General features: G+C 71.0%; 75 protein-coding genes, 2 tRNA genes and 6 pseudogenes (2 of these 83 running past the window's edge). 27 read left to right on the forward strand and 56 right to left on the reverse strand.

Features of this window, described 5'->3' with window-relative positions:
• Together IPG72_12630 and tilS are read left to right on the forward strand one after the other, a co-directional pair.
• Positions 1-2,168: the 3' portion of an immune inhibitor A gene (locus IPG72_12630; protein ID MBK6769834.1), read on the forward strand. 1,486 nt of this gene lie to the left of the window's left edge; the window shows 2,168 of its 3,654 coding nt (coding positions 1,487-3,654); its start codon lies beyond the left edge, outside the window; it ends in the stop codon at positions 2,166-2,168.
• 304 nt (positions 2,169-2,472) lie between these two features.
• Entirely contained in the window at positions 2,473-4,056 is a 1,584-nt protein-coding gene (gene tilS, locus IPG72_12635) for a tRNA lysidine(34) synthetase TilS (protein ID MBK6769835.1), read from the forward strand.
• A 752-nt stretch (positions 4,057-4,808) separates the two neighbouring features.
• Here tilS and IPG72_12640 read toward each other — a convergent pair.
• From IPG72_12640 to IPG72_12680, 9 genes and pseudogenes are all read right to left on the reverse strand, one after another.
• Complete coding sequence (locus IPG72_12640) at positions 4,809-5,633, reverse strand: hypothetical protein (protein MBK6769836.1); 825 nt, start codon at positions 5,631-5,633, stop codon at positions 4,809-4,811.
• Positions 5,634-5,842: 209 nt separating this feature from the next.
• Entirely contained in the window at positions 5,843-6,712 is an 870-nt protein-coding gene (locus IPG72_12645) for a hypothetical protein (GenBank protein MBK6769837.1), read from the reverse strand.
• 115 nt (positions 6,713-6,827) lie between these two features.
• Positions 6,828-7,175: a hypothetical protein gene (locus tag IPG72_12650; GenBank protein ID MBK6769838.1), complete on the reverse strand. Its 348-nt coding sequence runs from the start codon at positions 7,173-7,175 to the stop codon at positions 6,828-6,830.
• Positions 7,172-7,474: a hypothetical protein gene (locus IPG72_12655; protein ID MBK6769839.1), complete on the reverse strand. Its 303-nt coding sequence runs from the start codon at positions 7,472-7,474 to the stop codon at positions 7,172-7,174. The genes IPG72_12650 and IPG72_12655 overlap by 4 nt, the downstream gene beginning before the upstream one ends.
• A gap of 650 nt (positions 7,475-8,124) precedes the next feature.
• A complete protein-coding gene (locus tag IPG72_12660; protein ID MBK6769840.1) occupies positions 8,125-9,693 on the reverse strand; it encodes a glycosyltransferase in 1,569 nt (522 codons plus the stop codon).
• An 84-nt stretch (positions 9,694-9,777) separates the two neighbouring features.
• Positions 9,778-10,179 carry a hypothetical protein gene (locus tag IPG72_12665; protein ID MBK6769841.1) on the reverse strand — a complete coding sequence of 134 codons (402 nt, stop codon included), beginning with the start codon at positions 10,177-10,179 and terminating at the stop codon, positions 9,778-9,780.
• Positions 10,176-11,015 (reverse strand): hypothetical protein, encoded by an 840-nt coding sequence (locus IPG72_12670; protein ID MBK6769842.1) that lies wholly within the window; start codon positions 11,013-11,015, stop codon positions 10,176-10,178. Before IPG72_12670 ends, IPG72_12665 begins: the two co-directional genes overlap by 4 nt.
• Entirely contained in the window at positions 11,012-11,233 is a 222-nt protein-coding gene (locus IPG72_12675) for a DUF542 domain-containing protein (protein MBK6769843.1), read from the reverse strand. Before IPG72_12675 ends, IPG72_12670 begins: the two co-directional genes overlap by 4 nt.
• Positions 11,234-11,423: 190 nt before the next feature.
• A pseudogene (locus tag IPG72_12680) lies at positions 11,424-11,680 on the reverse strand (DUF951 domain-containing protein).
• Here IPG72_12680 and IPG72_12685 point away from each other — a divergent pair.
• Both IPG72_12685 and IPG72_12690 read left to right on the forward strand, forming a co-directional pair.
• Positions 11,579-12,640: pseudogene (locus IPG72_12685) on the forward strand (VWA domain-containing protein). The pseudogenes IPG72_12680 and IPG72_12685 overlap by 102 nt on opposite strands.
• Positions 12,641-13,043: 403 nt before the next feature.
• Entirely contained in the window at positions 13,044-13,541 is a 498-nt protein-coding gene (locus IPG72_12690; protein ID MBK6769844.1) for a VWA domain-containing protein, read from the forward strand.
• A gap of 268 nt (positions 13,542-13,809) precedes the next feature.
• Here IPG72_12690 and IPG72_12695 read toward each other — a convergent pair whose 3' ends face one another.
• The 9 genes and pseudogenes from IPG72_12695 to IPG72_12735 form a co-directional block, all read right to left on the reverse strand.
• On the reverse strand, positions 13,810-13,965 hold the full coding sequence (locus IPG72_12695) for a hypothetical protein (protein ID MBK6769845.1): 156 nt from the start codon (positions 13,963-13,965) through the stop codon (positions 13,810-13,812).
• 78 nt (positions 13,966-14,043) lie between these two features.
• Positions 14,044-14,890 (reverse strand): annotated as a pseudogene (locus IPG72_12700) (cyanophycinase).
• Between the two features lie 164 nt (positions 14,891-15,054).
• Positions 15,055-16,467, reverse strand: coding sequence for a Fe-S cluster assembly protein SufD (gene sufD, locus IPG72_12705; GenBank protein ID MBK6769846.1), 1,413 nt, complete (start codon positions 16,465-16,467; stop codon positions 15,055-15,057).
• A gap of 3 nt (positions 16,468-16,470) precedes the next feature.
• Positions 16,471-17,250: pseudogene (gene sufC, locus IPG72_12710) on the reverse strand (Fe-S cluster assembly ATPase SufC).
• A gap of 175 nt (positions 17,251-17,425) precedes the next feature.
• A pseudogene (gene sufB / locus IPG72_12715) lies at positions 17,426-18,862 on the reverse strand (Fe-S cluster assembly protein SufB).
• A gap of 189 nt (positions 18,863-19,051) precedes the next feature.
• Positions 19,052-20,407 (reverse strand): hypothetical protein, encoded by a 1,356-nt coding sequence (locus tag IPG72_12720; protein MBK6769847.1) that lies wholly within the window; start codon positions 20,405-20,407, stop codon positions 19,052-19,054.
• Positions 20,408-20,572: 165 nt separating this feature from the next.
• Positions 20,573-21,478, reverse strand: a complete 906-nt coding sequence (locus tag IPG72_12725) for a hypothetical protein (protein MBK6769848.1) — start codon at positions 21,476-21,478, stop codon at positions 20,573-20,575.
• A 27-nt stretch (positions 21,479-21,505) separates the two neighbouring features.
• Positions 21,506-23,044: a DUF11 domain-containing protein gene (locus IPG72_12730; protein MBK6769849.1), complete on the reverse strand. Its 1,539-nt coding sequence runs from the start codon at positions 23,042-23,044 to the stop codon at positions 21,506-21,508.
• Positions 23,045-23,566: 522 nt separating this feature from the next.
• Positions 23,567-25,114, reverse strand: coding sequence for a hypothetical protein (locus IPG72_12735; GenBank protein MBK6769850.1), 1,548 nt, complete (start codon positions 25,112-25,114; stop codon positions 23,567-23,569).
• 88 nt (positions 25,115-25,202) lie between these two features.
• On the opposite strand from IPG72_12735, the gene IPG72_12740 reads away from it, so the two are divergent.
• Complete coding sequence (locus IPG72_12740) at positions 25,203-25,796, forward strand: hypothetical protein (GenBank protein MBK6769851.1); 594 nt, start codon at positions 25,203-25,205, stop codon at positions 25,794-25,796.
• Positions 25,797-26,099: 303 nt separating this feature from the next.
• On the opposite strand, the gene IPG72_12745 is transcribed toward IPG72_12740, so the two are convergent.
• The 5 genes from IPG72_12745 to IPG72_12765 all read right to left on the reverse strand — a co-directional run bounded on the left by IPG72_12745 (position 26,100) and on the right by IPG72_12765 (position 43,089).
• The gene (locus tag IPG72_12745; GenBank protein ID MBK6769852.1) at positions 26,100-27,653 is read right to left on the reverse strand and encodes a right-handed parallel beta-helix repeat-containing protein; all 1,554 of its coding nucleotides are present in this window, start codon (positions 27,651-27,653) and stop codon (positions 26,100-26,102) included.
• Positions 27,654-27,914: 261 nt separating this feature from the next.
• The gene (locus IPG72_12750; GenBank protein MBK6769853.1) at positions 27,915-28,397 is read right to left on the reverse strand and encodes a proprotein convertase P-domain-containing protein; all 483 of its coding nucleotides are present in this window, start codon (positions 28,395-28,397) and stop codon (positions 27,915-27,917) included.
• Positions 28,367-32,287: a DUF11 domain-containing protein gene (locus IPG72_12755; protein MBK6769854.1), complete on the reverse strand. Its 3,921-nt coding sequence runs from the start codon at positions 32,285-32,287 to the stop codon at positions 28,367-28,369. The genes IPG72_12750 and IPG72_12755 overlap by 31 nt, the downstream gene beginning before the upstream one ends.
• Before the next feature lie 197 nt (positions 32,288-32,484).
• Positions 32,485-38,604 carry a DUF11 domain-containing protein gene (locus IPG72_12760; GenBank protein MBK6769855.1) on the reverse strand — a complete coding sequence of 2,040 codons (6,120 nt, stop codon included), beginning with the start codon at positions 38,602-38,604 and terminating at the stop codon, positions 32,485-32,487.
• Between the two features lie 348 nt (positions 38,605-38,952).
• A complete protein-coding gene (locus IPG72_12765) occupies positions 38,953-43,089 on the reverse strand; it encodes a DUF11 domain-containing protein (protein ID MBK6769856.1) in 4,137 nt (1,378 codons plus the stop codon).
• 383 nt (positions 43,090-43,472) lie between these two features.
• On the opposite strand from IPG72_12765, the gene IPG72_12770 reads away from it, so the two are divergent.
• From IPG72_12770 to IPG72_12785, 4 genes are all read left to right on the forward strand, one after another.
• Positions 43,473-43,934, forward strand: a complete 462-nt coding sequence (locus IPG72_12770; protein ID MBK6769857.1) for a redoxin domain-containing protein — start codon at positions 43,473-43,475, stop codon at positions 43,932-43,934.
• 91 nt (positions 43,935-44,025) lie between these two features.
• Positions 44,026-44,640, forward strand: coding sequence for a superoxide dismutase (locus IPG72_12775; GenBank protein MBK6769858.1), 615 nt, complete (start codon positions 44,026-44,028; stop codon positions 44,638-44,640).
• 112 nt (positions 44,641-44,752) lie between these two features.
• Positions 44,753-46,396, forward strand: a complete 1,644-nt coding sequence (locus IPG72_12780) for a 2-oxo acid dehydrogenase subunit E2 (protein MBK6769859.1) — start codon at positions 44,753-44,755, stop codon at positions 46,394-46,396.
• A gap of 23 nt (positions 46,397-46,419) precedes the next feature.
• On the forward strand, positions 46,420-49,065 hold the full coding sequence (locus tag IPG72_12785; protein MBK6769860.1) for a DUF2723 domain-containing protein: 2,646 nt from the start codon (positions 46,420-46,422) through the stop codon (positions 49,063-49,065).
• A gap of 54 nt (positions 49,066-49,119) precedes the next feature.
• Here the strand turns inward: IPG72_12785 and IPG72_12790 are convergent, their stop codons facing one another.
• Entirely contained in the window at positions 49,120-52,770 is a 3,651-nt protein-coding gene (locus IPG72_12790; GenBank protein MBK6769861.1) for a VWA domain-containing protein, read from the reverse strand.
• A gap of 178 nt (positions 52,771-52,948) precedes the next feature.
• Here IPG72_12790 and IPG72_12795 point away from each other — a divergent pair, with 178 nt between their 5' ends.
• Positions 52,949-53,539 (forward strand): DinB family protein, encoded by a 591-nt coding sequence (locus IPG72_12795; protein ID MBK6769862.1) that lies wholly within the window; start codon positions 52,949-52,951, stop codon positions 53,537-53,539.
• Here IPG72_12795 and IPG72_12800 read toward each other — a convergent pair.
• Genes IPG72_12800 through IPG72_12810 form a run of 3 tightly spaced genes read right to left on the reverse strand, consistent with a single transcriptional unit; the run spans position 53,484 to position 57,975 of the window.
• A complete protein-coding gene (locus IPG72_12800; protein MBK6769863.1) occupies positions 53,484-53,810 on the reverse strand; it encodes a YbjQ family protein in 327 nt (108 codons plus the stop codon). The genes IPG72_12795 and IPG72_12800 overlap by 56 nt on opposite strands.
• 23 nt (positions 53,811-53,833) lie before the next feature.
• Entirely contained in the window at positions 53,834-56,851 is a 3,018-nt protein-coding gene (locus IPG72_12805) for a hypothetical protein (GenBank protein ID MBK6769864.1), read from the reverse strand.
• Positions 56,848-57,975 carry a hypothetical protein gene (locus tag IPG72_12810; protein MBK6769865.1) on the reverse strand — a complete coding sequence of 376 codons (1,128 nt, stop codon included), beginning with the start codon at positions 57,973-57,975 and terminating at the stop codon, positions 56,848-56,850. The genes IPG72_12805 and IPG72_12810 overlap by 4 nt, the downstream gene beginning before the upstream one ends.
• 101 nt (positions 57,976-58,076) lie before the next feature.
• Here IPG72_12810 and IPG72_12815 point away from each other — a divergent pair, with 101 nt between their 5' ends.
• Complete coding sequence (locus IPG72_12815; GenBank protein MBK6769866.1) at positions 58,077-60,356, forward strand: hypothetical protein; 2,280 nt, start codon at positions 58,077-58,079, stop codon at positions 60,354-60,356.
• Positions 60,353-61,363: a dienelactone hydrolase family protein gene (locus IPG72_12820; GenBank protein ID MBK6769867.1), complete on the forward strand. Its 1,011-nt coding sequence runs from the start codon at positions 60,353-60,355 to the stop codon at positions 61,361-61,363. Before IPG72_12815 ends, IPG72_12820 begins: the two co-directional genes overlap by 4 nt.
• 50 nt (positions 61,364-61,413) lie before the next feature.
• On the opposite strand, the gene IPG72_12825 is transcribed toward IPG72_12820, so the two are convergent.
• Complete coding sequence (locus IPG72_12825) at positions 61,414-63,636, reverse strand: glycosyltransferase family 39 protein (protein MBK6769868.1); 2,223 nt, start codon at positions 63,634-63,636, stop codon at positions 61,414-61,416.
• 25 nt (positions 63,637-63,661) lie between these two features.
• Between IPG72_12825 and IPG72_12830 the strand changes: the two genes are divergently transcribed.
• The 5 genes and pseudogenes from IPG72_12830 (at position 63,662) to IPG72_12850 (ending at position 72,417) form a co-directional block, all read left to right on the forward strand.
• Entirely contained in the window at positions 63,662-65,365 is a 1,704-nt protein-coding gene (locus IPG72_12830) for an NAD(P)H-hydrate dehydratase (GenBank protein MBK6769869.1), read from the forward strand.
• A 4-nt stretch (positions 65,366-65,369) separates the two neighbouring features.
• Positions 65,370-67,172, forward strand: coding sequence for a CHAD domain-containing protein (locus IPG72_12835; protein MBK6769870.1), 1,803 nt, complete (start codon positions 65,370-65,372; stop codon positions 67,170-67,172).
• On the forward strand, positions 67,169-67,930 hold the full coding sequence (locus IPG72_12840; GenBank protein MBK6769871.1) for a ParA family protein: 762 nt from the start codon (positions 67,169-67,171) through the stop codon (positions 67,928-67,930). The genes IPG72_12835 and IPG72_12840 overlap by 4 nt, the downstream gene beginning before the upstream one ends.
• A gap of 156 nt (positions 67,931-68,086) precedes the next feature.
• A pseudogene (locus tag IPG72_12845) lies at positions 68,087-68,434 on the forward strand (hypothetical protein).
• A 2,060-nt stretch (positions 68,435-70,494) separates the two neighbouring features.
• The gene (locus tag IPG72_12850; GenBank protein ID MBK6769872.1) at positions 70,495-72,417 is read left to right on the forward strand and encodes a hypothetical protein; all 1,923 of its coding nucleotides are present in this window, start codon (positions 70,495-70,497) and stop codon (positions 72,415-72,417) included.
• Between the two features lie 96 nt (positions 72,418-72,513).
• On the opposite strand, the gene IPG72_12855 is transcribed toward IPG72_12850, so the two are convergent.
• Positions 72,514-72,888, reverse strand: a complete 375-nt coding sequence (locus IPG72_12855; protein MBK6769873.1) for a DUF423 domain-containing protein — start codon at positions 72,886-72,888, stop codon at positions 72,514-72,516.
• A 391-nt stretch (positions 72,889-73,279) separates the two neighbouring features.
• On the opposite strand from IPG72_12855, the gene IPG72_12860 reads away from it, so the two are divergent.
• Together IPG72_12860 and IPG72_12865 are read left to right on the forward strand one after the other, a co-directional pair.
• Complete coding sequence (locus IPG72_12860; GenBank protein ID MBK6769874.1) at positions 73,280-76,735, forward strand: AAA family ATPase; 3,456 nt, start codon at positions 73,280-73,282, stop codon at positions 76,733-76,735.
• A 138-nt stretch (positions 76,736-76,873) separates the two neighbouring features.
• On the forward strand, positions 76,874-77,242 hold the full coding sequence (locus IPG72_12865; protein ID MBK6769875.1) for a PH domain-containing protein: 369 nt from the start codon (positions 76,874-76,876) through the stop codon (positions 77,240-77,242).
• 85 nt (positions 77,243-77,327) lie between these two features.
• Here IPG72_12865 and tnpA read toward each other — a convergent pair whose 3' ends face one another.
• From tnpA to IPG72_12900, 7 genes are all read right to left on the reverse strand, one after another.
• On the reverse strand, positions 77,328-77,738 hold the full coding sequence (gene tnpA, locus IPG72_12870) for an IS200/IS605 family transposase (protein ID MBK6769876.1): 411 nt from the start codon (positions 77,736-77,738) through the stop codon (positions 77,328-77,330).
• Positions 77,739-77,936: 198 nt separating this feature from the next.
• On the reverse strand, positions 77,937-78,377 hold the full coding sequence (locus IPG72_12875) for a hypothetical protein (protein MBK6769877.1): 441 nt from the start codon (positions 78,375-78,377) through the stop codon (positions 77,937-77,939).
• A 93-nt stretch (positions 78,378-78,470) separates the two neighbouring features.
• Complete coding sequence (locus IPG72_12880; protein ID MBK6769878.1) at positions 78,471-79,760, reverse strand: PQQ-dependent sugar dehydrogenase; 1,290 nt, start codon at positions 79,758-79,760, stop codon at positions 78,471-78,473.
• A 394-nt stretch (positions 79,761-80,154) separates the two neighbouring features.
• A complete protein-coding gene (locus tag IPG72_12885) occupies positions 80,155-80,538 on the reverse strand; it encodes a hypothetical protein (GenBank protein MBK6769879.1) in 384 nt (127 codons plus the stop codon).
• Positions 80,539-80,638: 100 nt separating this feature from the next.
• On the reverse strand, positions 80,639-80,776 hold the full coding sequence (locus tag IPG72_12890; protein ID MBK6769880.1) for a hypothetical protein: 138 nt from the start codon (positions 80,774-80,776) through the stop codon (positions 80,639-80,641).
• 43 nt (positions 80,777-80,819) lie between these two features.
• Entirely contained in the window at positions 80,820-81,155 is a 336-nt protein-coding gene (locus IPG72_12895; GenBank protein MBK6769881.1) for a hypothetical protein, read from the reverse strand.
• A 15-nt stretch (positions 81,156-81,170) separates the two neighbouring features.
• On the reverse strand, positions 81,171-81,347 hold the full coding sequence (locus tag IPG72_12900) for a hypothetical protein (protein ID MBK6769882.1): 177 nt from the start codon (positions 81,345-81,347) through the stop codon (positions 81,171-81,173).
• Between the two features lie 155 nt (positions 81,348-81,502).
• On the opposite strand from IPG72_12900, the gene IPG72_12905 reads away from it, so the two are divergent.
• Entirely contained in the window at positions 81,503-81,829 is a 327-nt protein-coding gene (locus IPG72_12905) for a cupin domain-containing protein (GenBank protein ID MBK6769883.1), read from the forward strand.
• 54 nt (positions 81,830-81,883) lie between these two features.
• On the opposite strand, the gene IPG72_12910 is transcribed toward IPG72_12905, so the two are convergent.
• Positions 81,884-82,822 (reverse strand): NAD(P)-dependent alcohol dehydrogenase, encoded by a 939-nt coding sequence (locus IPG72_12910; protein MBK6769884.1) that lies wholly within the window; start codon positions 82,820-82,822, stop codon positions 81,884-81,886.
• Between the two features lie 434 nt (positions 82,823-83,256).
• On the opposite strand from IPG72_12910, the gene IPG72_12915 reads away from it, so the two are divergent.
• From IPG72_12915 to IPG72_12925, 3 genes are all read left to right on the forward strand, one after another.
• The gene (locus tag IPG72_12915; GenBank protein MBK6769885.1) at positions 83,257-84,222 is read left to right on the forward strand and encodes a hypothetical protein; all 966 of its coding nucleotides are present in this window, start codon (positions 83,257-83,259) and stop codon (positions 84,220-84,222) included.
• A 76-nt stretch (positions 84,223-84,298) separates the two neighbouring features.
• The gene (locus IPG72_12920) at positions 84,299-84,703 is read left to right on the forward strand and encodes a VOC family protein (protein MBK6769886.1); all 405 of its coding nucleotides are present in this window, start codon (positions 84,299-84,301) and stop codon (positions 84,701-84,703) included.
• Positions 84,704-84,809: 106 nt separating this feature from the next.
• Positions 84,810-85,451, forward strand: a complete 642-nt coding sequence (locus IPG72_12925) for a dihydrofolate reductase family protein (protein MBK6769887.1) — start codon at positions 84,810-84,812, stop codon at positions 85,449-85,451.
• A gap of 247 nt (positions 85,452-85,698) precedes the next feature.
• Here the strand turns inward: IPG72_12925 and IPG72_12930 are convergent, their stop codons facing one another.
• From IPG72_12930 to IPG72_13005, 16 genes are all read right to left on the reverse strand, one after another.
• Positions 85,699-86,058 (reverse strand): hypothetical protein, encoded by a 360-nt coding sequence (locus IPG72_12930; GenBank protein ID MBK6769888.1) that lies wholly within the window; start codon positions 86,056-86,058, stop codon positions 85,699-85,701.
• A gap of 26 nt (positions 86,059-86,084) precedes the next feature.
• The gene (locus tag IPG72_12935) at positions 86,085-86,432 is read right to left on the reverse strand and encodes a hypothetical protein (protein ID MBK6769889.1); all 348 of its coding nucleotides are present in this window, start codon (positions 86,430-86,432) and stop codon (positions 86,085-86,087) included.
• A 76-nt stretch (positions 86,433-86,508) separates the two neighbouring features.
• Positions 86,509-86,805, reverse strand: coding sequence for a hypothetical protein (locus IPG72_12940; protein MBK6769890.1), 297 nt, complete (start codon positions 86,803-86,805; stop codon positions 86,509-86,511).
• Positions 86,802-87,929, reverse strand: coding sequence for a tRNA 2-thiouridine(34) synthase MnmA (gene mnmA / locus IPG72_12945; GenBank protein MBK6769891.1), 1,128 nt, complete (start codon positions 87,927-87,929; stop codon positions 86,802-86,804). The genes IPG72_12940 and mnmA overlap by 4 nt, the downstream gene beginning before the upstream one ends.
• Positions 87,884-88,804 carry a helix-turn-helix domain-containing protein gene (locus tag IPG72_12950; GenBank protein ID MBK6769892.1) on the reverse strand — a complete coding sequence of 307 codons (921 nt, stop codon included), beginning with the start codon at positions 88,802-88,804 and terminating at the stop codon, positions 87,884-87,886. The genes mnmA and IPG72_12950 overlap by 46 nt, the downstream gene beginning before the upstream one ends.
• A 310-nt stretch (positions 88,805-89,114) precedes the next feature.
• Positions 89,115-89,504, reverse strand: coding sequence for a 50S ribosomal protein L7/L12 (gene rplL / locus IPG72_12955; GenBank protein MBK6769893.1), 390 nt, complete (start codon positions 89,502-89,504; stop codon positions 89,115-89,117).
• Between the two features lie 132 nt (positions 89,505-89,636).
• Positions 89,637-90,173: a 50S ribosomal protein L10 gene (locus IPG72_12960; protein ID MBK6769894.1), complete on the reverse strand. Its 537-nt coding sequence runs from the start codon at positions 90,171-90,173 to the stop codon at positions 89,637-89,639.
• A 384-nt stretch (positions 90,174-90,557) separates the two neighbouring features.
• Positions 90,558-91,262, reverse strand: coding sequence for a 50S ribosomal protein L1 (locus IPG72_12965; protein ID MBK6769895.1), 705 nt, complete (start codon positions 91,260-91,262; stop codon positions 90,558-90,560).
• Between the two features lie 13 nt (positions 91,263-91,275).
• Positions 91,276-91,704: a 50S ribosomal protein L11 gene (rplK, locus tag IPG72_12970; GenBank protein ID MBK6769896.1), complete on the reverse strand. Its 429-nt coding sequence runs from the start codon at positions 91,702-91,704 to the stop codon at positions 91,276-91,278.
• A gap of 141 nt (positions 91,705-91,845) precedes the next feature.
• Positions 91,846-92,475 (reverse strand): transcription termination/antitermination protein NusG, encoded by a 630-nt coding sequence (nusG, locus tag IPG72_12975; GenBank protein ID MBK6769897.1) that lies wholly within the window; start codon positions 92,473-92,475, stop codon positions 91,846-91,848.
• An 85-nt stretch (positions 92,476-92,560) separates the two neighbouring features.
• Positions 92,561-92,719, reverse strand: coding sequence for a preprotein translocase subunit SecE (gene secE, locus IPG72_12980; protein ID MBK6769898.1), 159 nt, complete (start codon positions 92,717-92,719; stop codon positions 92,561-92,563).
• A 155-nt stretch (positions 92,720-92,874) separates the two neighbouring features.
• Positions 92,875-94,074: an elongation factor Tu gene (gene tuf, locus IPG72_12985; GenBank protein MBK6769899.1), complete on the reverse strand. Its 1,200-nt coding sequence runs from the start codon at positions 94,072-94,074 to the stop codon at positions 92,875-92,877.
• A 40-nt stretch (positions 94,075-94,114) separates the two neighbouring features.
• A tRNA-Tyr gene (locus tag IPG72_12990) sits at positions 94,115-94,196 on the reverse strand.
• Positions 94,197-94,270: 74 nt separating this feature from the next.
• Positions 94,271-94,343, reverse strand: a tRNA-Thr gene (locus tag IPG72_12995).
• Between the two features lie 187 nt (positions 94,344-94,530).
• On the reverse strand, positions 94,531-95,427 hold the full coding sequence (gene rlmB / locus IPG72_13000; GenBank protein MBK6769900.1) for a 23S rRNA (guanosine(2251)-2'-O)-methyltransferase RlmB: 897 nt from the start codon (positions 95,425-95,427) through the stop codon (positions 94,531-94,533).
• Positions 95,424-96,833 carry a cysteine--tRNA ligase gene (locus IPG72_13005; protein MBK6769901.1) on the reverse strand — a complete coding sequence of 470 codons (1,410 nt, stop codon included), beginning with the start codon at positions 96,831-96,833 and terminating at the stop codon, positions 95,424-95,426. Before IPG72_13005 ends, rlmB begins: the two co-directional genes overlap by 4 nt.
• 206 nt (positions 96,834-97,039) lie before the next feature.
• Here IPG72_13005 and IPG72_13010 point away from each other — a divergent pair, with 206 nt between their 5' ends.
• Positions 97,040-99,478 carry a hypothetical protein gene (locus IPG72_13010; protein ID MBK6769902.1) on the forward strand — a complete coding sequence of 813 codons (2,439 nt, stop codon included), beginning with the start codon at positions 97,040-97,042 and terminating at the stop codon, positions 99,476-99,478.
• Between the two features lie 50 nt (positions 99,479-99,528).
• On the opposite strand, the gene IPG72_13015 is transcribed toward IPG72_13010, so the two are convergent.
• A complete protein-coding gene (locus IPG72_13015) occupies positions 99,529-101,235 on the reverse strand; it encodes a hypothetical protein (protein MBK6769903.1) in 1,707 nt (568 codons plus the stop codon).
• A 511-nt stretch (positions 101,236-101,746) separates the two neighbouring features.
• Here IPG72_13015 and IPG72_13020 point away from each other — a divergent pair.
• Both IPG72_13020 and IPG72_13025 read left to right on the forward strand, forming a co-directional pair.
• Positions 101,747-104,623: a hypothetical protein gene (locus IPG72_13020; protein MBK6769904.1), complete on the forward strand. Its 2,877-nt coding sequence runs from the start codon at positions 101,747-101,749 to the stop codon at positions 104,621-104,623.
• A 183-nt stretch (positions 104,624-104,806) separates the two neighbouring features.
• Positions 104,807-106,858, forward strand: a complete 2,052-nt coding sequence (locus IPG72_13025) for a PD40 domain-containing protein (protein ID MBK6769905.1) — start codon at positions 104,807-104,809, stop codon at positions 106,856-106,858.
• Between the two features lie 199 nt (positions 106,859-107,057).
• On the opposite strand, the gene IPG72_13030 is transcribed toward IPG72_13025, so the two are convergent.
• A complete protein-coding gene (locus tag IPG72_13030; GenBank protein MBK6769906.1) occupies positions 107,058-113,426 on the reverse strand; it encodes a hypothetical protein in 6,369 nt (2,122 codons plus the stop codon).
• Positions 113,427-113,491: 65 nt separating this feature from the next.
• Positions 113,492-113,878 carry a hypothetical protein gene (locus IPG72_13035; GenBank protein ID MBK6769907.1) on the reverse strand — a complete coding sequence of 129 codons (387 nt, stop codon included), beginning with the start codon at positions 113,876-113,878 and terminating at the stop codon, positions 113,492-113,494.
• 105 nt (positions 113,879-113,983) lie between these two features.
• On the opposite strand from IPG72_13035, the gene IPG72_13040 reads away from it, so the two are divergent.
• Positions 113,984-115,343, forward strand: the 5' portion of a protein-coding gene (locus IPG72_13040; protein MBK6769908.1) for a trypsin-like peptidase domain-containing protein. It continues 101 nt past the right edge of the window; the window shows 1,360 of its 1,461 coding nt (coding positions 1-1,360); it begins with the start codon at positions 113,984-113,986; its stop codon lies off the right edge, out of view.

Genomic DNA, 115,343 nt, shown 5'->3' on the forward strand with positions numbered 1-115,343 from the left:
TGAGCGTCGGCGCGCGGACGGGGCGGCTGAACGGCAGCGACCCGACGCACATCGGCGCGTGGGGCAAGACCGTCCTCGGTTGGCTCGACCCGGTCGTCGTGACGCCCGGCGCCGACGCCGCGACCGTGCTCCTCGGCCAGCTCGCCCAGCCGCCCGAAGGCAGCACGACGGCCGTACGGGTGGACGTGCCGCCGTCGTACGAGCGCCAGGTACCTCTCGTGCCGGACTCCACCCGACTGTGGTGGAGCGGCAACGACCAGGCGTCGGCCGATCATCGCCTGACGCGCGAACTCGACCTGACGGGGGTAACCGGCGCCGTCAGCATGTCGTTCCAGTTGAACCACGGCCTCGAGCGCGACCGGGACTTCTTCTTCGTCGAGGTCTCGACGGACGGCGGCGCAACGTTCGTCCAGACGAAGGGCTTCCGGGTTGGGACAGGCCAGGAGCGCACGACCGCCGACGACTACGCCGACCCGAACCGCAGCCTAGCCGGCTACGGCGGCTTGAAGTACGGCTACACCGGCGACAACCAGGGCTGGATGGACGTGTACCACGACCTCACGCCCTTCGCCGGCATGTCCATCCAATTGCGGCTGCGCTACGCGACGAGCCCGAGCAACCAGAGCCGTGGGGTGTTCGTCGACAACTTCGCGGTCCGCTCCGGCGGCGCCGAACTCCTCGTCGACGCCGTCGAGCCCGGCGCGCCGAGCGCCTGGACGTCGACGCCCGGCACATTCCTGAACGCCACGGCCGTCGACGCCGGCTGGACGATGACGGACGGCACGAAGCCGATCGCGCGCTACTACCTCCTCGAGTGGCGCAACCCGGTCGGCTTCGACATCGGCCTGAAGTATGCCTACAACACGATCTTCGCCCGGCTGACGGCCGACGGGGCGCGCGAGCTCTTCATCGACCGCGTCCCGAGCAACGTGCCGGGCCTGCTGGTGTGGCTGCGCGACATGCGCTTCGGCGCGAACAACCCGAGCAACAGCATCCTCAGCGACCGCAACCAGCTCGCCTTGCCCAGCGAGGGCGCCAAGGGCGGGCTGCTCATCGTGGACGCCCACCCGGAACCGCTCCGCGGGCCGCTCGGCGGTGTGATCAGCAACACGCACGGCATCTTCCCGTTCCCGCCGAGCGACAGCTGGCGCGGCCGCGTCCAGACGACGAACGCCGCGTTCGGGCTGCACGGCACCGCCGCGATCACGCTGACCGCCTCCGTCGGCGTCGAGCCACCGGCCACGCTCGTGATGACCCCGACGCGCTACGCCCCGCTGCCCGCCGTGCACGGCTTCCACGATGCGCTCGGCTTCATGCCGGGCGTCGAGGAGCTCGAGGTGCCGGTCATCCTCGACGGCGACGGTGACCAGGTGCGCACGAAGCGCTACGCCTTCGCCGATCCGGACGGCGGCGTCGTCGTGCCGGCCGCCGGCTACTACCCGCCGCGCACGCCGATCGGCTTCACCGGCCTCGGCGGCGACCGCGTGCCGCCCAGCGACAACATCAGCGTCTTCGAGACGATGTTCCTGCGCGGCACCGCGCCCGTATTCGTCGACATCGGCGCCTCGACCGGCCGCGGCGTCACGGGCCGCCAGTCCGGCAACCCGGGCGACCACGGCGTCCAGTTCGGTTTCCACTTCGAGGTGATCGACGAGGCGGCGGACGGCTCGACCGGGACGATCCGGCTGTGGCGTCAGGCGGACGACGCCGAGGCGACGCTCGCCACGGCGATGATCCCGACCGCCGACGACATCCTGGTCCAACCCGGCCTCGTGAACATCGGCGGCGCGACGACGATGACGCTCTACAGCGACTTTGACGAAACCGCGGCCACGTATGTCCTCGCCGCCGCCGGGTCCACCGCCGTGCCCGTCGCGGTCTCGGCCGACGCCGTCGCCCGCGCCGTGCTCCAGGGCGGGCCGGGCGCGCTGGCGGCGCTGGCCGTCGCACCGGGCGAGGCCGTCGCGGTGGCATGGGCCGGCTACGTGAAGAGCGGTGAGGATGTCAGCCTCACGTATGTCCTCGAGCCGCGACCGTCGGCGCCTGTCGTGCGGGTGCAGTGCGCGGTCTACCGGCCGGGCGAGCCGAGCCGGCTGCTCGACGAGGTGAGCACCGAGGTGGCGTTGCGGTCGGTGGTGTATCTGCCGGTGGGGCGGCGGGGGGAGTAGGGGGCGGGGGGCGTTTTGGGTGGGGGACGAAGGAAGGATCAACGGCTGAAGCCGTCGCTGAGGGTTGCCCTGACGGGCAACCACGCGCCTGCCTTCGCAGGCGCAGAACCGAAACCGCACACGTGACGTCGGTTTGACGCACGACCTCGTGTATTGGCGCCTGCGAAGGCAGGCGCGCGGTGGCCGAAGGCCACCCTCAGCGACGGCTTCAGCCGTTGACCGATTGTCACCATCGACCAACCCGACGCCATCGACCCCATCGCCCACCCCACGATCCACCCTCCCCCCCCGGCCACACATCGCCATGCCCCCCCTCCCCCTCGACCCCACCCACCTCCCCGCGAACGCCCCGCTCGCTGTCGCCGTCAGCGGCGGTCCGGACTCGGTGGCGCTCCTGTCTGCGCTGCGCTACATCGCGGCCGAGCGACGCGTTGCGCTCCACGTCGCCCATCTGGACCACGGGCTGCGGCCGGAGGCCGTCGACGACGCGGCGTGGGTGGCGCGGCTGGCGGCGGGCTGGGGGCTGCCGGCGACGATCGGCGCGGCGGACGTGCGGGCGTTCGCGGCGCACAGCGGCCGGGGGATCGAGGATGCGGCGCGGCAGGTGCGGTACGCGTTCCTGGCGGGCGTCGCATGGCAGGTCGGTGCGGCCGTCGACGGTACGTGCGCAGCGGTGGTCACGGCGCACACTGCGGACGATCAGGCCGAGACCGTGCTGATGAACGTGATCCGCGGGGCCGGGCTGGACGGCCTGGCGGCCATGGAGCCCGCGGCGCGGTGGCCGATCGCGGCGGCGGAGATCGCGGCGGCCGCGGCGCAGGCGCACCTGGACGCGGCGCGTTCGGCCCACGACTGGCCCGCCGACCGGCCGCTGCCCCGGCTGCTCCGGCCGCTGTTGGCGACCGATCGCGCCGCCGTGCTGGCCTACCTGACCGCCGCCGGCATCGAGGCGCGCACGGATGCGTCGAACGACGACCGCGCCTTCCTGCGCAACCGGATCCGGCTGGACGTCGTGCCGCTCCTGCAGGCGATCAACCCGCAGCTGCACGCCGCGCTGAACCGCCTGGCCGCCACGGCCGCCGACGAGCGCGCGTTCGTCGAGGCGGCGGTCGAGGCGGTGTGGGCGGAGGTCGCGGGGTCGAACGCCCGTGGATCGGTCGTCAATGGGTCGGATGTCGACGGATCGGACATCGTCCTCCGCACGCCGGCGCTGATCGCCCTACACCCCGCCCTCCGACGCCGCGTGCTGCGGCGCGCGTTCACGCAACTGGGCGGTGATGTCCGCGAGCTCGGCCTTGGGCACGTGCAAGCGATCCTGCGGGCCGTCGAGGCTGTGGCCGACGACGGCCCGACGGCGCTCGCGCTCCCCGGCCGAATCCGCCTGCGCGTCGACGCCGCGTCCGTGACGTTCCGCCGCGACCGCGCCGCGCTCCCGCCGCCGCGCCTCGGCCCCGACCCGATCGCGCTGGCCGTGCCCGGCGAGACGCGGCTGCCCGGCGGCTGGACGGTGGCGGCAACCCTCGTCGACGCTCACGCCGGCGACGGCGCGCGCTTCGGGTTCGGCGCCGACGGTCCCGACCGCGACCCGTGGCGCTGGTCGATCGACCTCGACATCGTCCGCACGCCGCTGGGGGTGCGCGGACGGGTGGCAGGCGATCGGCTGCCGCTGGACGGCATGGGAACCGGCCACAAGCGGCTGCAGGATCTGTTCGTCGATGCCAAGGTACCCGCCGCCGAGCGCGACGGCTGGCCGGTCGTCGTCACCGGCGCGACGATCCTGTGGGTGCCGGGGCTGCGCGGGGACGCGCGGTTCAGGGCGGCGGCGGGGGGGGCTGGGCGGCGGGTGGTGCTGGCGGTGACGCCGCCGGGGCGGGTGGTGGGGGCGTAGGCGGGTGAGGAGAGCGGACACGGTGTGCGTCGCCGACGGGCGGCAGGGGGGAAGGGGGCTGGGAGCGGTGAGTTTGGATCGGCTGCTACGGCGCCCCCCTCGCCGGCAGGCTCGAGCGGCGGCGATCGTCGCGGCCGCGATCCCGGCGCCGTTGATGTAGTCGCCCTCGCCCCCCGAAAGTCGACGGCAGGGTCCTCGCCGGAGCAGAGATGCCCCGACTGTGCCGAGCTTCCACCTAAAAGTAATCGACATGGCTTGAACTATGTTCGCAAAGACTGTAGGCGCGCTTTGACGATCTGTGCTATGCAGATCATGGTCGTCCCTGCTTGCGACCAGAACACGCTGACGCCATCGAACATCCCGGCTTTGATTTCTAGTCTGGAAATGGAATAGGTGTTGCCCCGACCGACATCGTTGATAATGGGGTTGCTGATCGCAAAGTAGGGCGGGGGGTCATGAGGCCACTAAACAATAACGTGGCCTGCGCAGCTGAAGTCGCATTTATAGTTGGGGTAACGATGAAAAGAGATGTAGGAGTAGGGTCTGTGGCGGAATCTGTTGCGGTTGGCCAAGGAGTACTGGTAGGAGTAGGGGATTGAGCCGTAATTAGCCCCCATGGTCTACCCCTCAGCAAGACAATCGAGATCAATATTATCGCTATTCCCGCCAACGCAACCTGTCGCCGTCCACGCTCCGTCTTCATTTGTGCCTCCTACTGTCAAGGGCGGACATAAGTCCTGATCTGCTCGTCTTCACGGTGTATCGCCACATGCATCTGTTTCGCCGGTAATATGGTGATCACTAAGAACCGAAACGCTAGGTTTGGGAAATCCAAATCCCAGCTGAGTGCCAGAAGGTGAGGTGCGAAATCGCGTAACCCATCGCCCCCCATAGTTCTCTTCTTCAAAGGCGGTATTGAAGGGTGTAAATTCATGCCACTGATTGGTATCGTACCAATGGATAAAGCGGTGCACCAAGATACCCATATCATTCTGCCAATAATCAGCTTCGCCGCCGAAGCTAAGGGCTATACCCTTTGAGGCGATTTGAACCTCATCCAAGAATGCTCCGTCAACGAAGAATCGCCACTTCTGGGTGGCGGCTGAATAGTCCAATTGTGCTTTTGCGCTCCCGTCCCCATGAAGAGCTCCGTACCCGTTGCAATATGATGTGGAGTTGCATCTGATACAACAGATATAAATCTCGTTCTTAACTGAATTTCCCGAAGCTCCTACTTTTATCACGCCTATTTCCAGAACGGGCGCAGTTGAAGCCACGCTACCCAAATACAGCCAACCTGGACGATAAACCGCGCCATCTACTGAGCATGGATCAGGATATGTCATATCCCATACGACCGATGTGATAAGGGGATCTCCTATCAATATTTCCGTGCGAGCCGCTCGACATTTCTCCGATCCCTGGGTAGAACCGCAAAGAGCAGAACCACCATGGCCTGGCAAGGGTGCGCCGAGTACAAGATCCTTCTTGGCAGAACCAGAGAGGATGGAAGCGATCACTGCGAGCAACAGCAAATGCATCATGAGTTTTGTCGGGAGAACTTTGTCCGTCCCCATTTCTCACTTCCTTCCTTATCGATTCGCTTAGGATAAAGTTGCACGCTTCTTCTGTCGAAACAGAGAAGCGCCTTGTTTCGCACCGTTTCAGTGCCCTTCAATTCTGACAAGGGCGGACCCTATCAAGAAGGCCTTCGTAAGGTATGATACGTGGGACGGTCCTAGTCAAGTCGGGTCTGTGATCTGTCTGCGGCCAGGGTTGTGGCGAGCTAATTGAGTTCAATCTTCTGAGTGGACCCGGCCACGCGCCGCCGCCAATCCTCCAACCATGCCAGGACGTCGGGCAGGCGATCGGCCCTGATGTTCCGATACGACGACACCCCGAATCGCCGACAGAGCTCTCCAAACACGGCCTGATAAGGGTTTCGCCCGCCTGCCGCGGCGTCGGTCAGCAGCGCCGCCAACGCTTTGACGGCTTGCGACACTTCGGCCGCTTGGTCCTCTGTGACGACAGCACCGCCGGATAGCTTGCGCTCGACTGCGGTCAGCCGCCGGCCGACGTCCCCCACCACAAGCGCGGCGCGGTCTAGTCGGTCCTCAGTCGAGCCGACGCGGCCCTCGAGCGCTATTTGTTGCTCCGCCAGTGCGGCGACGGCCAGCGCCATACTCCGCACTTGGGCGAGCGGCGACGCGCCCGCCGGCGGCGCTTCCGGCGCAGTGCCTAGGGCGCCCGCGTTGAACGCTCGCCAGAGCACGCCGAACGCTTCCCGGCGGTAGAGGGTCAGCCGTTCGCGTAGCTCCGGCTTGACGCGCGACACGTCGACCCCGAACAACCAACCGTGCAGGAATTCGACAGGTAGGGCGAGCATATCCTGAGTTCGCCGCGCCCGGCTCGACGGCATGTGAGTTCGTGTGACACGAACGAACATCACCACGGCCGACAAGACAGCATCCCGCCGGATGCGCTCTGTCTGCGCTGGCCACGTCAAGCCAAGGTAATCCGCCAAGGTCCGAACCGGAACATAGATCGTCGGCTGTCCGTCTGGACCGGGCGCGAGAACGGCCGTCAGGCGATCCCCGTGGAATTCGATTGTGCGCTCGTCAAGGGGTGCCAGGGGGGCGGGTTTGTCTGTGGTCATCGGTGGGAGCCTCCCGGCCCGGTGCGATTCTCCGGCCGCGACGTCGGGCGGTTTAGCGTCAATCTACCGACGTCGGTAGATTGTGCGAGCGGCGGCCGGTTCGGTTTCCATCGTCCTACGCTACGCGGGGCGCGGCGTCAGAGGCGGCGACGTCGTCGGCGGCCGGTTGCATTGTCGCGGCCCGAGCGGCGGCATGCTCGAGGGGGGCGATGGCAGCCGGGCGCGTGCGCCATGCCTCGAGTTCGGCCACGTCGCCGGCGGTCGCAACGCCTGTAGCCGCGGCGGCCCGGTTCCGCCAACCCCACGCGGGCGACAGGATCGCACGGGCGAACGCCTGCGCCTGCTGGCCGATCTTGCGCGCCGCCTTGCCCCGTAGGTTCTGACGCTCGGGCGCCAGCCGGGCGAGCGCGGCCAGTGCGAAGTCATCGCCGCGTTCAATCGCCGCGGCCGCCTCTGCGGTCATCGTACCACCTGGCCGGGCGCCCACCGCTGCGCCCGGCCGCCCGCCTCAGTCGGCGGCGCGTCGACCTCGACGGCCAGCCCAATGTCAACGAATAGGCGCACGTGGCGCTTTGCTGTCACGTGCGACAGCCGCGCCAGCGTCGCCAATTCCTTGTGCGTCGTCGCGGCCCGGCCGAACATCGGCCAAGCGTCGAGCGTGCGCCACGTCTCGCCCCCGATGCCGCGCGCAGCGTTGCTGCCGGGCGCCACGTTGGGAAGCGACGACGGCCCGACATTCTCGCCGGCGGGCGGCAGGTTCAACCTATAGGCGCCTTTCTGTTGAACGCGGCGCCCGGCTCGCCTGACACCCCCCCCCCGTCCGTAGTCGTGTGACCGGCTGCGATCGCAGCGCCAATACCCAAGCGATGATGCCGCCGCGCCCGCGCAAGCGGTGCGGATCGCGCCCGGCGTCCAGCGCCAACGATGAGGCGGCCGGTTCAATCTCTGGCGAACCGGCCCGGCTCGAGGCGGCGCCGAACGCATACAGCACCCGGCGCACAGAGCCGCGGCGCCGCGGCTGTGCGTCGTCGGCGTCCCGGTGTTTGATCCACCAACGCCACAGCCCTGCCGCATGCTCTGAGCCGTCGTCATCCCAACCGGACGGCAGCGGGCAGGCGTTCAGGATCGACAGCTGGACGGGCGCCGCCTGCTGAATCTCGTCAGTCGAGCAACCCTTTAAGCACTTGCGTTGAAGGGGTCTCCGTAGCATCTTTACCGAACTCACCAGCGAGCGTCCACGGCCTTGCCCTCACGCCGCGGCAGGTCGAACAGTCGACGAGCGCCCGCACGCGGTACCCCCGCCAACCTACGCCAGTGTTCCTCAAGTTACACGGCGTGTGACGCGAATTGCACTGGCGTGCTTCGCCCGCTGTACGTACGTGTCGCTCGAACCGCACGCAGTGCCGCCCCGCCTACGACAACGCCCGCCCGAACCGCCGCCGCCGTTGGCGGCGGACAATCGGGAAGCCCTCGACGAGCGACCACCACGCGATGTAGCTGAAGCCGAGGGCGAAGGGCAGGACGAAGGCGACGACGCCCCAGGCGTGGCGGTCGACGGCCAGGGCGATGCCGAACCAGGCGTAGGCGGCCAGGCCGGCCTCGCACACGGATTGGGCGTTGAGCGGCAGCCGGTAGGCGCCCGTGGAAGCGGCGTCGCCGTCGCCGTCACCGTCCTCGCCCGCTTTCGGGGTGCGCTCGAACTCGCCTGCGGCGCAGGTCAGCGCCTCGACGACGGCCAGCGCCCCGTTCAGCGACATCCCGGCGGCGACGATCGAGAGGCACGGGTACCACAGCAGGCGGCGCCACCAGCCGTCCTCGGGGCCGGACACGCTGTCGCCGGGCACGCGGTTGCCGGACAGACTGTACTGGCCGAGGCCGACGAGGACCGGCATCGTCAGGGCCAGCAGCGAGAAGGCGAACAGGAGCGGATGGAAGCGCGGCCGCCAGACGGCCAGGAGCGGCGCCCCGAGGAAGAGCAGGACGAGCATCGGCTGGACGAAGTACGTCGACAGGCTGGCGACAGCGTGCAGGCGCTTGGGCAGCGGCCAGTCGGAACGGGCGATTCGGCGGACGAGGCGGCGCCAGCACTGCACCGTGCCCTTGGCCCAGCGGTGCTGCTGGCGCTTGAAGGCCAGCACCGTCGCCGGCAGCTCCGCCGGCGCCTCGTGCTCGGGCAGCATGACGATCCGCAGCCCCGCCAGCTGCGCGCGGTAGCTAAGGTCGACGTCCTCGCACAGCGTGTCGCCCGACCAGCCGCCGGCGGCGTCAATCGCGGCGCGGCGCCAGACGCCGGCGCTGCCGTTGAAGTGCAATGCCAAGCCGGCGCGGCTGCGCGCGGTCTGCTCGACGCCGAAGTAGCCGTCCAAGCTGAGCGCCTGGACGCGCGTCAACACGTTCTGCTCGCGGTTCAGGTGGCCCCAGCGGGTCTGCACCGCAGCGACGCCGTCCGTCAGGTGCGGCATGACGTGCAGCAGCCAGTCCGCCGGCGGACGGAAGTCGGCGTCGAACACGGCCAGCGCGTCGCCCTTGGCTGCGGCAATCGCCTCGCCGAGCGCGCCGCCCTTGAAGCCCCGCCGGTCCGCCCGCCGCACGACGGCCACGTCCACGCCGCGCGCCCGCCACCGCCGCGCCGCCTCGTCGACGACGGCGCGCGTGTCGTCCGTGGAGTCGTCGACGACCTGGACCTCGAACCGCTCGGGCGGCCACCGGAGGGCGCACGCGGCGTCGATGGCACGCGCGGCCACGTGGCGCTCGTTGTAGATCGGCAGCTGGACGGTGACGTACGGGGCAGCCCCTGCAACCGTCCCTTGGGTCCCTTTGGTCCCTTCCCTCGTCCCTCGCCCGCCGGTCCGGAACCACAACACAACGTGCACCGCCGCCCGCAGCGAGAACAGCGCAACGACGCCGAAGCCGACGGTGTAGAGGACGGTCAGGAACGTCGCCATCGCCGGGTGGGCGAGGGCGGGTGCGAGATCGGTCATGGCGGGCGGCCCGTTTGGCGCGGCTGGAGGCGGGGCAAGGAGACGATGATACCCCAGCCCGCACCGCGCGCGGCCGCTCGAACGTCAGCGCCGGGCGAGCAGCAGCTCCCCGATCAGGACGATGAACCCTCCCGCCGCCACCGCCTGCGCGATGCCGCCCGCGAGCAGCATGCCGCGCGCGATGTCCATGCGCTGCCACGCGGCCAGCCAGCCGGCGGCCGACAGGAAGACACCGACCGGCGCGGCGATCGCGACCGCGCGCACGAGTCGCAGCCGGCGGAGCGGCCGGCCGGCGAAGCGCGGCACGATGAACAGCCCGACGCCGTAGATCATCAGCGTCACGAAGCCCCAGACGTTCAGCTCGACGTGCATCGGCCGGAGCGCGGCGCCGAGCGGGCGGTCCAGCGTGAACAGGACGCCGAGCGTCAGCCCGCACGCCAGCGACGCGAACGCGGATCGCAGCAGGAGGCGCGACGGACCGGTCATCGCCGCACCTCGATCGAGCCCGGCGCGATCGGCGCATCGGGGCGGCGCGGTACGGCCAGCGACGGCCGGACGGCCGCGGCGAACAGGACCATCGCCAGCGCCATGAGCAGCCCGCCGGCGACGAAGACGTCAGGCCAGCCCCAGCCGAGCGCCGGGACGATCAGCGCCACCGCCAGCGCATGGACCGCCAGCTGCAGCCTCACGAGGCCGACGGACCGGATCGGCCGGCCGCTCGTGCGCGGCAGGACGTGGTAGCCGACGCCGACGACCATGCCGAGCACCCAGCCGAGCGTCGACAGATGCACGGCCGCGAGCCGCCACTCCGGCGCAAGCCGTCCGGCATCGGCGGCCGCCAGCAGCGCCAAGCCGGCGGGCAGCGCCGCGCCGGCCGCGCTCGTCGCGCGCGACGCGAGCCGGTCGACCTGTCGCTGGGCGGGCAAGGTCACGCTCGGCCCCGTCGGGCGGCGGCGACCGCGGAAGACGAGCGCCATGACGTTCACGAGGAACAGCGCGCCGACGGCGGCCTGCAGCCCCGTGGTCCACGGCACGAGCGTCGGGCGGGCGAGGTCGGCGGCGGTCGCGGCGGCGGTGGACAGGGCGAAGAGCACGGCGTGCGACGTGGACAGCACGGGCCACGGGAAATCGCGCGCCAGGAAGGCGGGCATCGCATGATAGGAGACGGCCAGGATGAAGCCGGTGATCCAACCGAACAGCAGCAGCCGGACCATCGGCGCCCACAACACCTGTTCGCCCGCCAGCACGCCGACGTGGAGCGCCGTGGCGCCCGCCAACGCGGCCAGCGCGGTCAGGCCGAACACGCGCGTGGCGGTGCTCACGGGATCGCAGCCCCCGCGCCCACCGCGAGCGCGGCGGTCAGCTCGGCGACGAGCGCGTCCAAGTCGAGCCCGTGCTGCTCGGCCGCCTGGCGAAGGGTCAGCGGGCCGCCGCAGCAAAGGTCGAGGCCGTGGCCGGCCAGGACGGGCATGAGCCCGGGGTGACGTTCGACGACGTCATTGATGGTGAGGGTCGGCTCGATGGATGGGAGATCATTCATGGCGTTGCCTCTGCCTTCGTCGGGATCGGCGCACATCGCACGCTGCGGACTTGGGTTGAGCATACGCCGACCTGCCACGCCCGACATTGCGCCAGCGCACGTTGGGCATTGCGCCTGTAGGGACACCCCTTGTGGGTGCCCGTGTCGGTTGTGCGGCGCACGCAGGGCACCCGCAAGGGGTGCCCCTACATCAACATCCGTGCGTTCCTTCCAGCCGCGACAGGCGGGCCGCGAACCGCTGGCGGTAGACCCGCCGCAGCAAGAGGACCTTCCGATCGCACCCGTGCAGCGCAGTCCGATCTCGGCGCCGACCCGGACGACGCGCCACGTGTCCGCCCCGCACGGATGCGGTTTGCGGAGGCGGACGACGTCGCCGAGGCGGATGTCGTCGGCGGGGTGGCTGTCTTGGGCCGATGGATGCGGAAGGGCGGGGGTGTCGGTTGGCATCGGGGCCAGTATATTGTGTTGCGGACGGAGATTGCATGGTGGAGATTGCATGGTGTTGGGATGGGGCGTAGCGTTCTGCACTCATCGCCCGTCGATATACGGTGTGCTCGTCCGAGCGCGCCCACCCGGGTCGATCCCGTACCCCACGAGGCCAGCCCGATGGCGAACATGGCGAACAATGACCAACGAGCCGCACAGGCCGTGAGCCGCGTCAGCTGGGCACCGGCGATCGCCGTCGCCGTCGCAGCCATCGCTCTCGCCGCAGTGCGCGATGCGGACGGCCGCGCGGCCGCCCAGGGCCTGCGCACCCAGACGCCCACCGCGACGGCGGTCGCGGGCCAGGGCATGTGCACGTTCACGGGCGAGCAGGCGCCCGCCGCGAGCGCCGTCGAACGCAACGCGCGGCTGGACGTCGTGATCCGCGTGCGCGGCGACTGCCCGGTCGAGGCGCGCGGGCGGGCGGACATCATGCTGCTCGTCGACCGCTCGGGCTCGATGAACGACGGCGGCAAGTTCGACGCGGCCAAGTTGGCCGTCGAGCAGTTCGTGGACAACGTCGACTTCGGCCGCCACCGCGTCGGCCTCATCCCGTTCAACAGCGACCCGTACGTGGCCCAGCCGCTGACCGATCGCCCCGACCGCGTGATCCGCGCGCTCGGGCAGATGAGCGCGCCGCAGGGCAGCACGTCGATCGGCGCGGCGATCCGCATGGCCGACGGCGAGTTCGAGGACACGGGCCGGCCGATCGCGGTGAAGGTGATCGTGCTCCTGTCCGACGGCATCGAGCCCGCCGCCGAGGGCATCCTGGCCGCGGCCGCCGCGTCGAAGGCGCTCGGCACGGTGTTCTTCACGATCGGCCTCGGCGCCGACGCGGCGGACGACACGATGATGCAGGTGGCGACGACCCCGGCGCACTACTACCCGGCGCCCGACGCGTCGCAGCTGGCCGAGATCTACCAGAAGATCGCGGCGATCATCCTGTCTTTCAGCGTCACGGACGTGCGCGTCCACGAGCGCCTCCAGCCGGCCGCCACACCCGCATCGCCGGCCCCCCATCGAGCCGGCCGTGGCGCCGGACGGTCTGCGCACGTGGTGGCGCCCGTTCCTGACCGCGGACGACGCCGTCCTGCCGTACGCCGTCCACCTGTCCGCCGACGGCCCACAGCCCGTCAGCGGCGCGCTGTGGGCGGAGTAGCACGGACGGCGACGGCACGCGGCGGCGCTATGGAGATCCCGCCCGCCGTGGTCGAGGTGATCCCGCCGAACATCCGGACGATCTACCTGCCGTTTCAGCGCCCGCAACTGGTGCTTCCCGGCGGACCGCTACGCCGACGTCGCGCTCGTCATCGACGCGTCGTCCAGCATGACGGGCGACAAGCTGGCCCAGGCCGTCGCCGGCGCGAAGGCGTTCGTCGAGCTGCTGGCGCCCCGGCCCGGCGGCAGCCAGGTGGCCGTCGTGACGTACGACTCGAACAGCCGCGTCGTCCAGCCGCTCACGAGCAACCGGTCCGCCATCGAAGCGGCCCTCGAAACGATCCGCCCCGGCAGCGGCACCCGGATCGACCGCGGCATCGTCGCCGGCGCGAACGAGGCGACCGGCCCGGCCCACGACCCCGACCACCGCCCGGTCCTCGTCCTCCTGACGGACGGCATCCAGGTGGACGCCCGCGAGAGCGTCACAGGCGCCGCCACATTCGCGCGCAGCAAGGGCGCCGCCCTCTACGTCGTCGGCCTCGGCGACGACGTGGACCTGCCGACGCTGCTGGCGGTGGCGGGCGGGGCGGACGCTGTGGCTGGCGCGGGATCCGGAGGCGTTGGTGGCGATTTATCGGCGGGTGGGGGGGTGGTGGTTTGTCGGTAGGGGGCGGGCGGCCCTGGCTCTCCCTCGGCGGGCTCCCTCTATCCGTCAGCGCCTGCGGCTGCCACCTTTTTCCCGCGGGGGCGGGAGAAAGGGTCCTGCCTTGGCGAGGGGGGCTGGCATCGGCGTGACGCTTGTAGGCCCTGGGCAGCGCCGGCATCCGGCGTCCGCCTTCGGATAGATCGTCCTCCCCATCCCCCCGATGGGGAGGACAGGCGCGCTTCAGCGCGCCAGGAGGGGTTTGTTGGCCCAAGGCAGCCACACCCGGTGTTCACCCGTCTGCCGCGTCGCTGACGCCGTCGCAGTCCGTGACGCCGCCGACGGCCCAGCCTTCGGCGCCGGAGAGCATGTCGACGGCGAAGATGGCGTTCGACGCGGTCACTGGAGCGGCCGCGATGATGTCGCCTCGCGCGGGCGCTGGTGTCATCGACTGGTACGCTGTCACTGCAGAGTCTATGGATCTCCACCTCTGTCGGACATCCGAAGCGTGTCCAGCTACAGGGTACTAGGGCATCACCTCGACCGCGTGCGCCCCATCGATCGGATCGACCGCGCCGATGCCGACGCCGTCGGCCGCCCCGACGTCAGCATCACCGGTTGGCGGCAGGTCGATCGCTGCCGGCGGCGGTGAGGCCAGCCGGGCCGCCAGGTCGTAGCGCGCGCCGTTCGTCAGGACGTGCAGCCGGATGCCGAGGATGCTCACGGGATCGGACTGATTCGCCGAGTCGAGCGAGGTGTAGCTAACTCCGACGGGTCGACGATCGTGATCGCGCCGCTGCCCGCCACGACCAGCGTGTCGTCGGGTCCGATGAAGGCGGCCGTGTCCTCGTCCAGGCCGATGCCGACGAAGCTCGGGTTGGCAGGACAGCGCCGTGAGGAGCCGCCCCAGCCGGTCGCGCTGCCGGAAGTGCTGGTCGATGATTGCCAGGCCGGTGAAGCCCAGTCCCGGCGCCAGCGTGACCATGTCCGCCCGCGGCGTCCCGCCGTCGTCGCCGAAGGCGATCATGTGCTCGCTCATCACTGCCGCCCCGGCCGACGTGCCGGCGACGTGCAGCCCGTGTGCGTGGCGCTCGGTCAGCCGGTGCGCGAACGGCGTGCCGCCCAGCGTCGTCGACAGGCGCAGCTGATTGCCGCCGGTCAGGAACACGCCGTCGACATCGTCGAGCGCGTCGACGAACGCATCGCGCGCCGCGTCCGAGAGCGCGTCTCGATCGGCAGCACGGTGACGGATGCGACGTGCAGCCGCCGAAACACGATCTCGTACTTGCGCCCCGTCGTCTTCAGCATGGAGGCCGTCGGGACGACGGCGATGCGGCCCGCTCGCCGCCGCACAGCGCGACAAAGCGCGCCAGGATGGCGGGGGTGCGCATTTTTCTTCGGCGCCGCCGATGGGGATCGTAGCCGCGGGTCACGTGGGGGCTTCTCCCGTGCGGGCGGGTTCGGACGGGACCGCAGGGTCCGCACGGGAGTGTAATACCAGTCCGCCGCGTTCGCACGATGCGACGGGCGGATAGCCTCAGTCGCCCAGCTGCTGGCTCTCCCGCACCCGCCCCCGGATCAGCCCCTCGAGCTCGTCGCGCACCAACTCGATCGGGATGCGCTCGATGATCTCGTTGGCGTAGGCGTACGTCAGGATGCCGTGGGCGGCGGCCGGCGGAATGCCGCGGGCCTTGAGGTACGTCAACTGCGTCTCGTCCAGCTCGCCGACCGAGGCGCCGTGCGTGCACTTCACATCGTCGGCGAAGATCTCGAGCTGCGGCTGCGTATTCACCGTCGCCGTGTCGGCGAGCAGCAGGCAGCGGTTCTCCTGGACGGCGTCCGTCTGCTGGGCGTCCTGGTGGACCTTGATCCGCCCGGTGAACACGGCCGTCGCGCGTCCGTCCAGCACGCCCTTGTAGAGCTCGAAGCTGTGGCAGCCGCTCTTCAGGTGGTCCAACATCGTGTGGTTGTCGATGTGCTGCTGCCCGTGGCCCATGTACAGCCCGTGTAGCAGCGTGTCGCAGCCGGAGGCGTCGATGCGGATGGCGATCTCGTTGCGGACGATCCGGCCGCCGAGGGCGACGTTGTGGTTCACGTAGCGGCTCGCGCCCGTCTGAACGACGTGCATGCCGCCCATGTGGAAGGCCGCCTCGCTCTCGAGCTGCCGCTTCGTGTGGTCCACCTCGGCCCCTTCGGCCACGACGACCTCGCTCACGGCGTTCGTCAGATAGACATCGCCCGCCACGAGCCCGCCGTAGCTCTCGATCACGGTCACCCGGCTGCCGACGCCGGCCACGACGAGCACGCGCGGATGGTGCGCCACCGCCGTCTCCCCGCCCGCGCACGCGAACACGACGTGGATCGGCGCCTCGACCGCCACGCCGTCCGGCACGACGATCACGGCCCCATCATGCGCCAGCGCGGTGTTGATCGCCGCGAACGGCGCGTCTTCCCCATCGGCCAAGCGGCCATAGTGCGTTGCGACCACCGCATCGCCCTCGCGCAATGCCTGTTCCAGCGTCCCGACGCGCACGCCCGCCGGCAGCGCGCCGACGTGCGACCGCGCCGCGTCGAAGACGCCGTTCACGAACACGAGGCGGTGGCCTTCGAGCGGCAACAGCGCCAGCCGATCGAGCGCATCCGCGGCGGAGGTCGCGACGACCGAATGCGCGGCCATCGCCGGCGCGTTCGCGAACGCGACCTGGGCGATCGGCTGCACGTTCGTCTTGCGCCACGCCTCCTGGCGCGTCGTCGGCAGGCCGATGGCCTCGAAGCGGGCGGCGGCGGCGATACGGCGCTCGGTGAGCCACGCCGGGGCATGGCCGTTGGCGCGCGACAAGGCGGCGAAATCCGCCAGGAACCGGTCGCCGGCCGGTGTCGTCGTGGTCCGCGGCGTCGATCCCCTCACAACGGACGTTGTCCCCGCGCCGTCGCGCGTCGCGTTCGTCATCGCCTAGCGCCCCGCCGCGACGAGGGGCTCTGCGCTGCCCTCTTCCAACCAGCCGTAGCCCTTGTCCTCGAGCTCGAGCGCCAGCTCCTTGCCGCCCGACCGAACGATGCGCCCGTCGACGAGCACGTGGACGACGTCGGGGACGATGTACTCCAGCAGGCGCTGGTAGTGCGTGATGACGACGAAAGCGCGGTCGGGCGACCGCATCGCGTTCACGCCGTCCGACACGACCCGCAGCGCATCGATATCGAGGCCCGAGTCCGTCTCGTCCAACACGGCCAACACGGGCTCGAGGACCGTCAGTTGGAAGATCTCGTTGCGCTTCTTCTCACCGCCCGAGAACCCGGCGTTCACCGAGCGCTTGAGCATCGCCTGGTCCATCCCGACGATGTGCATCTTGGACTTCAGGTAGTTGATGAACGCCACCGGGTCGAGCGGCGGCTCGCGTTGCGATACTCGCGCACCGCGTTGTAGGCGGCTCGCAGGAAGTACGTGTTCGACACGCCCGGGATCTCGACCGGGTACTGGAAGGCCAGGAACAGCCCTTCCCCCGCCCGCTCGCTCGCGCTGAGGTCGAGCAGATCCTTGCCGCGGAACGCCACGCTGCCGTCCGTGATCGTGTAGGCGTCGTGCCCGGCCAGCACCTGCGCCAGCGTGCTCTTGCCGCTGCCGTTCGGCCCCATGATCGCGCACCTCGCCCGGGTTCACGGTCAGGTCGACCCCGCGCAGGATGGGCTTGTCATCGACGCTGACGCACAAGTTCTTGATCTCGAGTAGGGGCATGGGTGATGTCCTTATCCGTGGAAGCTCCGCATGGAGCCATTCGATTCACCAGGGTCGGGGCGGGACGGCCTGGAGCAAAAGGCCTCTGAGCCGCGCGCACCTCGGACACATCAAGCCGACGCTGCCTTTGGAAGGCGCCTCCCGACCCGCCACGTCCCACGCAACCGACGCTCCTCAAGCTCACCGCCAATAGCTTCTGCGCCTCCACAGCGAACTCCATCGGGAGCTCCTTGAAGACCTCTTTGCAGAACCCGTTGACGATCATTGAGATCGCGTCCTCTTCCTTGATCCCCCGCGCGGCGCAGTAGAACAGCTGGTCCTCGCCGATCTTGCTCGTCGACGCCTCGTGCTCCACCTTGGCCGTCGGGTTGCCGACCTCGATGTACGGGAACGTATGCGCCCCGCAGCGGTCGCCGATCAGCATCGAATCGCACTGCGAGTAGTTCCGCGCCCCCTCGGCACCCTTGGCCATCCGGACCAGGCCGCGGTACGTGTTCTGCCCGCGGCCCGCCGAGATCCCCTTGGAGATGATCGTGCTCCGCGTTCGCTTCCCGAGGTGGATCATCTTCGTGCCGGTGTCGGCTTGCTGGTGGTTGTTCGTCAGGGCCACCGAGTAGAACTCGCCGACCGAGTCGTCGCCCACCAGGATGCAGCTCGGGTACTTCCACGTGATCGCCGAGCCCGTCTCGACCTGCGTCCAGCTGATCTTGCTCCGATCGCCCTGGCACTTGCCGCGCTTGGTGACGAAGTTGTAGATCCCGCCGACGCCATCGGCATCGCCCGGATACCAGTTCTGGACCGTCGAGTACTTGATCTCGGCATCCGTCATCGCCACGAGCTCGACCACCGCCGCGTGCAGCTGATGCTCGTCGCGCATCGGCGCCGTGCAGCCCTCCAGGTAGCTGACGTACGACCCTTCTTCCGCCACGATCAGCGTCCGCTCGAACTGGCCCGTGGCCGCCGCGTTGATCCGGAAGTAGGTACTCAGCTCAAGCGGACACCGCACGCCCTTGGGGATGTACACGAACGACCCGTCGGTGAACACCGCGCTGTTCAGCGCCGCAAAGAAGTTGTCCGTGGGCGGCACCACCGTGCCGAGGTAGCGCCTGACCAGTTCGGGATGCTCGCGCACCGCCTCCGACATCGAGCCGAACAGGATTCCCTGCTTCGCCAGCTTGTCCTTAAACGTCGTCGCGACCGACACGCTGTCGAACACGGCGTCGACCGCCACGCCCGCCAGGATCAACTGCTCCTCGAGCGGGATCCCGAGCTTGGTGTAGGTCTCGCGCAGCTTCGGATCGACATCGTCCAGGCTCTTCGGACGATCGTCGAAGTTCTTCGGGGCCGCGTAATAGCTGATCGCCTGGTAGTCCGGCCGCTCCCACTCCACGTTCGGCCAGTCCGGCTCGGCCATCGTCAGCCAGTGGCGATAGGCCTTGAGGCGCCACTCCAGCAGCCACTCCGGCTCGCCCTTCCTGGCCGAGATCCCGCGGATGACGTCCTCGTTCAGACCCGGCGGGATCGTGTCGCTTTCGATATCCGTGACGAAGCCCCACTTGTAGGGCTGGGCGGACAGCTCGGCGACGACGTCGGACGTGGTGGGTGCGGGCACGGGTACGCTCCTCGGCCGGGCGGGTGGCGGGGCCGTTCGTTGGGCTGGGGGGTGGCGTAAGGGGCAGGGGAACGGCGGTTGCGGGATGGGGTTGCGACGTTTGGACAACCGCGTTGCGAGTGCGAGTATAGGGAATATTGCTGATTGGGGCAACCGAAAAGGGGGGATGGTGTGGGAGGGCAGGGCAGGTCAACGGCTGAAGCCGTTGATCTGTCCGTGCGTTGATCTGCCCGTGGTTCGAAACCAAAGGGCGGGCGATCCGATGGATCGCCCGCCCCGTAGCATCAACCTCGAGGTTCGAACGGGCGCGTTACCGCCCCTCGAACCCCCAGGCACACCCGGGCAGCTCGGCGTGATCGGCGCCTTGAAGTGGTCGAAGATCGGGAACGCTTCCCAGCCCTTCGACTCGTCGCCCGGCACGTCCGCCCCGCCGAGCACGCCGCCGATCCGCTCCACGCCCACGGCACCGAGGCCCACCAGGTTCCGCTCGAACACACCGCGGCCGTCGAACACGTCGTGCTCCCAGAACACCGCGCTCACCACCGCCGAGCCGTAGAACCCGTTGTCGATCCAACCCCACGTCGCCAGGTTGATGTACTCCACCTGCTTCTCGTTCAGCTTCTGGCACACGTAGTCGATCAGGTGGTTCTGGTCGTACACGAAGATCGCGAAGTCCGTGAAGCCCGGCTTCGGCACCAGGTTCGTGATCGCGATCTCCGTCGTCACGCCCCGGTTCCCCTTCGCCACCATCGGCAGCGCGAACACCGCCGACCCGCTCTGCGTCCCGCCCGCCCCGTGGCCCAGCTGCCAGTCGTACAGCAGGCAGTCGCCCTGGCCGTTGTACGCGATCGCCTCCCGCCGCGTCGTCCGCGCCGGGTCCGACCACTTCTCCAGCGTCACCACCGAGCTGATCGGCGCCGCAAGCACGTTCGACGACCCCGGGCTGATCCACTCCTGGCTCTCCGCACGCGCGCTGCCCACCCAGTTCCCCGGCAGGCTCCCGATCACCGGCAGGAAGTACGTCTGGCTGCCACGGGCGCAGATCCAGTCCACCAGCGTCGTGATGATGTCCCCGCCGCGGTCCAGGAAGTACACCTTCACCTTGGCCGCGTGCACCGCGCTCATGTTCTGCACCTGCAGCGCCGTGTCCCAGCCCTGGTACTCCGAGTACACCAGCGGCGCGAAGCTCACCTCGTCCCCGTAGCTGTAGTCCAGGCTGTACACGTCCGCCGGGATCCCGTTGTAGCTCGTGAAGTGGTTCGCACCCTTGGTGTCCACCACGATCCCCAGAGGCTGCGACGCGCCGATCCACGCGTTCCCCAGCCAGTCCGGACCCACCGCCGTGCTCGGGTCGAACGACACCGTCTCGCCCGGCGCCAGGTTCAGCACGTCCGCGATCTGGTTCCGCAGGCACACGTCCTGCGTCCGCAGCCAGATCTCGATCGAGCTGCACTCATCGCCCGAGTTGTGGATGTGGATGATGCTGTTCAGTCCGCCCTTGTTCGCGAACAGCAGCGGCGTGTAGTACGTGTAACCCCCGAACACCGGGTCCCGTGCACCTCCTGGTCCGACGACACGCTGGTGTACGCCGCCCAGCTCGTCACGTTCGGGTCGCCCGCATCCGGGCAGCCACGGTTCACAACCGCCGCCAGCGGCTCGCCCTGGTGCAGCTTGAAGTCCAGCGTGAACTGCGCACCGGACTGCTCGATCTCACCGAAGAACTTGTCCTGCGTCCGGTACGCCGTGTCGAAACCGCAGCCACCACTCGTGGTTGCCGATGATCTTCTGCGAGATCCGCAGGCATGCCAGGTCCGCGAACCGCAGCTTCTGGCCCAGGTAGTCCGTCACGATGTCCGTCGACAGCGAGTACACCACCGCGCTGTTCGCGCCCACCGGCATCTGGTCCGCCCGGAAGTGCCACGTGCTCCCCGGTGCGATCAGACCCGTGCACTCCACCTTCAGCGGACCCGCCGACTGCGGCGGGCACGCACCCGGCGTGCCCCACACCACCATCAGCGCCTTCGTCTCGGCGTCGCCCACGTTCTGCACTTCCACCGACGCCACGCAGTGTCGTTCGCCAGGATCGGCAGCTGCAGACGCCAGTCCACGCCCGCGCACGGCACGTTGATCCGCGCCGCGTCCGTGTCCGTCACGTCCTCCAGGCACGGCAGGTCCGTCCGACCCGAGTTCACCGGGTTGCCTGTCACGGAGACGACGTCGTCCGCGATCCCGCAGCTCCAGTCCTTCAACAGGTGCGGCACCGTCACCTTTGTGCAGCACCGTCTCACCCGGCTTCACCGGCATGTTCGGGTCCGCACCGCTCGTGATCGTCGTCGAGTAGATCTCCGTCGCGCCCGCCGCGCGCGTCGTCAGCGTGTCCGTCAGGAAGATGTCGTCCAGGAACGTCGTCCCGGTGTTCGTCACCTCGAAGCAGAACGTCACCGCCTGCCCGGTCTGGTTGAACACGCCGGGGTTGATGTTCACCCCCGGGCACTTCCCGTCGAACGACACTGTCTTGACCACCTGGATGCGCGGGCACTCGATCGTCGTCCGCTCCACCACGGCGTTGTTGATCAACACCGGGTCGACCGTCGGCGTCCGAGGTCCGCCGTCCACGCCCGGGAACGGCTGCGGCGCCGGCGGCTACGCCGTGTTGTTCTGCCGCGTCTCGACCCGCGCCGCGTTCGCCGCCTGCTGGCCGCATGCCGCGTCCTGGCGCACCGTCACCGTGATCCGGATCGTCACCGGCGCGCTGCCGGCGTTCACCCGCCCGAGCTCGTTCACGCCCAGGTTGTTCGGGTCGTTCCCGACGCGGATCGTGATCTGTCCGTCGTCGCGAACCTCGACCACCGCGCCACGCGACACCGTCACGTCCACCAGCGCCGGATCCACGACCACGAAGTTCACCGGCAGCTGGTCCACGACGTACACGTCGGCCGCGTCGGATGGGCCGCTGTTCGTCACCGTCAGGTCGTACGTGATCGTCCCGCCCGGCGCCACGGGGTCGCACGTCAGGAACCCGGCCGCGTCGTCCGCCTTCGTGATCGCCAGGTCCGCCTCGGCGATGATCAGCGTGTCGTGCCGGTCCGTGTTGTTCTGCGTCCGCAGATCCGTCGTCGTCGTCGTGATGTTCGCCGTGTCCGTCGCCAGCAGGTCCGTCCCGTCCAGGACGTAGCCGGATCCACCTGCGTGATCAGGTAGAAGCTGTATGCCTTGCCCGGCACGAGCGTCCCGGTCCCCGCCGTCGGCACGACGTTCTCGTTGCCGACCTGCAGGTGCGTCAGCGTCACCGTGTTCAACGCCGCGAAGGCGCACGTGACCTGGTCGTCCAGGTCGAACGGCTCGCAGCGCAGGAAGCGCTCGCCCAGGATCCCGGCCTGCTTCAGGTCCAGCGTGTCCGTCGCCCCGACGCCGGAGCGCCACGCTCGGCCGTCGTTGCCGATCGTGATCAGGTAGCGGTGCTCCTTGCCGGCGATCGCCAGGTCCGGCTCCTGCTGCCGGTCCAGCCGCGGTTCGGCCGGCACGTCCACCTTGTTGATGAAGACGTCCGCCACCGTGTTCACCGTCGCGCTGGCGAAGAACGCGTTGATGCTCCCCCACCGGACCGCAATTCAAGCACGGATCCCACGTGATCGGCCGCGTCGGCTCCACGCCCGGGATCGCCGGCGGCGGGCCTGGCGGAACCGTGTTCGATCCGCTCTGCAGCGCCGTGAACGTGGTCGCCAGATTCGTTCCGGTCGGCACCGACGGGTCGACCAGCACGTAGACGTCGAACGTCTCGCGCGCCCCGGCCGCCATGTCGTCGAGGTCGCAGAACAGAAGCTGCTGGTTCACGTCGTCCGGCCGGCAGTCAGCCCCGACGGCGCGCAGGAACGTCACCGGCCCAGGCACCGGCGCTGTGGGCAGGTTCTCCTGGATCGTCACGTTCCGGCCGTCCGACGGCCCGTTGTTCTGGACCTGGGCCTGGTAGCGCAGGATCTTGCCCGCCGTCACCTGGTTGGCCGTATCTGTCACGATGAACTGGTGCAGCGCGGTGTTGTAGGAAGTCACGACCTCGCCGACGGCCGTCGGGTTTACGCCCATGTCCGCCGCCGCCAGCACCGTGTTCTGCGTGAAGGCGAAGTTGTTGCTGTTGTTCACGTCCAGTGTGTCGGACAGCGTCCATGCGTCGTTCTCGAGCACGAGACCGGGCTCGAGCGCGCTGTCCGTCGTGACCTGGAAGACGAGCGTACGACTGGCCGACGTTCAGCGACCCGATGCCGCACCGGATCTCGTCCGTCACTTCTCCCGGCGTGCCGGTGTCGCAGTTCGCGCCCGCGGGCGGCACCGGGGCCCCTTGCACCGGCGTGCCGGCGTACGTCGCCACCAAGCTGCCCTGGTAGATCTGCACCCCGACCGGCAGCCGGTCGTGCAGCACGACGTTCTCCGCCGGCGAGACCCCGTTGTTCCGCACCGTCACGGTGTACTGGATCCGCCGTCCAGCCGTGACGCGCGTCGAAGCGAAGTAGTTCGGCGCCGTCGGGAAGACCTGGCCGAAGATCGCATTGTTGAACATCAACCCCGGCTGGTTGACCTGCTGCTCCTCGGCCGTGGCCGCCTTCGTGATGGACAGGTCCGCCACCGAGATCGCCCGCCGGTCCACGGTGACGAAGTTGTCCGACGTGTCAGGGTCCGGCGTCAGGGCCGTCACGCGCGCCGTGTTCGTTACCTGCCCGCCCTGCCGCAGCACCAAACGGAACGATGCCCGCAGCGACCCTGATGCCCGCCCACCGGCGGCGGCGAGCCGACGACGCCGACCGGGTCGAGGCGGTTCGTGCTGAACGTCCCGATGTCGCTGCCGAACTGCGTCGAGACGACGTTGCCGGTCGTGCACGTGAACTGCGTGATCGCCCCGCCGCCTTGCGACACCGAGAAGGCGCACGACTGGATCGACACGCTGTTGCTGGAAAGGAACGTGTCCGTGATCGTCACGTTCCGTGCCACCGACGGGCCGAGGTTGTCGACGAAGATCGTGTACGTGAAGACCTCGCCCGCCCGGATCGGGTCGTGCGTGCTCTCGATGAACTTCGTGATCCGCAGGTCCGCCAGGTCCTTCACGAGGTCCGTCTCGACGTCGCAGTTGTTGCGGTCGTCGACGTCGAAGACCGGCAGCACGCCCACCAGGCAGGCGGTGTTGCTGATCGGCAACTCGCCGATCGGGCTCGTGGCCACGAAGTCGGGCCGCGTCGTGAACGCCAGCTGGAACGTGGCCTCGCCGCCGTAGGGCACGTCGATGCCGCTGCAGTCGATCGTGCCGGGGCCGTTCAGCGGCGGCGCGGTGCAGACGGCGGGCGCGCCCAGGCCGCGGTCGACCTCGTTCACGGTGTTCGCCACATAGCGGGCGCCGGCCGGGAACGTGTCGCGCACGTTGAGGTCGATGAGGTAGGTGCCGGGCAGCGTCTGCTGCGTCGAGTCGGTGCCGTCGGCGTCGGTGCCGTCGGCACCGAGCGCGGCGTTGAGGATCCCTTCCTGGAACCAGTCGTGCGAGATCGTAATGTCACAGATCCACTGCTGGCCGGCGATGACCACGTCGGCGTCCTGCGTCGGCGAGCCCTCGCTGGGGCGGGCGTAGCAGGCCTTCTCGATGCGGATGTCGCTGCGGCAGCTGTAGAGCATCGCCATGGCGTCCTGGGTCACGACGCCGGTCGCGCCAGCGGCGCCGCCGGGGTTCCCCGAGGTCGGACCGCCGCCCGCAACCGAGATCGTCCCGGCCGTGATCGTGAACGCCGAGATGTGCACCCGGCCACCGGCGCCGCTGCCGCCGCCGCCGCAGCAACCGCCCGGACCGCCCGAACCGCCGTTGGCGCTCACCGCGCCGCCGTTCGTCACCTGCTGGGCAATGAACGTGATGCCGCCGCCGCTGCCGCCGCCGCTGCCGCCGGTGTCGCTGAACGCGCCGTTGCCGCCGTTGGCCTGGACGGCGCCGCCCGCGTTGATCGTGATCGTCGTCGAGCTCGAAAGCAGCAGCCCGCCGCCACCGCCGCCGCCGGAAGCCGCCGCGCAGCCCGAATTCCGCGTCCCGCCACCGCCGCCGCTGCCGCCCTGCAGGTTGGTCGACAGGTCGCCGTACGCCCCGCCGCCGGCCGCCGCCGCCGCCGGTGCCGCCCGCGCCGCCGAAGCCACCGCCGCCGCCGCCGCCCGTCGTCGGGATGCCGCCGCTACCGCCGCCCGGCCCGCCGCCCGGTCCACCCTGGCCGGGGCTGGCCGCGCCAAGACCACCGGCGCCGCCGCCTGCGCCGCCCGGCGAGGGCGTGAAGGCCTGACAGCCCGGCGCCGTCGGCGTCGCGTTGGCGCCGTTGACGTGGATCGTGCCGCCGATGACGATCGGGCCTTGCGACAGGAGCGCCAGCGGCAGGCTGCCGACAGCGCGCAGCGTCACGCCGGCCGGGACCGTGATCGTGGCGAACGGGAAGAGCGCCATGCCGCCGGACTGGAACGCCGTGGTGACCCGCTTGCCGTCGATCGTCAGCGCGTCGGTGTCGATGACGTGGTCGCCGGGCGCCAGGGCCGGGAAGTCGCTGCCCTCGAGGTTGAGCGGGCACGTGGGGTAGAACGCCTGGGCAAGGCGCTGCTCGCCCATCGGCACCGCCAGCGTCACGTCACCGTCGGGGCTGACGTCCGGCATCGAGCCGCCGGCGCTCGACCTGAAGGTGTTCTGGTTCGTGAGGATCGCGGCGCCCTGGACGTCGGGTGCTGGCAGGTTCTCCGCCCCTTCCGCCGCGACCGGCCGGCCGCTCGACGCGGCGAGCACGAGGACGACGGCGGCCGATACGAGGCCGGGGATGGGCCGCAGCAGGCGGCGCAGGCCGAGTGCGTTGCGGGCATCCACAGGGTGCGTTTGAAGAGGCAGGTGGTTCACGGTCACTGGCTCCTTGACATCGAAGCGGGCAACTAACGGATGGGTCGCCCGCCCATAGACGATGAGCGCGGAATGAGGGCGCCATGAAGGGCACCCTTTTCCGTCCCGAGAAATAACGCGGCAGGTCGGGCGAGGATACGGGTTCGAGCGGCGAGTTGTCCCGCCGTCGAGGTCCCGGTGCGTTGCGGCCCGAATCACGGCTGTTCGCCCTCCGATCACGGTGATCTACGGCCAGATCACCGTGACTTGCGCCCAGATCACTGTGATCTACGGCCAGATCATCGTGATTCGACGTGCATTCGCCGGCCGAAGCCCGCCACTCTGCTGGCGATGCCCGTGCTACCGATCCCGCCGCCGCCGCACGCCCACCACGAACGCGGCCGCAACCAGCAGCCCGAGCCCGCCGAGGACGGTCGGCGCAAGCGAACCGCTCGCACCGCTGGTGACAGCCGCCACAACCGCCGGCGCGAACGTCCCGACCGTTACCCCGCCGACGAGCACTTGCGTCGGCGTCGGGCGCTGCGTGGCCGGGGGGTTCGTGGGCGTGTTCGTCGGCGTGGCGGTGGGGGTGGCGGTGGCCGTGGGCGTCGGTGTGAACGGGTTGCACAGCGAGCCGGCGAACGACTGCGGGATCGTGCTGAACGGGGCGAAGGTGATGACGCCGGTGCCGGGCGTCGGCGGGCCGCTGACGATGTCGCCCGAGCCGGGGCCGACGCCGGAGGGTCCATCGGCCGCGCCCCAGTAGTTGTTCGTGCCGTCGATCGGGTCCGTGTCGGTGTTGATGGCGCCGGGCAGGTTGCCGATGAAGTCGTTGTTGTTGAAGATGTTGCTGGACTGATTCTGGGGCTGGGCCGAGAAGCGGAGACCGGCGCCGGCCGGCGGCGTCGGCGCGGGCGGCGGCGGGGGCGTGAGGCCGTTGCTGACGAAGCAGTTCTGAAGGATCGTGACGTCGGCGGAGCCGCGGCCGGCGGTCTGGTTGCCGAAGGACGTCATGACCAAGCCGTTGCGTCCGTTGCGGTCGAACGTGTTGGCGGTGAACGTCGTGCGGATCGGACCGCCCTGCAGGCCGTCGAAACCGTTCAAGCGGAACGTGTTGTTGCTGAAGACGGCGTCTTCGACCGCGCGGCTGCCGATGTTCACCCCGACGTTCGTCGTGTGGGTCTCGAACAGGTTGCCGTCAAACAGCGGGCCGCGGCCAGCGCTCAGGCCGACGTTGCGGTTGCCGTCCGTGAAGAAGCCCGGGCCGAGCGGGGCGTTGCGCACGCAGTTGTTCGTGAAGTGGAAGCCGTCGAAGCCGTCCGTGTCCAGGTGGAAGGAGGCGCCGCCCGAGGTCTTGCTGCCGCCGTCGAGCTCGTTGTTGTCGACGGTGATGTCGATGCCCGGGTCGTTCAGGAAGACGCCGGCGCCGGTGTAGCCGGTGAATCGGTTGTTGCGAATCTCGACGTTGTCGATCGGGCCGCTGCCGGACGTGATCCCGCGCGCGGCGCCGGAGAAGTGGAAGCCGTTGATCCGCGCGCCGGCGGAACCGACGACGAGGGTCAGCAGGTCGCCGCTGGCTGCCGTGATGACCGACTCGCTGGCCACGCGCCCGCAGGCCGCCACGCCGTTCTGGGCGCCGAGCAGCGGGATGTTCTTGCCGAGGGTCAGGTTCTCGTTGTACGTGCCCGGTCCGACCCGCACGGTGTCGACCCCCGTCACGGCGGCGTTGATGGCCGCCTGGATCGTGGCCTCGGACTGACCGGCGGTGCAGCTGCCGTCGACGGCGTCGTTCGGGACGCAGATCACGTCGGCATGGGCGGTCACGGCCATGTACATCATCAGCAGCGCGGCGAGCGGCAGGGCCAGCGCCACGATGCGCGCGGCGCGTACGAGTGAGAGCGGTGGGTGCGACATGCCGAACTCCTGGCAGATGGATGAGCGGCGGTGGAAGCGCGGGAATTGGGCAAATGGACTCGGTGCCGGTCGCCGTTGACCACTTACTCTGTTGTCGGTCGATCTACCGACGGAAGATTGACGAATCTTTGCATGGCATCGTATTGAACGCACGATCTTCTGCACACGATACGGGCACCGAGCGCACCCGACCACGAAGAACGGCGCCCGGCACGGCCGAAGCCGCACCGGGCGCCGAGTGCGCGTCGAAGATCGAGCGACCTACCGGTACGTGATGTCCACGGACCAGCCGCGCACCGACCCGGCGTCGCCGCCGACCTGGTCGTTCACGCTCAGGATCCACGTCCCGTCCGGGTTCTTGCGGTCGAACGCGTCAAGCCCGTCCGGCGTCGCGCCCGTACCGCCCGGCGTGTAGTGCTCGAACCCCGTCGGCGGGCACGCCGATCCCATCGGCGCCGCCGCGTCCGAGTCCACCACCGCCTGCATGTTGTCGTCCGCGCCGCAGATCCGGCCCGCCAGCACCACGTCCGCCACCGTCGGGCTCGACACGTCGATCGTGATGTCGCTGTTCCACGTGTGCAGGATGTCCAGCGTGATGTTCACGTCCGCCACCTCGCACTGCGCCGCTCCCGACACCGTCACCAGCGCGTCCGGCGCCACGCCGAACGCCGGGATCGCCACCGGGCAGTTGTCGCACGCGAAGCTCTGCTGCTTCACCTCGCACGCCACCGGCCGGTTGTCCACGAACCCGGGCACAGCGGCAGCGGGCCCATGAAGCAGTACTCGAACAGCGGGTTCCCGTCTTCGTCGTACGTGCTCTCGAACGGAATCCCGCGCTCCCCCGCCGCCTCGTCGCCCGGCACGTCCTCGCCGAGCCGCGCCCCGCGCCGCTCGATCGCCATCGCACCCAGGCCCACCAGGTTCCGCAGGAAGAAGCCCGTCCCGTCGAACACGTCGTGCTCCCAGAACCACGCGCTGATCACCGCGCTGCCCTTGAACCCGTTGTTGATCCAGCCCCACGTCTGCAGGTCGATGTACTCCACCTGCTTCTCGTTCAGCTTCTGGCAGATGTAGTCGATCAACCCGTTCTGGTCGTACACGTAGATCACCAAGTCCGTGAAGCCCGGCTTCGGCACCACGTTCGCGATCGCGATCTCGCTGGTCATCTGCGAGCTGCCAAGGTCCTTCAGCAGGCTCGGGATCGCGATCAGGCCCACGCCCGCCTCGAAGTTCCCGCCCGACCGCTCGCCGATCTGCCAGTCGAAGATCTTGTGCTCCGGCAGCAGGTTGTACGCGATGCCCTGCGTCGCCGCCGTCCGCGCCGCGTCCGAGTACTCGATCAGCGTCGCCACTGCCACCACGTTCGGCGCCAGCACGTTCGGGTTCCCCGGCGAGATCCACTCCTGGCTCTCCACCCGCGCCGATCCCACCCAGTTCCCCGGCAGCGCCGCCACCAGCGGCAGGAAGAACGTCTGGCTCCCGCGCGGGCAGACCCAGTCCACGAGCGTCGTGATGATGTCCCCGCCGCGGTCGAGGAAGTACACCTTCACCTTGGCCGCCACCACCGGGCTCAGGTTCTGCACCTGGATCGCGCTGTCCCAGCCCTGGTACTCGCTGTACACCAGCGGCGCGAACCCGACCTGGTTGCCGCCCGTGTAGACGGCCTTGCGCGGGTCGAACGTGTAGTTGATCTCCGCCGGCTCGCCCACGTACGTCATCAGCAGGTCGTGCCCGATCAGGTCCACCACGATCCCCATCCGTTGCGTCGACCGGATCCACGCCGAGCCCTGGAAGTCCGGGCCCACGCAGTCGTTCGCGTCCAGCTGGTACGTCTCGCCCGGCGCCAGCGTCGCGATGTCGCAGATCACCGCCCGCAGGCAGTCCTCCTGCTGCTGGAACCAGATCTCGATCGACGAGCACATCAGCCCGCCGTTCTGGATGTAGATCATCGAGTTGTAGCCGGCCTTGCTGGCGTACACCAGCGGCACGTAGAACCCGTACCCGCCGTACACGGCGTCGTACACGCCAAGGTGCGTGCCCGCGATCCCGTTGTACTTGCTCGTCACGTCCACACCCGGCGTCACGTCGCCCGGGCACGTCCGGTGCACGTCCACCGCCAGCGCCCCGTCCTGCGGTGCCGCGCGCGACATGTCGATCCCGTCGAAGATCAGCCCCTCGTCGTACGCCTTCTTGAAGCGGCGGTAATCGTCCGCGTCGCCGACGACGTTGAAGAACAGGACCTCGCAGACGTAGTCGCCCGTGATGTCGTCCTCCGGGATCACGTCGATCCCGTCCTCGGACAGCTGCCGCGCCGAGAGCTTGAACAGGATGCCGGACTTCGAGCCCGTCGGCACCTGGGCGCCGTACAGGTTCCAGCTGCTGCCGGGCTTCAGGAGGCCTGTGCACTCCACCTTCAACGGCCCCGCCGCCTGCGGCGGGCAGAAGCCCGGCTCGCCCCACGTCACCAGCGCCGCCTTGGCGTTGATGCAGCCCAGGTTCTGGACCTCAATCCAGCTCTCGCACACGTCGTCCTGGCCGAGGAAGTTCAGGATCGGCAGGTGGACCTGGTTGCTCAGCTGCGTGTTCGGGTCGATGACGGACGGGCAGTCCAGCGCGATCTCCACGGCCGCGCTCGAGCGGCTGAACGTGTTCACGCCGATGTTGAAGCCGTCGTAGTGCACCGTGCCGACGATCGGGATGACGGTCCCGGTCGGGATCGCGCCCTTGATGCGCAACGAGTACTGGACCGTCACGCTCGCGCCGACCGCGATCGTGCCGTCCCACGTCATCTGCGTGCTCGTGGACGTGCACGTCCCGCCGCCGTCGAGCACGCGGCAGTCCAGGCCGACGACGCTGCCCGGCAGGATCGACTCCCACTCCGGTCCGCCGTTGTCCCGCTGCGGCGTGAACGCCCGCGGGCCGGTGTTGCTGAAGCTCTGCGTCACGATGAGGAAGTCACCGACGCCGACGCACTCCGCGTTGTCCTGCTGCGGCGCCAGCGCGCCGTCCACCGCGTTCCACGCCGGTGCGGCTTCCGTCCCGGCGTCCGCGGCGCCGTCGACCGGCGCGGCCGACATCGCCGCCAAAGACGAGGCGATGAGGTGCGTCACCGTCGGATCCGTGATCTCGACATCCGCGCCCGCGCGGACGTTCGTCGCCTGGACGGCCGTGTTGTTGCCCGGGACCGGGTCGGCGAGGCAGTTGCCGTTCGTGACCGAGGCGGAGGAGGAAAGCGGCACGCCGGGGCTGCCCGGGCAGATGGCCGGCGAGCACGCCGTGTTGCTGGACACGGTGGCGACGATCGTGATGGTGTAGGCCGTGTTGAACGCCGTGGCGCACTGGTTGGCGGCGCCCATCGTCCCGAGGTTGCACGTCACCGTCGAGCCGGACGGGGTGCAGATCGGACCCGCGGGCGAGACCGTCGCCGAGACGAACGCGAGGCGGCTGTCCAGCGTGTACGTTGCGATGGTGTTCAGCGCGTTGGACGGCCCGGCGTTGGAGACGCTGGACGTGTAGGTCACATTCTGGCCGGCGATCACCGGATCCGGCACGTCGGTCAGCGTGATGCCGGTGTTCGACTGGGCCTGGACGGTCGTCGTCGAGACGGCCGAGTTGTTGCCGGAGTTGGAGTCATTGGCGGCCGATGTGGTGGCCGTGTTCGAGATGATGGAGTTGCACGTCGTCTCGGGGCACGTCCGGACGGTCAGCGTGAAGGTGGCCGTCTGGCCGGCGCCGACGGTGCCGCCGGTGCAGCTCACCGCACCGGTGCCGTTCACGGCCGGCGTGCTGCAGCTGAAGCCGAAGCCGGGATTCGCCAGCGAGACGAAGCGCGTGTTGGCCGGCAGCGTGTCGCCCAGCGTCACGGATGTGGCCGTCGAGCCGCCGATGTTCGTCAGCTGCAAGGTGTAGGCGATGTTGCTGCCGGCGACGACCGGGTCGGGGGAATCCGTCTTGAGGATCCGCATGTCGGAGGGCGTGGTGGACATGGTCGCCGTCGCCGTCGGCGTGACGCCGGGGACGGCCGTGTTCGTCGGCGGCGTGGTCGGCTGGGCGCCCGAGGCGTTGCCGATCGTCAGGTTGTCGATGAAGAACGAGCCGCTCTGCGTCGAGTTGCCGCCGGCCAGGCCCATGTGGATGCTGGTGATCATCTGCGGCGACGTGATCCCGAAGAAGCTGGCGTTGATCGGCAGCGGGAAGTCCTCGGTCGTGTTGTCCCCGTACGTGACGAACGCGACGTAGGGCAGCGAAGACGAGTTGCCCAGGATGTCGAGCCCGACGCCGAACACGCCGACGCCGCCCTGGGTGACCGAGGTCGAGGTGAAGATGAGGCGGTACGAGCCGTTGCAGCCGGCGCAGTAGTTGTTGGGCTGGATGATGTTGTGGTTGGCGAAGCCCGTCGTGAAGTAGTCCGTCTGGTTGAAGACGGCGCTCATGTTCACGTTGTTGAAGATCGTGAACACGGCCGGATAGCCGGAGGCCACGCCGTAGTCGTCCGTGATGATCGTCGAGAGCGTTCCCTGGAACGTCGCCCGGTTGTTGAACGTCGTCCGGGTCGCGGCGCTCGTCGGCTCTTGCCGGGCGCACACGATCAGGACCAGCGCCACCAGCGCGAACAGCAGCAATCGACGGCTCATGCGTTCCATCCCCCACGGCAGTGAAAAGGAGTTCGTGCCGGACGGCGCCACGTCCCCCCATACGGGATCGGCGCCAACAGGCCAGCAGACCAGCGCGACTCGATGCCGCGCGGCTCACCGGACATTAACGCGACGTGAGGGGGGGAGATACGGACAGGGGCGGAAGTTGGGGCGGGGTCGCGCGGACCACGAGCCTGCTACCGATACGTGATATCCACCGACCACCCCCGCACCACGCCGCCGTCCGGCGCGACCAGATCGCTCACGCGCAGCGTCCACTGCCCGGTGGCGTCCCGACCGTCGAACGCGTTCAGCGCGCCCGGCGCCGTGCCCGCGCCGCCCGGCGTGACCGCCTGGAAGCCGGCGGGCGGGCAGACGGAACCGATGGCCGTCGCCGCGTCGGAGTCGAGGATGGCCTGGATGTTGTCGTCCGCGCCGCAGATCTGGTTCACGAGCCGCACGTTCGGCACGCCGGGGCCGGCGACGTCGACGACGAGGTCGTGGTTCCAGGTGTGCTGGATGTCGAGCGTGACGTTCACGTCCGCCACGACGCAGTTCTCGCGGCCGACCGCGTTCACGATCGCCGGCGGCGCCTGGCCGACCGGCGGGATCGCGACCGGGCAGTTGGCGCACGCGAAGCTCTCCGCGGGCACCTCGCACGCCACCGGCCGGGCATCGACGAAGCCGGGGCACAGCGGCAGCGGGCCCATGAAGCAGTACTCGAACAGCGGGTTCCCGTCCTCGTCATACGTGTTCTCGAACGGGATCCCGCGATCACCCGCCGCCTCGTCGCCCGGCACGTCCTCCCCCATGCGCGCGCCCTTGCGCTCGATCGACATCGCCCCGAGGCCGACGAGGTTGCGCAGGAAGAAGCCCGTGCCGTCGAACACGTCGTGCTCCCAGAACCAGGCGCTGATCACCGCGCTGCCCTTGAAGCCGTTGTTCAACCAGCCCCACGTCTGCAGGTCGATGTACTCCACCTGCTTCTCGTTCAGCTTCTGGCAGATGTAGTCGATCAGCCCGTTCTGGTCGTACACGTAGACCACCAGATCCGTGAAGCCCGGCTTGGGCACGACGTTGGCGATCACGACCTCGCTGCTGATGCCGGTCGTCCCGAGGTCCTTGATCAGGCTCGGGATCGCGACGAGACCGACGCCGGTCTCGAAGTTCCCGCCGGAGCGCTCGCCGATCTGCCAGTCGAAGATCTTGTGCTCCGGCAACAGGTTGTAGGCCATGGCCTGCGTGGCCGTCGTCCGCGCCGCGTCCGAGTACTCGATCAGCGTCGCCACCGCCACGACGTTGGGCGCCAGGACGTTCGAGCTGCCCGGTGCGATCCACTCCTGGCTCTCGACGCGCGCCGAGCCCACCCAGTTCCCCGGCAGCGCCGCCACGAGCGGCAGGAAAAACGTCTGGCTCCCGCGCGGGCAGACCCAGTCGACCAGCGTCGTGACGATGTCGCCGCCGCGGTCGAGGAAGTAGACCTTCACCTTGGATGCCGCCACCGGGCTCAGGTTCTGCACCTGGATCGCGCTATCCCAGCCCTGGTACTCGCTGTAGACCAGCGGCGCGAAGCCCACCTGGTTGCCGGCCGTGAACGCGGGCTTGCGCGGGTCGAACGTGTAGTTGATCTCCGCCGGCTCGCCGACGTACGTCATGAGCAGGTCATGGCCGATGAGATCGACCGCGATGGCCATCCGCTGCGTCGACCGAATCCAGGCGCTGCCCTGGAAGTCCGGCCCCACGCAGTCGCTGGCGTCCAGCTGGTACGTCTCGCCCGGCGCGAGGGTCGCGATGTCGCAGATCGTCGCCCGCAGGCAGTCCTCCTGCAGCTGGAACCAGATCTCGAGCGACGCGCACATCAGCCCGCTGTTCTGGATGTAGACGACCGAGTTGTAGCCGGCCTTCTGGGCGTAGACGAGGGGCACGTAGAACGCGTAGCCGCCATATATGTCGTCGTACACGCCCAGGTGCGTGCCCGCGATGCCGTTGTACTTGCTGGTCACGTCGACGCCCGGTGTCTGATCGCCCGGGCACGTCCGGTGGACGTCCACCGCCAGCCCGCCGTCGCCCGGCACCGCCAGGGACAGGTCGATGCCGTCGAAGATCAACCCCTCGTCGTACGCCTTCTTGAAGCGCCGGTAATCGTCGGCGTCGCCGACGACGCTGAAGAACAGGAGCTCGCACATGTAGTCGGCCGTGATGTCGTCCTCGCCGGCGTCGATGCCGTCCTCTGACAGCTGCCGGCCCGAGAACTTGAACACGATCCCGCCCTTCGAGCCCGTCGGCACCTGCGCGCCGATCATGATCCAGCTGCTGCCCGGCTTGAGGGTGCCGGTGCACTCCACCTTCAGCGGCCCGGCCGCCTGCGGCGGGCAGAAGCCGGGCTCGCCCCACGAGACCAGGGCGGCCTTGGCCACCTGGCAGCCGATGTTCTGGATCTGGACCATCGTGGAACAGACGTCGTCCTGGCCCATGTAGTTCAGGATCGGGATGTGGACCTGGTTGGAGAGCTGCGTGTTCGGGTCGATGATGGACGGGCAGTCCAGCGCGATCTCCGCCACGGCGCTGGTGCGGCTGAAGGTGTTCAGGCCGATGTTGAAACCGTCGTAGTGCACGGTGCCGTCGAACGGGATGACCGTGCCCGTCGGGACGGCCCCCACGATCCGCACGGCGTACTCCACCGTGACGCTGCCGCCGACCGGGATCTCGCCGTTCCAGGTCATCTGCGTCGGCGTCGAAGTGCACACGCCGCCGCCCGCCGTCACGCGGCACGCCTGGCCCGTGACCGTCCCCGGCAGCACCGCCACCCACTCCGGCCCGGCATTGTCCCGCTGCCGGGTGAACGCCAGCGGCCCGGTGTTGCCGAACATCTGCTCGACGACGATGTAGTCGCCGACGGCGACGCACGCGTCGTCGTCCTGCTGCGGCGCGAGGGCAGCGTCGAAGAGGGCGTCGGAGTCGGTGGCGAATCCGTCGACGATCACGCGATCGGCGCCGTCGCCCACATCGTCTGAGGCGGCGACCGCCTGCGCCATCAACGATCCGACGAGGTGCGTGAGGAGCGGCACGTCGACGACGACGTCGGCGCCGGCGCGGACGTCCGTGGTCTGGGCGGCGCTGTTGTTGCCCGGCACCGGATCGGCCAGGCAGTTGCCGTTCGTGACCGCGGCGGACGACGAGAGCGGCACGCCCGGGCTGCCGGGGCAGACCGCGGGCGAGCACGCCGTGGTGTCCGGCACGGTCGCGACGATCGTGACGGTGTAGCTCGTCGGGAAGGCGGTGGCGCACTGGTTGGCGGCGCCGACGACGCCGAGCGTGCACGTGACGGTCGAGCCGGCCGCGCTGCACGTCGGGCCGGCGGGTGCGACCGTGGCCGAGACGAAGACGAGGCGGCTGTCGAGCATGAATGTCGCGATGGTGTTCGCGGCGTTCGACGGACCGTTGTTCGAGATGACCGCGGTGTACGTCGCGTTCTGGCCGGCGATCACCGGATCGGGCGCGTCGCCGAGCGTGATGGCGGTGTCCGCTTGCGCCTGCGCCGTCGTGCCGGCGACGGCGCTGTTGTTGCCGACGCTCGGGTCGGTCGTGCCGGACGATGTCGAGGCGGTGTTGCTGACGACGGCGTTGCACAGGACGTCGGCGCAGATGCGGACGACGATCATGACGGAGCGGACGGCGGTCGGGATGGTCGCGCCGGCCCAGCTGCAGCTCACGGTGCCACTGCCGTTCACGGCCGGCACGGTGCAGCTGCCGCCGGCGCTCGGCGTGGCGGACAGGAAGCGCGTCGTCGCCGGGATCGTGTCGGCGATGACGACGGTCTGGGCGTCGGACGGGCCGTTGTTCGTGCTGTTGACCACGTACGTGACGTTGTTGCCGGCGATCGCCGGGTCGGGCGCGTCGGTCTTCGTCGCCGCCAGATCCGCCTGCGTGATGACGCTCGTCGTCGCCGTGGCGCTGTTGTTCAGCGTGTTCGGGTCGGTCGTCGTCGTCGTCGCGGTGGCCGTATTCGACAGCACCGTGCCGCTGGCGACGCTCGGCAGGACGCGGACGACGAGGGCAACCGTGCGCTGTCCGGCCGGCGCCGTCCCACCGGCCCAGCTGCAGCTGACCGTGCCCGTGCCGCCGACGGCCGGCGTCGTGCAGAGGCCGCCGGCGCTCGGCGTGGCGGAGATGAACGTCGTGCCCGCAGGGAGGAGGTCGCTGACCGCGACGTTCTGGGCGTCGGACGGGCCGTTGTTCGTGATCGTGATGTTGTAGGTGAGGTTGTTGCCGGCGACGACGGGGTCGGGCGTGTCGATCTTGACGGTGAGGAGGTCGGCCTGGGTGCTGACCGTCGTCGTGGCGGTGGCGCTGTTGTTCGCGGGCGTGGGATCGCTCGTCGTCGTCGACGCGGCGGCCGTGTTCGTGAGGATCGTGCCGAGCGGCGTTCCGGGCGTGACGAAGACAAGGAGCGTAAGCGTTCGCTGGGCCAGCGGAATCGTCGCGCCGGCCCACGTGCAGCTCACGAGCCCGGTCCCGCCGACGGACGGCGTCGTGCAGAGGCCGCCGGCGCTCGGCGTGGCCGAGAAGAACGTCGTGTTGGCGGGCACGGTGTCGGCGATGGTGAGCGCCTGCGCGTCGGACGGGCCGTTGTTCGTCGCCACGATCGTGTAGGTGAGGTTGTTGCCGGCCAGGACGGGGTCGGGGACGTCGTTCTTGGTGACGGCGACGTCGGCCTGCGTGTTCACCGTCGTCGTGGCCGTGGCGGCGTTGTTCGTCGGCGTCGGATCGCTCGTCGTCGACGACGCGGTGGCGACGTTGGAGAGGACGGCGCCGTTGGCGACGCTGGGCAGGACGCGAACGGTGATGGACAGCGTGCGCTGGACGGTGGGCGCGGTCGCGCCGCTCCAGACGGAGGTCACGATGCCGTTCGATCCGACGGACGGCGTCGTCAGCACGCCGCCCACGCTGGCGCTGGCGGACACGAACGTCGTGCCGGCCGGCAGCGGGTCGCCGATCGTGACGGTCTGCGCGTCCGACGGCCCGTTGTTCGTCGCGACGATGCTGTACGTCAGGTTGTTGCCGGCGATCACCGGGTCCGGGCTGTCTGTCTTCGTCGTGCTGAGGTCGGCCGAGGTCGCGACCGTCGTCGTCGCCGTCGCCGCGTTGTTGGACGGGTTCGCGTCCGTCGTCGACGACGTGACCGTGGCCGTGTTCGAGAGGACCGAGCCGCTGGCCGCACCGGCCGCCACCGTGACGACGATCGTCACGCTGAACGTCCCGCCGTTGCCGATGCTACCGATGACGCACGTGACCGTCGCCGTGCCGCTGCACGACCCTGCCGACGGCACGGCCGAGACGAGCGTCGTGCCCGGGGGCAGCGTGTCGGCCACCGTCACGCCGTTGGCGGTGCCCGGGCCGTTGTTGATGCCGTTGATCACCCAGGTGAGGTTGTTGCCAGCGATCACCGGGTCGGGCGAGTCCACCTTGGACGTCAGGGCGGGGTCCGCGGCCAGGGGGGCGTTGGTGGGGGTGTTTGTCGGCGTGTTGGATGGTGTGTTCGTCGGCGTGTTGGTCGGGGTGTTGGACGGGGTGGGCGTCAGGGTGTTCGTTGGGGTGTTGGTGGGCGTGTCGGTGGGTGTGTTCGTGGGCGTGTTTGTTGGGGTGTTGGTGGGAATGTCGGTGGGTGTGTTGGTGGGGATGTTCGTTGGGGTAGCGGTCGGGTCGCAGTTGGCGGTGTGTGCGCCAAGGAAGGTGAACGTATCCACCGCGAATCCGTCCCACTCGGTGGCCGGGGTGAAGACATCGCTCGGGTTCGTGTCGCCCTGGCAAATCGCCGCCTTCCGAGTCAGGGTGTTGTCCGCCGTGCTCGCCAAGCCGGTGCCCCACTCCGTCCCGGGGTCAAAGCCCACCTGGCCGAGAACGTCGACGATCGGCCCACCGGTACCGCTCTTGCGGAGCACCACCGCATCGTCACCGTTCCAGTTGATGACGGCATTGTTCGTCAGGTCTGCCTGCGCCAGGATCGTCGCGTTCGCGCTCCCATGGGCGGCAACGAACACGTCGAGGTTGGCGATGACGCCGGTCAGAGCCACCGATTGCGAGACGGTGGGTGATCCGTTGGAGTAGAGCTCGAGGACGTAGTTGCCCGTGCCGAGGTTCACGCTCGCGCCGGTGCCGTTGTAGATCTCGATCGCCTTGTTGAACGACGAGCCCTCGATGTACTCCGAGAAGAACAGGTCGCCCGTGACGGCCTGCACGCCGGTGGAGGCGCGGCTCGCCAAGGCAACGACCAGCATGGCGAGGCCTGCGATGAGGGCGTGGCGCTTCGAGATCATGGGGCGACAACCTTGCGAGGCCGGCGGACGAGGCCCGGATGGAACACACAAGCGGCGCAGGCCGGAATGGCCTGCGCGGGATCGCTGGTTCAAACGTGTCCGAACGGCGCGAGATACCGGATAGCGCGGCAAGATCCCTTAACGTTTGGGCGCCCGGTGAGTGTGGCGGGCGACATCGTGCGGCGATCCGGGGCCGATCCTTCGCGCCGGTCCTGCTGTGCCTGCCGTGCGAACAAGGAACGGCGCCCGGCGCAGCCGAAGCCGCACCGGGCGCCGCGAGCGCCGTATTCGTTTCGCGTCACATCGAACGAGGACCGTCCGATGCGAGCTTCGATCCGACGTGGACGACTAGCGGTACGTGATGTCCACGGACCAGCCGCGCACCGACCCGGCGTCGCCGCCGACCTGGTCGTTCACGCTCAGGATCCACGTCCCGTCCGGGTTCTTGCGGTCGAACGCGTCAAGCCCGTCCGGCGTCGCGCCCGTACCGCCCGGCGTGTAGTGCTCGAACCCCGTCGGCGGGCACGCCGATCCCATCGGCGCCGCCGCGTCCGAGTCCACCACCGCCTGCATGTTGTCGTCCGCGCCGCAGATCCGGCCCGCCAGCACCACGTCCGCCACCGTCGGGCTCGACACGTCGATCGTGATGTCGCTGTTCCACGTGTGCAGGATGTCCAGCGTGATGTTCACGTCCGCCACCTCGCACTGCGCCGCTCCCGACACCGTCACCAGCGCGTCCGGCGCCACGCCGAACGCCGGGATCGCCACCGGGCAGTTGTCGCACGCGAAGCTCTGCTGCTTCACCTCGCACGCCACCGGCCGATTGTCCACGAACCCCGGGCACAGCGGCAGCGGGCCCATGAAGCAGTACTCGAACAGCGGGTTCCCGTCTTCGTCGTACGTGCTCTCGAACGGAATCCCGCGCTCCCCCGCCGCCTCGTCGCCCGGCACGTCCTCGCCGAGCCGCGCGCCCTTGCGCTCGATCGCCACGGCCCCGAGGCCCACGAGGTTGCGCAGGAAGAAGCCCGTCCCGTCGAACACGTCGTGCTCCCAGAACCACGCGCTGATCACCGCGCTGCCCTTGAACCCGTTGTTGATCCAGCCCCACGTCTGCAGGTCGATGTACTCCACCTGCTTCTCGTTCAGCTTCTGGCAGATGTAGTCGATCAAGCCGTTCTGGTCGTACACGTAGATCACCAAGTCCGTGAAGCCCGGCTTCGGCACCACGTTCGCGATCGCGATCTCACTGGTCATCTGCGAGCTGCCAAGGTCCTTCAGCAGGCTCGGGATCGCGATCAGGCCCACGCCCGCCTCGAAGTTCCCGCCCGAACGCTCGCCGATCTGCCAGTCGAAGATCTTGTGCTCCGGCAGCAGGTTGTACGCGATGCCCTGGGTCGCCGCCGTCCGCGCCGCGTCCGAGTACTCGATCAGCGTCGCCACTGCCACCACGTTCGGCGCCAGCACGTTCGGGTTCCCCGGCGAGATCCACTCCTGGCTCTCCACCCGCGCCGATCCCACCCAGTTCCCCGGCAGCGCCGCCACCAGCGGCAGGAAGAACGTCTGGCTCCCGCGCGGGCAGACCCAGTCGATGAGCGTCGTGATGATGTCCCCGCCGCGGTCCAGGAAGTACACCTTCACCTTGGCCGCCACCACCGGGCTCAGGTTCTGCACCTGGATCGCGCTGTCCCAGCCCTGGTACTCGCTGTACACCAGCGGCGCGAAGCCCACCTGGTTGCCGCCCGTGTACACGGCCTTGCGCGGGTCGAACGTGTAGTTGATCTCCGCCGGCTCGCCAACGTACGTCATCAGCAGGTCGTGCCCGATGATGTCCACCACGATCCCCATCCGCTGCGTCGACCGGATCCACGCGCTGCCCTGGAAGTCCGGCCCGACGCAGTCGTTCGCGTCCAGCTGGTACGTCTCGCCCGGGGCGAGCGTCGCGATGTCGCAGATCACCGCCCGCAGGCAGTCCTCCTGCTGCTGGAACCAGATCTCGATCGACGAGCACATCAGCCCGCCGTTCTGGATGTAGATCATCGAGTTGTAGCCGGCCTTGCTGGCGTACACCAGCGGCACGTAGAACCCGTACCCGCCGTACACGGCGTCGTACACGCCAAGGTGCGTGCCCGCGATCCCGTTGTACTTGCTCGTCACGTCCACACCCGGCGTCACATCGCCCGGGCACGTCCGGTGCACGTCCACCGCCAGCGCACCGTCCTGCGGCGCCGCGCGCGACATGTCGATCCCGTCGAAGATCAGCCCCTCGTCGTACGCCTTCTTGAAGCGGCGGTAATCGTCCGCGTCGCCCACGACGTTGAAGAACAGGACCTCGCAGACGTAGTCGCCCGTGATGTCGTCCTCCGGGATCACGTCGATCCCGTCCTCGGACAGCTGCCGCGCCGAGAGCTTGAACAGGATGCCGGACTTCGAGCCCGTCGGCACCTGGGCGCCGTACAGGTTCCAGCTGCTGCCCGGCTTCAAGAGGCCCGTGCACTCCACCTTCAACGGCCCCGCCGCCTGCGGCGGGCAGAAGCCCGGCTCGCCCCACGTCACGAGCGCCGCCTTGGCGTTAATGCAGCCCAGGTTCTGGACCTCGATCCAGCTCTCGCAGACGTCGTCCTGGCCGAGGAAGTTCAGGATCGGCAGGTGGACCTGGTTGCTCAGCTGCGTGTTCGGGTCGATGACGGACGGGCAGTCCATCAGCACCTCGACCACACCGCTCGAGCGGCTGAACGTGTTCTGGCCGATGTTGAAGCCGTCGTAGTGCACCGTGCCAACGATCGGGATGATCGTCCCGGTCGGGATCGCGCCCTTGATGCGCAGAGAGAACTGGACCGTCACGCTCGCGCCGACGGCGATCGTGCCGTCCCACGTCATCTGCGTGGCCGTGGATGTGCACGTCCCGCCGCCGTCGAGCACGCGGCAATCGAGGCCGATGACGCTGCCCGGCAGGATCGACTCCCACTCCGGTCCGGGGTTGTCCCGCTGCGGCGTGAACGCCAGCGGGCCGGTGTTGCTGAAGCTCTGCGTCACGATGAGGAAGTCACCGACGCCGACGCACTCCGCGTTGTCCTGCTGCGGCGCCAGCGCGCCGTCCACCGCGTTCCACGCCGGTGCGTCCTGCGTCCCGGCGTCCGCTGCGCCGTCGACCGGCGCGGCCGACATCGCCGCCAGCGCCGATGCGATGAGGTGCGTCACCGTCGGATCCGTGATCTCGACATCCGCGCCCGCGCGGACGTTCGTCAGCTGCGTGGCGCTGTTGTTGCCGAGCGACGGGTCGGTCGTCGCCGATGTCGTCGTGCCCGTGTTGGAGATGTTCGTGCCCGGGCTGCCGGGGCAGATCGCGGGCGAGCACGCCGTCGTGATCGGAACGGTGACGACGATGCTCACGCTGCGCGCGCTCGCGGCCCCGGTGCCCGTCGCGCCGAGCCACGTGCACGTGACCGTGCCGCCGCTGCTGCCCACCGCCGGCACGACGCAGCTGCCGCCGGCGCTCGGGGTGGCCGACACGAACTGCACGCCGGCCGGCAGCGTGTCGGCGATGCGAACGTCGGTGGCCGTCCCCGGGCCGTTGTTCGTCGAAGTCAGGTTGTAGGTGAAGTTGTTGCCGGCGATCACCGGGTCGACGGAGTCGGTCTTCGTGAGGAACAGATCCGCGCCGGACTGCACGGCGCAGGCGCTGACGCCCGGCGGGAAGAAGAAGATGCCCCGGCCGTTGGCGAGCGAGCCGCCGACGGGGTTGCAGGAGTAGGAGAGGAAGTTCGTCGCGCCGGGACCATCGATGCCGATCGTCGCCGAGTCGCCCATCGTGCGCGTGCTGGCCTGCACGTCCAGGTACATGAAGGCGATGATGTTGCTCGTCTCCATGAGCTGGACCTGGTAGGTCATGCCCGGCGGCGGCGCCGAGCAGCAGAACGAGGTGTTGTTCCACTGGATGACGAAGATCCGGTTCGGTGCGACGCCGGTGGTCTGGTAGAGCAGCGACGACGGTGCGAAGACGTAGCCGTCGTCCCAGAACGGGCTGAGCTGCAGGTCGTTCAGGGAAATCGGCTGCGGGCATGAGTTGCTGAAGCTGCCACTGCCTGTGCCGAAGGCGACGAACCCGTTCGTCGAGATCGTCGCCGTGCTGAACACCGAACCGTAGTACGTGAAGTTGAAGCCGATCGGGACGGAGAACTGCGAGTCGTCACCCGTGCCGGCCGAGATGCCGCTGGACGCGATGTTGATGAAGTTGAAGCTGCAGCCGCCGGTCACGGGGTTCGTGTCCTGGTAGCGGTAGCCGAAGGCGTCGGGGCCGCCCGATTGCTGGACCCGCTGCGTCGAGTTGGGCTCGGCCGCATCCGCCGCCGGCTGCACCTCGGCCGACTTGTCGGTCGTCGGCGCCATCTGTGCCTGCACGGGGGCCGTATCGCCCAACCAGGCACCCAACGCCAACGCGATCACAGCGGCGAGTGCGAACTGGATCGCGACCCGATTCTTCGTCATGGCGAACCGACCTCCATCTGCGCGTCCCGGGCAACCCCGCGACTCAAGCTCAATGCATACAAGATGCGCAACGTCCAACCAACGTAAACGACTGCCACGCAGGCGTGACGGCCTGCGGGCTGCTCTGATTAACGCCCCGTGAACGGCTGCGATACGGCCTGCGGTGACGAATCGCTCGCCCGTTTGGCCGCGCCCCGCCGGGGCCGGCGTCGCCGCCGCCGTTACCTCTGCAAACGGCCTTGACTCCCCCAGAGGCGATTTCTACAATGGCCGCCCCGCCGGGGGTGCGCTGTACTAGAATGCCCCGGCGCTCGGCGTGGCCCGTTGGCGCCGGCACGTTTGCCGCGGCCGATGGCTGCACCCAGTGCCCCCAAGGAACGCTGATGACGAACCTTTCCGTCACGGACCGCGCCCCTGACTTCGAACTCGTCGACGGCGCCGGAGAGACGCACCGCCTGAGCGACTACCGCGGTCAGGTCGTCGTGCTCGCCTTCTACCCGCTCGACTTCAGCGGTGTATGCACGGAAGAGCACGCGTGCTTCGTGGACAACCTGGCCAAGTTCGAAAAGCTCGACGCCCAGATCCTCGGGATCAGCGTCGACAGCAAGCGCTGCCACGCCGCGTTCGCCAAGAAGGTGGGCATCACCTACCCGCTCCTGGCAGACTTCCATCCCAAGGGTGAGGTCGGCATCCGCTACGGCGTGTACCTCGACGACTACGGCTACCACGGCCGCGCGAACTTCGTGATCGATCCGGAAGGCCGCATCAGCTTCATCCAGGAGATGGTCCCGGATGACCTGCCCGACTTCGACGAGCTCATCGAGGCCGTCAGCGAATCGGCCTGACGGCCCCGCCGAAGCCCCTCATTCCCCGTGATCCCCCGATCGATCCCCCAATCCAAGCCCATATCCCACCACCCCAATAGGAGCACCCTCGATGAGCCACACCCTCCCGCCCCTGCCCTACGACCACGATGCCCTCGAGCCGCACATCGACGCGCGGACGATGGAGATCCACCACGGCAAGCATCACCAGGCCTACGTGACAAACCTGAATGCCGCGCTGGAAAAGCACCCCGACCTGGCGTCCTGGACGCTCGAGGAGCTGCTCCGGCGGATCGACGACGTGCCGGAGGACATCCGGACGGCGGTCCGCAACAACGGCGGCGGCCACCACAACCACTCGCTCTTCTGGTCGATCATGGGCCCGAACGGCGGCGGCGCTCCATCGGGCGCTTTGGCGGCGGCGATCGACGGGGCGTTCGGCTCGTTCGACGCGCTCAAGGAGAAGGTCAACGCCGGCGGCATCGGCCGCTTCGGCAGCGGCTGGACGTGGCTGGTGGCCGACGAGTCCGGCATGCTCCACCTCTACTCGACGGCCAACCAGGACAGCCCGCTCATGCAGGGCCACACGCCGCTCCTCGGCATCGATGTCTGGGAGCACGCCTACTACCTCCACTACCAGAACCGCCGCGCGGACTACCTGACCGCGTGGTGGAACGTCATCGACTGGGCGGCGGTTGCGGCGCGGTTCGCGGGCGTAGAGGGCTAGCGGAGGGCGTGTCGATTGGGTTCGCATCGAGGGCACGGCGTGCCGTGCCCTTGTTGGCCCCACATCCCGGTCCGTCACAACCTGTGCCACCGTGCTCGAGGAGACGATTCACATGGCCACCGAAGTCCGAATGCCGCAGCTCGGCGAAAGCGTCCACGAAGGCACCGTCGGCCGTTGGCTCAAGCAGGTCGGCGACGCGGTGGCCAAGTACGAGCCGCTGCTGGAGGTGATCACGGACAAGGTGGACACCGAGGTCACGGCATCGGAAGCGGGCACGGTGCTCCGGATCGTGGCGGCGGAGGGCGATGTCGTGAAGGTCGGCGCGGTGCTGGCGATCATCGGCGTGGCGGGCGAGGCGGCGGCGGAAGCGGCATCGGAAGCGGCGGCGGCCGGTGGGCCGGGCGCGACGATGGCGGACGCGGCGGCGTCTCCCGCGCCCGCGGCCACCCCGGCCACGGCGACGGATCCGTCGGCCCCGGCCCGCGTCTCGCCCGTCGCGGCGCGCATGGCAGCCGATCACGGCATCGACCCGGCCACGCTGAGCGGCACCGGGCCGGGCGGACAGGTGCGGCGCGAGGACGTCGAGCGGGCGGTCGCCGCGGCGGCCGATGTCTCGGACGATGCGGGCGCCGCAGCATTGGACGATGCGTCGGCCGCATCGACATCGGCCCTCGCGGCGACGACGCCATCCGCGCCCGTCGCCCCGCTCGACCTCAGCCGCAACATCGGCTTCATCAGCCCCCGCGTGGCCCGCGCCGCCGCCGAGCAGGGCGTTGACCTGCGCTACGTCGCCGGCACGGGCCAGGACGGTCGGATCACGGCGCGCGACGTCGAGCGGTTCGTGGCCGCCGGCGGCATGGCGGCGGCGATGGCTGCGGCCGCTGCGGCGATGCCGGCGCCGGCGCCCATCGTGTCCGCCGCGCCGATCGTGCCGACGGAACCGACGGAACCGACGGAACCGACCGTGCCGACCGTGCCGACCGCACCGGCCCCGGCCCCGGCCGGCGCGCCGGCGACGTCGCCCGCGCCCGCCACGGCGCCCGCCAGCACGAACCCGGCGGACTTCATCGGCGAGGTCATGCCGCTCACGCGGATGCGTCGGATCATCGCCGACCACATGGTGAAGAGCATCCAGACCTCGCCGCACGTCGCGACGATCCACGAAGTGGACATGAGTGCGGCGATGGCGGCGTACAAGGCGCAGAAGGACGCCGTCGCCGCCCGCGGCGGCCGGCTGACGATCACGGCGATCATCGTCGATTGCGTGGCCAAGGCGCTCGTGAAGCACCCGCTGGTGAACAGCGCCTGGACGGACGAGGGCGTGCGGATCCACCGGGACGTGAACATCGGCATGGCGGTGGCGATCCCGAACGGGCTGATCGTGCCGGTCATCAAGCAGGCCAGCACGAAGAGCCTCGTCGGCCTAGCCGCCGACATCGACGACCTGGCCAAGCGCGCCCGCGACGGCGCCCTCAAGCCGGACGACATCCAGGGCGGGACGTTCACGATCACGAACTACGGCACGCTCGGCAGCCTGTTCGGGACGCCGGTGATCAACCAGCCGCAGTGCGCGATCCTCGGCACGGGCGCGATCAAGAAGCGCGTCGTCGTCATCGAAACGAAGCACGGCGATCAGATCGCGATCCGCCCGATGATGTACCTGGCGCTGACGTTCGACCACCGGATCCTGGACGGCGGCACGGCCGATCCCTTCATGCGGACGATCACCGAGCTGCTCGAGGGGTACAGCGCGTAGCGCGCATCCCCAGCGTTCCAGTCGTGAAGAGCGTCGCGACCCAGACGGCTCGGTCAGCGTTCTGGTTGACGCTCCTGGCCATCGGCCTTGCTGCCGTCCCCACAGGCGCCCAACCCGCCGACAGCGGCGAGTTCCAGCTCGTCGCGCGCGACCTCGGCGTTGCCCACCCGCCCGGCTACCCGCTCTACACGATGGCCGCGCATCTGTTCGGGCGCCTCGTCCTGGCGGCTTCGGCCGACTTTGGCTGGCCGTGGGCCGTCAACGCGTTCTCGATGGTCCTCGCTGTCGCGACGCTGGCCGTCGTGGCGCGGACGGCGGCACGGGTGGGGGGGACGTGGGTGGCGGGGGCGGTAGCGGCGGTGCTGCTCGCGTTCTCGCCGACGTTCGCGGCGCAGGCGTTGGTGGCGAATATACGGATGGGGACGGGGTTGTTTACGGCGGTGGTGTTGGGGTTGGCGCTGTCGTGGCTGGGCGAACGAGGATCGAACCCACCGACGGCCTACGGCCCTCTCCCCGCGACCGAAGACAGCCCTCACCCCCCGACCCCCTCCCCCAAGTCTGGGGGAGGGGGAGTATCACGGGTTGGGGGGAACAGGACGCTCGTCGCGTTGTGCTTCGTTGGCGCGCTGGCCGCCGGCCACCATCCGACGCTCGCCGCCCTCGCGCTTCCCCTCGGCATCGCGATCATCGCCCGCCGCCGAGCCGTGCTGCGAGATGCGCGCCTCATCGCGCAGTGCCTCGCCGCCGCCCTCGTCGGCCTCCTCCCGCTGGCCTACCTGCCGATCCGCGCCGCCCAAGGCGCCCCGCTCGCCCCGAGAGACCTCGCAACGATCGGCGGCGTCTGGCGCCACGTCACCGCCGCCGGGTTCCGCGGCGACATGCTGGCGATCACCGGGGCGCGGGACTTGGGCGACCGCCTGCTCGTGCTGGCGAACATCCTCCAACTCCAGTTCACGCCGCTCGCCCTCGCGCTGATCGCCATCGGCACGATCTGGCTCCTCGCCCGCCGCCGCGCCGAGGCGGTTGCCCTCCTCGGCACGGCGCTCATCGTCAGCTGGCTGGCCATCACGTATCGCGCGCCGCAGACGATGGAGTACCTCCTCCCGGCTTACATCGCCCTGGCGATCATCGCCGGAACCGCTGCGGGAGTCCTACTTCGTCTGCTCAGATTCCTCCCCCTCCCCCAGCATTGGGGGAGGGGGTCGGGGGGAGAGGGCCTTAGGCCGCCGGCCCCCGCGCGTCTCGCGGACCGCACCATGCCCCTGGCCACCGCCACCCTCATCCTCGCCGCAACCTTCGCCTTCGCCCTCCCCATGCGCGGCCGCGCCCCGCTCCTCGCCCGAACTGCCGTGCCGGACCTGTCCTCGGTCACCCGCCTCGCCACCGACCCCGACTGTCTACCCGCCAGCACGACCGTACTCGCCAGCTGGCACTACGTCACGCCGCTGTGGCTGATGGGTCGGCGGTCGCCAGCCGACGCCGGCTCGAGGGCCGACACGCCGTACGTCACGGCATCGGGCGCGCCGATCGTCTATGTGCACCCGGACTTCGCCACGGGCGATCCGATCGGCGAGACGTGGCGCACACAGGTCACCGCCGCTGCGGTCGGAGGCTCGACCGTGGCGACGAACCGGCCGCGCGAGGTCATCGATGCGGACATCGCCCTAGAGGGCCTCTCCGGCACCCCGTTTTGGCTGCACCGTCCAGGATCGCTCCCACGCCTAAGGTGCGTCACAGATGACCGCTACCCGGGGCTCCGGAACGCGGACTTCGAAACGGCGGAGGAATCGTGGCAGTTGGTAGAAGGTGATATCGAACCCGGACCTGTCGGCCTGGACATCTACCTGGTGATCATGTCGTACGAGAAGCGCCCGTCGGACGGCGTCGTCGCGTTCGCCCAGCTCGTGGACCTCGATGCGGGCGTCGTGGCGGGCCAGGCGGATCGCCCGTTGGGTGACGAGGCGCTCGGCGACGACGCAGGGATGTCGGCGTACGTCGTGCGCCTGCCGCTTGCGCCCTTTCGCGGTATCGACCTGTCGCACCGGCTGGCAGCTGACGTCGGCCTCTACCGGATGACACCCGACGGCCCGCAGCGTCTCGCTATCGGGAGCGTCCGCTACTTCGTAGGTGATTCGCTGCGCTCGCCGAATCTGCTTCGGCCGGCCGACAGTGGCGTCATCGTCGATGGGACCGCAGCACGGCTGTGGATCGTGGACGAAGCGCTCGTCCGAGCGATCGCGAAGGCGGCTGGACCACCAGCTGAGGCCCCGGCGATCCCGTTCGCCAACGCACTGTCCCTCCTCCACTCCACCGTCCACCGCACCCCCACCGCCCTCGTCGTCGACCTCACCTGGCAAGCCGACGCCCGCGCGTTCGCCTCCGACTACACCGTCAGCGTCCAAGCCGCCGCCGCCGACGCCTCCTGGCGCGCCCAGCACGACGGCACCCCGGCCCTCGGCGCGATCCCGACGCTGAAATGGCTCCCCGGGATGATCATCCGCGACCGCCACCGCATCCCGCTGCCGCCCGAGGCCGCCGGGCACGCCGGGCCGTACACCGTGACGGTCGGCGTGTACGACGCGTTCTCGCTGGAGCCGCTGCCGGTGACGGATGGGGAGCTCGTGCGGCAGGGGCAGGGTCAGCGGGCGGTCGTGTTCGAGTCGCCGTAGGGGCGCTGCTTGCTGCGCCCCGATCGCCGCACGCACATCACCGGCTTCACCGCCCTACCGCCCGCCCCAATACGCCCCCGCCGGGCACGGGATCGCCCCCGCCACCGCGCCGTAGATCGCCGCCAGGTCGTCGGCCGTCGGGGCGCGGAAGGCGAACGCGGGTTCGGACGCCATCCGCCGCAGCGCCTCGGCGTCGACGTCTTCGCCCAGGGCGATCGTGAAGACGACGATGCCGCGCGCGCGGGCCATCGCGGCCGCGACCTCGGCCTCGGCGATCGGGCGCGGGTTCGAGCGGCCGTCCGTGAGGAGGACGAGGACGGGCGTGTGGGTCGCATCGCGCCGCGCTTCGGCCAGCGCGTCGATCGCGGTCTCGACGCCGCACACGATGCACGTCTGCGGCGCGACGGCCACCCGGCCGAGGGCGCCGTCGAGGGCGGCGCGGTCGGCGGTCAGCGGCTGGAGGAGCGTCGCGGCGGCGTTGAACGCGATGACGGCCGCGCGGTCGTGGTCTCCGCCGCCCGGTGCGAGGTCGAGACGGTCCAGGAAGCCGCGGACGCCATCGAGGGCGACATCGAGCTTCGTCCGGCCCGACGGCGCCGGCTCGAGCATGCTGGTGGACGCATCGATGACGACCGCGACGTCGGCGTGGCGGGCGGACGGCTTGCAGGCGGCCTCGCGGAGCGCGATGGGCAGGTAGATCGGCCGCGGGAGGGGCGTGGCCGTCGGCGTCGGGGTGGGCGTCGCCGTCGGCGTCGCGGACGGCGTGGCGGTCGGGGCGCGGACGAGGACCTCCGGCACGGGGTAGGTGAAGCGGCGGACGACGCCGTCGCCGTCGAGGTAGTCGAACCAGGCCGCCGTGTTCGTCGGCACGAGGCCGGTCCGCAACGGGCGGACCTGATAGGTCAGCGTGACGGGCGCGCCGAACTCGGCGCCGAATCCCCAGCGCAAGCCTGCGCCGAACGCGATCTGCGGCGGCCGGTTGAACGTCGCCGGCACGAGGTCGACGTCCGGCGACAGCGTGTCGTCCAGCACGGCCGCGCCGGCGCCGGAGGCGATGATCGTGGCCAGCTGGCGGTAGAGCGCCGGCAGGTCCTGTGGGCGCAGGTTGCCGTAGTGCTGCTCCGCCCGGCCGGCGATCCGCAGCAGCAACGTGTTCGCTGCGCCTTCGACGCCGACGGTGAAGATCCGCACGCCGCGGCGCCGGGCGGCCAGCGCCGCCGCCATCGCCTGATCGGGGTCGGATCCGCCGTCGGAGAACAGGACGATGACCTGCCGCGCTTCGGGCCGGGCCGCCTCCGCCAGGTGCGCATCCGCGGCGATCAACGCGGCGGCGATGTTCGTGCCCCCGCCGGCGCCATAACTGGCCGGCACGTCCCGCACGACCGCCGGGTCGCTGGAAAGCGGGTGGAGCAGCCGGGCCGTGTTGCTGAACGTCACGAGGCCGATCCGGTGCCGGCTGAGGTCGATGTCGCCGACGAACGCCTCGACCGCGTCGGCCGCTGCGGTCTGCTTCACGCCGCCCATCGACCCCGATACGTCGACGGCGAGGACGATGTCGGCCACGCTGCTGGCGTCCGGACAGGCGCGCCGGAGCGAGAGCGTCACCGTGACGGTCTCGCCGAGCCAGATCTCGCGCGGCGCCGCGGTCTTGTCGCCTTGGACGCGGCACGGACCGCCGTTCGCGGGCGGCGGCGGCGGCGCGGTCGGGGGCGGGGGCGGTGCGGCAGCCGCGCCGCCGTTCAGATCGAACGTCCACAGCCGGGCCGGTTCGGCGGACTTGATCGCCTCGGCCGCGACGACGAGCCGGCCGTCCGCATCGAAGGCGACGTCCTGGGGCGCGAAGGCGGCCAGATCGATCCGCGGATCGTTCTCGAGACGCCACAGTACGGCGCCGGTCGCGTCGAGGACTCGGACGGTCGAATGGCCGGGCGTCGCGCCGGGCGCCACGCCGGGCGCCCCGGCGGGCGGTCCGTCCGTCCAGCGGCCGACGACCGCGATCAGGCCACCCGGCCCGGCGGCGACGCGCCAGACACCGTCCGCGGGCGGCAGGGCGATCGTCCGCACCGGCCGGAAAGGCGTCCGGACATCCCAGACCTGCACCTGCCGCCCGACCCCGTCGACGGCGGCGATGCTGCCGTCCGGTGCGCGCGCGATGTCGTCCGGGAAGAAGCCCTCTTCGGCCAACAGGTCGATCCGGCCGGCCACCGTCCCGTCGCCGGCATCGAGCATCACTACTGCCGAGTGCTCGGACTGCGCGGCGTAGACGAAGCGATCGTCGACCGCCAGGCCGGCCCCGGTGTCCGAGACCGGCGTTGACCACCGGAGCTGTCCGGCGTCGTCGAAGCGCTCGACCACACCGATCGCCAGATCGCTCGCCGCGCGGCGCCGGACGACGATGCCGCCGTCGGGCAGCTCGGCGACGTCCGCGGCCAGCGGCGGCGGCGTGAACAGCGTCGTCGTGACGCCGGCGCGGTCGAAGCGGATGAGGTCGCGCCGGCGCCCGAACCGGACGATTGCCCGGCCGTCGATAATCGAGACGTTCAGCCCGAACGCATTCGTCGGGGCGCGGTTCACGTTGGGCCCGAGGTCGAGCCACCGGCGCAGCGCGCCGTCGGCGGCATGCCATGCGATCTGTACGCGCGGACCCGCGTGGAGCACGACGGCGAACGCGCCGCCCGGTCCCATCGCCAGCAACGGCGCGCGGGCCGAGGCGATGCGCGTGTCGACGGGATGGACGCCGACGAGGCGGCCGTCCGGGCGAAACGCGCGGAGCTGCCAGTTGCCGGCGGTCGTCGGCTCGAGGACGCCCAGGTGGTCGCCGTCCGGGTAGCCCGCCAGCATCCCGGCGCCGGCGGCCAACCCTTCGACGGCCCAGAAGTCCGTTCGCCGGCCGTCGGGCGTCAGCTTGATCACCCCCCAGGCGGCTGTCGGGTCGAGCACGTACCGCGCGCCGGCGCCGTCGACGGCGATGCTGCCCGGCAGCGCCCGCCGGTTCGGCGCACCCAACGGGACCGTCGGCCCCGATCGCTCGATGCCCGGCCCGAAGCCCGTCAGCCCGTCCGGGCTGAACGCGACGATCCGTCCGCCCGGCCCGGGCGCCATCGCGAGCGGCAGCCCTCGGTCGTCCCCGTCGCCGCCCGGCACGTTCCAGGTGCGCTGGGTGTAGGCGCTGCCCGCCAGCGGATGCGCGGCGACGACGAGGCGGCCAGCCGTCTCGCGGAACGCGCCGACGACGCGCTGCGTGAACGGCTCGAACGTCACGACGGACGGCACGTTCCAGCCCAGCATCCCACCCCACACGATCCGGCCGTCCGGGTCGATCGCGCTCAACTGCGGCCGGTTGTAGCACGTCGCCACGATGTGGAGCACGCCGTTCGCCGCAAACCCGGCCCCAGGCACGCCCGTCGGCGCGCCGATGTTCGGGCAGAGGCTCGTCGCAGCGACGACCTCGGCGCCCGCCGACGGCGGGATCGGCCAGTCGCCGGACAGCGTGAACGTGGCCGCGGTGCGGGCGGCGGCGGCGGCGGCGCGGGCCGGCGAATCATCGTCGGCCGTGTGCAGGCCACCGGCTGCGGTGAGCGGGATGGCCGCCAGCGCCATGCCCACGGCGACGCACGCAGCGACGGCCACCGGCGAGGCGACGCGGGCGGCGGACGGGCGATGGCGGGCGGGACGGGTGGGCGCGGGTTGGGTAAGTGGATGCATCGCTGATCTGGTTTGGGCGCAGGAGGGAAGGTCGGCGAGCGGCAGCTCGGGCACACGATAGGCAGGACCGGAGCGCGACGCAACCGCGTGCCGAACTTGACCCTCGTCACCGGGCAGCCAAGACTTCGCGCCAGGCGCCGATTCCCCCCGGCAAGCCAACCTCACGAGGAGCCCCCGCATGATCGAGACCTCATACGGCCCCGTCGATCCCGTCCACTGCCATCCTTACATTCGCGCGGAGATCGACCTCCTCGCCGGCGCCGACCCCTTCGCCACCCAGCGCGCCCTGCCCGACCGCCTGTCCGCCGCGCTCGCCGGCCTGCCGGACGAGGCGATCGACTTCCGCCCCGGCCCGGCCGAGTGGTCGGCGCGCGAGGTGCTGGCCCACCTCGTCCACAGTGAGATCGTCTACGGCTACCGCTACCGCAGCATCGTCGCCGAGCCCGAAGCGCCGATCGCCGGCTACGACCAGGAGCGCTGGACGCCGCGCACGCCGGAGCGCCGCTGGGATGTCGCGACACTGCTCGAGCACCTCCGCGCGCTCAAGGCCGTCAACGTCGCGTTCCTGGAGCAGACGACACCCGACGAGCGCGCCCGCTGGGGCCTGCACAGCGAGCGGGGCAAGGAGAGCCTTGCGGCGTTGATCGGCGGCATCGCCGGGCACGATGTGATGCACGAGCGGCAGATCGACGCGAACATCGCGGCGTGGCGCATCACCCCAACGTCACCGCCGTCCCATACGCCAACACCTCCGTCGCCCCGTTCATGAACTCCGTCGCGTCATACCGCATGCCGATGATCGCGTGCGCACCGCGCTCGACGCCGTGGGCGACCATGAGCTCGAACGCCTCCTGACGCGCGGCCTCGCAAACGCGGGTGTACTCGATGATGTTGCCGCCGAACACGCTCCTGAGCCCGCCGACGAACGCCTGGCCGATGTTCGGCGTGCGCACGACGATCCCGCGGACGACGCCGAGATAGGCGGCGATCGGACGGTTGGCGACGTCGTTGCCGGTCGTGACGATGAGTTCCGTGGACATGGGGCAGGACTCCTTGGCTGCGCTCAGTCGGTCGATTCGTCGGTCGGTTCGTTGGTCGGCTCGTCCGCCAGGTCAGCGGTCGGGGACGGTGCGGGCGGCACGGCGGCGATGACGACGCCTTCGGCGGTTCCGCTGCCGAGCTCAGCCTGGGTCCAGGCGTCGTACAGGACGACCTGGACGGCGTAGTCGTCGCCGGCGGGGAGGCCGGGCGGGAGGCGGAGCCAGCGGCGGTCCTCGACGGGTTGGCCGGCGGGCCAGGCGGTCGGCGGGTTGAAGCCGTAGCCGGGGACCTTGTCGTCCTGGATCGGGCTCTGGTCGTCCGCGCCGAGGACGGGCTTGCCGCGGCGCATGAGGCGCACGGATGTCTTCAGGTCGGCGGTGAGCGCGCGCTTGGCGCGCCACGTGAGGCGCACGGTGAACGCGTCGGCCGCCTGCGTCCAACGCACCTCGTCCAAGGCGACGGTCTCGGTGTCCAGGACGGGGGCGGCGGGCGGGGTGGCCGTGCGCTGGGCGGCGCGGACATGGACCGGGCCGAGGTAGACGGCGTCCAACGGGTGGCCGCTCGCGTTCACGGCCCGCACGTTCCGGCCGTCGGCGTCGGCGACGGTGAGGCGGACGAACCAGGCGCCGGCCGGCAGCTCGGCCGGCAGAGGCAGCGACGCCGCCACGGTCCCGGTCAGCGGCTCGCGCGTCGTCGACCAGTCCTCCGGGACGCCCAGTTGCGCCTCGGCCGGGCTGACGAGCGCCAGCGTCAGCGTGTCGCTCGTGGCCGGCGTCGACCACTCGAGCGACACGGCCAGCGTGCTGCCGGCGTCGATCGGCACGCCCGGATCGTCGTTCCCCTCGAACCGCGCCGCTTCGAGCCGGCTCCGGCCGAACGGCAGCCCGCCGGGGTTGTAGTGCGGGTACGGCATCCGGGCCCAGTCGAGCGTCACCGGCCCGTACTTGCCGCCGACGGGCAGGGCGCGGGCGATCAGCACCGCGGCGCCGACGGCGACGGCAACCGCGGTGCCCCGCTGCCCGAGCCGCAGCCGCCCGGCGGACGAGAGCCACAGCGTGAGCATCAGCACCAGGGCCGCCAGCGAGATCACCTCCGACCACGCCCGAATCGGTGTCCGCTGAAGGGACACGTTCACAACGTGGCGGCCGGGCGGCACGTCGACCGTCAGCCAGCCGCTGCCGTCGAGCGCACGCGTCTCGCGCGGCGGATCGCCGTCGATCGTCGCCAGCCAGCCCGGGAACCACAGGAGCGGCAGGGCGATCGTGGCCTCGTCCGCGCCGGCGACATCGAGCTGCCACGTCTGGCTGGCGACGCCGTCGTGGACCAGCGCCGCACCCACCTCCTCGCCATCCATCGCCCGCGGCCCGACGCGCACGCCGGCCACGCTGTGGACGCTCGAGGCGGGCTGCGGGTTGACGGCCCACGGCAGGTACTCGGCGCGGACGGTGGAGCCGATGTTGCCGCTGAAGAGCTCGAAAGTGTGCAGATCGGCCACGGTCGGCTGGCCGATCGGCAGGACCTCGGGGTCAAGCGCGGCCATGCCGCTGGCGGCCAGCGCGACGGACGCCGCCAGCGCCGCGGCAAAGCGCCACTGCGCGCGCGGCGCCGGCAACGCGCCGAGCGCGCCGGCCAGCATTGCCAGCGCGAGCGCCTGCACGTTCAGCCAACGCCACGGGAACTGCGCCCAGGCCAGCGGCTCGATCATCGCCCACAGCGGCCACGACACGGCGGTCGTCAGAAGCGTCGCGGCCAGCGCGGCGCCGACCCAGAAGCGCACTGCACCCCGCCGTGCCGACCTCCGCCAGGCGACGGCCGCGCCGAGGATCGCCAGCGCCAACAGGACGATGCCCGTCGTCGCCGGAACGCCGGCGGCGGTGTCGTAGCGGACCCACGGGCGCGGATCGAACACCGCCGGGCCGGCGACGAGCGAGCGCAGCAGCCCGCGCGCACCGCCGACATCGCCCCGCTCGCCGATCCATGCGCTGAGGTCGACGAGCGCGAGGAAGTGGTTGCGGTAGCTGAAGTAGCCGCTCGTGTTGCCGGCCAGCTGGACGGCGTGCTGCTCGAACACGGCCGGCACCCAGAACCACGCCGCAACACCGGCGCCGAGCACACCCGCGCCGACGACCGCCCCGGCAGGCGACGTGACGGCGCGCACGACGCGCCAGACGCGCAGTTCGACGCCGGCCAACAGCCCATCCGCCCACATCACCCACCCCGTTGGTGGGGGCACGGCATGCCGTGCCCCTACCAACGTCCAAGGTTCATCGACGGCTTCGGGTGGGTCGTTCGCGTCGACTGCCGCCGCGGCGCCACCGCGCAACACGCGCCGCCCCCACCAGCGCCAGACCGTGAACGCGACCACCAGCGGCGCAAACAGCAGCGCCGAGACGTTGTGGGCCAGCGGCAGCAGCGCCGTGACGAGCGCCAGGCGGGCCACGGAGCGGGCCGACGGCCGCAGGATGGCGCCGTCGATCGCCACGAGGAGCCACGGCGCGACGGCATACGCGGCCAGCTCGGCCAGGGCGTCGCCGCGGACGTACACGTTCAGGAGGTGGTAGGGCGCAAACGTGTAGGCGGCCGCGGCCACGACGCCCGCCGCCGCCGTGCCCCACGCGCTGCGGGCCAGGCGGTAGGCGCCGAGCGCAGCCAGCACGAAGCAGAGCGCCTGCGTGAGCTTGACGGCCCCGATGACGCCGCCGCCAAGGACGGCGACGGTGCCGGCGACGCCGTAGGCGAGCGGGGCGTAGTAGTTCCAGAAGGGATAGCCGAGGCCGTGCGCGGCGTCCGGCATCCAGCGCGCCGGGAAGTGCCCGCCGCGCAGCGCCACGGCCATCTCGAACACGCGCTGCAACAGGAACGGGCTGTCCCCTCCGGCGCGCGTGGCGACGATGCCTGGCGCCGCCAGCGCCGGCGCGACGGCCAGGAGGGCCAAGGCGACGACGAGCACCGGCGGCCCGTACGCGTCGATGGCGCCAACGACCGCGGCGGGCCGGGCACGCCGGAGGCGCTGGACGATCCATGCGGCGCGCGGCGTCACTGATCCGCGCCGTGCAGCTTGTCCGTCCAACCGCGCAGTCCGGCCACCGCGCCCGCGGCAAACGCCGCCAACGCCAGCGCGATGAGGCCGCTTTGGTCGATCAACCGCATGACCGGCGTGACGGTCACGGGCTCGTCGGCCAGCGATGCGCCCAGCGGCGTCGGGACGGGGCGCGCCTGGCCGAGGCCGTCCGCCGAGCCGGGGACGACGAACGCGCCGCTGTCCGTGATGCTCAAGCGCGCACCGAGGGCGCCTTGCGGCGCACGCGCCGTCGCCGCGGCCGCTGCGTCGACGGCCAGCGCCGTGCCGCGGAGGATCGCGACGATCGGATCGTCCGTCGGGCCGGGGCGGCGCGGGTCGACGGTGGGCGTCGGGCGGGGCGTGGCGGGCGGCGCGGCGCGCGCGGCAAAGGCGCTGCCGGCGACCCGCAGGCACGCGCCATCCCAGCGCGAGACCATGTGTCGCAGCTGCGCCAGCGGCTGGCCGCGCACGAAGAGCGTGACGCGCGGCCCCGGGCTGTTCACGTCGATCGCCAGCGGGATCCAGCGGTCGGTGACGGTGATGGGCTGGCTCCACGCCACGGTGGCGGCATGCGGGTCCGTTCCGCCCTGCGGGTCGAGGCCGAGCGTCGTGGCGTATGTGCCGGGCGGCGTCGAGACGAGCACCTGGTCGGCGCTGCTGGCCCAGGCGTACGCCCAGATCGAGGCCTGCACCTGGACGTCGGCCGGCACGCGGACCTGTTGCCAGAGGCCGCCGACGTGCGGGCTCACGTCGCTGCCGATCTCCTGGAGCCACATCCCGAACGGGACGTCCAGCAGCGCTTCGTCACCCCGCCGCGCGGTGATCGACGGCGCGGTGAGCCCGCCGGTGGCCGAGACGTCATACCACGGCGACCAACCGCGGCCGACGATCTCGTCGGGCCGGTCGCGGACGCTGAAGCCCGCCTCGAAGCCCGGGTTGACCAGCCGGTTGTCCGGGCAGCTCACGAACGGCGGACGGGCATCCTGCGCGGCCGCGTGGCGCGACGGCACGCCGAACCACGCGGCCGCCGCCATCGACGCGGCGACGGCGACGGCGAGGCGACGGTGGTCGCGCACGGGGTGGATGGGCTGGGCGGGGGGCATCGCCGGTAATATTACCCGCGGTCGGGCACGCTCTCCAGCAACCGCCCACTTTGGCGCTCGCCCGAACCGCGTTGACCCCGCCCGATCGAAGGACGTGCCCCTTGTCCCGCCGATTCGTCCGCTTCGCCACGGCTCTCACTTTCGCCCTCGCGCTCGTCGCGCCCGCGGCGCACGTCGCCCATGCGGACGGCGGGCCGAGCAACGCGCTGCTCATCATCGACCCGACGGACGCGGACAGTCTCTACCTGGGGCACGTCTACGCCGCGCGGCGGTCGATCCCGGCGGGCAACGTCCTCTACCTGCCGCCCGCGGCCGCCGACTACGCGTCGTGGGCGGCGTTCCAGCGGCACGCCGTGACCGGTACGCTGGCCGCGCGCGGGCTGGCGCATGTGGACCACATCGTCATCTCCCCGAGCAAGCGGTTCTTCATCCCGATGCCGACGAACCTCGTGAGCACCGGCTGCGGCGTCGTCAGCCGCATGAGCCTGTCGTCGGCCTATACGTTCCTGCCGGAAGCCGACGAGATCCTGGGGGGCAAGCTGAGCGATCAGGACCTGAACCGCTACCGCGGCGCGTGGCGGCGGCCGTCGGACGCGGTGGCGTTCGACAGCCGGACCCGGTGGTACAACGGCAAGCCTGCGACGTCGGGCGGCGCGCGGCGCTACTTCGTCGGCACGCTGCTCGGCTACCTGGGCGAGCGCGGGAACACGGTCGACGAGGTGGCGGCGATGATCGAGCGCTCGACGGCGGCGGACGGGACGCGGCCGGACGGGACGTTCTACTTCATGACGACGCCCGACGGTCTGCGCAGCTACCGCCGCGAGGACTTCCCGGCCGTGATCCAGGCGATCACGGACCTCGGCGGCAAGGCCGAGGCGCTCGACGGCGTCGTGCCCCTCGGCCGGCACGACGCGCTCGGCATCCTGACGGGCATCACCCACCCGGCTGTCGTCGGCGCCGACACGACGCTCCTGCCCGGCAGCTTCGCCGACCACCTGACGAGCTTCGCGGCCATGTACGACGAGGGCGGCCAGGAGAAGATGTCCAGCTGGATCACCGCCGGCGCCTCCGCCACGCTCGGCACCGTCGAGGAGCCGTGCACCGGCGGCAAGTTCCCGGACGCCGCACTTCACGCGTTCTACTTCGCCGGTCTGCCGCTGGGCGAGGCGATCTTCCGCAGCGTGCAGTGGTCCGCCTTCCAGAGCCTGTTCCTGGGCGATCCGCTGACCCGGCCGTTCACGCACGTGCCGACGGTCGACGTCGAGGGTTTGCCCGGCGGCACCGCGACGGTCAAGGGCATCGTTCCATTGACCGCTCGGGCGACGACGGCGGCGCCGGGGGGGACGATCGCGGCGTACACCCTGTACGTGGACGGCATCGCGATCGCCGCCGCGCGCGACGGGCGGTTCGCGCTGGACACGACGGCGCTGTTGGCCGAGGGGTGGCACGAGGTACGCATCACGGCGGTGGACGCGTCGCCGGTGCGGGCTGTCGGCGAGTGGCGGGGCGGCTCACCGTGGGCCATCGGGGCGGTCGCTCGAGCTTGTCGCCGACGTCGAGCGCGACGCCAACACGAATCCGAGAACGATGATCGCCCAAGTGTCGTTCAGCTGCCTGGTCACCGGAGAAGAACCGGTCGAGATCCGCGTCCTTCAGGACAGCCGGATCGTAGCACGTCGGAGCTCGCGCTCGCGCAACGATCCCTGCCGGCGACCTGGCTCGGCGCCGGGCCATCCAGCCTGCGCGCGGTGGCCGAGTACGCGGATGGCGGTGCCGCTGTGTCCCGCCCGGTACGCCTCGACATCCCGCCAAGCGCGGCCGCGCTTCCGGCCGGTGTCGCGCCGAATCGCGGTGCCCCGTTTGCGCTTGGCTACACGGTCGATGTCCGGCCCGGCCGGCCGCAGCTCATCGACGTCGTGGCGTGGGACAACGCGCTCCCGCCGGACCACATCGTCGTCGATGCGCCGCCCAGCCAATCGGACGTGCGGCAACTCGGCAACACGCTGCTCCTCCTCCCGCATCCGAGCGCGAAGGGCACCGACACGCTCGCCTTCCACGCCACGAACCCCGATGGGTGGCAGCGGCGACCAGGGCCGAGGACCATGCCAGACCACGCCCCGCCAACGCCCCCGATCTCCCCGTCCCTCCCGGCTTCCCCGACCCGTGCCGCCGCTGGATTCCCTTGCCCGGCAACGCCCGCGCCTGCCCCATCGCCTGCCGTAGGGCAGCCCAGGGCCCGTCCTTCCCGGGGCGGGCCCTTTGGCCGCCGATCCCTGACAGAGACCGCTTGCCCCCACGCCCCTACTCGATACACTCCCTCCATCCCATCCGCCGCGCCGCCCAGCCGGCGCGCCACGTGCGGAGGACGTACCCCCCAGTGAGCGACCGCCAAGCCCTCAAGAACTACCTCGTCGAAGAGTTCTACGACGATTACCGCGAAGGCGCGATCAGCCGCCGTACGTTCGTCCGGCGCGTCGCGTTCATCACCGGCAGCATGGCCGCGGCGATTCCGGTGCTGGCCGCCGTCGGCTGCACGCCCGACGAGCTGCCGGCCGCCACCGACCCGATACCCGACGCCGAGCCGACCACCATGGCCGCCGTCGCCACCGCCACCGGCGCCGCCACCGTTCAGCCGACCTCCAAGCCGCCGACCGACCCGCAGAGCCCGCTGTCCGTGGCCGCCGACGACCCGGCGGTCTCGGCCGCGGCGGTGGCGTTCGACAGCGGCGGGACGATGATCCAGGGCTACCTTGCCCGTCCCTCCGACTCGGCCGGTGCCGGCGGCCCGTACCCGGGTGTCCTGGTCTGCCATGAGAACCGCGGCCTGACCGCGCACATCGAGGACGTCACGCGCCGCTTCGCCAAGGCGGGCTACGTGGCGTTGGCGATCGACCTCCTGTCCCGCGAGGGCGGCACCGCGGGCGCGGACCGCGACAAGGTGCCGGCGCTGCTCACGGACGCCGGGCCGGAGCGCCACGTCGGCGACTTCCTGGCGGGCGCGGCCTTCCTCAAGTCCCAGCCGGACGTGGACATCGGCAAGCTCGTGATGACCGGCTACTGCTTCGGCGGCGGGATCACGTGGCGCGTGGCCACCAAGATGGCCGACCTGAAGGCAGCCGTCCCGTTCTACGGCCCCGCCCCCGACCTGGCCGAAGTGCCGAACATCAAGGCCGCCGTCCTGGGCGTGTACGCCGAGTTGGACGAGCGGATCGGCGCCGGCATCCCGGACCTCGAAGCGGCGCTGAAGGCCGCCGGAACAACGCACGAGATCAAGATCTACCCCGGCGTGAACCACGCCTTCCACAACGACACGGGCGATCGCTACGACGAGACGCAGGCGACGCAGGCGTGGAACGACACGCTGGCGTGGTTTGCGGCGCACATGTAGGGGCGACGCATGCGTCGCCCGCAGGCCACCCGCCCCATCAGGCCCCCGCCCTACGGCACCCGCCCGATCTCAACCGTCGCCCCATCCCCCATCCCATCCCCCACCCCATCGACCCGCCGCAGCGGCGAACCCGGGTCGTCCGCGTATAGCCCCACGACAATCCGCAATCCGCTTGCGCCCGGCGGCAACCGGAGCACGCGCTGGTCGACGACGACGTCACCGGTGCGCCAACGGCCCGCCGGGTAGACACCGTGGCCCAGCGGCGCATCGACGCTTGAGTCCACGCTGTTGCCCGCCGCATCCAACAAGTGGACGAAGAGCGTGGCCTCGCCGATCGTCGGCGGACCGTCGATGTGCCAGCGCGTCGTCACGCGGACGGCGCCCGGCGCCTCGGCCCACAGCGGCCAGGCGTCGCGCGCGGCGTTCGATCCGGAGGCCAGCGGGCCGGCGTCGACTGCCGCGCCGTCCAGGACGAGCCCATCGACGAACTGCGCGGTCGCCCCGTCGCCGGGACGCAGTTCGGGCGGGAGGCGCGGACCGAGCACACGCACAGCCAGCGGGCTCGCCCGCGCGGCCAGATCGCCCCGCTCCATGATCGGCGGCAGGAACGCCAGCTCGGCGCCATCGGCCGGCAGCTTGGCCCAGACCTCGTCCAGCCGCAGGCCGTACGGGACGATGTACGCCGCGCCGTCGTCGCCGTTGTCACCGCCGTCGCCGTCGCCGTCGTCACCGAACAGCACCGGATCATACGGGTCGGTCAGCGTCACGCGGTCGATCGGGATCAGGAACGGCACGCTGGCCCAGCCGTCGCGCAGGCGCCGGTCCAGCCACACTCGGCGACCTGCCTCGAGCGACGCGTTCACCTCGCGCGCCAGCGTCGTCGCCCCGCCGTCGAAGGCGTGATAGGCGCGCGGCCAGTGTGCGTGCAGCGAGCGGTCGAAGCTGTTCGCGCCACCGTTCGCATCCGGCACGACCGCCACCGTCCGTTCCGCCAGCGGATCCGCCGCCCGCCCCGCCTCCAACGCCCCGTCATAGCGCATCACGTCCCGCCCCTCGAGCGCCACCGCCAGCGCCACGAGCCCCCACGCCCCGCCCCGCCCAACGCCCCCCCACCGCCCGCCCGCCCAGCCGACGAGCACCGCGCCGCCAACGGCCGCCGCCCCGACGAGCGCAGGCAGCAGACCCACGGCGCGCAGGAAGTGCGGCGCGTCGGCCGCGAGGGCGGTCGGCAGGGCGAAGGCGAACGTGGCGGCGAGGAGGAGGGCGGCTGCGCGACGTCGGCGCGGAGGCGACGATGGACGCAGCCAGGTGAGCGTGACGGCGATGCCCAAGAGCCACAGCGCCGCCGCCAGCGGCCCGAACACCGGCCGGAACGGGATGTTATGTCGTGCGATACGATCACCGGCCACGAACACCAGCCCGGCCGTGCGGCCGAAGCTCGCGATCAGCGCGTCCGTCGTCGCCGAGACGCCGGCCGAACCGGCTCCGGACCCGCCTTCGCCCGCCACCGCCACCTGCGCCAGCCGCCCGACGAGCGCGCCGGGCGTGCGCGCCATCGCCACGGTGAGCGGCAGCGCGACGAACGCGGCGGCGCCGAGCCAGCGGGCGGCCGTCGCCCGAGCCGGCGCAGTGAACGCGAGGGCGACGGCGACCCCGACCGCCACGGGCAACGCCCGCGCCGCGGTGTACGTGTAGAGCGACAGCCCCGCCAGCGCCCCGCCGAACGCCACCCAGCGCCCATCCCGCCGGTCGATGCCGCGCAGCGTCGCCGCGCCCGACAGCGCCAGCACGGCCGGCAGCAGCCCGGCGCGCAGGCCCGTCCGGCCGAGGAGCGTCGCCCACGGCAGGGCGGCCGTCAGCGCCGCAGCGATCACGCCCGCCCGACGGCCGGCAAGGCGCGACGCGAGTGCGTACATCGCCGCGACGAGCACGACGCCGGCGGCCAGCGCGGGCAGGCGGACGGCCGCGATGAGCGGCAGGCGCGCCGTCGGCGCAACAGGCCCCATCGCCCACTCGCTCAGGCCCACGAGCCAGATGAACAGCGGCTCGCGCCCGTTGTTCGCCGCGTACCACAGCCGCGGACCGTCGACGAGCGCGGCGAGGCCGTCGAGGCCGTAGAACGCCTCGTCGCGGTAGAGGCCGGGCGGGAAAGCGTGCGTCGGGGCGCGGAGCGCGGCGGCGGCGAGAAGCGCGGCGGCGACGGCAAGGCGGGCGGGCCAATGGGTTCGCCAACGGGCGCGTGAAGAGGTACGCGAATCGGGGGAGGTCCGCATGGGCGGGCTATCGTATCATATCGGCGTGACCCCCATTGCCACCGCCGCCCAGATGCGCGCCATCGAGGCCGAGGCCGACCGGCGCGGGCATGCGTATGCGGCGATGATGGATCTGGCGGGGCGGGCGGTGGCACGCGAGGTCATGGGCTGGGCGGGCGACACCGGCACCCATCGCCCGACCGTCGTCGTCCTTTGCGGCCCCGGCAACAACGGCGGCGACGGGCTCGTCGCGGCCGCCGCCCTCGCCGATGCCGGCATGGCGGTGCGCGTCGTGACATGGCGGCGCGCGCCGGACGGGCGGGTAGCCGAGGCCCGGGCGCACAACGTGCCGGTCCTGGCGTTGGATGCGCGGCCCGACGACGCCCACGCCGACGCCGCTGACATCGCGCCATCCGATCTCGCCGGGACGGCGGTCGACGGCACCCTCTCCGGCACCCTCTCCGGCTGGCTGGCCGACGCCGACGTCGTCGTCGACGCCCTCCTCGGCACCGGCGCGCGGGGACCGCTCACCGGCGCCGTCGCCGATCTCCTCGCCCGCGTCGCCGCCGCCCAGCCGCGCTTCGTCGTCGCCGTCGACCTCCCGACGGGGCTCGACGCGGACAGCGGCGCGCTCGACGCCCACGCCCTCGCCGCCGACCTGACCGTGACGTTCGGCTGCGCCAAGCCCGGCCACGTGGCGTTCCCGGGCGCGGCGGCGGTCGGCCGACTGGTCGTGGACGGCATCGACATCGCGGACGACATCGTCCGTGCGTGCGCCGCGCCCCCGCTCGGCATCGTCACGGACGCGGACGTCGCCGGCTGGCTGCCGCCGCGCCCGCCGGACGCGCACAAGGGCACGTTCGGCCGGGCGCTCGTCGTCGCCGGGTCGCGTGCCTACCCGGGGGCCGCGGCGCTGGCAGCCGGCGGGGCATATCGCGCCGGCTGCGGGCTCGTGACCGTCGCCGCCACGGCCGAGGTGCGCGCCGCCGTCGCCGCCCACCTGCCCGAGGCCACCTTCCTCCCGCTGCCCGAGGTCCACGGCGGGATCTCGGCCGCGGCCGCCGAAGCGGTGCGCACCGCCTGGCTGGCTTACGACGCCGTGTTGATCGGTCCGGGCCTCAGCCGGGACAGGGGCGTGGCCGAGTTCGTCCGAGCGCTGCTGGACGGCCTGAGCGACCTGGTCGAGGATGCCCGGCCCGGCCGCGTCGTCGTCGACGCCGACGGCCTGAACCTCCTCGCCGACCACCCCGCCGGCCCGCGCGCGCTGCCGATCGGCGCCGTGCTCACGCCCCACCCGGGCGAGATGGCCCGCCTCACCGGCCTGACCGTTGCCGCCGTGAACGCCGACCGCGTGGCCGTGGCGCGCCGCTGGGCCGCCGCGTGGCGCCACGTCGTCGTCCTCAAGGGCGCCCACACCGTCGTCGCCGCGCCCGATGGCCGATGCGCCGTCGTCCCGATCGCCACTTCCGCCCTGGCCAAGGCCGGCACGGGCGACGTCCTCGCCGGCCTGATCGCCGGACTCCTGGCCGCCGGCGCGCCGCCGTTCGAGGCCGCCGCAGCCGCCGTTCACACCCACGCCTTGGCTGGCCTGCGCCTCGCCGCATCGCCGTCCGGCGCCCGCGCCGCCGTCGCCGGCGACCTCCTGGCCCACATCGGCCCTGTCTGGCGCGGGCTCGGCGACGCATCGCATGCCGCCCCTGCCCGTAGAACGACCGTCAGCGCCGGCTCGGCGCCACCCCCATCGGAGTGAACCAGTGCCCAAAGCCCCCCCCCGGACGACGCCCGCGCCGCCGCCGAACCCCACCCTCGTCGCCCTCGCCCGCGCCTTCCCCGTGCCCACCGCCCGCTACGCCGTGCCGACTTCGGGCGGCAGCGCGGATGCGGATGGGACCGTCGCCCGCATCGCCCTGGCGGTTGCCGCCCTCGACCCGCCGCTCGTCGTCGCCCAGCGCGGCCGCGAGAGCTGGCGCTGGCGCTACGTCGACACGTTCGACGGCCTCCTGCACCGGGCCGGCGGGACGCTGGCCGTCGTCGCCCCGGCGGGGACGGCGCGGGCGAAGGCGGACGGCGCGCCGGGCAAGGGCGTCGCGGGACCGGACGACGCGGCTGGGCGCGATGCGCTCGACGATGCGACCGCCGGGCCGTGGCTGATGTGGCAAGCGCACGACGGCCGAATCCTCGACGCGGTTGCCTGGCCCGACGGATCGCCACCCGCGTTCGCCCGCGACGTCCCCGCCGGCGCCTTCCGCGACGCGCTCGCCGTCATTGCGGAGCCGCGCCGACTGCTCGCGCTGGTCGACGTCAAGGCGGTGTACCGCACGTACGGCATCGTCGACGGCGAGGGCAAGACCGTCGTGCGGTTGCGGCTGGGCGCAGGCACCGCCACGACCGAGGCTTCACCGGCCGGCGGATCCGCCCGGTCGAGCGGCGAGCTGGCGCCGTGGATCGAAGTGCTGGCCGTTCGGGGCTACGACGAGGCGCTGGCCGCGGTGAGCGATGCCATCGCCCAGCTCTCGAAGCCCGGCGGGAAGAGCGCCAAACTGGATGCGTCGGCCGTTCCGAGCCTCGTGGTGCCGGCGCTTGCGACGGTGGGGCTGAAGCCGGGCGGCGTCAGCGGCAAGTTCGACGTGCCGCTGAGCGCCGACGCGCGGGCGGATGCCGCCTCGGCGACGATCTTCCGGGCGCTCCTGCAGGCGATCCGCACGAGCGAGCCCGGCACGCGCGCCGACGTCGACCCCGAGTTCCTCCATGACTTCCGCGTCGCGGTCCGACGCACGCGCGCCGGGCTGACGCTCTTGCAGGATGCGCTGCCGGCTGCGGTCGTGGAGCACTTCAAGGCCGAGTTCGGCTGGATGGGCGCGGTCACCGGGCCGACGCGCGACCTGGACGTCTACCTCGAGAACATGCCGGCCTACCGCGCCGCGCTGCCGCCCGAGGTCGGCCGCGATCTCGGGCCGCTGGAGGCCTACCTGCGCACCCGCCAGGCGAGCGCGCACGCCGAGCTCGTCGGGGAACTCGACAGCCCGCGCTACGCCGCGCTGCTCGCGGACTGGTCGGCCGCGCTGGACGACATCGCTGCGAACGGCGCCGACGCGCCTGCCGCCGCCGAGCCGATCGCCGTTCTCGGGGCGCGGCGGACGTGGCGGCGGTTCAAGCGCGTGCTCGACGACGGGCGGGCGATCGGGCCGGACACGGCAGTCGGCGCGCTGCACCAGCTGCGGATCGAGGCCAAGAAGCTGCGCTACGCGCTCGAGTTCTTCCGCCGCCTCGTCCCGCCGGCCGAAGCGGATGCCCTGATCGGCAGCCTGAAGGGCCTCCAGGACAACCTCGGGACGCTGAACGACATGGGCGTGCAGCAGGGCGCGATGCGCGCGTTCGCCGCCGACCTCGGCCGGCGGCCGTCCAACAGCGCCGCGCTGCTGGCGATGGGCTGGCTGACGCACGACCTCCACGCGCGCGAGCAAGCGTGCCGGCTCGAGTTCGCCGCCCGGTTCGCCGCGTTCGACACGAAGGACAACCGGCAGCGCTACGAGCGCCTGTTCAGGCCACGCCGATGAGGATCATCGCCAGCTACGCGATCAAGGGCGGCGTCGGCAAGACGGCCACTGCGGTCAACCTGGCGTGGGAGGCGTGGCGGGGCGGCGCATCCGTCCTGGTCTGGGACATGGACCCGCAGGGCGCGGCATCGTTCTACTTCCGGGTGGCGCCGGACGCGCGCGGCGGCGCCAAGCAGCTCGTGAAGGGCGACACGGACGTCGCGTCGCTCGTTCGCGGATCCGACTACGACGGCCTCGACGTCCTGCCCGCCGACTTCACGTACCGCCACCTCGACCTCTACCTGGACGCCGCCAAACGACCGACCCGCCGCCTCGTCCGCCTCCTGGCCCCCCTCGCCGAGCGCTACGACTACGCCGTGCTGGACTGCGCACCCGGCATCACCCTGACGAGCGAGAGCGTCTTCGCCCTGGCCGACGCCCTGATCGTCCCGACCGTCCCGACGACGCTGAGCCTGCGGACGCTCGACCAGCTGGCCGCGCACCTCCGCAAGCACGACGCCGGTGGCGCCGTGACGCGGCCGTTCCTGAGCATGGTCGACCGGCGCAAGGCCCTTCACCGCGCGCTGGCCGACGCGATCCTCGACGGCGGCCTGCCGACGCCGTTCCCGTTCCTGCGCACCGTCATCCCGTACCTCAGCGCGGTCGAGCGCATGGGCACGCAGCGCGCGCCGGTGGGTGTGTTCGCGCCGGGCGACGCGGCGGCGACGGCGTACCGGGCGTTGTGGGGCGAGGTGCGCGAGGTCGTCGGGGGGCGATAGCGCGGGCGGGCCGGCCGTCGATCGTCGGTCGACCAGCGGCGGAAATCGCTTGGATTTGTTCTTGCGCGCTTTCTTGCGCGCTCTGAAAAGTGTGGCATCCTCGCTGGCCGTTCTCTGTGGTGACGCCATCATGGCCATGCGACCAAGGCGAACGGCGTGGGCAAGCGGCAAGCGGAGGGGCCGGAACTCGCGGACGTGCTGCGAACGGAGCACGCCGCCATCCGCGCCCGCCGGCGCGCGATCACGACGCCGTCGCCCGCGGACGCCGACGTCGCGCCGCCCACCGACGTCGTACGGTCTGAGGAGGACGCACCGCCCGCCGACGGAGCACCCCCCGCCGACATCGTCGGCCTCGCGCTCTCCGGCGGCGGGATCCGCAGCGCCACGTTCAGCCTTGGCGTCGTCCAGGCGCTCGGCCGTGCCGGCCTGCTGCCGTTCGTCGACTACCTCTCGACGGTCTCGGGCGGCGGCTTCCTCGGCGGCGCCGTGTCCGCGCTGCTCTCGACGCCGAGCGCCGGCCCGGAGCGCGAGCGCTTCCCGCTGTGCGGACCATCCGGGCAGCCCGAACCGCCCGCCGTGCGCCACCTGCGCCACAGCAGCCACTACCTGGCGCCGGGCGGCCTCCTGGACCGCGTGCGGCTGCCGCTCCTGCTCGTGCGCGGCGCGCTCGTCAACGTCGCGATCTTCCTGCCGTACATCGTCGCGGCGGCGCTCGTGACCGAGCTTGGGTTCGAGTGGATGCACACGATCCTGCCCGACGACCAGGTGCACAATCTCTGGGGACTCGTTCCACTGCTGTTCATCGCGCTGTTCGTCGCCGCCGTCCTGGTCTATCCGATCGCGGCCACGGCGTTCCGCCACCGCCTCGGCTGGGTCGGTCGCAACCGGTATGACCGGCTGCTCGGCGTGCTGTGCCTCCTGATCTTCTTCGGCTGGGGGATGGCGGTCTTTTCGCGCGCGATCGAGTTGGCCATCGGAAGCGACCCGGCGGCGGCCATGCACGCCGCACGGCAGACGATCGAGCGGGTCGAGACGTGGCGCTTCACGCTGCTCTGGCTCCTCCCGGCCGGCGTGATCGCCGTCGTCGCGTCGATGATGCTCGGGCGCGGCCGGGCCGCGAGGATCGGTCGGGCCTTCGGCATCCACGCCCTCGGCCTGCTCGCCCCCGCCACGCTCGTCCTGATCTACTTTGGGGCGCTGACCTATTGGGTCTCGTCGCCGTACCTGCCGGTCTCGCTCGTCCCGTCGCTCGACCGCGGCGAGGTCTCGCCCGCGCTCGAGGCCGAGATGGTGCAAAAGGCGTTGGAGCTCGAGGGTCCCGACACGTTCGTCTCGGTCGTCGAACCGGGGCAGCGGTGGGTGCTCGGCGACACGGGCTACACGTACCGCATCGGGCGTCGCGACGACGTCCTGCAGATCAATTGGCGCGACATGTGGCTGGCCGAGTGGGACGGTTACGTCTGGGCCTTCACGCTGGCGCTGCTCCTGCTCAACCGCGCCGCGCTCTCGATCAACACGTCCTCGGGCAACGGCTTCTACCGCGACCGCCTCAGCCGCGCCTACCTGATCCGGCGGAGCGACGACGACGAGGTGTCGTGGGTCGACGATCTCCGCCTCTCGAAGCTGAACGGGCCTGGTACGGCCGCCCCATACCACCTGATCAACGCCGCGATGAACCTGCAGGGCAGCGACGACCCCGACCTGCGCGGCCGCGAGGCCGACTTCTTCCTGTTCAGCCCCGGCTGGTCCGGCAGCCGCCGGACCGGCTACTGCGCGACGGCCGACCTCGAGCGCGCCGACCCCAACTTCGACCTCGCGACGGCGATGGCGATCTCGGGCGCGGCGGTGGCGCCGAACATGGGCGACGTCACGAACCGCGCCCTGACGTTCGACATGACGATGCTGAACTTCCGCCTGGCGTACTGGCTGCCGAACCCGGCGCGCGTGCGCCTCGGGCTGCACTGGCCGCGCTGGCGCTGGCAGTGGACGGTCCCCGGCGCCAGCTACCTCTGGCGCGAGGCCGTCGGGCGGATGGTTTCCACCAGCCGCTTCGTCAACGTCTCGGACGGCGGCCACATCGAGAACCTGGGCGTGTACAGCCTGCTCGAGCGTCGCTGCGCGCTCATCATCGCCGTCGACGGCGAGGCCGATCCGGGCATGACGTTCCCGAGCTTGATCCGGCTGATCCGCTATGCACGCATCGACCTCGGCATCACGATCGACATCGACATCGCGCGGCTCAAGGCACTGGCGGAAGGTTATCACGGCGCCCACTGGACGATCGGTCGGATCGACTACGGCGATGGCCAGTCGGGCGTCCTGTGCTACTTGAAGCTCTCGCTCACCGGCGACGAGCGGCTGGACGTGCTGGCGTACCGAGCGGGCAGCCCGTCGTTCCCGCACGAATCGACGGCGGAGCAGTTCTTCAGCGAGGAGCAGTTCGAGGCCTACCGCGCGCTCGGCTACCACATCGGTCGGCGGGTGTTCGAGGGCGCCGCTGCGGCGACGAGCGGTGCGGCGCTGGCTGCGGCGCTGTCGACGGTCGGGACAGGGGAGGTGGACGCGTGACGGCCCCGCGTCGCCGCTCGAACCCCACGGCCATCGCGATGACCGCCGCCGCCCTGCTCGCGGCGGCGACCGCCTGCCGCGCGGAGGCGCCGACGCCTGCCGCAGAGCCGGCGGTCCGCGAGGCGGGGCCGGGCACGGCGGCGCCGACATCGGCCGCCACAACACCAGCCATGCCGTCCGCCCAGCAAGGCCTGACCGGCGAAGAGATCCGGACGCTCTACCACCTCGACCAGGGCGGCGAGCTCTTCCCGCTGGCCTGGCTGCTGGCGCTCGAGGACGAGGACGGCCGGCCGTTCGTCGAGACGCTCGACCGATATGGCTTCCTGCCCGACCCGAACGGGCCGCACGGCCTGCCCGTGGGCATGACGGTCAGCCACGAAGCCAGCCAGCTGACGGTCATTCCGATGGTCGGGATGACGTGCGCGGCCTGCCACGTCGGCGAGTGGCACCGCGACGGCCAGGCGGTGCGCGTGATCGGCGGGCCGAACCTGGCGGATCAGAAGGGCTTCTTCACTGCGTTGGCGAAGGCGGCCGAGCGCTCGGTGGAGCACCCGGCCCGGCTCTACGAGGACCTCCAGCAGCAGGCGCGCGACGAGACGCTCTCTGCCGCGCTGATCGAGCGCCACCCCGAGGCCCACAAGGTGCTGACGCAGTGCACGACGCTCGAGAAGATCGGCGCCGCGGGCGCGTTCGGCCGGCAGCTCCGCGCGCACCTCGACCGGCTGCACGGCGCCGAGGCCGACGACGTGGACGCGCTGCCGAACTATGCGAACGCGCCGACGGCCGAGCCCGTCGACCGCGGCGACACCGCGGCGCTCGTGAAGGCCGACGACGGCGGCGCCGAGCTGGGCGACGGCTGCCCGCTCGAGGACGAGGCGACGCGCGCCGTGGCCGTCCACCAGATGATCGACCACTTCATGGAGACAATGCGCCTGATCGAGGGCCGCATCCTGTTCCTGCAGAGGATCGTCCTCCTCGTCCACCTGCCCCAGACCGACTTCGGCCCCGGCCGCGCCGACGACTGGGACGTCGCCCGCGCGCAGCTGTTCGACGAGCGCTGGGCGCTGCCGCTCACCTCCCCGCTCAGCTTCCCGCCGACGTGGAACCTGGACGACATCCCGTGGCTGCACTACGACAACAACACGAACTCGATCATGCAGCGCAACTACGGCCAGGCGTTCGGCACGGGCGCGCCGTTCGAACTGAAGGCGTACGGCAGCACCGTCGACCCGCGCCAGCTCCGGCTGGCCGAGGACCTGGCGCGCGAGATCACGCCGCCCGAGTGGCCCGCCGACGTGTTCGGGCCGATCGACGCGGACTTGGCGGCCAAGGGCGAGCCGATCTTCCGCGCGACGTGCGCCACGTGCCACGAGGGCGACGGGCCGGGCTCGTCGCCGGGCGACAAACAGTACGCGCTCGACGTCATCGGAACCGATCCGGAGCGCCTCACGACGTTCGGCACGCCGCTGGACGGCCAGCCGTTCGCCGACGTCTTCCCGCCGGCGCTCGACCAGTTCATGGACTGGTCGATGGCCAACGAGGGGATCGACGAGGCCGATGCCAAGCGGCTCATCGGCCCCGCGCCGGAGTGGCGCGAGACGAACAAGTACGGCACCCGCGCCCTCCACGGCAGCTGGGCCACGGCGCCCTACCTCCACAACGGCAGCGTGCCGACGCTCTACGACCTGCTGAGGCCCGCCGCCGAGCGGCCGATGTCGTTCCCGATCGGCAGCCGGGAGTACGACGTCGTCAAGCTCGGGCTGACGATCGAGGGCGTGGACGGGTGGATGTTCAACGTCGCGAAGGACGGGGCGCCGATCGCCGGCAACTCGAACGCGGGGCATGAGGGGGCGGCGTTTGGGACGGAGTTGAGCGAGGAGGAGCGGATGGCGTTGTTGGAGTTCCTCAAGGGGTACTGATCCGCGGGAGTGTCAGCGGCAATTCCTTGGTCTGCCCCACAGAATCAGGATGGGGTAAGTTGACCTGTCCGTGTCCGCGAGTCGAGGCGTCAGCCCTCACCCGCCCCGATATGCCGCCCATGCCAGCATCGCCCAGCCGGCGATGAACAGCAGCCCGCCGATGGGCGTGACCGCCCCCAACCAGCGCTGCCCGGTCAGGGCAAGCAGATACAGGCTTCCGGAGAAGACGAGGGTCCCGCCCAGGAACAGCCAGCCGGCGGTTTGCGCCGTCTGCGCCTGTGGCCAGCGGTCGACCGCCCAGGCCGCGGCGATCAGGGCGAGCGCGTGGTACATGTGATAGCGGGCGCCGGTCTCGAACGTCGCCAGGAGTTCCGTGCTGACCCGATCGCGCAGGCCATGCGCCCCGAAGGCGCCAACGAGGACGGCGAGCATGGCGGAGAGGCTGCCGAGGAGGAAGAAGGTGCGGGGCATGGTCGTCCTCAAGTCAACGGGTGAGCGCGGTGGGTGGTCGCTCCGATGAACCCAGCACGCGAGGGGTCGCCGACCAAGTGTCCAGGACCGGCCCGGTCGTCGCAACATCACGAGGCCTGAACTGCAATCGCCGGTTTGGATGCGAGGTCGTGTCATGCCACGACCCCACCGAGCATCGCCGGATTGCGGCCGTAGCCGGCTTCAGCCGGCGTCGTTATTGTAGCTCGGCGATTCATCGCCGGGCGATCGGTCGGCGGCTTGTTTACCGGCCGGCAAACCCTGACATGTCGCCCATGATGCGCCGCGACTGTTGTCCCTTGCCTTCACCTGCATTGAAGTGTACCGTGCCGCCAGTCGCCGTTGCCTCCCGCGTCCGCGCCAACCCACGCCCATGACCTGCCCAACCTGCCACCACGACAACCCCGCCGGCGCCCGCTTCTGCTCGATGTGCGGCTGCGCGCTGGCCCCCCGCTGCCCGTCGTGCGGCGCCGAGGCCGCTGTCGGCGCGCGGTTCTGCGGCGCGTGCGGCACCGCGCTCGCCGGCTCACCGTCGCCCGGCGGCGACGCCGCTCCGCCGAGCGCGACCGGTGGCCCGGTCGCCCCCGCGCCGCGCCCGCCCGCCCCGCGCACGTCGCCGGCTGCGCCATCCGCTTCCGCCCCGACCGCCAGCGCGGCCGAGCTGCGCCAGCTCACCGTCCTGTTCTGCGACCTCGTCGGTTCGACGGCGCTGTCCGAGCAGCTCGACCCTGAGGCGCTGCGCGACGTCCTGCGCGACTACCAGTCCGTCGCCGGCCGCGTCGTGGCGCGCTACGAGGGCCACCTGGCCAAGTACCTCGGCGACGGGCTGCTGGCCTATTTCGGCTACCCGACGGCGCACGAGGACGACGCCCAGCGCGCGGTCCGCGCCGGCTTGGCGATCCTCGAGGGCCTCGACCCGCTGCGCGAGCGGATGCTGCGCGAGCACGGGGCGGAGCTGCACGCCCGCATCGGCATCCACACCGGCCCGGTGGTGGCCGGCGACATGGGCGCCGACGACGCGCACGAGTCCAAGGCCGTCGTCGGCCGGACGCCCAACCTGGCGGCGCGGCTGCAGGAGCGCGCGGCGCACGACACCGTCATCATCAGCGCCGACACGTTCCGGTTGGTGCAGGGCTACTTCGAGACCGTTCCGCTCGGCAGCCACGCCCTCAAGGGCATCGCCGAGCCGGTGGACCTCTTCCACGTCCGCAGCGAGAGCGGCGCGCGCAACCGCCTGGAGGCGGCCGCGGCCGGCGAGCGGACGCCGATGGTCGGCCGCGAGCCCGAGATCGGCTTGCTTGCCGGGCGCTGGGATGCCGTCCTCGACGGGCAGGGCCAGGCGGTGCTCGTCGTCGGCGAGGCCGGGATCGGCAAGTCGCGGATCGTCCAGGCCATCAAGGAAGTCGTCGCCGCCGATCCCTCGGCCTGGCTGACGGAGTGCTTCTGCTCGCCGTACCACACGCAGAGCGCACTGTACCCCGTCATCGACCTCTTCACCCGCGTGATCTTCGGCTTCGGGCGCGGTGACGACGCCGCCGTCCGCCTGACGAAGATCGAGGGCTTCATCGCCCAATACGGACTCGCCCCCGAGCCGAACGTGCCGCTTCTGGCCGACCTGCTGTCCGTCGGCTACGACGGCCGGTACCCGCCGCTGGCGGTCGCGCCCGAGCGGCACAAGCAGCTCACGCTGCAGCTGATGGTCGATCTGCTCCTCCGGCGCGCCGCCGTCCAACCGCTCCTGCTCGTGCACGAGGACCTCCACTGGGCCGACCCGACGACGCTCGAGATGCTCGAGATGCTCGTCGGCGCGGCCGCCGACGCGCGGATCATGCTGCTCATGACGTCGCGCCCCGGTCACGACATCGCCGTCGCGCGCCGGTCCGAGGTGGCCCAGCTCACGCTCAGCCGCCTGAGCGACGGCCAGACGTCGCGCGTCGCGGCCCGGATCAGCGGCGGGCTTGAGCTGCCGGCCGAGGTCATGGCGCAGATCGTGGCCAAGACGGACGGGGTGCCGCTCTACATCGAAGAGCTGACGAAGATGGTCATCGAGGCCGGCCTCGTCGTGGAGAAGGGCGGCCGCTACGTGGCGGTCGGGCCGATCGGCGCGCTGGCGATCCCGGCCACACTCCAGGACTCGCTCGTCGCCCGTCTCGACCGCCTGTCGACCGAGAAGCTGATCGCCCAGGTGGGGGCGACGATCGGGCGCGACTTCAGCTACGACGTCATCGCCGCCGCCGCGCCGTGCGACACGCCGACGCTGCACGCCGGCCTGGAGCGCCTCGTCGGGGCGCAGCTCGTCTTCCAGCGCGGCACGCCGCCGGACGCGCGTTACGTCTTCAAGCACGCGTTGGTGCAGGACGCCGCGTACGGCTCGATGCTCACGGGCGTTCGCCGCCAGCACCACGCCCGCATCGCGGACGCCTACATCGAGCGCTTTCCCGAGGTCGCCGAGACGCAGCCCGAACTCGTGGCCCATCACCTCACGGAGGCGGGCGATCCGGTGCACGCGATGAGCTACTGGCAGCAGGCCGGCATGCGCGCCCTCGCCCGAGCGGCGGCGCGTGAGGCCGTGGCGCACCTGAACAAGGCGCTGGAGGAACTGGCGAAGTGGCCTGCGGGCACCGAGCACACGGCGCACGACCTGGCGCTGAACGCCGCCCTCGGGCAGGCGTACCTGATCTTCGAGGGGTACTCGTCGCCCAACGTCGAGCGCCACCTGTCCATCGCCCGCGATCTGTGCGAGCAGCTCGGCCACCCGCCGGTGACCGGCCCGGTCACGTGGGGCCTGTGGGCGTGCTACCTGGTGCGGGGTGATTACGCCCGGACGCGGACGCTGTCCGACGAGTTCCGGGCGGCGTGCGAACGCGTCGGCGACGACGACGGGCTCGTCGAGGCCTACATGATGTCCGGCATCGACCGCTACTACGTGGGCGAAGCCGAGGGTGCGTCGGAGTTCTTCGAGCGCTGCGCCGAAGCGTACGACCCGGCACGGCACAGCGGCCGGATCCTGGAGTACGGCAACGACTCCGGCATGGCCGGGCGGGCCTATCACAGCCTGCTGCTGTGGTGGCAGGGCCGGCCCATCGAGGCGCTGCGGGTATGCGAGGAAGGGCTGGCGATGGCGCGCGCCGTCGGCCACCCCTACATGATCGGCTTCAACCTCACCTTCGCCGCCCGCCTACACCAGATGCGCCACGACCTGCCGTCGCTCTTCGCGGCCGCCGACGAGTGCATCGCCATCGCCGTCGAGCGCGGCTTCCCGATCTGGGAAGGCTACTGCCGCATCGTCCGCGGCTGGGCGCGCGTCGTGCAAGGCGACGCCGACGAGGGCCTGGCCGAGCTGGGCGCCGGCGTCGACATCTGGCGCGCGATCGGCGCGCGCCTCTGGCTCCCGTACTTCCTCGGCCTCCTGGCCGACGCCTGCCGCTTGGCCGGCCGCTTCGACGATGGGCTCGCCGCCGTGGCCGAGGCGCAGGCCGTGGCCGCGGCAACGGGGGAGCGGATCGACGACGCGCGGCTGCTGGAGTTGCGGGGGGCGTTGCGGGTGGCGAAGGGTGGGGGCGAGGGGGATGTCGACGGCGGCGAGATCGCGGCCGGCGAGGTGGATCTGCGTGATGCGTTGGCGATGGCGCAGGCCATGGGGGCGGTGAGTTGGGGGCTGCAGGCGGCGCGGTCGTTGGCGGGGCATTTGGGGGCGACGGGGCGGGGGGGGGAGGGGGCGGCGGTGCTTGGGGCGGCGCTTGGGGCGTATGGGGAGGGGGGGGACGAGGTGGATCAGGTGGGGGGGAGGGCGGAGTTGGGGGTACTCGTTGGCGTCGAGGCGGGATGACTCCAGGCGGCAGATCGAAACCTGACCATGTCGTTCCCTTAATGCCGGCGGTATGGCAACCGCATGCATCCGAGCCTGATGCGCGCCGTTCGTTCGAACGCGACGACGTCCTTATTCAAAACATGGAGGGAGTGTGCGATGGCCGAGACGACTGCCATTCTGGCCTGGACTCTTGTCGCCGAGTGCCCGATTCCGGGCGATGTCAATGACCTCCTGGTGCCCGGCGAAGAGGCGATTGCCGCGTACAAGACGTTCCGCGATACCGCGATCTTCACCAACAAGCGTCTGATCGTGCGCGACGCTCAGGGCTTCTCGGGCAAGAAGGTTGAAATCTACTCCTTGCCGTACTCTTCTATCTTGATGTGGTCATCCGAGAACAGCCACGGCCTGCTGAACTTCAACTCGGAGATCGAACTCTGGACGAAGGCGGGCCACATCAAGGTCAACCTGAGCAAGGGCATCGACATCCGCCGCTTGGATAAGCTGATCGCGGAGTCGTTGCTCTAGATTCGTCCCAGCGATCGCCCGGCCGTGAACGGCCGGGCTACAGTAGCGACGCCGGCTGAAGCCGGCTAACAGACATGAGAACAGCCTACGTCAAGCGTTCCAGATCGCGGATTACGGTGCCATTCGCGTGGTGTTCGACCTGACGGGCGATGTAGTCGATGACGGTGGGGAGGCGGCTGTTGTGGACAGTGAACGCTCCGTACTCGGACTGCCACGCGAACAACGGGTCATGCGACTCGTGCACTTTGCGTGAGCTGACGCCCTTCAGTTGACCAACGAACGTCGATACGGCAATCGTCGGCGGCAGCGTAACGGCCATATGCACATGGTCCGGCATGCCGCCGATCGCGTGGACCATCGCCCCGAGTCCGATGCCCTTGGTGCGCAAGATCTCGTAGACGGTCGGTTGCAGCGTCGGTGTGAGAAGTGGGCGCCGCTCGCTCGTGGCCCAGACCAGATGGTAGTGAAGGCTGCAATACGGCATCGCGACGTCCATCAACGACGGCTGGGTGGCGGCACAGTGGACACACTGCCATTGCCTTCGCGGCCTACTAGCCGGCTTCAGCCGGCGTCGTTATTGTAGCCCGGCCGTTCACGGCCGGGTGATCACCGGCCAGCGACCGCTCCTCCACCATCCGTCCCGTGCCCCCGACTACAGAGGCACGGCGGACGACGCCAGTGGCGTGTCAGCCCCCTATCGCCGGTCAGCCCCCGTCAGCTCCCCGATCCGCTCGTCTTGCATCCAGATCGCGTCCACAAGCTCGAACGCGACCGGTGCCAACGGCGTCCCGATCACCTCGTCGCGCCGCAACGCCCGACCCACGAGGTCGCTCTCCGCCACTGGCCGCGTGCCCGCATCGATCACCATGAACCAGGGTCCGTCGTCCATCACGCGGAACTCGAGCGCTACGGCGAACCGATCCGCATTGCTGGCATCATCGCCCCACCGCCCGACGATGAGGTCAAAGTTGGCGCCGTGCCGCTCGACCTCGCCGAGCGTCCACCGCACAAAGTACGAGGCCTCAGCCGCTTCGCCGCGCGATATCGTTCCCCATACGCTCCGCGTGGTACCCCCACAGCATTCGCACGGACCGAAGTCCTTGCTACCCATCGGTTCGATGCTCAGATCACCCATAGGTCGTTTGCCCAGCCCTTCCTCGCTTCGCACGTGCGTGCGGAGCGCGATTTCGGGGCGCTGACGCGATCGTTCGAGGCGGGGGTCGCCCAGCTAATGCCTTGACAACGCGCGCTGCGACCCAACATACACGATCCGATAGATGTTGCCGTTCCTATCATCCGAAACGAATACCTCGCCTGCGGCGCCGACGGCCACGCCCGCCGGACGCCCCCAGGCGCCGCCGCACTCCTGGGATGGGCTGTCGCGGAAGCCGGTCAGAAAAGGCAGGGCCTCCACCGGCTGGCCGTCGCGTACGACGATCTGTTGAACCCGGCAGTCGCGCGGGGTCTGGTCGGCATTCCAGGAGCCATGGTAGGCAACCAGCAGGCTGTTCTGATACGCCGCCGGGAACTGGGTCTTGTCATAGCGCGTCATGCCGAGCGGCGCCTGATGCGCCTCGTCGGTGAACAGGGCCGGCGTCACCTGATCGCAACTGGTGACCGGCGCGGCAAGGGCCACCCGCGTATCGCGTACCTCGCTGGTACCGGCGGGCGTGACGCCGAGGCTGGGCGTGTAGCAGAACGGCCAGCCGTAGTGCTTGCCGCGCTCGACCTGGATCACGATCTCCTCGGGCGGCGCGTCGTTGCCCAGGCCGTCGCTGCCGTTGTGGTCGGCCCACAGGCGCCCATCCGGCAGGAACAGGAAGTCCACGCTGTTGCGCAACCCCTCGGCCCAGACCGGACGGCGGGTCTCGGTCGGGTCGCCCGCGAAGGGGTTGTCCGCGGGGATCGAGCCGTCCAGGTTGAAGCGCAGGATCGTGGCGCGGCGCTTGTCGGTTTCGACGTTGTTGTTGCTGCTGGAGCCCGCGGCCACGTAGAGCTTGCCGTCCGGGCCGATGTGCAGCGTGCGCGAGGTGTGCCCACCGCCGCTGGGGATGTTGGAGGTGACGGTGACGCGCTCGCCGCTGTCGGTGAAGGAGCCGTCGCCGTTCAGGTCGGTTAGCTTTGAGACCCTGTTGTTCTCGGCGACATAGAACGAGCCGTCGTACCATTCCAGGTTGTGGGGCCCGGTCAGGCCGCTGGCCACAACCTGATTGGCGTCGGCCAGGCCGTCGTTGTCTGCGTCGGCCAGCCGTACGATCGCTGAGCCGCGGCGTGATGCGACGTACAGCGCCCCGTCCGGCCCGGTCGTCATCAGGCGCGGCTCCCTCAGGCCGCTCGCGTACATCCGCACCGCGAAGCCTTCCGGTACCTGGAGGCGAGCGCTTGCCGCGTCCGGCGGCGGCACCACCGGCGCGTCGGTCCCCTGCGTGGCGGTCGCACCCGGGCTTGCGGTCGCGGAGGGGAGGGCGGTCGCTGTCGGGCTGGCGCTCGCGGACGGTTTGGCCGTCGGCGGCGACATCGGTGCAGCGCCAAGCCTCATCGCCATCGGCATGTAGATCTTGCCGTCCGCCGCCTGCGCCCCCCCGGCGATCAGCAGGGCAACCAGGAGTGCGCTGAACAGGGCCACGCGCTGGGTTGTCCGCATCGATCGGCTCCTCTCGTCGGGCAGCGGCCCCACCCAGTCGCCGCCATCGTAGCTACCAGAGTCGAGGCGCACAAGTGGGAGACGAACAGGCGTTGCACCACGGTAGGGAGCGGTCAACCAACAAGAGCCGCGAGACCCCATGGCGTGAGCCGTCGGATGCTCGGCATGTTGGGCGGGGGTGGCGGTGGGCGGGTACGGGGACGGCGGCAATGGCTGCGATGGCTGCGATGGCTGCGATGGCGACGGCTACGCGCCGGAAGACCCTCCGCTAGTCGCGGCCGCTACTGCCCGTGCCCGCCGCCCACATCAGCCCCAGGATCACCGCCCAGCTCACGGCGCGGATCACCATCGCCGTGATGCTCTCGCTGGCGACCGTGTCGCGCAGCGCCGTGAGGAGCGTCCCGAGCACGGCCGAGTGCGCCACGAAGGTCACCACGGCCAGCGGCATCGCCCAGGCGTGACGCCGCCAGATCAGCACGCTGGTCACCAGCAGCGAGAGAATGCCGGCACCGACGTTGTAGTACGGCAGCCATTCGATGACGGTGTAGCCCGGATCGCGGCCCAGCAACAGCACGGTGCCGCCGGCCCCGATCGCCATCGCGCCCATCAATGCCGCCAGCAGTGCGGCCCCATAGCGCAGGTAGTTCTTCATCGCCAGCTCCCAAGGTGAGGGCAAATCTCAGTCGTACGGATGCATGCTGACAATCACATCCGCCCCCGCCGCGCACTGCGGCCGGGAGCTTCCTACGGCACTACGAAAGCAGCGGCTCTTCCGCGGTCCCGTGCTCGGCCGCAGCAAGGCCCTCGCGCAGCGTCTGCCAGGTGGCCCATGCGATGGGCGCCGACGCCAGCGCCCAGAGCGTGTAAGCCGTGCCGAGGGGCGATCGCATCGTGCTTATCTCCCTTGGTGCTGTACTCGCTCTTGCGGACAACCTATCCGCCCGTCACCTTCGCCGCCTGCGTTCCCAGGAACGCCAGACGCGTCTCTGCGTCGACCCCGCGCTGGGCCCCATCCGGCGCGACCACCGTTGCCCCTGGACCCACACGGAACCGCTCGCCATCCACGGTCATCCACCCGGTGCCTTCGAGGAAGTGATAGGCAGATGCCGGGGCAGGATGGACCGGGAGGCTCTGGCCGGCCTCCAGGCCGACGATGACCGCTCGGAACGTATCTGTCTCCAGCACCTTCTGTGGTCGTGGTCCGTCGGAAGCGAATACCACGACATCTCTCCAGTTCGAGTACAGCGCCGCTCCCTGCATGGTGCTCATAGCGTGGATTTGCTCCTATTTATCCGCTCGATCCGCGAGACGGTCCCGAAACGACGTGTGGCATGCCACACACTCGCGCTGCAGTTGCGCGTTCAGCGTGAGCACTTCCGGCATGTCCTGGCCCATGGCTGCCTCGGACAGCGCCAGCCCGGTGTCGTGCACGCGCTGGTGACAGGCGATGCCGTGCTCCATCAGCAGGTGTATCATGGATCTACGCTAAGCCATTTCGGGCCTGGGCGCAAACTCGACGGCGCTGGCGGCCGGCCATGCCAGCCAGGCCCACGGCCCTGTCCGCGCCGCTCAGACAAGCATGTGGCACCTCACACACCCCACAAGGAGTTTGTTTGATGTTATCCATCGCACTACATGACAACGTTGTTTTTCATGACAGAGACCCAAATGCTGAACCTCTTTTCGTTGACAAGACGGGCCGCATCTTGCGATTTGCCCTGAAGCCCGGCCAGTCAGTGCAAGAGCACGTGTCCCCACACTCGCCAGTGTACATCGTAGTTCTTAAGGGAGTCGGGGTGTTTTCGGGTGGCGATAAGCAGGAGCAACGCAGTGGCCCTGGCACGCTGTTTGTCATCGCTGCGGGGGAAGCACACGCCATTCGGGCGGAAGATGAGGAGTTGGTATTCCTGGCATTTCTAAACGGTGTCCCCGGAGCGAAGTGACACGAGGCGTGTCGCGCCATGCAGGCCGCCGCGCCGAGCGCTCGGCGCCCGCCCTCAAACCGTCAACACGACATTCCCTGTCTTCCGCCACGTATCCACATACCGATGCGCCTCCACGATCCCCTCCAACGGATACACCCGATCGATGACCGCCCGATACGCGCCCGCCTCGATCCACCCCTTCAGGAGCACCACGTCCCCCCGGTCATACCGCGAACGCGCGCCGACGAGCCTGCGGTCGCCGAACCACGCGGCCCACAGGCCGTAGGGAACGTTGCGCAGTCCGTCCGTCGCGACCCAGATCCCGCCCGGTCGCAGCATGCGCCGGGTGCGCGGGAACGAGAGCTTGCCGACGGCATCGACGAGGACGTCGTAGCCCTCGCCGCTGCGCGTGAAGTCCTCTCGCTGATAGTCGATCACCTCGTCGGCGCCGAGCGAGCGGACAACGTCGACGCTCGTCGTGCCGCAGACGGCCGTCACGTGGGCACCCAGGAGCTTGCCGATCTGCACCGCCGCCGTCCCGCACGACCCCGATGCGCCGTACACCAGCAGGCGCGTGCCGACGCCCACGTTCCCCCGGCGCAGCGCGGCCAGCCCCTGGGCCGCGCCGTCGCACACCGCCGCCGCCTCCTCGAAGCGCATCCCGCTTGGCATGTGCGCCAGGATGCCGGCTTCCCGGACGCAGACGTACTCGGCGTTCGCGCCTTGGCGGACGCCGAAGACGCGGTCGCCGGGCGCGAACGCCGTCACGGCCGCGCCGGCCGTCTCCACCACGCCGGCCAGCTCCAAGCCAAGCCGCCACTTCGGGCGCCGAACGCCCCGCAGCAGCCGCCACGGCCACGGCTTCGCCCGCCGCGCATGGCAGTCCGTTTGCGTGACGGTCGTGGCGTGGACCCGGACGAGCACCTCGTCCGCCTTCGGGACGGGCCGATCGACGTCTTCGACCCGCAGCGTCTCCGGCGGGCCGTAGCGATCCTGCACGACTGCCTTCACGCGCGGTCTCGCTTACGGTCCGCGAGGCCCGGGTGGCGGATCGGACCGCCGTCCCGTCGCAGCGGACAGCACCCACCGTCGCGTCCACGCATTCTCTGTCCCTCCTTCGCGCCCACTGCGCCGCCTCCACCGTGCGGCCCTCGATGGGTTATGCCAATGCGGCGTGAACGGACCGCGTGGATCCTCGCGGGGCGGGCGTAGGGGCGAAGCAATTGCTTCGCCCCTACCGTCGGCCATCGCATGGCGGTGCGCGATCACAGACACGGCCCGATCACGGCGGATGCGTACTACGCACGTTCCGCCCCGTCGTTTCGCATGCCGCCCGCACAGCGCTAGCCTATGGCCCGCCGCGCACGCAGCACGGATGCCCGACCCTCGACGCCCGACACCGGACGCCCGTCGTCGGCACCACAGAACGTGGAGACCGCAAACCCATGACGGACCCGCACAGCGCCGCACCCCCGAGTTCATCGGATTCCCCGGACGCCCCCGTCCTCGCCTGGCTCCTCGACACCGACCCCGCCATCCGCTGGCAAGTCATGCGCGACCTCACCGACACCCCCCCGGAAACCATCGCCGCCGAACGCTCCCGCGTCGCCACCGAAGGCTGGGGCGCTCAGCTCCTCGACCTCCAACAGCCCGACGGCACCTGGGGCGACGGCGTCGCGGTGCCGCATTGGTGGTCGAACCTGTACACCCTGGTCTTCCTGCGCGACCTCGGGGCCGACCCTTCGAGCCCGCGCGTGCGGCAGGCGATCGACCTCGTCCGCAGTCACGTCACGTGGGGGCCGGAGTGGGGCGACGCGCCGTTCTTCGAGGGCGAGGTCGAGCCGTGCATCAACGGCCGCGTCGTCGCGCTCGGCGCGTACTTCGGCGAGCGTTCGGACGCACTCGCCCTGCGCCTGCTGGGCGAACAGCTCGCCGACGGCGGCTGGAACTGCGAGGCCGAGCGAGGCTCGGTCCGCTCGTCGTTCCACACGACGATCTGCGTCCTCGAAGGCCTGCTCGCGTTCGAGCAGGCGTTCGGCGCGTCGTCGACGATCGCTGAGGCGCGGCGGCGAGGCGAGGAATACCTCCTCGATCGTCGGCTCCTGCGCCGCCTGTCGTCCGGCGAGATCATCAACCCCGCGTGGTCGCAGCTCGCCTTCCCGCCGCTCTGGCGCTTCGACGTCCTGCGCGCGCTCGACTACCTCCGCGCGGCCGGCGCGCTGCCGGATGCGCGGGCCGACGAGGCCGTCGCCATCGTGCGCGAGCGGCGCCAGGCCGACGGGCGGTGGCCGCTCGACGTGCACCACAAGGACACGCTGCATGCGGAGATGGCCGGCGCCGTCGGCGAGCCGAATCGGTGGATCACGCTGCAGGCGTTGCGGGTGCTGGACGGAGGCGCGAGTCGAGGATAAAGGCCATGCCGAGCCGCCGCAGGCGGTGGTACCATGTCGTCACAAGGCGACGCGGCATGCACAAGGAGATGGGTCGATGGCGCGAGTGCTGGGCGTAGGCGGTGTCTTCTTCAAGGCGAAGGATCGCGATGCGCTGATCGCGTGGTATCGCGACGTCCTCGGCCTCGACATGCTGGACTGGGGCGGCGCCGTCTTCACGCCGGAGGCGATGGCTGCCCATCCCGGCGCCGGCACCGTGTTCAGCCCGTTCGAAGCCGACACGGACTACATGCTGCCGTCGACCAAGGAGTTCATGATCAACCTCGCCGTCGACGACCTCGACGGCGTGCTGGCGCGGTGCGCGGAGCATGGCGTCATGCCGGTGAACACATTCCCGGACGATTTCAACGGCCGCTTCGCCCACATCGTGGATCCGGAGGGCACCAAAATCGAGCTTTGGCAGCCGCGGCCGATGGATCCCGCGGACCCCCCGCCGAGCTAGTACCCCACCACTGCCGATTTTCCGGGTTCCGTACTCTGGTAGCCACCACGAGCATGTTCAGTGGTGGGATACTAGGCAAGTTCGCAAGGCGAGAGAGGAATCACCGATGGCCGTCCGTGTCGACCTGAACATCTCCCTCGACGGTTTCGCGACGACGACGGACCAGACCCCCGAGGACCCGTTTGGCCAGGACTGGGGCCGCCTCGTCGGCCACTACGCCGCCACCCGCACGGTCCGGGAGCGCGTGCTGCACGACACGTCCGGCGAAGGTACGACCGGCATCGACGACGACTACGCGGCGGCGTACTTCGCCGGGGTCGGGGCGGAGATCATGGGCGCCGGCATGTTCGGGCTGCACAACCATCCCGACGATCCCGACTGGCGCGGCTGGTGGGGCGACGAGCCGCCGTTCCGGGTCCCGGTGTTCGTCCTCACCCACACCCCGCGCCCGACGATCGAGATGGCGGGCGGCACGACCTTCCACTTCCTCTCCGCAACGCCCGCCGAAGCGCTCGACAAAGCGCTGGCCGTTGCGGGCGGCAAGGACGTACGGATCGGCGGCGGGCCGACCGTGGTCCGCCAATTCCTCAAGGCCGGTCTCGTCGACCAGCTCCACGTCGCCATCGTGCCGATCCTGCTCGGCCGCGGCATCCGGCTGTGGGACGACCTGCGCGGCCTGGAGTCCGGCTACCGGGTGAAGGTCGAGGCCGCACCGAGCGGCACGACGCACCTGACGTTTCGGCGCTGACGCCCCGGATCGCGCCCCGGCGCGGCCGACGTCCGGACGACGACCCCGCCTTCGTCCCGCCGATACGAGCAATCGTTTCTTCAAGGAGCGCAGGCCCGTCCTTCAAGAGACGGGGCGCGGTTCTTCAAGAAACACAGGCCCGTTCTTCAAGAAGCGCGACTCGCTTCTTCAAGAAACGCGGGCCTGTTCTTCAAGAAGCCCGGCACGGTTCTTCAAGAAACGCGCGAACGGCTTCTCAAGCCCGAACTCAGACCGCCGGCGGCATCTCCCCGCCCGCGCCATTCGCCGCACCGCCGCTCCCGCCGTTGCGCCGCCCCTCCGGCGCCGCCAGCGCCCGCCCCGCCTCGCGCTCGAGCTCGGCGCGGCGCTCGGCCATCGCCCGGAGCGCCGCGTCGCGGGCCGTGGACAGGCGGCCGGCCAGGCCGTGGGAACCTCGCGCCGCGGCGGGGGCGCCGGGCGGTGGGGGCGGGAGGAGGCGCTGCGGGAGATCGCGCCAGCCGACGCCGTTGCGCTGCATCCAGGTCGCCAGCGCGTAGCCTGCCGCCGCACCCACCAGGAGCGTGCCCAGCCGGCTGTTGGAGCGCGCAGGGGAGGTCGTTGCCATCATCGCCGCCCTTCGGGGGTGTGCGGCCGTCACCCGCGGCCGCGGAAGAAGCGTCCGAGCCCACGCCGGCCCGTCGCCGGCGCGTCGCCCGGATTGGCGGCCGGCTTGACGGCCGGCTTGGCCGCCGGCGACGCCGGCCGCCGGGCGGGCAGCGGCACCGAGCGGATGCGCTCGCTCATGAACGACGACGTGTCGCGCACCGTCGCCACGGTCTCGAGCGCGGAGTCCAGGACGGGCTGCGCGTCGCGCTTGAGCGCCCGGCCGAGGCGATAGAGCTGCCACGCGACGAGCGCGCCGAACACGCAGCTCAGCGTGAACGTGAGCGCCGCCAGGATGATGAGGATGTCGCGCATCACGGCATGCCAGCTGGCGTCCATGGCCACTTCCCTCTACCTTCGCGGGGGCGGCGATTGTAGCACGTGGCGGGCGACGGTGGCGGAACCCAACCCTACCCTACCCCCGCTCCCCGCGCCCCCCACCCCGCCATCGCCACAACGCCATCGCCACCCACGCGCCCGCGACGCCGTGGATCAAGTGCACGCCGCCCAGCCGCCCGCCGTGGCTGTCGATCAGGCGGGCGAAGAGCTCGCCGGCGACGAATCCGGCCGCGGCGACCCCGATCGCGGCCGCGAAGCCGCGTGTCGTCCGGCCGAAGAGCGTGTGGAAGAGGCTGCCGGAGAGGGCGATGACGAGCAGCGCCAGCGCAAGGCCGGGCGGCAGCCCGCGCACCGCCGCGGCGACGTCGCTCATGCGGCCGCCGCGATCGTGCCGCCGCCGAGCACGACGGTGTCGTCGTCCCGCCACGCCACCAGCCCTTGGCCGGGCGCCGGTGCGCGCACGGGCGCGTCGAACCGGACGGCGGCGCCGCCGTCCGGCAGCGGCGTCAGCGTGGCCGCCGCGGCCGTGGCGCGGTAACGGACCTGCGCCGTCACGCGCACCGGACCATCGGGCGCCGCGCCGCCGCTGTAGTGCATCCGGCGAACGACCACGTCGTTCGTCCCCAGCGCCTCCGCCGGCCCGACGACGAGCGCATTGCGGACCGCATCGCGGCCGACGACGAACACGGGTTCGCCGGTGGCCACCCCAAGCCCGCGCCGCTGACCGATCGTGTAGCGCGGCAACCCGGCGTGCGTGCCGAGCCGGCGGCCGGTTCGGTCGACGATCGCGCCGGGCGCCATCACCGCGGCGGGCAGGTGGCGGCCGAGGAAGCCGGCCGCGCCGTCGGGCGCCGTCCAGCACAGATCGACCGAGTCCGGACGGTGGGCGACGAGCAGCCCGAGCCGCTCCGCCGTCGCGCGGACCTCGGTCTTCAGCATCGCGCCCAGCGGAAAGCACGCCCGCGCCAGCTGCGCCTGATCGAGCGCGTGCAGCACATAGGACTGGTCCTTGGTGGCGTCGACGCCGCGCAGGAGCTCGACGGTGCCGTCCGGCGCGCGGCGCGTCCGCGCGTAGTGGCCCGTGGCCAGCGCATCTGCGCCGAGCGCGACCGCTTGGTCCAACAGGAGGCCGAAGCGCACCCGGCGGTTGCAGTTGAAGCACGGATTGGGGGTGTCGCCGGCCGCCGCCGCGGCCAGAAAGGCATCGACCACCGCCGCCTTGAACGCGTCGCGGACGTCGATGACCGAGAACGGGATGCCGATCCGATCCGCCACCGCCCGGGCGTCGTCCACGGCGCCCAGCGTGCAGCAGCGGTTCGCGGCTTCGGGCGCATCGGGCTCAGCCCACAGCCGGAGCATGATCCCAAACACGCGGTGCCCGGCCGCCGACAGGAGCGCCGCCGCCACGGAGCTGTCGACGCCACCGCTCATGGCGACGGCGACGGTGGTGCTCACAACTCCTGCTGGACGATCGTCCCGTCCGCCGCGAGCCGCCATTGCAGCTCCTTGACGTCGCCCTTGTCACCCAACGAGCCCGCATCGCGGCCGTTGAGCGAAACCCGCGTACCGCCGGCGTTGCCGGTGCGCAGGCGCACGAGCGACCGCGCCTCGAAGCGCAGCGGCGTGGTGCCCGGCTTGAGGAAGGTGTAGAACGCGGGCTTGGCGGCGTCGTCCAGGTAGACCGACAGCCAGGCGTCCTCGACGGCCTCGATCTGAATGACGAGGCCGAGCGTCGCCGTCGTTGTCGTCTGCGCAGCCACGGTCGGCTGTGGGACGGTCGTCCCACCGAGGGCCGCCACCGCCGTGCCGCCGGTCGCCGATGCGGTCGCCGACGTTGGCGCTGCCGCGCCGGCCGCGCGCGTCGCCGACGTCGTCGTGCCGCCGAGCTGCCGCGTGGCGATCGGCGTTGCTGCGGCCGGTGCGGCGCCGGTGCTCGTCGGGGCGGCGGACGGTGCGACATCCCCGTCGGCCGCCAAGCGCCGGACCACCGGCCCGAGCTGCGTCACGACCATCCAGCCGAAAAGGCCGGCCGCGACGAGGAAGACGACGCCCGAAAGGACGGTCTCGAAGCTCAGCCTCGGCTGCCGGATCAGCGGCCGGTTCATGAGCTGCGGCTCCGGCAAGCGCGCCTCGTTCGGGCGCTCCTTGGCGTACATCCGCAGAACCGTCGAGGCGCTGAGGCCGAGGGAGCGCGCGTACATCTTGACCAAGCCGCGCGTGTAAACACCCGGCGGCAAGTCGTCCCACTCGCCGAACTCGATCGCACGGAGGTACTTGGCCCGGATTCGCGTCTGGGCCTCGATGTCCGCGTAGCTGAGCCCGCTCTCTTCGCGCTGGCGCTGCAGGTAGGCCCCCAGCTCCGACAAGCTCATCCCGACCGCCTTTCCAAGAACTGCACCCCAGATACGGGCCCAACAAGCACCCCGGGCAGCACCCCAGTATCGCCGGTGGCGGCGACGCGGTCAATCATAGGGATGCGGCCAAAGAAAGGGGCGGACACGAGGTCCGCCCCCTTCCGACTGTCTTACCGAACCTTCTTACCGAACCTTCTTGCGGGACTTCTTCCGGAACTGCGTCTGCACGACGTGCTTCTCCACGCGGTGCGCTCGGCACGTTCGGCTTCAGTCCAACAACCGTGAACGTGCCGTTCGCGAGGGCGCGTACCTCCGACGAACGGCAACGCTACTTGACCGTGACCTTGGCCCCGGCCTCCTGCAGCGACTTCGCCCCGGCCTCCGCGGCCTCCTTGGCCACGCCCGTCATGACCGCCGTCGGGGCGGCCTCGACGACGTCCTTGGCTTCCTTCAGGCCGAGCGCCGGGTTGAGCTCGCGGACCGCCTTGATGACCTTGATCTTCTCGGCACCGGCGTCCTCGAGGACGAGGTCGAACTCGGTCTGCTCTTCAACGGGCTCGGCCGAGCCGCCGCCGCCGCCCATCGGCATCGCCGCCATCGCCATCGGCGCGGCGGCGCTCACGCCCCATGCCTCCTCGAGCTGCTTCACGAGGTCGGCGGCCTCGGACAGGGTCAGGCCGTCCAACTGTTCCTTGATCTTCGTCAGCTTATCCGACATGTCGGTCTCTCCTCGTTTCATCGGCTGGGTGGCCGCGCGTGCGGCCACCGGGTTGTTCGGGTGAACGGATGGGTCAACGGACAGCACGTGCGCATGGCGATCGGCCCGCGGCCGATCCGCCGTTGCGGTCGATCAGGCAGCCGCTTCGTCGCCCTTGCGGACGCGCGCCTGCAGCACGCCGGCGACGTCGCGCATCGGCGCGGACACGACGGTGACGAGCGAGCGCGCCGGGCCGCTGATGACGCCGAGCAGCATCGAGCGCAGCTCGTCGCGCGTCGGGAGCTCGGACAGAGACTTGACGCCCGTGGCGCCCATCTCCTGCCCTTCCATCACGACGCCGCGCATCTTCAGGATCTGGCTCTTCTTCTCGAAGTCGAGCAGCGTCTTGGCCGGCGCGGACAACGCGCCACGCAGCACGGCGATGGCCGTCGGTCCAGTCAACAGCGCCTCAGACGGGGCGCTGAGTCCGGCCACCTCGAACGCGCGCTTGCACAGCGTGTTCTTGATGACGAAGAACGACGCGTCGTCCTTGCGCAGCAACCCGCGCAACTGGCCAAGCTGATCGACGCTCAACCCGCGGTAGTCCGTGACGACGATCGCCGCGGCGCCCTTCAGCTCCTCGGCCATCTTCTGGACGATGACTTCCTTGCGATCCATGGTCAATGGCAAGTTCGGTACCTCCTTTCGAAGAGGTTCGTAGCAGTGATTGGCCTGACGTCGACACCCTGCGGCGGCGTCGCCGGCCCACGAAAACGCCCCCGCGGCCGGAGGCACACGGGGGCGCATGTTGACCGATCGTACGGATACGAGGGCCAGAATGAGCACAATCGTGAGCGTGCCTCGGCAGGCCCCGGCCAATCGGTCGGGATTACGCGCCCCGAAGGGCGCACCTGCGGTCTTCAGCCGCGTTCGAACAGCGAACTCAGGTCCGTCGAGCAGACCCAGATGCGGTTGTCCGTCCGGCCGCGCCGCGTCCAACGGACGCTGCACGGCCCGGCGATTCTATGCGCCGCGCCTGCGAATGCAAGCCGCGCGTCCATCTTGCGCGGAAGGCTAGACGACCATCGCCAGCGTGGCCGGCAGGTCGAGGCGAATGCCCGGCCCCATCGTCGTCGCCAGCGTGGCGTTCTTGACGTACGTTCCCTTGGCGGTCGCCGGCTTGGCGCGCATGATCGCGTCCACCACGGCGCCCATGTTGTCGACGAGCTGATCCACCTCGAAGCTCGCCTTCCCGATCGGGACATGGATGTTGGCCGTCTTGTCGACACGGAACTCGATCCGGCCGGCCTTCAGCTCGCGGACCGCCTGCGCCACGTCCTGCGGCATGACCACCGTCCCGGCCTTCGGGCTCGGCATGAGGCCGCGCGGACCGAGGAGCGGCCCGAGGCGCCCGACGACGCGCATCATCGGCTGTGAGGCGACGATGGCGTCGAACTCGAGCCAGTTCTCGGCACGGATCTTCTCGGCCAACTCGTCGCCGCCGACGAAGTCGGCGCCGGCCTCCTCGGCCTCCTTGACGCTCTCGCCCTCGGTGAAGACGAGCACGCGGACCTGCTTGCCGGTCCCGTGCGGCAGCGCCACAACGCCGCGCACCTGCTGGTCGGCATGCCGCGGGTCGACGCCGAGCCGGATGTGGAGCTCGACGGTCTCGTCGAACTTGGCGAACTTGGCGTCCTTGGCCAGCGCGAGCGCTTCCGACGGCGCATAGCGCCGACCGTGCTCGACCTTGGCGATGGCGGCCTTCTGCTGCTTGCCCATGCGTGCCATCGTCTTAGCCCTCCACGATCTGGATGCCCATCGACCGCGCCGTGCCCTCGATCATCCGCATGGCCTGGTCGATCGTGTACGCGTTGAGGTCGACCATCTTCTTCTCGGCGATGTCGCGCACCTGGCGCTTCGTGAGGCGCCCGGCGCGGTCCGTCAGCGGGTTCGCCGCGCCGCGCTCGACGCCGGCGGCCTTCTTGATGAGGAAGGAAGCCGGCGACGTCTTCGTGACGAAGGTGAACGACTTGTCCTGGAAGACGGTGATCTCGGCCGGGATGATCTCACCCGGCTGATTGGCGGTGCGCGCGTTGTACTCCTTCACGAACGCCATGATGTTGACGCCGTGCGCACCCAAGGCGGGGCCCACGGGCTGACCAGGTGTTGCCTGACCGCCCTTGAGCTGCAGCTTGATGATGGCGGCCACTTTTTGGGCCATCGTGAAACTCCTCTTGACCGTCGCGGATCGGCGCAATCGCCGGCGAGCTGGACGGCCTCTATGACGTACGGCGGCTCGCGTTCGCCTTCGTCGACGACACAATCGGAACGGCTGATGCCGGTCCGACGAACACCCACTTGACTAGACCTTTTCGACCTGCAGGAAGTCGAGCTCGACGGGCGTCTCGCGGCCGAAGAAGTTCACCATCAGCCGGACCTTGCCCTTCTCCATATCGAGCTCGTCGACCACGCCGTGGAAGTCCGTGAACGGCCCGTCCACGATCCGCACGTTCTGGCCGATCCGGAACGTGACGCGCACCGTCGGCTCCTCGGCCTCCATGCGCCGCAGGATCTTGTCGACATCCGACGGCCGGAGCGGCGTCGGGCGCAGGCGGTCCTGCGGGTCGGCGCCGCCGCCGACGAAGCCCGTGACGGCCGGCGTGTTCCGGACGACGGCCCACGAATCATCGGTCAGCATCATCCGAACGAGGACGTAGCCCGGAAAGATCTTGCGCTCGACGATCCGGCGCTGACCGTCCTTGATGTCCACCTCTTCCTCGACCGGGACGACGACCTGGAAGATCTGGTCGTGCATCCCCATCGATTCGATGCGGTGCTCGAGGTTCTGCTTGACCTTGTTCTCGTAGCCCGAATACGTATGGATGACGTACCACTGGGCATCCTCGGGCACCGCCGCGGGCGCGGGTGCCTCGACCACGGGGGCAACGGCCTCGACCGGTGCCTCGTCCTCGGATTTCGCCTTCCGTGCCATGCTCACCTCCGCGGCGCTCGTGCCGCTTGCACCAGCGCCCGGTATCGTTCGACGGACCTCGCCATGGACCCGACAGCGGACGCGATCAGCCGAGGAAGAACTTGAAGAACTGCGAGAACACCGCGTCGATGCCCCACAGGATGCCCGTCATGATCAGCACGACGGTCAGCACGACGATCGTCAGGTTGATCGCCTGGTCACGGGTGGGCCAGACCACCTTCTTCAGCTCGGCCCGCGTATCCATCACATAGGCGCTGAGCCGGCTGCGCCTGATCTCACTGTCCGTCAACTGCTCGGTCACGATCAGACTCCTTGCGCGCGGCAAGCCGGGAGACGGCGCGGCCGCCGACCACCACACGGTGGCCGGCGGCCGCGATTCGGCTGCGGTCGCCGCGCTTGCTACGCGATGATCTTGGTGATGACGCCGGCACCGACGGTGCGGCCGCCCTCGCGGATCGCGAACCGGCTGCCCGCATCGAGGGCCACCGGCGTGATCAGCTCCACGTTCAGGTTCACGTTGTCGCCCGGCATGACCATCTCGGTCCCGCCCGGCAGCGTCGCGCTCCCCGTCACGTCCATCGTCCGAATGAAGAACTGCGGCCGGTACCCGTTGAAGAAAGGCGTGTGCCGCCCACCCTCCTCTTTCTTCAGCACGTACACCTCGGCCTCGAACTTCGTGTGCGGCTTGATGCTGCCCGGCTTGCACACCACCTGGCCCCGCTGCACGTCGTCCCGCCCGATCCCGCGCAGCAGCACGCCGACGTTGTCGCCCGCCCGCCCCTCGTCCAGGATCTTCCGGAACATCTCCACACCCGTCACCACGGTCTTGCGCGTCTCGCCAAGTCCGATGATCTCGATTTCCTCGCCCGTCTTCACGATCCCGCGCTCGACGCGGCCCGTCACCACCGTACCCCGCCCCTTGATCGAGAACACGTCCTCGATCGGCATCAGGAACGGCTTGTCGATCTCCCGCTCCGGCTCCGGCACCCACGCGTCCACCGCGTCCATCAACGCGTAGATGCACTGGTACTCCGGCGCCGTCGGCTCGTTCGACGTGCACTCCAACGCCTTCAGCGCGCTCCCGCGCACGATCGGCGTGTTGTCCCCGTCGAAGTGCTGCGCGCTCAGCAGCTCCCGCAGCTCCAACTCGACGAGCTCCAACAGCTCCTCGTCGTCCATCATGTCGACCTTGTTCAGGAACACCACCATCGCCGGCACCTCGACCTGCCGCGCCAACAGCACGTGCTCCCGCGTCTGCGGCATCGGCCCGTCCGGCGCCGACACCACCAGGATCGCCCCGTCCATCTGCGCCGCGCCCGTGATCATGTTCTTGATGTAGTCCGCGTGTCCCGGACAGTCCACGTGCGCGTAGTGCCGCTTGTCCGTCTGGTACTCCACGTGCGCGATCGCGATCGTGATCCCGCGCTCCCGCTCTTCCGGCGCACGGTCGATCATGTCGAACGCCGTGAAGTCCGCGTACCCCTTCTTCGACAGCGCCTTCGTGATCGCCGCCGTCAACGTCGTCTTCCCGTGGTCCACGTGCCCGATCGTCCCGACGTTCACGTGCGGCTTGTTGCGTACGAACGTTGCCTTGCCCATTGCCTTTGCTCCTGGATCGTAACTACGGTCGCGTGTCGAGTGGGCGGAGAAGGATTCGAACCTCCGAAGGCGTTGCCAGCTGATTTACAGTCAGCCCCCTTTGGCCACTTGGGTATCCGCCCCAAAAACCGTGTTCGGTTGTCGCACCGCACCCTGGCGAACCTGTGCCCCGGCGAACCCTTGCCCGACGCTGCAGAGCCGACGGTCGGACTTGAACCGACAACCTACGCATTACAAGTGCGTTGCTCTACCAATTGAGCTACGTCGGCAGTTCAGCCATACCGGCGCTCGGGCAGCAGTAGCCTGCGGCCGGGGGGTCGCGAAGGGCGAGTATAGGGCACGCTGCGCGGGCGGGTCAAGCGAAAAGGGGTCGATCGAACCGGGGCTTGCGGCCGGAGTCGGGGGGCCGTCGCAGGACCGGGGCGGGCGCGCTGCCGGCACGTTCACTCACCGGGGTCATCCACCCCGCTGCCGCACCGCCTCGTACACCACGATCGCCCCCGACACCGCCGCGTTCAACGACTCCACCTGCCCGCGCATCGGCAGCCGCACCGCCAGATCGCACCGCCGCGCCACCGCCGCCCGCATCCCGCGCCCCTCGCTGCCCACGACGATCGCCAGCGGCCCCGTCAGGTCCGCCGCTGACCACTCGACCTCGCCGTCCATCGCCAGCCCGACGACGCGCACGCCGGCCGCCTTCAGGTCGTCGATGGCCTGCGCGAGGTCCGTTCGGGCGACGGGCAGATGGGCGACGGCGCCGCCCGAGGCCTTGCGAACGGCCGCCGTCACGCCGACGGCAAAATGGTCCGCCAGGACGAGGCCGTGCATGCCGGCCGCCTCCGCGGTGCGGATGAGCGTGCCGAGGTTGTGGATGTCCTGGATCTGGTCGAGAACGAGAACGAACGGCGGCTCGCCGCGTCGGATCGCCACCGCCAGGATCTCCGCCACGTCCACGTACGCCGCGCCCGCCGCCCGCGCGACGACGCCCTGGTGAGCGGTGCCGCCGGCGAGGCGGTCCAGCGCCGGCCGCGGCACATGCCGCACGGAGATGCCCCGCTCACGGGCCACCTTGGCGATCCGGCCGACGACGTCGCCGTGCGCGCCCTCGGCGATCACGACCTCGGCCAGCGCCTGGCCGGCGCGCAGCGCCTCGAGGACGGGGTGGCGGCCGTAGATGATCTCGTCCGCGTCGCTGAAGGCCGGGTCGAGCACGGCGTCGCCGTCGGCCGGGTCGCCGCCCGCCGTGCCGGGGCGGTGCGGGGCGCCGTACTTGTTCGCGTTGCCGGCCTTGTGGGCGTTGCCGGCGCCGCCTGGGCGGGGGTTGCGACGTTGGGGGGGTCGGCGGTCGTTCATCCCAGCCGCCATGTCGTCCCCGTCGGCGAGTCCTCGAGCGCGACGCCGCGCTCGGTCAAGGCATCGCGCAGGCGGTCGGCGGCCGCGAAGTCGCGCGCCGCGCGTGCCTCGTTGCGCAGCTCGATGAGCAGATCGACGAACGTCCCCGCCTCGGCGCCGCCGCCCGCCGACGTGCGGGCGTAACCGCCGTGCAGGTCGTAGCCGAGCACGCCGCCGAGCTGAACGAGCGTGCTCTGCGCATCCGCAAGCGCGTCCGGCCCGACGCCGGCCTCGCGGGCGCGGTTGATCTCGGTCACGAGGCCGAACAGCGCCGCGATCGCGGCCGGCGTCCCGAAATCATCGTCCATTGCGGCGTCGAATTCGGCTTGGGCGGTTGAGGAGGCCGCGGCAAGCCGCACGATGTCGTCGGTCGCCGCGTCGCCGCCGGCGTGGGCCGGCCGCAGCGCACCCCGCAGCCGCGCCAACCCCTTCTCGGCGGCCTCGATCGCGTCGTCCGTCAGCGTCGTCGGGTTGCGGTAATGGCCGCTCTGGACGAAGAGGCGCAGCGCCTCGGGCTCGTGCGCGTCCAGGAAGCTCCGGATGCTCACGATGTTGCCGAGGCTCTTGGACATCTTCTCGTCGCCCACCTGCACGAGCCCGTTGTGAACCCAGTAGCGGCTGAACGTCCCGCCGCAGCACGCCTCGCTCTGGGCGATCTCGTTCTCGTGGTGCGGGAACTTCAGGTCGTCGCCGCCGCCGTGCAGGTCGATCGAGTCCCCGAGGTGCGCGCGCGCCATCGCCGAGCACTCGATGTGCCAGCCCGGCCGCCCGGGTCCCCACGGCGAACTCCAGGCCGGCTCGCCCGGCTTGGCGGCCTTCCAGAGCGCGAAGTCGTGCGGCGTGTGCTTGCCGGGCACCTCGCTCTCGGCGGGCCGCGCCTCGGCCAGGTTGCGGCGCGAAAGGCGGCCGTACGTCGGGAAGCTGCCGACGTCGAAGTAGACGTCGCCGTTCGCCGCGGCGTACGCGTGCTCGCCCGCGATGAGGTCGGCGATCATGGCGACGATCGCCGGCATCTCGCTCGACACGCGCGGGTAGATGTGCGCCGGCAGGAGCCCGAGCCGGTCGATCTCGATCGTGAACTCCCGCGCATAGCGATCCGCAATCTCGAAGGCCGAGACGCCCTCTTCGTTCGCACGGTGGATGATCTTGTCGTCGACGTCCGTGAAGTTCTGGACGTGGCGGACGACGTAGCCGCTGTGCTCGAGGTAGCGACGGATCGTATCGAACACCAGGTAGCTCATCGCGTGGCCGACGTGCGCGCTGGCGTAGACCGTGACGCCGCAGACGTACATCTTGACGACGCCAGGCTCGAGCGTCTCGAACGGCTGCTTGCGGCCGGTGAGCGTGTTGAAGATCTGAAGGGCCATGGCACAAGCCTTTGCGGCATCGACGAGCGGCGCGAAGCGTCAATCATACGCGACGCCGACGGCGAGTCGTCACCGCCGCCGAAAACCCCGTCTTCCCGCGCGCCCCCCGCCCCCATCCTCGCTGCCCGCTCGATCGTTCAAGCTATCATGCCCTCCCGACGCGCCCGCGCCGCCAACGCCGAGCGCACCCTTCGAGGTTCGGTCGCATGCGCCTCGCCCATCCCACACGCGCCGCCGTGCCCGCCGCCCCCGTGGCGACCGTACTGGCCGCCGTCCTCACGCTTGCCGCCGTCGCGCTCGTCGGCGCGACCGCTTCCGGCTCGGCCCACGCCCAGACGCGCCCGGGCAACCTCGAAGCGCTCATGCGCCAGTTCGGCATCGCCAGCTGGGTGCCGAGCTATGCGCTGCAGGCGATCAGCGCCGACGACGAGGTCGTCAGCGTGGCCGACGATGGTCGGTCACTGTGGCTCTCCTTCATGTCGCGGCCGCGCGTCGTGCGCTGGCAGGACGGGGCGCTGTGGGCCGCCGGCGAGATCGACACGAAGGGCGTCTACTTTGCCTACGCGATCGGCGCCGCCGGGGCCGATGTCTGGGCGGTCGGCCACGAGGGCGGCATGGCCCGGCGGACGAACGGCGAGTGGCAGACCGTCGGTCCGGTCTCGCCCGCCGACCTGTACGCCGTCGTCGGCAGCGCCGCGGACGAGGTGTTTGCGGTCGGCTTCGACTACACGACGAACGCCGGCGCGATCGTCCGGTTCGACGGCCGACGCGCCGCGCTCGTCACCGGCCCCAAGCTGGATGGCCGGCTCTTATTCAGCGCGGCGATCGATCCCGCCGGCAACCTCTGGGTCGGCGGTTGCACCGCCGTGGCCGATCCAAGGCCGGTCGCGTGGCGCTATGACGGCTACGACTGGCAGGAGGTGGAGTTGCCGGTCCAGCACGGTTGTCTGACGGACCTGGCGTTCGGCGCCGACGGCCGTGGCCTTGCAGCGGCGGGCAGCGACGTGATGGCCTGGGACGGCGCGCGCTGGACGGCCTTCGGCCTCGCCCCCCCCGCCGCCGACCGCGACGCCAACCCGCCGCGCCCCGATGGCCTGCAGTGGGTGCGCGTTGCGCTCACGGTGCGCCAGACGCTCGAAGGTCCGGCCGTCACCGGCGCGGCCATCGCCGGCCTGCCGACGTTTCGCGGCTTCACGAACGGCGCCGCGCTCTGGCGCTTCGACGGCACGCGCTGGTCGGACACCGCCGTCGACGACCTGGGCTGGAGCGACGCATTCCACCAAGTCGACATCGAGCCGCCGCTGGCCTGGCTCGACCTCACCGCCCGCGGCGACGGCACGCTCGTCGTCGCCGCGTCGCTGCCGAGCGCATCCGGCCAGCCGACGGCGGCCGAGGGCGCGGTCGGGCTGTTCGAGCTGCAGGACGATGCGCTGCGGCTCATCCACCCGCTCGCCGGCCCGACGCCCGGCGACGGATCCGGTGCGCGCACCGGCGCGGCGGCCCTCGGCGGCGACGTCGCGGCGCTGCCTGGGTCGGCCCGTGCGCCCGGCGCCCACTGGCTGGCCTCCGCCCGCGGGACGATGCCGCTCCTGGGCAACGGTGTGGGTTGGGTGGCACCCGCCGCCTTCCGGTTGACCGCGACCGATGCGCGCTGGTTCCTCGAGCCCGGCAGCGCGGACACCGCCTGGGCATGGCGGGTCGAGCCGCGGCCGGGCACCACGGAGCTGCTCGGATGGCGGGACGGGGCGTGGCACGCCGCCGAGTTGCCGGCGGGCGGCGGACCCCGCCAGCTGCGCGACGTCGGCGGCGGGCGCCTCTGGGCCCGGCGGGACAACGAGCTCATGATGTACGACGGGGACGCGTGGAGCCGCGTCCTCGGCGCGCCGCCGCTCGCTGCCGGTGGCCCGGTGTGCGGTGGGGCCGGCGTGAAGTTCGCGCTGGGCGCCGGCTGCGAGGGCTTGGTCGCGCCGTTCGACGCCGCCGTCGGCCCGGGCGGCACCGAGATGGGCTGGGCGGCGGGCGACGACGGAGCGCTGCACCAGTGGCTCGGCGCACGCTGGGCGCCGAACCCGGTTGCGGTCCGCGGAACGGTCCTCGACCTCCAGATGGTCAGCCCGCGCGCCGGCTGGGCGATCGGCCGCGACGACGCGGCGACCCGGCCGCCTGGCACGCCGCGCGGCGTCGTGCTCCGGTTGAACGGCGGGAACTGGAGCGAGGTTTCGGCGCGCGACGTGACGATCCCGAGCGGCGACGGCTCGGACCAGGTCGGGCGGCTGATCGACGTCGAGTGGCGCCTGTTGGCGGCGGTTGACCCGACGGAAGCGCTCCTCTACGGCGTGGCGACGTTCCAGCTGGCGGCCGTGGCCCAGGACGTGCCGGTGCTCGTCCAAGTCCGCGGCGACCGCGCCGTCCTGCTCCTCGAATGCCCGCTCGCCGCGCTCGCCGCCGCCCGCAGCGGGCGCGACACCGACATCTGGCTACTGGATCAGGGCGCGCAGCGCGGCTGCAACCGCAGCCGCAACCCACGCCTCCCGATCCGCCGCGAGCCCGAGCAGCCGGTCGGCGGCTACCAGTCTCTCCTCGGCCACATCCACTGGGCGGCGATGCCGCAGACCGTGTACCTGCCGGTCGCCATCGACCGGTAGAACGTCGGCACCCCTCCCGGCGCTGCGGGGCGGAACGATCTCCGCGGCAGTTACCGCCGCGTCACGAACCGCCGTGCGTACGGCAGATAGATCGTCCCCCCCGGTCCCGACGAGGGGTCCGCCGGCGGCGTCGCCGTGGCCGTCCGTGTCGCCGGCGTGGCGGGCGTGTCGCTCGGCGCCGCGGTCGGCGCCGGCGTCGTCGGCTCGCCGGACGGGATCTGCGTGGCAGCGGTCGGCGAAGGGGTCGGTCGGTCGTCGGTGGCGGAGGGCGTGGCGGGGGGCGTGGCGGAAGGGCCGGTCGTCGGCGTCGGGGAAGCGGTCGAGGTCTGCGTCGCGGGGAGAGTCGCGCTCGGCGGCCGCGGCGTGGGGGACGGGGACGGCGTCGGCGCGTCCGCACGGTAGTCCAGGATGACGCCCTTCGCCCCGACGGCCCAGCCCTCGTCGACATTGCGCATGAACACGGCGTTCAAGTTCTCATCCGGGTCGTCGACGACGCCGACCGGGATCCAATGGTCGTCCAGGAGGTGGGCGATCATCGAGCTGCTGTCGACCTTCGTGCCGACCAGCCAGCCGACGCCGCGGGAAACGAGGTCGATGCCGCGGATCTCCATCGAGGTCACGGGCTGACCGCTCGCCGATCGGACCGGGTAGGCCTTGTTGTCGAACCAGCACGCCGTCTCGGGGTTCGTGTCGTGGCAGTTGCCGTCGTAGTGATTCATCCGGCCGCGCTGGCCGCCGTCCCAGCCGTACAACTGATCGACCATGTCGAGCGCATAGAGGTGGTCCGGCCCCGAGAGGCCGCGCCGCGACCAGTCGGCCGAGCTGCCCTCAGTGCGGAAGAACCAAGCCTCGGCACCGTGCTCGCCGATCGCCCACGCCTCGTCCTTGTTGAGGACGTAGATGTCGCGCAGGTCAACGGCGTTGTTGTTCGGTGCGCTCGTCACCTGCCACTTGCCGCCGTTCGGCCCGTCGATGAACTCCAGGATGAGGCCCTTCAGGTTGTCGAACGCGGCGTCGTTGCCGACGGCCCAGCCATACCACTTGGCCGTCGGCTCGTCGTAGACCATGTTCAACGCGTTGATCGGCGGCGCCAGGCGGTTGATCTTCATGTCGAGGTTGCTCTGCACCCGCCACGCCGTGCCGTTCCAATGGGCCATCAGCCCGCAGCCCTCGTCGAAGTCGACGTCGTCGCGGTCGGCCGGCGTCTTGATCACGCAGTCGCGCTCGAGCCCGCCGCCGCCGGTGTAGCGTGCGGTGACCCAGATGTCGTCCGGGGCGCGGATGAAGACGTCGCGCAGGTCGACGACGTGCGTGCCGTCGCACTGGGCCTCGAAGCTCCGGTCGCGCGTCCAGGCGGTGCCCACGCCTTCGTACTTGGCGATCGCGCACTTGTCGCCGACCGCCATGGCGAAGTACCCGCCGCCCGGCCGCTCGACGCCGTGGACGGCGTTCAGGCCCTGCGGCGTCGTCGCGGCCTGGAAGAGCGGCTTCACCTTGGGGCTGTGCACGGCGCGCCACGTGCCGGCGGGCGACCACGTCGGCAGCGTCGGGGAGGCGGTCGGCGCCGGCGCCTGCGCGAGGGCAAGCGGCTGGACGGCGGGTGCGGCCAGCATCAGTACGAGCGCGATGCACGCTGCAAACACCGCGGCGAGGGGCAGGGCAATGTGCGGCACGCCGAGGAGCACCTTCGTCCGGATCGCACCGGCGGGGCGCGGCACCTGCGGCAGCGGGCGGAACGGGCGGGATGGGTTGGGCATCAAGACCTCAGGGCTCTTAATCTTAATGTAACGTCAAAGTCGACGCCGCTAAGATTGTCGGGCGATTGGGACTGTCGGACGAATTGGAACTGTCGGGTGAATGGGACTGTCGGACGGATGTGCACGAGCCGTCGGCGTTGGGGCGTTCGGCCCGCCGCCGCGCGCCGATGGTGAGGAACACGTGCCGGCGGCGGGTATCCAGACGCGTGAGGGGGGGGCGACCGTTACGCCCGCCTGCAACGCCGGCTTCGGCAAACCGCGCCGGCACGGCCGCAACCTTGGGCAATGCTAGCACGTCGTAGCACTCGACTTTCGGGTGTCGGGCCGGCATGCGGACATCATGCGGACATAGGGACGACTTGCCGATCGCGGGCCGATGTTGGAGAATGGGCGATGCGTAGCGCGTCCCCACCCGCAGCCTACTGGCCTGATATGACGGTGCATGCCAGCATGCACCACCCCCACGCGCGTCGTCGCCTCGACGCGCCCACCTGCGAGTAGACGCGACGATATGAAGGGCCTTTGGCGCCGCGATCATCGGGCGCTCGTTCTCACCGTCGGGCTTTGGTTGGCTGCCGCCGTGATTCTCGTCGGCCAGCTGACGGCCTCGGGTATCGTTCCGCCCACCGGGCAGGGCGCGACCGCGACGCCGCTGCCGACGATCGCGCTCTCGGCGACGATCCCGCCGATCCCAACCGGGCAGTTCACGCCGCCGCCGACGAACACGCCCAAGATGGGGACGGACACGCCGCCCCCGCCCAGCGCAACGCCGTCGCCGACCGAGCCGCCGAGCCCGACGCCGTCGAGCACCGTCACCGGCACGCCGCCGACACCGACCCCTTCGCCGACCGGCACGCTCGCCACCGCCACGCAGACCCCGACGCCGACGACGGCGTCGACGGCCACGCGGACCGTCATCGCCCCGACGCCGACGCGCACGCTGCGCCCCGGCGAGACGCCCACGATCACGCCGATCCCATCCCTTACCCCCACCGTCGGCCCGACGCCGTGCTTCGACAACTGGCAGCTGGCGGTGTGGGCATTCCCGGACTCCGTCGGCAAGGGGCCGATCGGCTTCGCATGCCCGGGCTGTGACGGCTTCTTCCGCGACAACGACCGCTATCAAGCCGCAGCCTGCCCGATCGCCCCGCTGCGGATCATCATCACATCGACGTCGGACGGCCAACAGCTCGTCGACCGTTTCATCGACCGCTTCGACATCAGCCGGGACGGCAGCCAGGCCGGCCAGGACATCCGTGTCGTGCTCTCGCTGTGCCACCCGCCGCCCTATCGCGTGGTCATGTTCACCGAGGAGCCGCCGTGCTATCGGCTCTGCCCGAACTCGCCGGCCACGGTATTCGTCGACCAGGACGACTACGATCGCGGCAGCGGCGGCGGGCGCAAGGGCAAAGGCCGCTACAGCCAGGTCAAGTTCTTCTACGCCAGCTGTCGCCGCGAGCCAACCCCGCCGCCCCCGCCGCCCCCGAGCTGCGCGATCCACCCGGCGCCCAACCGCACCCACAGCGACGGCGCGACGACGAGCGGCCGCAACGGCGACTTCGAGCAGTACAACCCCGTGGCGCGCGTCATCCCGTTCTGGACCGATCTGCAGAACGCCCGCCGCGTCCTGGGCAACCTCGGCACGACGGCCAACGGGACGCTCGGCCAGATGATGTTCGACGTCCAGGGCCCGGTCGGCGCCACCGGCCACGGCGAGGCATCCAACGAGATCGCCTTCGCGGCCAACGCGCCGGCTGCCGCAACGTTGAAGGCCGACGTCTACTGGCGCGTGGTGCGCGGCAACGCGGCCACCGCGTCGTTCAGGCTGACGGCCGACTTCAGCGACGCGACGAACCTCCTCGTCGCCAGCTCGGCCGCCGTCGACGGGCCGGCGTTCATCGCCCCCGGCGCATGGCAATCGCGGTCCGTCGTCGTGGCGCCGGGCAACCGCACGGGCCGCCACAAGCTGCGCCTCAAGGTGGACACGACGGTCGGCGTCGAGGTCTACATCGACAACATCGAGCTCGTGTTCTGCGCGCAGCAAGCGACGCCGACGCCCGACACCCCCACGGCCACGCCGCGTCCGAGCGACACGCCGTCGCCGACCCGGACACCGACGTTCACCCCCTCGTCGACGCCGCGGCCGTCGGACACGCCGGTCCCATCCGACACCCCGACGCCCACCCGCCCGCCGACGATCACGCCCACGCCGTCGAACACATCCGTGCCGAGCAGCACGCCCGTCCCGTCCAACACGCCGGTGCCGTCGAACACACCCTTGCCCTCATCCACGCCGATCCCATCCAACACACCGCGCCCGTCGAACACGCCGGTGCCGAGCGACACGCCCATCCCGTCGTCGACACCGCGCCCATCGAACACGCCGGTGCCGAGCAATACGCCCGTCCCGTCGAACACGCCGGTGCCAAGCAACACGCCGATCCCCTCCAATACGCCGCGGCCGTCCCCGACCCCGCCGCCGACGATCACGCCGCTCCCGCCCGACACGCCGGTGCCGAGCGCGACGCCGATCCCCTCCAACACGCCGCGGCCGTCCAACACGCCCGTGCCGTCGGCCACACCGATCCCATCCGACACGCCCGTGCCGAGCAACACGCCCGTGCCGTCCGCCACGCCGCGGCCGTCCAACACGCCCGTGCCGTCGGCCACGCCGCGACCAAGCCAGACGCCCAAGCCGACCGCCACGCCGACCGACACGCCCGAGCCGACGCGCACGCGCAAGCCCACCGAGACACCGCCGCCGACCCGCACCGTCCGCCCGTCTTCCACGCCTGCCCCGACGCGCACCCCCCGGCCGACGAACACGCCGCGGCCGACCCGCACGCCCGGCGGTCCCGGGCCGACGGACGAGCCGCCCCCACCACCCGAACGGACCGGCTGCCCGGACGGCCCGTCGGCCTGCCTGCGCCTGTTCAAGTTCTACGACCTCGACGGCGACGGCCAACGCGACCGCGTCGTGAGCGCGGCCGAGCGCCAGGCAGCGGCCAAGCTGTTCCCGGACGTGAACCGCCTCGGCGACGGCGAGCCTCCGCTCGAGGGCATCGCGTTCGAGATCGTGGAGCAGCGCCCGGTTCCCGAGCTGCCGCGCCACCACCGCCGCAGCACGGACGCCTCGGGCGAGTGGACGATCTGCTTCGACTACCCCGCCCGCGTCAGCGTCCACGAGGTCGGGCACGCCGCCGGCGGCTGGTCGCTGACCACGCGGCTGCCCGACCCGATCGACCTCCAGTGCTCGACCACGACGACGCTGACGGTCGGCAACGGGCGACTCGGCCTGCCGAAGACGGGCCACGCGCGCATGCGCACGATGGGCGGACGGTTCGGGATGGCGGCCGGAACCGCGCTGGGTTGGGTGCCGAGGAACTGACCCGCTCCTGATGCCCGCCCGGATGTGATGCCGCCGCCGGCGGGCGACGCGTTCGCGTCGCCCCTACGCGGGGGATGGATCGGACAGCGGCGGCATGACATCCGGGGCGGGCATCGCGCGATGCATGCCTCGGCCGATCGCTGTTCATGCGCACCTCATCCGGAACGACTATCGTTGTTCCCCATGATGGCCCCTGACCGTCCTCGTGCCGCCCGCACCGTCGCCCTCACCGCGCTCGCCGCCGCCGCCGCGCTGGCGTGGCTGCGCGCCGAGCGCGTGGGCGATGCGCCGGACGACCCGGGCGACGTCGGGCGGCAAGGCGTCGCACAAGCCATCGCCTCGCCGACGGTGCCCCCGCCGTGGGCCGGCAGCGCGGTGGCCGCGGTCGTCGCCGGCCCCGACGGGCCGGTGATCGCGTTGTTCGACAGCGATGGCGCGCTCGGCACGGACGGCGGCGCACCGCGGATCGTCGCCGACGGGTTCGAGGCGATCGGCCGGATCAGCAGTGCGCCGGACGGCACGCGCCTCGCGTTCGCGGCCCGTCGCGACGGCCGCTGGGACGTGTTCGCGCTGACGCTCGCCGGCGGACGCGTCGACCGCCTGACCGATGATGTGGCGTACGATGCCGACCCGGCTTGGTCGCCCGATGGCCGGGCGCTGGCCTTCACGTCCTACCGCGACGGGAACTTCGACGTCTACCGGCTGGACGTTCCGAGCACCGATGCCATGCCACTCGAATCTGCGCCACTCGAGTCCACCCCGCTCGAACCCACCCCACTCGAATCCCTGCCCGGTGCCGCGCTTCGCCTCACCCATGGCGACGCCCCCGCCATCGAGCCCGCGTGGTCACCGGACGGCGCGACGATCGCGTTCGCCGCGTGGCACGACGGGTCGTACCGCATCGAAGCCGTGCCGGCGGGCGGCGGCGAACGGCGCGTCGTCGTCGACCCGGCCGCCGACACGGCGGGGGACTCGGCGGGAGACTCGACAGGGGATGGGGCGGACGACACGGCGGGTCGCGGCGCATCGTGGCACCGTCCGGCGAAGCTGCCCGATGACCTGCGCGCACCGGCATGGTCCCCGGATGGAAGCGCGATCGCTTACCTGGCCGGCCGGCACGGGGCGATGCGGCTCGACGTCCTATCCGTGGACGCCGACGGGGCGCCGCTGGCACAGCAGCCGACGACGCTCGCGCCGCAGGCCGCGGGCTTCGGTTGGGCGGCCGGGGGACAGGCCGTCGCCGTGCTCACGGCCGACCGCGGCGGGCGCAGCGTGGTGTTCCGCAACCGTGCCCGCTTCGGCCGCGACGATGTCGCCAACCTGCCCGGGGATCCCGTACTCCTGTCCGCGGGCGCGGCCGCGGTGGCGTGGTCGCCGGCGACGCCCGATGCCGCGCTCCCGACGCTTGCGCTGCCCCTGGGCGCCAACGATCCTGGGGCGCGCCCTTCCGGGTCGCTTTCCGCCGGTGCCTCGCCTGCCGGCGAAGGCGCCCGCAATGCCGCTCCGATCGCCGCCGAACGCCCCGGCTTGGCCGACGTGCCGGACGTTCGCGTCTCCGGCCCGCGGATCAACGCCGCGCTCTTCGACGACTTCGCCGCGCTGCGCGCCGAGGTGCGCGCCGCCACGGGCGCCGACTTCCTCGGCACGCTGTCGGACATGTGGCGGCCGGTCGGCTTCTTCAGCTCGGCCTCGGCCTACTTCAGCTGGCACAAGACCGGTCGGGCGTTCGACACGCAGATGGAGTTCCGCGGCCCGGGCGGTCGGCGGGACATGGTCCTCGTGCGCGAGGACAACGGTGGCGGCGGCCCGCAGTGGCGGATGTACCTCCGCACCGACGCGCAGGACGGCTCCGTCGGCACACCGCTCACCGTCCCCGGCTGGGCGTTCTCGGCAGGCGGCGGCGACGAGACGCACGAGGCCGACGGCGGCGTGCGCGCGAACACCGTTCCGGACGGCTACTGGGTCGACTTCACCGCCCTCGCCGCCCAAAAGGGCTGGCGCCGGATCAACGCCAACGCCCGCAGCACCTTCGACTGGCGGTCGGAGTGGGCCGCCATCGAATATTGGCACTACGAGCGACGCGACGGCATGCGCTGGTTCGAAGCCGCCCGCCAGGTCTACGCGGACGACGACCTCGCCGACGCTTTCGGCCCCGACCGACTCGAGGCGCTGTCGATCCCGCTGAGCCGGCTGGCGCGGCAGGGGTTCCCGGCGGGGTGGCGGGGGGAGGGGTAACGGGTATCCGGTCCTCGGCGGTCAAAGGCATCAACGGCTGAAGCCGTTGTTTCGTCGTTGCGCTCTCGAGAACCTGACCTCACGGCGGCTTCACGCCGGATTGGTCTGAGACCCGCCCCAACCGATCGGTGGCGCGAAGGTGCGATGACATCGGCCCATGCGCGGCGAATCGGGACGCGACGCACCGGACGCGCCTGGCCTACTTGTCCACGACCCGCACCCGCTCCGGCGCCCCCCGCCCGAACACCTCCGGGTGGTACATCTCCTCCGCCTTCGGCGGCGGGGCGATGAACGTCCCCGGCGTCGTCGCGCGGGCGATGTACGTGTAGCGGTAGACGCCGCCCTCCAGCCACGACGCAAAGACTTCGGCCCGATCGTCGCGGAAGCCGGAGTGGTCGTACCACCACCAGCCCCACCACCGCCACGGCGCGTCGAACGGGATCACGCCGTCGCCGTCGCCCGTGTCCGGCGGCGGCGAAGCGGACGTCGCCAGGTCCGGGTTCTCGGCCTCGAAGCCGGCCGGGAGGGGGTCGATGAGGGCGACCTGGTAGCGCCGCGCCGGCGCGACGAGCGTCAGGCGGATGCGGACGCGGGCGCCGGCCTTGACGGTCCAGCCGCCGTCGGCCGTCCGCCGGACATCGCCGGGATCGTCGACGGCCTCGTAGGTCCGCTCCACCGTGAAGCCCCGGCTGTCCGGCGGCGGGGCGAGCGCCGGGCAGTCGGCGCCAGCGCAGTCGACGTGCGGGTCGGGGGCGTACTGCAGGCCGAGGCGGTAGTAGAGACGGCCGGGGCCGTCCTTGCCCACGGTAAGGCGCGTCTGCTCCTCGGGAACCTGGGCGAGCGGGACGTCGATCTGCTGCCGGTCGGCCGAGCGGCCCTGGAAGCGTGCCTCGCCGGCGAAGGCGTCGCCCAGCCAGACGCGGGCGGTGAAGTCGGGCTCGTCGGCCTCGTACGTCCGGAAGTAGCGGTCGAGGGCGAGCAGCACGAAGGCGTTGTCCTGCGTGTTGCCCCATCGCCCGCGCTCGCGGCTGTCCAGCAGGCCGCGGGCGACCTTCAGGATGAGGTCGCTGTCCGGCTGCGCGGTCATGAGGGCATCGAGGACGATGGCGTCCGCGCGGCGGTCGCTGGCCAGAATCAGGTTCGCGCCCTCTTCGTCGTAGCCGACCGTGAACTGCGCCCCGGCCGCCGTCTCATTGACGCGGTTCATCAGGCGGCGGACGATCTCGGCCTGCGCCTCGCCGCCCTTCGTCGCCTCGTCGGCGGCGATCACGCCGAGCAGCCAGCCCATCACGTCCACCGGCGCGCCCTCGCCCGCCTCCGCGAACAGCGTCACGGCCCGTGCTCCGTCGACCTGGCCGGCCACGGCACGGACGCTGAGCGCGTGGGCCTCGGCCGCCCGCTTGGCGTCCTCGCTCCACGGGAAGGGGCGAGCGTCGAAGTGACTCCGAATGTCCCGCAGGAAGTCGAGCGCCCGCTTCGCCGCGTCGGCGTCGACGGCGTAGTCCTTGGCGCGGGCGCGGACGAGGGCGTGGATCGCGTGGATGCTTCCCCAGACCTCGGTCCGGTCGCCCGACGACGACCAGTAGCCGAACCCGCCGTCGCCCCGCTGCCGCTGGACGAGCTCGGCGATATCGGCCTCGATCCGCGCCTCGGCCTCCGCGCGCGACGGCAGGCCGGGGGCGTTGAACGCGTCCAGGACGTCGATGAGGGCGACGTTGGCGAGGAGACGCGAGGCGATCTGCTCGGTGCAGTCGTACGGGTACGCGTTCAGGTAGAGCACGGCGTCCGTCAGGTTGCCGAGCGCCGTCGACGACGCCGTCACGGACAGGCCGCCGTACGACGGGATCGCGCCGGACGGCCGCGCGACGGTCTGCGCGGACGCACCGCCCGCGGCACCCCCGTCGATCGTGCCGTACGTCGCGAACGCCTCGGTCGTCGTCGGCGTCCAGACGGGCAGCGTGATCCGCTGCGCGTCGGCCACCGTCACGTCGTCGACGGCCAGCGCCGCGGCCTGGAACACCGCCGTCCCCGCCATGACCGCCTTCGCCGGGAACCGCACCTCGACGCGGTCGCCCGCGGGCACGTCGACGCGGACGCCCGCCGGCCCGGTGAAGTCCAGGTTGGCGCCGCGGACGACGACGTCGACGGTGCGATCCGTGTTGCCCGGGTTTTGGACGACGATCGGCAGCTCGAACACGTCGCCGAAGTTCAGGAAGCGCGGCGCGGAGGGGCGGACGACGAGCGGCAGCTGCGCCGTCACGTTCGCCTCGCCCTTGCCGAACCGCTGCCCGCCGTCCGTGACGACGGCCCAGATCCGGTACCGCGTCACGCTGTCCGGCAGCCGGACGTCGACGTCCACGCGGCCGTCGGCCCCGGTGCGGGCGGCGGGGACGAAGGCGGCCAGGGCATCGAGGTTCATCCGCTCGACGACGGGCGGCTCACCGCCGGGCCCGCCCCCGCCGCGGCCGTCGGCGGCCATCGGGGCGGCCATCTTCATCGCGGCCGCCGACATGTCGGCGTCGGCCGATTCGATCGAATTGTATTGGGCAGCGTCAGCCCCGGACAGGCCTTCATCGGCGCGGCTGGACGCCGCCTCGATCTGCTCCGCCGTCGCCAGCACGACGTAGCCGCGCCCCTTCTGGACGATCACACCCGCATCCCGCGCACCGTAGAACGCCGCCACGGGATCGCCGATCTCGTGCTGCGTGAGCGCCAGCACCGCCTCGTCGACGACGACGAGCGTCACCTCGGCATCCGGCACGCCCGCGCCGGCCGCGTCGGTGACGGCGACGGTGACGCTGACGGCCGCGCCGGGGCGGACCTGGGCGGCGGCGGGGACGATATCAACGTTCAGCGTCCGCATTCGGGTCGACACGCGAAGATCGATCGCCCCAGACGCATACGCCGGCCGTAACGTCCCTCCCCCCCGCCCAGCATCCTCCCCCTCCCCCAGACTTGGGGGAGGGGGTCGGGGGGAGAGGGCCTCGTCGGCGACATCCCCCCGCTCCGCCGCCCCCACCAAATCCACCGCCACCGTCACATTCGGCACATCCCCCTCGCCGATCGGCACCTCGATCGTCGTCGACGCCGTCTCCAGCGTGCGGCGCTCGCTCGAAACGATGCCGCTGCGGCGCACCGTGATCAGCGCCTCGGCGGGCACGAACGGCGCGTTGACGAGGATCGTCGCCCGCTCGCCGCCTTCGTACTCGGCCTTGTCCGGGATCAGCTCGACGGTCTCCTCGGCCACGCCCTGCTGGCGGCCCGACAGGTCGGGGTACTGGTCGGCGCCGCTGACCCAAAGGGTCAGGGCGGTGCGGTTCAGCCGGCCGCGGTCGTCCGTGATCTCGGCGACGACGCGGTACGTGCCGCCGGCATCGAAGGTCAACGCGCACGGCACGGGTTCGGCGGCCGAGACGACGTCGCACGCCCCGACCTCGGTCGTCTCCTCGACGACCTTGCCCGCGCGCTGGGCCGTCGTCACGCGCAGCGCCTTCACGCCGGCCGCGCGGCCGGCGACGGCGGCGCCGTCGATGTCCGTGACGATCACGTCGACGGTCCACGGCTTCTTGGGCTCGACGACGTAGCCCGCGCCCCTCAGGCCGACGTAGTCGGCGGCCGGGTGGACGAGGAGCGACGTCCGGCCGGTGACGGTCTGCCGGTTCACGTCCTGCACCGTCGCCTCGAGGTCGACGCTGGCCGGCGCGACGGGCACGACGCTCTCGACGTCGACGGCCAGCCGGTGCTGGCCGGACTCGTCCGTTCGGCCCGTCCAATTCACGTCGGTCGTCGGCGTCCCCGGCCATCCGCCGCCGCCCCTGGCGAAGGCGATGTCGCCCCCGCCGCCGTAGCCGCCGCCCCACCACCACGGCGTCCACTCGCCGAACGTGAAGCCGTCCCAGCCGGGCGGGCTGTAGCTCGTCCGGCGGGCCGTGGCGTGCCACGTGACGGCGGCGCCGGGCAGGTGGCCGCCGCTGTAGTAGTCGGCCGCGGCGGCGACGACGCTCGTGTCGCCGACGGTGTGGACGGCGGTCTCGGCTTCGACGGCGACGGTGAACTCCGGGCGGCGGAACTCGGCGATGCCGAACGAGAGGCCGGCGCTGCCCGTCACGTCGCCGCCGCGCGCCTCGAGCTGCAGCTGGGCGTCGCCGATCGGCGCGTCGGCCGGCAGCGGGATCGCGCCGTCGAACGCACCGAAGGCGTTCACCGTCCAGCTCCCCTTGCCGAGTTCGTTGCCGCCCCACATGCTCGTCAGCACCCAGTTGACGGACGTCGGCCCGCCTGCGCCGAGGCCCTCGACGTCGCCGCCGAGTCCGAGGCCGACGCGGCGGACGTAGCCCTTGACGTGGACGGTCTCGCCGGGGCGGTACAAGCCGCGGTCGTCGAACGTGAAGAAGCGCAGCTCGGCGCCGGGGCCTTCGCCTTGGTACCAGCCGTAGCCGCCGTCCATCGTGAACGCGCTGTCCGCGCCGCGCGTGGCCAGGATCGGCTGCGGCACGCCCTCGCGCGCGGCGGCGTTGGCGCCAGGCACGAGGGTCAGGCGGGCCAGACCGTCGGCGCCGGTCGTCCCGTCGCCGACGAGGTTGTGCCGGACGGCGGCGCCGGCGACGGGCTTGCCGTCGGCCAGCCGCGTCACCCACACCAGCTCCTTCTCGCCGTCGCGGAACGCGTCGACCGCCAGCTCGGTGACCTGGACCCAGCGGACGATCGGCCGGTTGCGCCAGTCCTCGCCCGGCCGCAGCTTGTCGACGAGCGACGCGGACGGCGAGACGACGGCCACGACGTGTCCGAGCCCGTCGTCGAGCGCCTTCGTCAGGTCGATCGGCACATCGGCGATCGTGTCCGGCTCGGCCTTGGGCTCGACCTTCATGTCGACGATCGGCACGCCGAGCGCCTCGCGGACCTGGCGCGCGGCATTGGGCGCGCCGCTGTCGAAGATCGCGTTGAACGCGACGAGCTGTTCCGGCCGGACCTTGTAGAGCTGGACGCCGATCTCTTCCTGGTTCATGGCCGCCACGACGAGCGCCTTCGGGCCGGCCGGGTCGAGCGTGACGATCCGGTCGCCCGGACCAGCGAGCGCCGGCGCCGCCGTGCCGGTCTTGAACGTCGCGACGACTTCGGCGGCCAACGACTGGCCGAACGTGTCCTTCAGGCCGGCGGGAACGCGGACGGTGTAGGTCGTCCGGCCCTTTGTGACGCCCCGCAGGCTGATCGTGTCGCCCCAGGATTGGACGACGAGGCCGGGAACGGCGGGGTCGACGGTGACCGTGGCCGGGTCGAGCGCCGCTTGGTCGAGCGGGTTGTTGAAGCTGATCTGCCAACCGCCGAACGGCTCGCAGCCCTCCGTCGTGCCGCGGCCGCCCTTCACGGGGTCGCCGTCGCCGCGCTGGCCGTCGCACCACAGGCGCGTGGCGGCGAGGGCGTCGTAGACCCAGAAGTGATAGGCCATGGCGGTCGTGCTCGTCAGCGGGCCTTCGACGGCCGGCACGCCGGCGGCGACGAGCAGGTCGATCGCGGCGCCGAGCGGGAGCTCGTCGGTCGGCCGAACGGCCACCCAGCGGCCGGCCGTCGCCTGGGCGCTGGCCGTGCGGGCGGCCTCGTCGGCCTCGACCTCATCGGCGGTCGCCAGCCGCAGTCCTGCGGTGCGCCCAGCGGCCTTGAGGGCAATCTTCGGCACGACGAGCGCTGCGTCGACGGCCTGGTCGAACACGAGGACGAAGACCGGCCGGCGCTCGATCGGCGAGTTCCGTTCCTCGGGACTGGACGAGGCGTCGGACGCATACGGCGAGACCGAGACGACCCGCGGCGGCGGGGTCGTGAACGTCCACGTCTTGCCGGTCAACAGCGACGAGCCGTCGCTGGCCTTCGTCCCGGCCTCGATCACCGCGGTGTATTCCGTGGCCATCGGCATGTGGCCGCCCTCGGGTTCGAAGAGGACGGTCTGCGTGCCGACCCAGCGCCACTTGCCCGCCGGCTGCGGGCTGAGCTGGACGGGCGACGCGACGGCGTCCAAGTCACGGTTGCCGGTCAGGTCGACGAACGGGCGGTTGAACGTAACGGCCACCTGGGAGGCGATGGGGACATCGCCCTCGGGCTGGACGCGCTCCACGGCCAGCGGCGCTGTCGACGAAGCCGCGTCGGGCGGCGGGGCCGCGCTGTCGCCGGCGGACGGGAAGGCGACCGGGATCGTGTCGCCCGGGATCGCCGGCGGCTGCGGGCCGGCGCGGACGGCGAACGTCGTCGTCGTGGCGGCGTCGGCGGCCAGGGGCGGGAGGCGGTCGAGGTGGCGGGCGATGGTGGCGTCGTCGAGGGGCTCGCCGGCGAGAACGGGTGGACCGGCGTCGACGTTGCCGCCCACGGCGGCGGGGTCGGCGTCGCCGAGGCGCAGGCGAACGCCGGGGGTGGGCTCGGGGGAGAGGAGCTTGCCGCCGCCGGGCGACGAGCCGCCCGCGCTCGACGTCGGCGCCGGCTCGGTGGCGGGGGGCGTCGGGGTGCGGCGGCAGGCGGCGGGGGCCAGGAGGAGGAGGGTGAGGGCGGTGAGCGTCGCGGTGGCGAGGGCGAGCTTGGGCATCGTCGGGACTCCGATCGGGCAGGGGGTGGACGGGCTCAGGCAGGGGGCGGTCGGGCGCGGGTGACTTACGTCCAGGCAAGGAGCGCGATGGCGACGGCGGCCAGGAGAAGGGCGGCGATCAGGCGATAGAGCGTCAACGGCGGCTCGTTCGCGGCGCGCTCGATTTCCTTGCGGAGCGCGGCTCGCTGCACGGAGGCCGAGTGATCGCCGGGCAGCAGGAGCGGCCGTCCGACGACCGCCAGCGACGTCGGCTCACGGAACCACGCGTAGACGACCATCCCGCCGGAGACCGCGAGCAGGCGCAGGGCGAAGCTGTCGAAGGTGCGCGGCAGCCGCGCCAGCTGCCAGGCAGCCGCAACGGCCAGCCCGATCGCTGCCCAGCGGCCGATCTGGAGCACGGCGAACGGCCATCCGCGGCGCTTCGATTCGTTTCCGGACGGATCAACGCTCACGGTCTGCTCACCTTCCGCAGCCTATAATCGAGCCCGTTCGGACAACGGACTATATACCCGAACGGCGGCCGGGATGTGACGTATAACGATCAAGGAAGGTCGAACATGAGTCGAGCAGAGAAGGCTTTGATGTACGGCTGCGGCGCGCTGGCGTTGGCCATCGTCGGCTGCGCCGTGTTCGTGGGCGGGGCGATCGTGCTGCGCAATCCGGATCTGGCCGCCGGGCGGCTGGTGCGCGGCGGGACGACGGGTGAGGCCGCGGCGCTGCGCGACGACCTGGCGGCCGACGACGCAACGACGGAAGCGCGGGCGGAGGCACGGGCCGGCGTGCCGGACAGGGCGCAGTCACGTTCGTCGGGCCAGGCCGCGGGCAACGACGTCGAATCGCCCGCGCGGAACGCCCGCCGGGGATCCCAGGCACTGTCGGCGGCGGAGTCGCGGCGCCTCGATGACGCGATCGCGACGAAGGAGGCGCCGCCGGTGCTCCGCGCGCTGCCGCTGCCGGCGGCGCAGTCGGGGCTGGGCGGCCGCAACGACCTCCCGGCGCTGTTCGAGGCGGCGAACCCGGGCGTGGTGAGCATCCAGATCGGCATGGCGGCGCAGTTCCAGGCGGACCAGGCGGCCGGTGAGGGTTCGGGCTTCCTGATCGACGGGTCGCACGTGGTCACGAACTTCCACGTGGCCGGCCAGTCCGAGACGGTCGGCGTCGTGTTCTTCGACGGGACGACGCGGACGGGCCGGGTGGTGGGCGGCGATGCGTACAGCGACCTCGCGGTGATCGAGGTCGACGACGTGCCGGACAACGTCCGGAGCCTGCCGCTCCTGCGGGATTTCGACACGCTGCGGGTCGGCGAGAGCGTCGTGGCGATCGGCAACCCGTTCGGATTGGCGAACACGATGACGGCGGGGATCATCAGCGCGTTGGGCCGGCTGATCCCGGACACGTCCAGCGCATCGCGGTACGGGATCCCGCAGGCGATCCAGACGGACGCGCCGATCAACCCGGGCAACTCGGGCGGGCCGCTGCTGAACATGCGCGGCGAGGTGATCGGCGTGAACGCCCAGATCCGGCCCGCGTCCGAGACGGCGCCGGTGAACGCGGGCGTCGGCTTCGCGATCCCGGCGTCGATCGTGGCGCGCGTGGCGCCGGCGTTGATCGAGGACGGGCGCTATCGGTGGCCGTTCCTCGGCGTGCAGGGCCGCGGGGTGACGGACGATGTCGTGGCCGCGAACCGGTATCCGGAGGACACGAAGGGCGCCTACATCCTCCAGACGATCTGCGGCGGTCCGTCGGACGGGGCGCTGGAAGGCGACGTGCCGTGCAACGTGGACCTGTCGCTTCGCGCGGCGCAGGCGGACGGTGGGGGGGATCTCGTCATCGCGGTGGAGGGCGAACCGCTCTCGGACTTCGACGATCTCCTGACGTACGTGGCGACGGAGGCATCGCCGGGTCAGACGCTCGAGC

Origin of the sequence: Candidatus Avedoeria danica (genome assembly GCA_016703025.1) — a bacterium.
Taxonomy (GTDB): Bacteria; Chloroflexota; Anaerolineae; order Epilineales; family Epilineaceae; genus Avedoeria; species Avedoeria danica.

Bases quoted from the DNA above. Each gene is read 5' to 3' on its own strand.
- IPG72_12760 (MBK6769855.1), bottom strand. From the start codon at position 38,604: ATGATCTCGAAGCGCCACGCCCTCATCGCAGGCCTCGCCATGCTGGTC.
- IPG72_12640 (MBK6769836.1), bottom strand. From the start codon at position 5,633: ATGGGGACGGACAAAGTTCTCCCGACAAAACTCATGATGCATTTGCTG.
- IPG72_12875 (MBK6769877.1), bottom strand. From the start codon at position 78,377: ATGGGTGATCTGAGCATCGAACCGATGGGTAGCAAGGACTTCGGTCCG.
- IPG72_12925 (MBK6769887.1), top strand. From the start codon at position 84,810: ATGGCCGTCCGTGTCGACCTGAACATCTCCCTCGACGGTTTCGCGACG.
- IPG72_12890 (MBK6769880.1), bottom strand. From the start codon at position 80,776: ATGCGATCGCCCCTCGGCACGGCTTACACGCTCTGGGCGCTGGCGTCG.
- tuf (MBK6769899.1), bottom strand. From the start codon at position 94,074: ATGGGCAAGGCAACGTTCGTACGCAACAAGCCGCACGTGAACGTCGGG.
- IPG72_12770 (MBK6769857.1), top strand. From the start codon at position 43,473: ATGACGAACCTTTCCGTCACGGACCGCGCCCCTGACTTCGAACTCGTC.
- IPG72_12860 (MBK6769874.1), top strand. From the start codon at position 73,280: ATGACCTGCCCAACCTGCCACCACGACAACCCCGCCGGCGCCCGCTTC.
- IPG72_12880 (MBK6769878.1), bottom strand. From the start codon at position 79,760: ATGTCGCCGCCGACGGCCAAACCGTCCGCGAGCGCCAGCCCGACAGCG.
- IPG72_12915 (MBK6769885.1), top strand. From the start codon at position 83,257: ATGACGGACCCGCACAGCGCCGCACCCCCGAGTTCATCGGATTCCCCG.
- sufD (MBK6769846.1), bottom strand. From the start codon at position 16,467: ATGACGAACGCGACGCGCGACGGCGCGGGGACAACGTCCGTTGTGAGG.
- mnmA (MBK6769891.1), bottom strand. From the start codon at position 87,929: ATGGCGGCTCGCGGCGGACGGGACGATCGTCCAGCAGGAGTTGTGAGC.
- nusG (MBK6769897.1), bottom strand. From the start codon at position 92,475: ATGGCACGGAAGGCGAAATCCGAGGACGAGGCACCGGTCGAGGCCGTT.
- IPG72_12855 (MBK6769873.1), bottom strand. From the start codon at position 72,888: ATGCCCCGCACCTTCTTCCTCCTCGGCAGCCTCTCCGCCATGCTCGCC.
- IPG72_12695 (MBK6769845.1), bottom strand. From the start codon at position 13,965: ATGACACCAGCGCCCGCGCGAGGCGACATCATCGCGGCCGCTCCAGTG.
- IPG72_13015 (MBK6769903.1), bottom strand. From the start codon at position 101,235: ATGCCCAACCCATCCCGCCCGTTCCGCCCGCTGCCGCAGGTGCCGCGC.
- IPG72_13005 (MBK6769901.1), bottom strand. From the start codon at position 96,833: ATGGCCCTTCAGATCTTCAACACGCTCACCGGCCGCAAGCAGCCGTTC.
- IPG72_12775 (MBK6769858.1), top strand. From the start codon at position 44,026: ATGAGCCACACCCTCCCGCCCCTGCCCTACGACCACGATGCCCTCGAG.
- IPG72_12885 (MBK6769879.1), bottom strand. From the start codon at position 80,538: ATGAAGAACTACCTGCGCTATGGGGCCGCACTGCTGGCGGCATTGATG.
- IPG72_12965 (MBK6769895.1), bottom strand. From the start codon at position 91,262: ATGGGCAAGCAGCAGAAGGCCGCCATCGCCAAGGTCGAGCACGGTCGG.
- rlmB (MBK6769900.1), bottom strand. From the start codon at position 95,427: ATGAACGACCGCCGACCCCCCCAACGTCGCAACCCCCGCCCAGGCGGC.
- IPG72_12930 (MBK6769888.1), bottom strand. From the start codon at position 86,058: ATGATGGCAACGACCTCCCCTGCGCGCTCCAACAGCCGGCTGGGCACG.
- IPG72_12755 (MBK6769854.1), bottom strand. From the start codon at position 32,287: ATGAGCCGTCGATTGCTGCTGTTCGCGCTGGTGGCGCTGGTCCTGATC.
- IPG72_12665 (MBK6769841.1), bottom strand. From the start codon at position 10,179: ATGACCGGTCCGTCGCGCCTCCTGCTGCGATCCGCGTTCGCGTCGCTG.
- IPG72_12690 (MBK6769844.1), top strand. From the start codon at position 13,044: ATGACGGGCGACAAGCTGGCCCAGGCCGTCGCCGGCGCGAAGGCGTTC.
- IPG72_12660 (MBK6769840.1), bottom strand. From the start codon at position 9,693: ATGACCGATCTCGCACCCGCCCTCGCCCACCCGGCGATGGCGACGTTC.
- rplK (MBK6769896.1), bottom strand. From the start codon at position 91,704: ATGGCCCAAAAAGTGGCCGCCATCATCAAGCTGCAGCTCAAGGGCGGT.
- tilS (MBK6769835.1), top strand. From the start codon at position 2,473: ATGCCCCCCCTCCCCCTCGACCCCACCCACCTCCCCGCGAACGCCCCG.
- IPG72_12865 (MBK6769875.1), top strand. From the start codon at position 76,874: ATGGCCGAGACGACTGCCATTCTGGCCTGGACTCTTGTCGCCGAGTGC.
- IPG72_12935 (MBK6769889.1), bottom strand. From the start codon at position 86,432: ATGGACGCCAGCTGGCATGCCGTGATGCGCGACATCCTCATCATCCTG.
- IPG72_12920 (MBK6769886.1), top strand. From the start codon at position 84,299: ATGGCGCGAGTGCTGGGCGTAGGCGGTGTCTTCTTCAAGGCGAAGGAT.
- IPG72_12900 (MBK6769882.1), bottom strand. From the start codon at position 81,347: ATGGAGCACGGCATCGCCTGTCACCAGCGCGTGCACGACACCGGGCTG.
- IPG72_13025 (MBK6769905.1), top strand. From the start codon at position 104,807: ATGATGGCCCCTGACCGTCCTCGTGCCGCCCGCACCGTCGCCCTCACC.
- IPG72_12825 (MBK6769868.1), bottom strand. From the start codon at position 63,636: ATGCGGACCTCCCCCGATTCGCGTACCTCTTCACGCGCCCGTTGGCGA.
- IPG72_12650 (MBK6769838.1), bottom strand. From the start codon at position 7,175: ATGACCGCAGAGGCGGCCGCGGCGATTGAACGCGGCGATGACTTCGCA.
- IPG72_12795 (MBK6769862.1), top strand. From the start codon at position 52,949: ATGATCGAGACCTCATACGGCCCCGTCGATCCCGTCCACTGCCATCCT.
- IPG72_12745 (MBK6769852.1), bottom strand. From the start codon at position 27,653: ATGTCGCACCCACCGCTCTCACTCGTACGCGCCGCGCGCATCGTGGCG.
- IPG72_12780 (MBK6769859.1), top strand. From the start codon at position 44,753: ATGGCCACCGAAGTCCGAATGCCGCAGCTCGGCGAAAGCGTCCACGAA.
- IPG72_12800 (MBK6769863.1), bottom strand. From the start codon at position 53,810: ATGTCCACGGAACTCATCGTCACGACCGGCAACGACGTCGCCAACCGT.
- IPG72_12675 (MBK6769843.1), bottom strand. From the start codon at position 11,233: ATGAATGATCTCCCATCCATCGAGCCGACCCTCACCATCAATGACGTC.
- IPG72_12940 (MBK6769890.1), bottom strand. From the start codon at position 86,805: ATGAGCGACGTCGCCGCGGCGGTGCGCGGGCTGCCGCCCGGCCTTGCG.
- rplL (MBK6769893.1), bottom strand. From the start codon at position 89,504: ATGTCGGATAAGCTGACGAAGATCAAGGAACAGTTGGACGGCCTGACC.
- IPG72_12905 (MBK6769883.1), top strand. From the start codon at position 81,503: ATGTTATCCATCGCACTACATGACAACGTTGTTTTTCATGACAGAGAC.
- secE (MBK6769898.1), bottom strand. From the start codon at position 92,719: ATGGATACGCGGGCCGAGCTGAAGAAGGTGGTCTGGCCCACCCGTGAC.
- IPG72_12895 (MBK6769881.1), bottom strand. From the start codon at position 81,155: ATGAGCACCATGCAGGGAGCGGCGCTGTACTCGAACTGGAGAGATGTC.
- IPG72_13010 (MBK6769902.1), top strand. From the start codon at position 97,040: ATGCGCCTCGCCCATCCCACACGCGCCGCCGTGCCCGCCGCCCCCGTG.
- IPG72_12840 (MBK6769871.1), top strand. From the start codon at position 67,169: ATGAGGATCATCGCCAGCTACGCGATCAAGGGCGGCGTCGGCAAGACG.
- IPG72_12645 (MBK6769837.1), bottom strand. From the start codon at position 6,712: ATGACCACAGACAAACCCGCCCCCCTGGCACCCCTTGACGAGCGCACA.
- IPG72_13030 (MBK6769906.1), bottom strand. From the start codon at position 113,426: ATGCCCAAGCTCGCCCTCGCCACCGCGACGCTCACCGCCCTCACCCTC.
- IPG72_12810 (MBK6769865.1), bottom strand. From the start codon at position 57,975: ATGCCCCCCGCCCAGCCCATCCACCCCGTGCGCGACCACCGTCGCCTC.
- IPG72_13020 (MBK6769904.1), top strand. From the start codon at position 101,747: ATGAAGGGCCTTTGGCGCCGCGATCATCGGGCGCTCGTTCTCACCGTC.
- IPG72_12950 (MBK6769892.1), bottom strand. From the start codon at position 88,804: ATGAGCTTGTCGGAGCTGGGGGCCTACCTGCAGCGCCAGCGCGAAGAG.
- tnpA (MBK6769876.1), bottom strand. From the start codon at position 77,738: ATGGACGTCGCGATGCCGTATTGCAGCCTTCACTACCATCTGGTCTGG.
- IPG72_12765 (MBK6769856.1), bottom strand. From the start codon at position 43,089: ATGACGAAGAATCGGGTCGCGATCCAGTTCGCACTCGCCGCTGTGATC.
- IPG72_12790 (MBK6769861.1), bottom strand. From the start codon at position 52,770: ATGCATCCACTTACCCAACCCGCGCCCACCCGTCCCGCCCGCCATCGC.